Origin of the sequence: Halorubrum sp. Ea8, from assembly GCF_002252925.1 — an archaeon.
Classification (GTDB): Archaea; Halobacteriota; Halobacteria; order Halobacteriales; family Haloferacaceae; genus Halorubrum.
Window position 1 is genome coordinate 54825 of sequence record NZ_NHPF01000103.1, and the last position, 98903, is coordinate 153727.

Annotated in this window: 87 protein-coding genes (1 of these 87 only partly in view); 30 read left to right on the forward strand and 57 right to left on the reverse strand. The window is 69.1% G+C overall.

The annotated features are described in order from the left end of the window. From DJ74_RS11880 to DJ74_RS11890, 3 genes are all read right to left on the reverse strand, one after another. Nucleotides 1-307 carry the 5' end (the start) of a right-handed parallel beta-helix repeat-containing protein gene (locus tag DJ74_RS11880; protein ID WP_094527379.1) on the reverse strand. The gene continues 935 nt to the left of window position 1, outside the view, so only the first 307 of its 1242 coding nucleotides appear in the window; the start codon lies at nt 305-307; its stop codon lies off the left edge, out of view. 211 nt (nt 308-518) lie between these two features. Further along, a complete protein-coding gene (locus tag DJ74_RS11885) occupies nt 519-1646 on the reverse strand; it encodes a GNAT family N-acetyltransferase (protein ID WP_094527380.1) in 1128 nt (375 codons plus the stop codon). Nucleotides 1647-1648: 2 nt separating this feature from the next. Further along, the gene (locus DJ74_RS11890) at nt 1649-2656 is read right to left on the reverse strand and encodes a polysaccharide deacetylase family protein (protein ID WP_094527381.1); all 1008 of its coding nucleotides are present in this window, start codon (nt 2654-2656) and stop codon (nt 1649-1651) included. 347 nt (nt 2657-3003) lie between these two features. On the opposite strand from DJ74_RS11890, the gene DJ74_RS11895 reads away from it, so the two are divergent. Beyond that, entirely contained in the window at nt 3004-4356 is a 1353-nt protein-coding gene (locus tag DJ74_RS11895) for a CapA family protein (RefSeq protein ID WP_094527382.1), read from the forward strand. 45 nt (nt 4357-4401) lie between these two features. Here DJ74_RS11895 and DJ74_RS11900 read toward each other — a convergent pair whose 3' ends face one another. The 3 genes from DJ74_RS11900 to DJ74_RS11910 all read right to left on the reverse strand — a co-directional run bounded on the left by DJ74_RS11900 (nt 4402) and on the right by DJ74_RS11910 (nt 9769). Then, a complete protein-coding gene (locus tag DJ74_RS11900) occupies nt 4402-5916 on the reverse strand; it encodes an oligosaccharide flippase family protein (RefSeq protein WP_094527383.1) in 1515 nt (504 codons plus the stop codon). A 248-nt stretch (nt 5917-6164) separates the two neighbouring features. Next, complete coding sequence (locus DJ74_RS11905) at nt 6165-8012, reverse strand: carbamoyltransferase C-terminal domain-containing protein (protein WP_094527384.1); 1848 nt, start codon at nt 8010-8012, stop codon at nt 6165-6167. Between the two features lie 182 nt (nt 8013-8194). Next, nucleotides 8195-9769 (reverse strand): succinylglutamate desuccinylase/aspartoacylase family protein, encoded by a 1575-nt coding sequence (locus DJ74_RS11910; RefSeq protein ID WP_176451108.1) that lies wholly within the window; start codon nt 9767-9769, stop codon nt 8195-8197. Nucleotides 9770-10098: 329 nt separating this feature from the next. Between DJ74_RS11910 and DJ74_RS11920 the strand changes: the two genes are divergently transcribed. Then, nucleotides 10099-12015 carry a hypothetical protein gene (locus DJ74_RS11920; protein WP_094527387.1) on the forward strand — a complete coding sequence of 639 codons (1917 nt, stop codon included), beginning with the start codon at nt 10099-10101 and terminating at the stop codon, nt 12013-12015. 81 nt (nt 12016-12096) lie between these two features. Here the strand turns inward: DJ74_RS11920 and DJ74_RS11925 are convergent, their stop codons facing one another. The 5 genes from DJ74_RS11925 to DJ74_RS11945 all read right to left on the reverse strand — a co-directional run bounded on the left by DJ74_RS11925 (nt 12097) and on the right by DJ74_RS11945 (nt 17175). After that, the gene (locus DJ74_RS11925; protein WP_094527388.1) at nt 12097-13086 is read right to left on the reverse strand and encodes a DUF1616 domain-containing protein; all 990 of its coding nucleotides are present in this window, start codon (nt 13084-13086) and stop codon (nt 12097-12099) included. A gap of 82 nt (nt 13087-13168) precedes the next feature. After that, nucleotides 13169-15058, reverse strand: a complete 1890-nt coding sequence (locus DJ74_RS11930) for a hypothetical protein (protein WP_176451344.1) — start codon at nt 15056-15058, stop codon at nt 13169-13171. 138 nt (nt 15059-15196) lie between these two features. After that, a complete protein-coding gene (locus DJ74_RS19420; RefSeq protein WP_212589826.1) occupies nt 15197-15637 on the reverse strand; it encodes a hypothetical protein in 441 nt (146 codons plus the stop codon). Continuing rightward, the gene (locus DJ74_RS11940; protein WP_094527389.1) at nt 15634-16488 is read right to left on the reverse strand and encodes a succinylglutamate desuccinylase/aspartoacylase family protein; all 855 of its coding nucleotides are present in this window, start codon (nt 16486-16488) and stop codon (nt 15634-15636) included. The genes DJ74_RS19420 and DJ74_RS11940 overlap by 4 nt, the downstream gene beginning before the upstream one ends. Before the next feature lie 96 nt (nt 16489-16584). Beyond that, nucleotides 16585-17175: a metal-dependent hydrolase gene (locus tag DJ74_RS11945; protein WP_094525754.1), complete on the reverse strand. Its 591-nt coding sequence runs from the start codon at nt 17173-17175 to the stop codon at nt 16585-16587. Nucleotides 17176-17322: 147 nt separating this feature from the next. Between DJ74_RS11945 and DJ74_RS11950 the strand changes: the two genes are divergently transcribed. Then, nucleotides 17323-18207, forward strand: coding sequence for a winged helix-turn-helix transcriptional regulator (locus DJ74_RS11950; protein ID WP_241881413.1), 885 nt, complete (start codon nt 17323-17325; stop codon nt 18205-18207). A 27-nt stretch (nt 18208-18234) separates the two neighbouring features. Further along, on the forward strand, nt 18235-19356 hold the full coding sequence (locus DJ74_RS11955) for a hybrid sensor histidine kinase/response regulator (protein WP_094525755.1): 1122 nt from the start codon (nt 18235-18237) through the stop codon (nt 19354-19356). Between the two features lie 203 nt (nt 19357-19559). Here DJ74_RS11955 and DJ74_RS11960 read toward each other — a convergent pair whose 3' ends face one another. Continuing rightward, nucleotides 19560-19973: a hypothetical protein gene (locus tag DJ74_RS11960; RefSeq protein ID WP_094527390.1), complete on the reverse strand. Its 414-nt coding sequence runs from the start codon at nt 19971-19973 to the stop codon at nt 19560-19562. A 419-nt stretch (nt 19974-20392) separates the two neighbouring features. On the opposite strand from DJ74_RS11960, the gene DJ74_RS11965 reads away from it, so the two are divergent. From DJ74_RS11965 to DJ74_RS11970, 3 genes are read left to right on the forward strand one after another with little or no spacing between them, the layout of a single operon-like run. Continuing rightward, the gene (locus tag DJ74_RS11965; RefSeq protein ID WP_141212532.1) at nt 20393-21013 is read left to right on the forward strand and encodes a hypothetical protein; all 621 of its coding nucleotides are present in this window, start codon (nt 20393-20395) and stop codon (nt 21011-21013) included. Then, complete coding sequence (locus DJ74_RS19225; protein ID WP_158217275.1) at nt 21006-21167, forward strand: hypothetical protein; 162 nt, start codon at nt 21006-21008, stop codon at nt 21165-21167. Before DJ74_RS11965 ends, DJ74_RS19225 begins: the two co-directional genes overlap by 8 nt. Continuing rightward, entirely contained in the window at nt 21164-21388 is a 225-nt protein-coding gene (locus tag DJ74_RS11970; protein ID WP_094525758.1) for a hypothetical protein, read from the forward strand. The genes DJ74_RS19225 and DJ74_RS11970 overlap by 4 nt, the downstream gene beginning before the upstream one ends. Nucleotides 21389-21555: 167 nt before the next feature. On the opposite strand, the gene DJ74_RS11975 is transcribed toward DJ74_RS11970, so the two are convergent. Beyond that, the gene (locus DJ74_RS11975; RefSeq protein WP_094525759.1) at nt 21556-21852 is read right to left on the reverse strand and encodes a HalOD1 output domain-containing protein; all 297 of its coding nucleotides are present in this window, start codon (nt 21850-21852) and stop codon (nt 21556-21558) included. A 216-nt stretch (nt 21853-22068) separates the two neighbouring features. Between DJ74_RS11975 and DJ74_RS11980 the strand changes: the two genes are divergently transcribed. The 3 genes from DJ74_RS11980 to DJ74_RS11990 all read left to right on the forward strand — a co-directional run bounded on the left by DJ74_RS11980 (nt 22069) and on the right by DJ74_RS11990 (nt 25735). Then, a complete protein-coding gene (locus DJ74_RS11980) occupies nt 22069-22554 on the forward strand; it encodes a response regulator (protein WP_094525760.1) in 486 nt (161 codons plus the stop codon). A 110-nt stretch (nt 22555-22664) separates the two neighbouring features. After that, on the forward strand, nt 22665-23846 hold the full coding sequence (glmU, locus tag DJ74_RS11985; protein WP_094527392.1) for a bifunctional sugar-1-phosphate nucleotidylyltransferase/acetyltransferase: 1182 nt from the start codon (nt 22665-22667) through the stop codon (nt 23844-23846). A 152-nt stretch (nt 23847-23998) separates the two neighbouring features. After that, nucleotides 23999-25735, forward strand: coding sequence for a CARDB domain-containing protein (locus DJ74_RS11990; RefSeq protein ID WP_094527393.1), 1737 nt, complete (start codon nt 23999-24001; stop codon nt 25733-25735). Nucleotides 25736-25914: 179 nt separating this feature from the next. On the opposite strand, the gene DJ74_RS11995 is transcribed toward DJ74_RS11990, so the two are convergent. The 8 genes from DJ74_RS11995 to DJ74_RS12030 all read right to left on the reverse strand — a co-directional run bounded on the left by DJ74_RS11995 (nt 25915) and on the right by DJ74_RS12030 (nt 36256). Beyond that, a complete protein-coding gene (locus DJ74_RS11995) occupies nt 25915-27597 on the reverse strand; it encodes an asparagine synthase-related protein (protein ID WP_094527429.1) in 1683 nt (560 codons plus the stop codon). 127 nt (nt 27598-27724) lie between these two features. Further along, on the reverse strand, nt 27725-29548 hold the full coding sequence (glmS, locus tag DJ74_RS12000; RefSeq protein WP_094525763.1) for a glutamine--fructose-6-phosphate transaminase (isomerizing): 1824 nt from the start codon (nt 29546-29548) through the stop codon (nt 27725-27727). 219 nt (nt 29549-29767) lie between these two features. Beyond that, on the reverse strand, nt 29768-30718 hold the full coding sequence (locus DJ74_RS12005) for a glycosyltransferase family 4 protein (RefSeq protein ID WP_094525764.1): 951 nt from the start codon (nt 30716-30718) through the stop codon (nt 29768-29770). Continuing rightward, nucleotides 30715-31752: a DUF354 domain-containing protein gene (locus DJ74_RS12010; protein WP_094525765.1), complete on the reverse strand. Its 1038-nt coding sequence runs from the start codon at nt 31750-31752 to the stop codon at nt 30715-30717. The genes DJ74_RS12005 and DJ74_RS12010 overlap by 4 nt, the downstream gene beginning before the upstream one ends. A gap of 70 nt (nt 31753-31822) precedes the next feature. Then, nucleotides 31823-33208: a nucleotide sugar dehydrogenase gene (locus DJ74_RS12015; RefSeq protein ID WP_094525766.1), complete on the reverse strand. Its 1386-nt coding sequence runs from the start codon at nt 33206-33208 to the stop codon at nt 31823-31825. A 1-nt stretch (nt 33209) separates the two neighbouring features. After that, nucleotides 33210-33797, reverse strand: a complete 588-nt coding sequence (locus DJ74_RS12020; protein ID WP_094525789.1) for an acyltransferase — start codon at nt 33795-33797, stop codon at nt 33210-33212. A 375-nt stretch (nt 33798-34172) separates the two neighbouring features. Further along, nucleotides 34173-35150 (reverse strand): Gfo/Idh/MocA family protein, encoded by a 978-nt coding sequence (locus tag DJ74_RS12025; RefSeq protein ID WP_094525767.1) that lies wholly within the window; start codon nt 35148-35150, stop codon nt 34173-34175. Beyond that, nucleotides 35147-36256 carry a DegT/DnrJ/EryC1/StrS aminotransferase family protein gene (locus DJ74_RS12030; protein WP_094527394.1) on the reverse strand — a complete coding sequence of 370 codons (1110 nt, stop codon included), beginning with the start codon at nt 36254-36256 and terminating at the stop codon, nt 35147-35149. Before DJ74_RS12030 ends, DJ74_RS12025 begins: the two co-directional genes overlap by 4 nt. 725 nt (nt 36257-36981) lie before the next feature. Here DJ74_RS12030 and DJ74_RS12035 point away from each other — a divergent pair. Then, nucleotides 36982-37644: a hypothetical protein gene (locus DJ74_RS12035; protein WP_094525769.1), complete on the forward strand. Its 663-nt coding sequence runs from the start codon at nt 36982-36984 to the stop codon at nt 37642-37644. 165 nt (nt 37645-37809) lie between these two features. On the opposite strand, the gene DJ74_RS12040 is transcribed toward DJ74_RS12035, so the two are convergent. Beyond that, nucleotides 37810-38115: a GYD domain-containing protein gene (locus DJ74_RS12040; RefSeq protein WP_094527395.1), complete on the reverse strand. Its 306-nt coding sequence runs from the start codon at nt 38113-38115 to the stop codon at nt 37810-37812. A gap of 765 nt (nt 38116-38880) precedes the next feature. Between DJ74_RS12040 and DJ74_RS12045 the strand changes: the two genes are divergently transcribed. Both DJ74_RS12045 and DJ74_RS12050 read left to right on the forward strand, forming a co-directional pair. Beyond that, on the forward strand, nt 38881-40047 hold the full coding sequence (locus DJ74_RS12045; protein WP_094527396.1) for a helix-turn-helix domain-containing protein: 1167 nt from the start codon (nt 38881-38883) through the stop codon (nt 40045-40047). A 122-nt stretch (nt 40048-40169) separates the two neighbouring features. Beyond that, the gene (locus DJ74_RS12050) at nt 40170-40484 is read left to right on the forward strand and encodes a helix-turn-helix transcriptional regulator (protein WP_094525772.1); all 315 of its coding nucleotides are present in this window, start codon (nt 40170-40172) and stop codon (nt 40482-40484) included. A gap of 150 nt (nt 40485-40634) precedes the next feature. Here the strand turns inward: DJ74_RS12050 and DJ74_RS12055 are convergent, their stop codons facing one another. The 4 genes from DJ74_RS12055 to DJ74_RS12070 form a co-directional block, all read right to left on the reverse strand. Further along, entirely contained in the window at nt 40635-42194 is a 1560-nt protein-coding gene (locus DJ74_RS12055) for an alkaline phosphatase family protein (protein WP_094527397.1), read from the reverse strand. A gap of 190 nt (nt 42195-42384) precedes the next feature. Further along, nucleotides 42385-42573, reverse strand: a complete 189-nt coding sequence (locus DJ74_RS12060; protein ID WP_094525774.1) for a hypothetical protein — start codon at nt 42571-42573, stop codon at nt 42385-42387. Between the two features lie 140 nt (nt 42574-42713). Then, entirely contained in the window at nt 42714-43487 is a 774-nt protein-coding gene (locus DJ74_RS12065) for a hypothetical protein (protein ID WP_094527398.1), read from the reverse strand. Beyond that, nucleotides 43484-44317: an LpxD N-terminal domain-containing protein gene (locus DJ74_RS12070; RefSeq protein WP_094525776.1), complete on the reverse strand. Its 834-nt coding sequence runs from the start codon at nt 44315-44317 to the stop codon at nt 43484-43486. Before DJ74_RS12070 ends, DJ74_RS12065 begins: the two co-directional genes overlap by 4 nt. A gap of 340 nt (nt 44318-44657) precedes the next feature. On the opposite strand from DJ74_RS12070, the gene DJ74_RS12075 reads away from it, so the two are divergent. Together DJ74_RS12075 and DJ74_RS12080 are read left to right on the forward strand one after the other, a co-directional pair. Then, on the forward strand, nt 44658-45737 hold the full coding sequence (locus DJ74_RS12075) for a glycosyltransferase family 2 protein (protein ID WP_094527399.1): 1080 nt from the start codon (nt 44658-44660) through the stop codon (nt 45735-45737). A 222-nt stretch (nt 45738-45959) separates the two neighbouring features. Further along, nucleotides 45960-46838 carry a hypothetical protein gene (locus DJ74_RS12080; protein WP_094525778.1) on the forward strand — a complete coding sequence of 293 codons (879 nt, stop codon included), beginning with the start codon at nt 45960-45962 and terminating at the stop codon, nt 46836-46838. Nucleotides 46839-47291: 453 nt separating this feature from the next. Here DJ74_RS12080 and DJ74_RS12085 read toward each other — a convergent pair whose 3' ends face one another. Beyond that, nucleotides 47292-47477 carry a DUF1328 family protein gene (locus DJ74_RS12085; protein ID WP_094525779.1) on the reverse strand — a complete coding sequence of 62 codons (186 nt, stop codon included), beginning with the start codon at nt 47475-47477 and terminating at the stop codon, nt 47292-47294. Nucleotides 47478-47977: 500 nt separating this feature from the next. On the opposite strand from DJ74_RS12085, the gene DJ74_RS12090 reads away from it, so the two are divergent. Together DJ74_RS12090 and DJ74_RS12095 are read left to right on the forward strand one after the other, a co-directional pair. Beyond that, nucleotides 47978-49741, forward strand: coding sequence for a PAS domain-containing protein (locus DJ74_RS12090; RefSeq protein ID WP_176451345.1), 1764 nt, complete (start codon nt 47978-47980; stop codon nt 49739-49741). Nucleotides 49742-49800: 59 nt separating this feature from the next. After that, a complete protein-coding gene (locus tag DJ74_RS12095) occupies nt 49801-50757 on the forward strand; it encodes a phosphoadenosine phosphosulfate reductase family protein (RefSeq protein WP_094525781.1) in 957 nt (318 codons plus the stop codon). Between the two features lie 158 nt (nt 50758-50915). Here DJ74_RS12095 and DJ74_RS12100 read toward each other — a convergent pair whose 3' ends face one another. The 6 genes from DJ74_RS12100 to DJ74_RS12125 form a co-directional block, all read right to left on the reverse strand. After that, on the reverse strand, nt 50916-52187 hold the full coding sequence (locus DJ74_RS12100; protein ID WP_094527401.1) for a glycosyltransferase family 4 protein: 1272 nt from the start codon (nt 52185-52187) through the stop codon (nt 50916-50918). A 171-nt stretch (nt 52188-52358) separates the two neighbouring features. Further along, on the reverse strand, nt 52359-53534 hold the full coding sequence (locus DJ74_RS12105; protein WP_094527430.1) for an alpha-D-ribose 1-methylphosphonate 5-triphosphate diphosphatase: 1176 nt from the start codon (nt 53532-53534) through the stop codon (nt 52359-52361). Nucleotides 53535-54806: 1272 nt separating this feature from the next. Continuing rightward, the gene (locus tag DJ74_RS12110) at nt 54807-55364 is read right to left on the reverse strand and encodes a diadenylate cyclase (RefSeq protein ID WP_094527402.1); all 558 of its coding nucleotides are present in this window, start codon (nt 55362-55364) and stop codon (nt 54807-54809) included. 97 nt (nt 55365-55461) lie between these two features. Next, nucleotides 55462-56364, reverse strand: a complete 903-nt coding sequence (gene cruF, locus DJ74_RS12115) for a bisanhydrobacterioruberin hydratase (RefSeq protein ID WP_094527403.1) — start codon at nt 56362-56364, stop codon at nt 55462-55464. After that, nucleotides 56361-57248, reverse strand: coding sequence for a prenyltransferase (locus DJ74_RS12120; protein ID WP_394338280.1), 888 nt, complete (start codon nt 57246-57248; stop codon nt 56361-56363). The genes cruF and DJ74_RS12120 overlap by 4 nt, the downstream gene beginning before the upstream one ends. An 8-nt stretch (nt 57249-57256) precedes the next feature. Continuing rightward, entirely contained in the window at nt 57257-58756 is a 1500-nt protein-coding gene (locus DJ74_RS12125; RefSeq protein WP_094527404.1) for an NAD(P)/FAD-dependent oxidoreductase, read from the reverse strand. 150 nt (nt 58757-58906) lie between these two features. Here DJ74_RS12125 and DJ74_RS12130 point away from each other — a divergent pair, with 150 nt between their 5' ends. Continuing rightward, nucleotides 58907-59611 (forward strand): SDR family oxidoreductase, encoded by a 705-nt coding sequence (locus DJ74_RS12130; protein WP_094524687.1) that lies wholly within the window; start codon nt 58907-58909, stop codon nt 59609-59611. Nucleotides 59612-60112: 501 nt separating this feature from the next. Then, the gene (locus DJ74_RS12135; protein WP_094527405.1) at nt 60113-60964 is read left to right on the forward strand and encodes an SDR family oxidoreductase; all 852 of its coding nucleotides are present in this window, start codon (nt 60113-60115) and stop codon (nt 60962-60964) included. 69 nt (nt 60965-61033) lie between these two features. Here the strand turns inward: DJ74_RS12135 and thiE are convergent, their stop codons facing one another. Further along, on the reverse strand, nt 61034-61666 hold the full coding sequence (thiE, locus tag DJ74_RS12140; protein ID WP_094527406.1) for a thiamine phosphate synthase: 633 nt from the start codon (nt 61664-61666) through the stop codon (nt 61034-61036). Nucleotides 61667-61793: 127 nt separating this feature from the next. Between thiE and DJ74_RS12145 the strand changes: the two genes are divergently transcribed. Further along, complete coding sequence (locus DJ74_RS12145) at nt 61794-63266, forward strand: MATE family efflux transporter (protein WP_094527407.1); 1473 nt, start codon at nt 61794-61796, stop codon at nt 63264-63266. 27 nt (nt 63267-63293) lie between these two features. Here the strand turns inward: DJ74_RS12145 and DJ74_RS12150 are convergent, their stop codons facing one another. From DJ74_RS12150 to DJ74_RS12180, 7 genes are all read right to left on the reverse strand, one after another. Beyond that, a complete protein-coding gene (locus DJ74_RS12150; RefSeq protein ID WP_094524691.1) occupies nt 63294-64154 on the reverse strand; it encodes a mechanosensitive ion channel family protein in 861 nt (286 codons plus the stop codon). Nucleotides 64155-64263: 109 nt separating this feature from the next. Continuing rightward, a complete protein-coding gene (gene cofG / locus DJ74_RS12155) occupies nt 64264-65427 on the reverse strand; it encodes a 7,8-didemethyl-8-hydroxy-5-deazariboflavin synthase subunit CofG (protein WP_094527408.1) in 1164 nt (387 codons plus the stop codon). A 107-nt stretch (nt 65428-65534) separates the two neighbouring features. Beyond that, the gene (cofC, locus tag DJ74_RS12160; protein WP_094527409.1) at nt 65535-66230 is read right to left on the reverse strand and encodes a 2-phospho-L-lactate guanylyltransferase; all 696 of its coding nucleotides are present in this window, start codon (nt 66228-66230) and stop codon (nt 65535-65537) included. Between the two features lie 13 nt (nt 66231-66243). Next, nucleotides 66244-67422 (reverse strand): tubulin/FtsZ family protein, encoded by a 1179-nt coding sequence (locus tag DJ74_RS12165; protein ID WP_170938216.1) that lies wholly within the window; start codon nt 67420-67422, stop codon nt 66244-66246. A gap of 157 nt (nt 67423-67579) precedes the next feature. Further along, on the reverse strand, nt 67580-68476 hold the full coding sequence (locus DJ74_RS12170) for a complex I NDUFA9 subunit family protein (RefSeq protein ID WP_094524695.1): 897 nt from the start codon (nt 68474-68476) through the stop codon (nt 67580-67582). A gap of 147 nt (nt 68477-68623) precedes the next feature. Then, nucleotides 68624-69490 (reverse strand): universal stress protein, encoded by an 867-nt coding sequence (locus DJ74_RS12175; protein WP_094524696.1) that lies wholly within the window; start codon nt 69488-69490, stop codon nt 68624-68626. Nucleotides 69491-69541: 51 nt separating this feature from the next. Then, complete coding sequence (locus DJ74_RS12180; RefSeq protein ID WP_094524697.1) at nt 69542-70906, reverse strand: hemolysin family protein; 1365 nt, start codon at nt 70904-70906, stop codon at nt 69542-69544. A gap of 162 nt (nt 70907-71068) precedes the next feature. Between DJ74_RS12180 and tmk the strand changes: the two genes are divergently transcribed. Beyond that, nucleotides 71069-71668 carry a dTMP kinase gene (gene tmk, locus DJ74_RS12185; protein WP_094524698.1) on the forward strand — a complete coding sequence of 200 codons (600 nt, stop codon included), beginning with the start codon at nt 71069-71071 and terminating at the stop codon, nt 71666-71668. A gap of 35 nt (nt 71669-71703) precedes the next feature. Here tmk and DJ74_RS12190 read toward each other — a convergent pair whose 3' ends face one another. Next, nucleotides 71704-72027 carry a hypothetical protein gene (locus tag DJ74_RS12190; RefSeq protein ID WP_094524699.1) on the reverse strand — a complete coding sequence of 108 codons (324 nt, stop codon included), beginning with the start codon at nt 72025-72027 and terminating at the stop codon, nt 71704-71706. Nucleotides 72028-72144: 117 nt separating this feature from the next. Continuing rightward, nucleotides 72145-72651 (reverse strand): DUF5813 family protein, encoded by a 507-nt coding sequence (locus DJ74_RS12195; RefSeq protein WP_094524700.1) that lies wholly within the window; start codon nt 72649-72651, stop codon nt 72145-72147. Nucleotides 72652-72755: 104 nt separating this feature from the next. On the opposite strand from DJ74_RS12195, the gene DJ74_RS12200 reads away from it, so the two are divergent. Beyond that, entirely contained in the window at nt 72756-74084 is a 1329-nt protein-coding gene (locus DJ74_RS12200) for a carboxylate--amine ligase (protein WP_094527410.1), read from the forward strand. A 280-nt stretch (nt 74085-74364) separates the two neighbouring features. Continuing rightward, on the forward strand, nt 74365-75072 hold the full coding sequence (locus tag DJ74_RS12205) for a hypothetical protein (RefSeq protein WP_094527411.1): 708 nt from the start codon (nt 74365-74367) through the stop codon (nt 75070-75072). A gap of 56 nt (nt 75073-75128) precedes the next feature. On the opposite strand, the gene DJ74_RS12210 is transcribed toward DJ74_RS12205, so the two are convergent. The 4 genes from DJ74_RS12210 to DJ74_RS12225 all read right to left on the reverse strand — a co-directional run bounded on the left by DJ74_RS12210 (nt 75129) and on the right by DJ74_RS12225 (nt 77768). Further along, nucleotides 75129-76037, reverse strand: coding sequence for a DUF106 domain-containing protein (locus DJ74_RS12210; protein WP_094524703.1), 909 nt, complete (start codon nt 76035-76037; stop codon nt 75129-75131). A gap of 75 nt (nt 76038-76112) precedes the next feature. Further along, on the reverse strand, nt 76113-76736 hold the full coding sequence (locus DJ74_RS12215) for an adenylate kinase (protein WP_094527412.1): 624 nt from the start codon (nt 76734-76736) through the stop codon (nt 76113-76115). A gap of 94 nt (nt 76737-76830) precedes the next feature. Continuing rightward, entirely contained in the window at nt 76831-77403 is a 573-nt protein-coding gene (locus DJ74_RS12220; protein ID WP_094527413.1) for a GNAT family N-acetyltransferase, read from the reverse strand. Continuing rightward, nucleotides 77400-77768 carry a universal stress protein gene (locus DJ74_RS12225; protein WP_094524176.1) on the reverse strand — a complete coding sequence of 123 codons (369 nt, stop codon included), beginning with the start codon at nt 77766-77768 and terminating at the stop codon, nt 77400-77402. Before DJ74_RS12225 ends, DJ74_RS12220 begins: the two co-directional genes overlap by 4 nt. 121 nt (nt 77769-77889) lie before the next feature. Here DJ74_RS12225 and DJ74_RS12230 point away from each other — a divergent pair, with 121 nt between their 5' ends. Both DJ74_RS12230 and DJ74_RS12235 read left to right on the forward strand, forming a co-directional pair. After that, complete coding sequence (locus DJ74_RS12230; protein WP_094527414.1) at nt 77890-78660, forward strand: DUF5806 family protein; 771 nt, start codon at nt 77890-77892, stop codon at nt 78658-78660. A gap of 11 nt (nt 78661-78671) precedes the next feature. After that, the gene (locus tag DJ74_RS12235) at nt 78672-80252 is read left to right on the forward strand and encodes a GAF domain-containing protein (RefSeq protein ID WP_094527415.1); all 1581 of its coding nucleotides are present in this window, start codon (nt 78672-78674) and stop codon (nt 80250-80252) included. 17 nt (nt 80253-80269) lie between these two features. Here the strand turns inward: DJ74_RS12235 and DJ74_RS12240 are convergent, their stop codons facing one another. Then, complete coding sequence (locus tag DJ74_RS12240; RefSeq protein ID WP_094527416.1) at nt 80270-81079, reverse strand: hypothetical protein; 810 nt, start codon at nt 81077-81079, stop codon at nt 80270-80272. A 111-nt stretch (nt 81080-81190) separates the two neighbouring features. Further along, entirely contained in the window at nt 81191-81793 is a 603-nt protein-coding gene (locus DJ74_RS12245) for a YfcE family phosphodiesterase (RefSeq protein ID WP_094527417.1), read from the reverse strand. 118 nt (nt 81794-81911) lie between these two features. On the opposite strand from DJ74_RS12245, the gene DJ74_RS12250 reads away from it, so the two are divergent. Next, nucleotides 81912-84329, forward strand: coding sequence for an amino acid permease (locus DJ74_RS12250; protein ID WP_094527418.1), 2418 nt, complete (start codon nt 81912-81914; stop codon nt 84327-84329). A 158-nt stretch (nt 84330-84487) separates the two neighbouring features. Next, nucleotides 84488-85690 carry a multicopper oxidase domain-containing protein gene (locus tag DJ74_RS12255; protein WP_094527419.1) on the forward strand — a complete coding sequence of 401 codons (1203 nt, stop codon included), beginning with the start codon at nt 84488-84490 and terminating at the stop codon, nt 85688-85690. Nucleotides 85691-85726: 36 nt separating this feature from the next. On the opposite strand, the gene DJ74_RS12260 is transcribed toward DJ74_RS12255, so the two are convergent. The 6 genes from DJ74_RS12260 to DJ74_RS12285 all read right to left on the reverse strand — a co-directional run bounded on the left by DJ74_RS12260 (nt 85727) and on the right by DJ74_RS12285 (nt 94972). Continuing rightward, nucleotides 85727-88579, reverse strand: a complete 2853-nt coding sequence (locus tag DJ74_RS12260; protein WP_094527420.1) for a TRAP transporter permease — start codon at nt 88577-88579, stop codon at nt 85727-85729. Further along, nucleotides 88576-89073 (reverse strand): DUF1850 domain-containing protein, encoded by a 498-nt coding sequence (locus DJ74_RS12265; RefSeq protein ID WP_094527421.1) that lies wholly within the window; start codon nt 89071-89073, stop codon nt 88576-88578. Before DJ74_RS12265 ends, DJ74_RS12260 begins: the two co-directional genes overlap by 4 nt. Nucleotides 89074-89260: 187 nt before the next feature. Further along, nucleotides 89261-90316 carry a TAXI family TRAP transporter solute-binding subunit gene (locus tag DJ74_RS12270; RefSeq protein WP_094527422.1) on the reverse strand — a complete coding sequence of 352 codons (1056 nt, stop codon included), beginning with the start codon at nt 90314-90316 and terminating at the stop codon, nt 89261-89263. A 180-nt stretch (nt 90317-90496) separates the two neighbouring features. Beyond that, nucleotides 90497-91264: an SIMPL domain-containing protein gene (locus tag DJ74_RS12275; RefSeq protein ID WP_094527423.1), complete on the reverse strand. Its 768-nt coding sequence runs from the start codon at nt 91262-91264 to the stop codon at nt 90497-90499. A 91-nt stretch (nt 91265-91355) separates the two neighbouring features. After that, on the reverse strand, nt 91356-93503 hold the full coding sequence (locus DJ74_RS12280; protein ID WP_176451346.1) for a formate/nitrite transporter family protein: 2148 nt from the start codon (nt 93501-93503) through the stop codon (nt 91356-91358). Between the two features lie 194 nt (nt 93504-93697). Then, nucleotides 93698-94972 carry a TIGR00341 family protein gene (locus DJ74_RS12285; RefSeq protein ID WP_094527431.1) on the reverse strand — a complete coding sequence of 425 codons (1275 nt, stop codon included), beginning with the start codon at nt 94970-94972 and terminating at the stop codon, nt 93698-93700. Between the two features lie 137 nt (nt 94973-95109). Between DJ74_RS12285 and DJ74_RS12290 the strand changes: the two genes are divergently transcribed. After that, nucleotides 95110-95361: a hypothetical protein gene (locus DJ74_RS12290; protein WP_094524165.1), complete on the forward strand. Its 252-nt coding sequence runs from the start codon at nt 95110-95112 to the stop codon at nt 95359-95361. Nucleotides 95362-95499: 138 nt separating this feature from the next. After that, nucleotides 95500-96381, forward strand: a complete 882-nt coding sequence (locus DJ74_RS12295) for a homoserine kinase (protein ID WP_094524164.1) — start codon at nt 95500-95502, stop codon at nt 96379-96381. A gap of 69 nt (nt 96382-96450) precedes the next feature. Here DJ74_RS12295 and DJ74_RS12300 read toward each other — a convergent pair whose 3' ends face one another. Together DJ74_RS12300 and pdxS are read right to left on the reverse strand one after the other, a co-directional pair. Further along, on the reverse strand, nt 96451-97017 hold the full coding sequence (locus DJ74_RS12300) for a hypothetical protein (protein WP_094524163.1): 567 nt from the start codon (nt 97015-97017) through the stop codon (nt 96451-96453). A 135-nt stretch (nt 97018-97152) separates the two neighbouring features. Further along, on the reverse strand, nt 97153-98061 hold the full coding sequence (pdxS, locus tag DJ74_RS12305) for a pyridoxal 5'-phosphate synthase lyase subunit PdxS (RefSeq protein ID WP_094524162.1): 909 nt from the start codon (nt 98059-98061) through the stop codon (nt 97153-97155). A gap of 141 nt (nt 98062-98202) precedes the next feature. Between pdxS and DJ74_RS12310 the strand changes: the two genes are divergently transcribed. After that, the coding region (locus DJ74_RS12310; protein WP_094527425.1) for a molybdenum cofactor guanylyltransferase at nt 98203-98903 on the forward strand (701 nt) is incomplete at its 3' end.

Sequence of the window (98903 nt, forward strand, 5' to 3'; positions counted from 1 at the left end):
CCGAGGGGTGCCCCCCACAGAGGGTGACCTGTTTCTCGCGGCAGTCGAGTTCGATCGGGAAGGACTCGCCCGCCTCGGCGGCGTCGTACGAGGAGTGAACGTAGACGGTGTCGCCGTCGTCGGCGTCCGCCCACGCCTCCGCGACCGTCCCGTAGCCGTCCGCGCCGACGAGGCGCCGGCCGCCGATGTCGTAGTCGCTCGCCGTGGTCTTCCCGGCCTTCTTTTCGAAGCCCCCCGTTCCGTCTCCGACTGCGGCGGTGGCGGTTCCGGAAGAGCCGATGAGGCCTGTCGCACCGGCGATTTTCATGAACGAGCGTCGCGGCAGACCCTCTGCCACAGTATCCTGCGGAGTAGATTGTGATTCTGACACAGAAATATTGAACCGACCGAGAAACTTCAATATTTTATAACGTTAGCGTAAGCGGTCGTCTTACCCCCGAGTAAGGACGATGGCCGTTTCACACGGCCCGCACACGGGCAAGGTCGGCGCAGTGAGATACCGCAGACGGGGGGAGAATTCAACACCAGTCTCGGTCGCTCAGCGATATCGACCAGTTCGTGGGGTCGTCGAGCCGGGCGCCGTCGACCGTCCAATCCTCCTCACGGAGGTCCCCGCCCTTGCGGTCCTGCGGGCCGATCGGGCGGACGACAAGCGTCGCCGGGCGGCTCATTCGGGACAGCGGGAACGCGTCGTCGCTGTGGAAGCCGAACGCAGCCCGCACCTCGGGCGGAAGCCGCTCCGTCGCACAGACGACGGTTGTCGCCGTCGCCCGGTCCGCGAGCACTCGATCGGCAAGCCTCGCGATGACGGACGGGTCCGCACCGGACTGCGGAGTCACGTCTGTGAACTGTACGGTCGTCCCCCGCGCAGTCTTCCGAGATCCGACGACGAACCCGGCGACGTAGTCGCCGTTTCGACGGGCGAGGTAGGCGTCGTAGTCCCATTCGGGATTCTCGAACCGCCACTCGTAGAAGGTCTTCGTCTTGGCGGGTCGAAACGTTCCGTTATACGTGTGATCGTCGATGCTTGCCAGTTCCTCCGCGGGTAGTGTGGAGCGCCGCTCGATGGCCACGTCCGACGGCGCTTCACCCGTCCGGGCCACTCGTCGACGAACCCAGTGGTACGCGGCCGCACTACGGTTCGCTGTCGCTCCGACTAGCCGGTCGACGACCGCAGGAAGGCGTCCCGCCACGTACCGCTCGGGTCGCTGAATTCGGTACGCCGTCGGGCTGCTTCCCACGACCCGCCACCCGAGCTTCAGGTTCCCCGACATCGAGTTGGCGTTTGGATAATTGAAAAAAAACGGCACGTCCGATCCCCGGTACCCGTCGATCGCCGCTTCCGTCATCCGTGTGAATAGTCCGCACCGACGGTGGTCCGGGTGGACCATCGTGTCGCACGGCTGGAGGATCGGAACCCGGCCCGATCCGGTCTCCATTTCGAGCGCGAAGAACGACCGCGCACCGACGATCTCGCCTCCCGTTTCGGCGACGACGATCGGGACGTCGTCCACGTACGGGTTTCGCTCGTACTTCCAGGCAAACCACTCGGAGCCGGGGGCACCGTCGAAGACGGTCGCGAACAGGTCGAGGTATGCCTCCCGGTCCGTCGGTCTGTAACCCCTGATCGCGTACTCGCCGCTCATCGTCAGTCGTTGTCGGTTCGGTCGGTTACCCGTCCCGCGCCGGCTTTAGTGGCGGTTGTCGCGGGCCCCGAATCGGTCTCTGCGGAGATCGGCTGACCGCCACGGACGCGTCTCGAAACATCACCCATCGTTTCAACGCGGAGATCGGTCGAATCGACCCGGTCACGGAGATGCTCGAGTACCGGGCGCAACCGCCCGCCGTCGCCGTCTGCCTCAAAATCGTGAGGGTGGAACCACAGGTGGAACACGCCGTCTGATGCGGCCGCGGCGTCGATCCCGCGTTTCGCCTTCGCGACGACCGGATCCCGACTGACGGCCGTAACGGCGCTTCGCGCCGAGCCCTCAAACCCGTAGAGGAACAGCGACGCAGGCACGTTCACGAGTCCGTATTCGTCCACGGAGGGCGTGACGATCGGGGGTGTTCCCGCCCAAGCGACCGCGTCGCGGAGCTTCCCGAGGCGCCGACGGAGGACCGTCTGGCTGGCGATCCGAGGGTTCGGTCCGCGGTAGCAGTCGAAGCCGTTTTCGGCGAGTCGCCGCCGATGGCCCACCCGGTTGACCGGGTAGACGAACGACGTGGGTGCGCTCCCCGAATCGCGCAACGCGGCCGCGCTCTCGGCGAACTCGCTGTCGGCGCTGGACTCGGTCATCCCGTCGCGGTCGAACCGCCAGTGGGTGAACCCGTGGCTTCCGATCTCGTGGTCGACGCTCGCCAATCGAACGGCGTCCACGAGGTCGGGGGCGAACCAGACCTCCTTCGGCGGGACGCCGTCGACCGACTGATCACAGCAGCGCTCTCCGGAAGGGTGATCGGAGTGCGGCCGATCGCAGTCGCTCAACGCCAAGTGGCCGACGATCGACCACGTCGCTCGGACGTCGAACTCCGCAAACAGGTCGAGGAGTCGGTACCAATTGGAGCGGCCTTCCCGAACGAACTCCCCGGACGGCACGTTACTGTGGCGCCCCCAGCCCAACTCGCAGTCGAGAGAAATGACGACGGATCCGGTCATGAGGTTCCCTCCGCTTCCCGCCGTGTTTATTATGGTTCGGGTAAGGATCAGTCACGACGGAACCTCCGCAGAGATGTGGTACCAGCGTCCCCGCCGCACAGAGGTGTGTTACCAGCGACCCCGCCGTCTGGTCGACCGCGTCGCCTCTCTCACTCCCACCGCTCCGTGCGTTTCGGCTCCCGACACCCGTGACGACTGTATCGTAGCCGTTCGGCGCTGCTGATCGGTGTATCGTACCCTTCGGCGCTGCTGATCGGTGCGACACTCAACGCCGTCTTGGGAGCGATGTCGACATCGACTTTGTCACCGGGTAATAAACACCTCTCCCTCCCTCCACTGACTAATTAATGACCGCTCAGGAACACGCGGGCGCCCGCGTTCGGCTCGCCGACGCCGAGCCCTCGGACGGGGACCGCTGGTCCCTCTTCGTCGGCGGCGACACCATCGTCGAGTCGACATTCGCAGCCCAACCCTTCGGCCCCTCCCTTCGGCGGCGGATGCGGGACGCCGACCTGACGGTACTCAACCTAGAGGCGGCGATTGAGGGGACCGGCGATCCGCTGACGAAGTCCGGCGCGATCAAACGCACCGTCGAGCGGACGCCCGAGGTACTCGCGGACGGCGGCGTCGACGCGGTGACGCTCGCGAACAACCACGCGATGGACCTCGGGCCGGACGGGCTGATCGAAACGGTGTTGGCCCTTCGCAGGGCCGGTATCGGGGTCTGTGGCGCGGGGACGGACGCCGCGGACGCGCTGGCCCCCCACCGGGAACGCGTCGGGGAAGACTCGGTGGAGGTGGCGCTGTTCGGTGTTTGCGAGCGGGAGTTCGGCGTCGCCGAGACGAATGATCCAGGCACGGCGTGGATAAACCACCCCAACGCCCGGCGGCGCGTGGCGGAGACGGCCGACTCAGTGGACGTGACGCTGCTGTTCCCCCACGGCGGTATCGAGTACGTCCCCTTTCCGCCCCAAGAGCGAACCCGACAGCTCAGGCGGTTCGTCGACGACGGGGTTGACGCCATCGTCGGCCACCACCCCCACGTTCCACAAGGCTGGGAGGTCGTGGACGGGACACCGCTGTTCTACAGCCTCGGGAATTTCCTGTTCGAACAGCAGCAGCGACCCAACACTCGCGAAGGACTCGCGCTCGAACTCTCGTTTAGAGGAACGACGCCGGTGTCCGTCGGCCTCGTACCGGTCGTGTTCGACGACGGTCGGGTCAGGGAGATAACGGACGAGAAGCGCAAGGCCGCGTTAGTCCGGCGCGTCCACCGCCTCGGGCGACTCACCGCCGAGGAACTCCCCCCGCACTGGCAGGAGGTCGCCGACTTGGTGTTCCTCCAGCGGTACGCGAGTTGGCTCCGCGAGGTCGGCGGTGGAGATCCGATGAAACGGCTGTGTAATCCCGGAGACCACCTGCGGAAGGGAGGATTGTGGGACGCGGACGACCGGGAGTCCGAGCTGCTCATCCTGCTCAACCTGATCCGGAACGAGTCGCATCGCGCCGTCATCGAGACGGCCCTCGAGCTTCGAACGGGTATCGCGACCGATCACCGGACCGCGGACACCATTGAACTGACACGGGAACTGCTTGAGGAGACGGAGGACAGGCGGATCATCGATCCGCCGTCGAAGTCCCGGCTCCGGGTGGAATCGCTGGTGAACCGTCTCGCCGGCGATTTTCCGGGGTTCCCGTGACACTCCACTGACGACGGGTTCTGAACTGCTACGGAGTCGGGGTGGTCAGTCCACGACCCGCTCGACGAGCGAGGTGGCCCGGGCACCGACGGGGTCCGGAAGCCCGGCGACGCCGCGCTTCACCTCGTCGAGCGTGACCAGCCGCGTCGCGATCGCGACCGCGACGTAGACGACGAACCCGGTCGGCGGCACGAGCGCGAGCGTCGGGAGGGTCCCCGCTATCGCGTTCGCGAGCGGGTGGATGACCGCCCCGGTCGCGCCGGCCGCGACGGCCACGCGCCCGAGCCGGAGATCCGACAGCGGTCGGTAGCCGAGTCGGCGGGCGCCGGCCACGTGGAACAGCGGGAGCGACCCGTAGCCGACCGACGTGGCGATCGCGGCCCCCTCGATACCGTAGGTCGGGATCAGGAGCGCGTTGAGCGCGACGTTGATCAGCGCCGACAGCCCCGTCGCGGCGATCATCACGCGGAGGTCGCCCTTCGCGTGGCTGACGGCGAGGATCGGGCGAGCGATCGCGAAGCCGATCGTTCCGGGCAACAACAGGAGCAGCGGCGGGACGGACGCGACGTACGCGGGACCGGCGTACAGCGGGACGACGTCCCGCGCGAGAACCGCTAACCCGACGGCGAGGAGCATCGTGAGCACCAGCGTGTACCTCGTGATCGCGCTCGACAGCCGAGTCACCTGTTCGGTCTTCCCCTCCGCCCACAGGTTCGACGTCGACTGGATGATCACCGACTGGAGCGCCCGGGGGACGAACCAGAGGAACTCGGCGATCACGAGGGCGATCTTGTAGTAGCCGACCTGTGCGCTCGCGGTGAACCGCTCCAACATCAACACGTCGACGTGGTACAGCGACGTGAGGAGGAAGATGTACACCACCGAGAGGTGGTTGAAACTGAGGAGCCTCGACCGCGGGAACGACGCCGGCGTCGGCGTGAACACGCTCGCGAGCGAGAGCCGTTTCGAGATGAAGTACAGCGACAGCGCGATCTCGATGACGCGGGCGACGAGGTGCCCGAGCAGCACCCCGAGCACGCCGTAGTCGAAGTAGACGAAGGCGACCGCGAACGCGCCGAACGACACCTTGTGCACGACGCCGATCGGCTCGGAGACGTGCTCCAGTTTGAGCCCCATCAACACCCGGCGCGCGTACTCGCCGAACTGCGAGGTGAACACGAGGAGACCGAGCACGGAGGCGTAGCCCGCGAACTCCTCGCCGAGCGCGGCGTCGACGAGTCCGATCTGCGCCGCGCCCACCAGCAGCGCCGATCCGAGGAACGCGAACAGGGCCGCGAATCGGAAGTAGAAGCCGAACACGTGGTCTTTCCACCCGTCGACGTCGCGCTCCTCGGAGATGAACTTCCGCGTCCCGCTGTTGACCCCGGAGCTGACGAGTATCATCAGCAGCCCGAACATCGCCATCAGCGTCGCGTACTGCCCGTAGGCGTCCTCCCCGAGAAGCCTGACGAGCAGGGGCGTGATGAACACCGCCGCCGCGACGATGACGAACTTCCCACCGACGACCGAGAGGAACGCGGAGGCGAACGTTCGCTTCACGGGGCGCTCTCGCCTCGACTCGTTTCCCCGTCGGCGAGACCGAACCGGCCCAGCGGGCGTCGACGTCGCCCCGCCCGGCTCCCCGCGAACTCGCGCGTGGCGACCGGAATCGCGTCGCGCGGTCGGCTCGGCTCCGCGGCGGCTCCCGGCCTCGTCGCGCCGTTCGCGGGGGAACGACGCCGTCGTCGTCGTGTCGTGCTCACGGCTGGTCGTGTGCTATCCGCCGTCGGGTCTTTCTTACCCGGCTGCTAAGGTGCCCGGTCCGCGATCGCGGATCGGATCGCCGCCCGCCCGTCTGCCGACGCGTCTCCCTCCCGTCGATCGACCGTCGTCCGGTCGGTCGCTCCGTCGTCCGAACGCCGCCCGCTTCCGAACGTCGACTCGAACTTCGCGACGACGAGGTCCTCGATGACGAGGAGGTCCAGTCCCGTGCCGAAGAAGTCCTTGATCGCTTCGATAGGTTCGGTCACGATCGGCTCGCCGTGATCGTTGAACGAGGTGTTGAGCAGCACCGGCGTCCCCGTCAGCTCCTCGAACTCGCGCAGCAAGCGGTGGTATCGGGGGTTCGCGTCCGCGCTCACGGTCTGGGGGCGCGTCGTTCCGTCCGCGGGGTGGAGCGCCGCCGGTATCTCGTCCCGCTTCTCCGGCTCGACGTCGAAGCTCCTGATCATGAACGGCGCCGCGGTCGCGTCCACGAGGTAGTCGTCGGCCGCCTCCTCGACCATCGAGGGGGCGAACGGCCGCCACTCCTCGCGGTGTTTCACGGAGCGGTTCACCCTGTCCCGCGACGCCTCGCTCCGCGGGCTGGCGAGGATGCTCCGGTTTCCGAGCGCCCGCGGGCCGAACTCGAGCCGGCCCTGGAACCACCCCACGATAGCCCCAGACGCGAGCGCCTCGGCGACGGTCCGCTCTAAGTCGTCGGGTCTGGCGTACGCGAGCTTGTTGGTCTCGATCCGTTCCTCGACGGCGTCGACGTCGTACTCGGGCCCCCAGTACGCCGTCTCCATCGGCTCGACGTCGGTCGGATCCCGGTCGATCCAGCCGGCGCCGAGCGCCAGGCCCGCGTCGTTCGAGGCCGGTTGAACGAACACGTCGTCCACCGACGGGAGCTCCATGACCCGCTTGTTCAGCTTGCAGTTGAGCGCGACGCCGCCCGACAGCCCGACCCGGCCGGTGCCGATCCGGCGACAGTACGCGTCGACGATGTCAGCGACCGTCTCCTCGAGCAGCGCCTGTGCGGTGTGGGCGAGGTCTTTCTCCCACTGATCGAAGTCGGTGGGCTCCGCCTTCGCGGACCGTCCGAACAGCTCCTCGAGCCGCTCGACCCCGTAGTCGGTCCCCCACCGCCCCGTGAGCCCGGTCACGTCGTAGTCGACGCCGGTGTCGATCACGCTCCGGAGCGCCGACTCGATCGCGGGGTTCTCGTTCCCGTACGGCGCGAGCCCCATCACCTTCCCCTCACCGTTGAACATCCGGTAGCCGAGGAACTCGGTGACGACGGCGTAAAACAGGCCCAGGCTGTTCGGGTGGTCGTACGTCCGTACCCGTTCGAGCCCGTCCGGCGTCCCGTGCCAGACGACGGTCGAGTCGTACTCGCCCTTCGCGTCGATGGTGAACACCGCCGCCTCGTCGAACGTCGAGGGGTGGAACGCGCTCGCGGCGTGACACGCGTGATGGGACCGGAGCGACACGGGCGGGACGGGCGTTCCGATCTCCGCGAGGCGGTCGGTGACCTCCGCCTTCGGGAAGTACCGCGCGACCAGTTCCTTTCGGACCGCGTTCGAGAGGTTGTTCAGCTTCTGTATCGCGCCCCCGATCCGGATCGAGTCCCGGAGGTGGTAGCCGAGGATGTTCGATCGGAGCGCCGGGTCGTACGGCAGGACGACCTCGTCGACGTCCGATAGGTCGAGACCGCGGAACTCCAGACACGCCTCGATGGACAGCGAGGGGAAGGTGGCCGTCGCGTGCTTCCGTCTCGTCAGCCGTTCCTCTTCGATCGCGAAGCGGAGCTGACCGTCCTCGAAGAGCGCGGCGCTCGGATCGTGTCGACCGTAGAGGCCGACAGCGGGCTTGAACGAAAGGGTGTACTGCGGCATGTCACGCCCGTCGTCCGCGACACGGTAATTTACCGTGGGGATAAACCCGCGATCTCGGCACCGCCCACCATCGCCGGAGGGCGTCGCGTCGCCGATGGAACGCGCGACCCCGATCGCCCGCGATCAGCGGCCGGCAACGTCGGGGTCGCTCGTCCCCGAGTCGCCGTTTCCCCGACGACCGGCTATCGGAGATCGACCGCCTCGCCGTCCGCGTAGACGGTCGCGCTCCCGTCGACCGAGACGGACTCGACGACTCCCGTGAAAGCGTAAGAGTCGGGCTCGTTGGTGGTGCGGCCGGTGACGGTGCCGTCGTCGGCGATCGCGTCGTAGCCGTTGCGCGTCGCGCCGTGCGCGGTCGACTTCTCGACATCGCCGTCGACGGTGAACTCGTAGTGGGCCGTCGCGCCGCCGCCGTCGATCGTGATGGTGGACGCCCCGAGGAACGCCGGTTCGATCCGGTCGCCGTTCAGCGAGACGGCGACGTCGCCGTCGGCCTCGAAATCGAGAACGGGCCCGGAGAGGCGGTAGGAGTCGGGTTCGTTAGTCGTGCGGCCGGTGACGGTGCCGTCGTCGGCGATCGCGTCGTAGCCGTTGCGCGTCGCGCCGTGCGCGGTCGACTTCTCGACGTCGCCGTCGACGGCGAACTCGTAGTGGGCCGTCGCGCCGCCGCCGTCGATCGTGAGCACGTCGGCGCCGACCGACTCCGCCTCGACCGCGTCCCCGTCGACGGTCACGTCCACCGGCGCGTCGGCGTCGAAGTCGACGACGCTCCCGGTGAACCGGAAGGAGTCGGACTGGTTCGTCGTCCGGCCCGTGACGACGCCGCCGTCGATCCCGTCGTAGGCGTTGATCTCGGCTCCGCCGGCTGCGGACGACGTCACGGCGCCGTCGACGGCGAACTCGTAGCGGGCGGTCTCGCCTCGGCCGGTGACCGTGATCGTCCGCTCGGGTCGCGTGATCAGGCCGTAGTTCCGCAGGTGGCGCCACACGGCGGCCGACGTCCACGCGACCTGCCGGGCCATCGACAACCCGTTGTACACCGTTTCGAAGATGATCGACGGCGTGTCCCGGTCGGCGCCGATCTTGTGTTTGAGCATGTCCGCCGTCCCGTCGACGCTGGACGAGCCGGTGAACGCGTACGTCGGCATCGACGCCGGAACGTACTCGTCGTTGAGGAACGCGCGGACGTCCGCGGCCTGGTCCCTGGCGTCGCCGGCCCGCGTGGGAAACACCGCCTGTCCGACGCCCTCGTCCTCGCTGTGGATCCCCCGAGAGCTGTGGAGGTCCCAGACGAAGTCCGGGTCGTGTTCGACGACCACGTCGTCCCAGATCGCCTGCGCCAACCTGCTTTTCGGCCGTTCGCCCGCCGGGAAATGCCGGTTCAGGTCCCAGGTGCCCCACGGCCGGTGGCCGGCCTCGATGGCCGGGACGTTCGCTCGGGGGAGGACGACCAGCGTCCCGGCGTCGATCCGCCAGTCTTTGATCCGCTCCGCCGCCCGGTAGCCGCACGCCTCGTTCCCGTGGAGACCGCCGACGACGAGGACCGTCGGCCCAGAGGCCGCGCCCTCCGTCACGTAGACGTCCGTCTCCTCCTCGGTTCCCGTCCTGATCGAATAGCTCGTTCGATCGGACGCCGCGGCCGCGCCGCCCGCCGCCCCGAGCCCGCAGGCCGCGGCCGCGGCGGCACCGATTCCCCTGAGGACCGTCCGCCGCGTGCTGTGCAGTTCCGCCGTCCGCTCACTGATTGCCGAGTTCATCTGTCTCTGGATGGATCCATCCGAACGACACACATATACTATTTCTAACATTTAGGGAAGCGGGTCCCTCACCTCGCGGTAAGCGATCGGCGCGCCGCGGCGGCCGGAAGCGAGCGGTGCTCGAAACCGTCCGTCGAGCGGGGCCGGCATTAGACGGCCGATAATTAACCCCCTCGCGGCCGTCGGTACCGTATCGTGGTTCCGCGTTACCGCCGCGTCCGACCGGGCCGCCTCGAAGGAGTCGGCCTCGTCGGCCAATTCGGTGGCATCGGCGCGCTTCGACGACACGCCTGCCGATCGCTCGGCCGAGACGGTGGTGACGAGCCGGGATGAGACAGGACGTCCCGATCGCCCTCCTCGGCCTCGTCGCCGGCGCGGCGATGCTGGCGGTCAACCTCGTCGTCTCCCACCCGCTGGCGAAGACGATCCCGCTGACGGTCATCGCCGCGTGTTCCGTCTACCTCCTCGCCCGGTGGCGGCCCGACGCCGACCGACCGACTGCGGCGCTGTTCGGCTATCCGCAGGTCGGCCTCGCCGTCGTCCTCTTCGGCGTCGCGCTGCTCGTCGCGCTGTCGGCGCTGACCGGCGGTCGCTCGGTTCCCTTCTACGTGATCGCCAGCCTCCTCGGTACCGTCGTCCTCCTGCAGCTCTACTTCACGCCCGAGGAGTTTCTCCACCCGCCCGCGCTGCTGGCCGAGGTGGTCCTCCTCGTCGCCGCGCTTCGGTTCCCGGCGCTGTACGCGGTCCCCGGCTACACCGGCATCGACGTCTGGATTCACGTCCCGGACATGACCCGACGCCTCGTCGAGACGGGCAGCGTCGCCGGGATGGGCGACTCGAAATACCTCGGCGCGCCCCTGTATCACCTCCTTGTCGCCGTCACGTCGCTGTTCGCCGATGTCCCGCTCCGCGCGGCGCTGTACCTCTCCGTCGGGACGGCGCTGGTCGCCTCCTTCCCACTGGTGTTCGCCGCAACGCGGTACCTGACCACGGTCCGGTGGGCGCTGTTCGCGATGGCGCTCTACGGGCTGGCGGGGTACGTCACCCGCTGGAGCATCCACCTCATCCCGACGAGCATGTCGATCGCCATCTTCCTCGGGATCGTCTTCCTGTTCGTCAGGCGGTTGGAAGGAGTCGCCTCCCTGCGAGACGACGCCGCGCTCGTCTTCCTCTTCCTCGCGCTCGCGTTGACCCACCAGCTGTCGTCGGTCATCGTGTTGACCGTTCTCGGCGCCGCGCTGCTCGCCCACGTCGCGTACGTGTCACCGGTGTTCCCGCTCGCGAGAGCCTCCGGCGGTCGGGGCGTCACCGCCGGGACCGCGACGACGTTCGGCGTCGCGACGGCGACGCTATTGGGGTACGTCGTCTTCAACTCAGGGCTCCTGTCGTTCGTCTGGAGCCAGACCCCGTACTACGGGGAGACGCTACTCAACGGCGCCGTCACGAGGATGCGAGAGAACGTCGCGACGCTCTCGGCGGGCGGAGGGGCCCCCGAGCTCGGCGAGGACGTCGGGGGCCCGGACGCGCTCCCGTATCAGTCGCTGCTGACCTACCTCGACAGGCTGGGATTCCTCCTGCTGCTGTTCGGAACCACGGTCGGGACCGCCGTGACGACGCGGGCCGAACGACTCCGGGAGTCGACCGCGGTCCTAGTCGGGTGGGTGGCGGCGCTGCTCGCTGTCACGCTCGTCCCGCCGCTGTTAGGGATCAACTCGCTCCTGCCCGGTCGCTGGTACCCGTTCCTGTACGTCGGGATGGCGATGCTCACGGCCGTCGGGTTCGGGTACCTCCGCCGCGACTTGGCGGCGCCGGCGTTCGTCGCCGTCGCGGTCCTGTTCGCGCTCGTCTATCCGGGGGCGATGATCCTCTCGACCCAGGCGACGCCGGACGCGCCGGCGTTCGACGAGCACAACGTGAAGTACAGCTACACCGAGTCCGAGCTCGCCGCCGCGGAGACGCTTATCGAGCGCACGACGATGGACGGCGGCGGACCGATACACGCCGACCACCCGTACGTGCTGACGCTCAACCGCCTCGGCGACGTGCGGTTCGGCGTCGGAACCGTCGGCGAGAACGGGACGATCTCGGACGACAGGGCGATCTATCGGTCGTATCAGTCGTCGGACGCGCCCGTGTTCAACGTCGGCGGGGAGCAGCGCGTCCGACAGCTTCCCGAGGACGCCGTCTGCGGGCCGACCAGAGACAGGGTGTACACGAACGGCGACCTCCACCTCTGTCCGCGATAGCGGGCGTGCGGTCGCCGGCGGACCGCGGTCGCTTCCGTCGCCGATCGGTCGCGACCGTCGCGGTCGGCGGCGCGCGGTCGCCTACCCCTCGACGGTCACGTCGAGGTGGACCGTCCTGTACGCGTTGTCGGCGGACGGCTCGTTCGGCACCTCGCCGTCGTACAGCAGGACCCGGAGCCGCAGGTTCTCGCCCGTCATCGACGGCGTCGCCTCCGGTTCGATCCGCACCGTCTCGCCGTCCGGGACGGTCGCCTCGAAGCGCCCGATCTCGTCTTCCGCTTCGACGGTCGTCCCGTTCGAGGACAGCCGTTGAAGCGTGACCACCCCGGTGTACTCCGCGCGGTCCCCTTCGTGATTCGCGACCGCGACGGTGACGGGGACGGACTCGTCGCCGGCGTACTCCGTCTCGAACCCCTCGGCGACGAGTTCCCCGTCCTCGTTCTCACTGAGCAGGTACAGCTCCGTGAACGACTCGTTTCCGGGGTCGGCGACCGCGGTGAAGCCGACGCTCGCGACGAGCAGCAGTACGCCGGCGGCGACGAGCGCGTTCAACAGCAGTTCGGCGTCGTTCTGCGGGGCGAACGGCGAGGTGGAGCGCAGCGACGCGGACTGCTTGCGGAGGAAGCCGTCGACGGCGGCGAGGGATCCTCCGCCCTCGACCCGGAACTGCCGGTCCGCCGGCAGGCGGAGCCGAGCGACGGTGGTGGCCACGGCGAACACGCCGATCCAAGCGACGACGAGGCCGAGGACGGGTTCTCGGGAGACGCCGAGGCCGGTGACGTCGGCCGCGAACGCGAGCAGGGGGACGACGCAGACGCTCAACAGCACGGAGAGGACCGCCCGTTCGAGACCGTCGAGCGCGCGCGCACGGTCCGCGTCGCGCTCCGTCGCCGCGCGGCCTGGGTACAGCGTCGCCGCGAGGACGTACCCCGGCAGGAACAGGACCATCGCGATACCGAAGAGGACTCGGAGCGGTCCGAACCCGACGTCGGTCGCGATAGCCCAGGCGGCGACGGCGCCGAGCAGCAGCACGAGCACGAGGTCGGCGAAAGAACGAAATCCGTTGCCCATCGTAAGCGTCCGTCTCTCGGCGCCGGCGACGTATCTATATCGGGAGCGTAAACCCGACTCTCGGTCGGTCCGCCTGGGCGAGTCAGACGTCTGTGACGAGCTCCCCGTCCGCGTACACCGCCACCGGTCCGGCCGCCTCGAACGAGGACGCCACGCCGATACAGCTGTACGAGTCCGCTTCGTCGGTCGTGCGGCCGGCGACGGTGCCGTCCGAGCGGACCTCGTCGAAGTCGTTTATCGTCCCCCCGTAGGCCGTGGACTTCGCGACGCTGCCGGTCACCTCGAACTCGTAGCGGACGGTCTCGCCCTTCCCGACGACCGTCAGGACGTTCGGCCCGATAAGCTCGGGGGGAACCGACTCCCCGTTGATCGCGACATCCACGTCGTCGGTCGCCTCGAAGTCCGTAAGGACGCCGTCGAAGGCGTACGCGTCCGGCTCGTCAGTCGCCCGCCCGGTGACGGTGCCGTTGTCGGCGATCGCGTCGCCGTCGTCAACCGCCGCGTCGCCCGCGGCCGATCTCTCGACGTCGCCGTCGACGGTGAACTCGTAGCGCGCCGCCGAGCCGCCGCCGCCGATCGTGATGCGGTCCCCGTCCGTCGGCGGGGCGTCGGCGGCCCCCCCCGCCTCGCCGCCGGCGGTCCCGGCCGCCTCGCCGCCGTCGTCACCGACCGCTTCGCCCTCGGTCGGCCACGCACAGCTCCCGTCCGTCGAGACGCCGTCTCTGTCGACCGACGAGTCGCCGTCGAGGACGATCGCTTCGCCGGGCACCGACACCGTCGAGTCGCTGACGACGTTGTCCGCGCTGTCGTGGAAGACGATCCCGGCGCGGTCTTCGCCCGACTGCTCGACGCAGACGTTCCTGAGCTCGTTGTCGTCGCGGGCGAACTCGACCGGCGCCACGCGGTCACCGGCACCCGTGATCACCGTGTCCTCGATCGTCCGGCTCCCCACCTCCGCCTCCGTCGCCGGGTCGACGTGGATCGCGTAGCTCGTCCGCGTGCCGCCGGAGCCGACCGTCGTGTACCGCGGCCCCACGTGGATCGCCGTGTCGCGGACAGTGAACGACCCGCCGCTGAACGCGCCGACGACGCCGCCGGTCCCGCGGCCGCTGATCATTCGGATCTCGCAGTCCTCGATCGCGACCGGTCCGGGGCCGTCGGCCACTCGGACGGCGCGGCAGTTCCCGTAGTCATCGGGCGGGTCGTCGACCCTGAACGTCGCGCCCGTCACGGTGCTTCCGGGCGCGCCGAGCCGAACGCTCGCGACGTTGTTGTTGCGGTAGAGCCCGCCGTCGACGTGGACCGCTCCCGTCCCGAGCGAGCCGTAGACCCCGTTGTTCGCGAACAGCTCGACGTGGCAGTCCCGGTAAGTTATCTCCCCGACCGGATCCGTGTAGATGCCGACGCTGTCGCCGCCGTCCGCGGCCCGGAGCCTCTCGACGGTCCCCGTTCCGTCCGCCTCGATGACCCGGAACCCGAACGCGGCCGTGCCGGCGTCGTGGTGGCCGCGTTTCGTCACGTCGCGAACGACGAGCCCGTCGTACGCGTGAACGGTCAGCGACGAGCCGACGCCCTCCCCGGTGTTGTCGATGACGAAGTTCTCGACGCGGACGTCCCGGTTGTTCGTCCCCGCGATCCACGTGCGCGGGTCGTACTCGTCGCCGGGGACGAGGACCGCCTCTCCGGTCCCGACCATCGCGAAGTTCGTCAGTCCGTACAGGGTGAGGTCGTTGACCCTGTATCGCCCCTCGGGGAACTCGATCCGTGTGTCGTCGCCCGCGTGGTCCGCGAACACGTCGTCGATCGGCTCGGTCCCCGTGTCGTCCGCGCCCGCCTCGACGATGTCGACGACCTCGACGTGATCCGAAGCGACGGCCGTTCCGCCGGGGACGGCGGACGCCGCGACGCCCGCCCCCACCGTCTTGATGATCCCTCGGCGATGCAACAGCGAACGCGTACCCTCTTCAGACATCGTGCGGCCACAGACGCCTGTGCGGGATGGTAATCGTTCGCGTAAATCGGGGGTGTTCCGCCGCCCGCTCCGCCGCTCACATCGGCTGTGTGACAGCCGTCGCTTATCGGTTTGCTAATCCGTCCGGACGCCGCGGTCTCACTCGCGGGCGGCGCCGCGGAGCCGGTCCGAGCCGCGCAGGCAGGCGCGACCGACGCCGGCCCCCGCGACGGCGACCCCGTAACTGCAGAGCAGAAACGGGGGCCAGTAGAGCCGGAACGCGAACTGGGGGACGACGCGCTCCCCGACGACCGTGAGCGCGACGAACAGCGCGTATCCCGGCGCGGCGAGCGGCGAGTGCAGCCGCGCGTCGAGCGTCCCGAGGACCAGCGGCACCGTGAGCAGTGAAAAGAGACACACCACGCCGGGTCCCGCGACGACGGTCCACCACGTGCCGCGGTCCGCAATCGCGTCGTCACGGTCCGCAATCGCGGCGCCGCGGTCCGCAATCGCGTCGTCACGGTCCGCAATCGCGGCGTCGCGGTCCGCTCCCGGCCCTCCGTCGCTCTCGCTCGTCACGTCGTCGCCTGCGGTCGTCATATCGCCGACCCCCGTCGTTCGATCCCGTGCCGGGACAGCAACCGTTCGGCGATCAGCTCCGTCCACCGGACCTGCGTGTCGACGTCGAGGTAGAACTCCGTGAGCTCGACGAGCACGCCGGCGGTGTCGAGGTCCGCGCTCACCTTGTGGATCAACAGGGGAGACGTCCCCCCCAGCGTGTTGCCGCGCCGGAACCGGTGGGCCCACATCGACGCCGGGACCACCGCCTCGTTCACGCGGTCGGCGACGGCGTCCGCGTCGCTCGTCGCGCCGCCGGCCGCGGTCGGAAACAGCGCCTGCCCGACCCACCGGCCGTGCGTCCCGTAGATCCCCCGCGACCGGTGGAGGTCGACGACGACGTCCGGGTCCGCGGCGGCGACGAGTTCCCAGAGACTCCGCGCGAGCGGCGTCTCGGGCTCCCCGCCGATCGAGAACTGTCGGTTGAGGTCGCCGTCCGGCCCCTCGCGCTCGTTCCGGCGAACGGCGACGACGTTCGCCCACGGCACGACGACGACGGACCCGTTCGTCACCTCCCACTCAGCGATCCGTTCCGCGGCCCGATAGCCGCTCACCTCGTTTCCGTGGACCCCGCCGACGACGACCGCCGTCGGCCCGCTGTCGTCGGAGCCGACCTCGAAGTAGGGGGTTTCCCGTCTCGTCCCCGGGCGCACCGCTCCGGTCTCGACCGTCGTCTCCGCCGCCGGCGACGGCGGGCGCGGCTCGGGATCGTCGCCGGTCGTCGCACCGCGCGTTGCACCGACCCTCGCACCGCGCGTTGCACCGACCGTCGCGCCGGCCACCACGGAGCCCGCTACCGTCACTCCCGCGGCGAGCACCGCCCGTCGTTTCATGTCCGGTTCACGCCCCCACAGACACGTTATTACAGCGATGGTAACCCCGGTGCGGCGGTGATCGAGGTCAGCGATCGCGCTCCGCCCGGTCCGCCGTCAGTCGCCGAACAGCCGGCGGCCCCGCGTCCGGGCGGCCTCGATCGCGTCGGGCAACGGCGGCGTTCCGTCCGCCGTCCACAGGGCCACGGTCGCGAGGAGCGTCGCGGCTTGCACAGCTACGTACGGCGTCGGATCGAGCGTGACGATCGACGCGAGGTACTCCGCGAAGTAGTGATCGAAGCCGGCGCCGAGGCTGACGTGACCGTCGGGCGGGGCGGATCCGAGCGGCCAGAGGAGGCGGTCGGCGACGAGTGCGCCGCTCCGAACGCTCGCGGGCAGCAGGTCGCCGAGCAGGTGCGACGCGTACCCGACCGCGAAGCCGTCCGCCGCCGCCGAGCGGTCCGCGTTCCGCGAGAGGGCGACGACGCCGACGAGCAGCGGAGCCGCGACGAACACCGAGTGCCCGAGCGCGGACCCCGTGGCGAACACGTCGAACTCCCACGCGAGCGGCTTATCGATCACGTCCGGAAGGACGGCCGCCGTCGCCATCGCGACAGTCGACGTCGCCTCCGGTGACTCCCCGTGTCTGACGCGCGTGTACGCCGAGTAGAGCAGATAGCCGAACGCGACGTGTTCCCATGGCCACATCGATCGCCGTTGGGCCCTCCCTCCGAAAAGTACGGCTTTGGTAATCCGATTCCGACCCGCGAGGCCGGAGACCGCTCCGGAATCGGACGGTATGATCGGTCGTTTACCACCCGCATAATAAGACCGGTTACGATCGAATTATCGACCGTGACGGGAGACGGAACCGACCGAGACGTCGAGCGGCTCACGGAGGCGATGAACGTAATCTCAAAGAAATGGCATCCGGTCATCGTCCAGCGACTGTTCACCGACGGGTCGCTACGGTTCAGCGAGCTTCAGGAACGCCTAGAGGGGATCTCGTCGAAAGTCCTCACCGAGAGCCTCGAGGAGCTCGTCGACAACGGGCTCCTCGACAGGACCGTCGTGAGCGAATCCCCGAAACGAGTCGAGTACAGCTTGACCGACGACGGGCGCGATCTGCAGTCGATACTCTCCTCGCTGGCCTCTTGGGGGGAACGGTACCTCGACCCCGACCCGACCGTCCTCGTCGTCGACGACGACCCGCGGCTCGTGGACATGTACGCCGGCTGGTTGGAAGAGGAGTACGAGGTCAAACGGGCGTATCACGGGGAGGGCGCGCTCTCTGAGCTGTCCGAAGACGTCGACGTCGTGCTGCTCGACCGCCGGATGCCCGGCATGTCCGGGGAGGACGTCCTCGCACAGATACGCGACTGGGGGTTCGACACGCGGGTGATCATTCTCACCGCGATCACTCCCGACTTGGACATCCTCGACATGTCGTTCGACGCGTATCTCACGAAACCGGGATCGAAAGAGCAGCTCACGCAGATGGTCACGGACGTGTTGACGAGGGACTCCTACGACGACAGGACGCAGGAGTACCTGGTGTTGAACGCGAAGCGAGCGCTGCTCGAAAGCGAGTTCGTGGCGACGGAGCTGGCGCGTGACGACCGCTACGAGCAGCTGCTCGACCGACTGGCGACGCTCGAGTCGGAGATCGACGACCCGACCGAGGGGCTCGACGACGCGGACCGGCTCGTCGCGACTCTGGAACCGGACGGCGACTCATGACGCGGTCTCATCATCTCACAACAACGCATGACTGACGATACGGCTCTATCCGTGCTGCTGATCGAGGACAATCCCGCGGACGCGCGAATCGTTCGGGAGCAGTACAAAACGGCGAAGGAGACGGGTCTTTTCGCACGCGTACTCGATAAAAGCGAGTTCGAGAGCATCCGGTTTACCCACGAGGAGGACCTCGACCGAGGAACGGCACGCCTCCGTGAGGGAACGTACGACGTCGTTCTCCTCGATCTCCAGCTTCCCGACAGCGAAGGCGCCGAAACGGTCGACGCCGTGGTCGACGTCGACCCGAACGTCCCCGTCGTGGTTCTGACCGGGATGCCGGAACAGCGGCTCGGCGGTGAAGCGATTTCGAGAGGGGCGCAGGACTACCTCGTGAAAGGGAAGCTGACCCCCGAACTGCTGCTTTTGACCCTCCAGTACGCGATCGAACGAAAAAAGCGGGAACGAATTCTCAGGCGACGCTCGGATCGGCTCGCGATCCTGAACCGCCTCACCCGCCACGACGTTCGAAACGACGTGAGTCTCATCGTCGGTCGGGCCTCGGAGCTGACCGATCACGTCGATCCGCGCGGACAGTCGATACTCGAGGAGATCAGACAGTCGGGCAACCACATCCTCGAGTTGACGGATATGATCGGTCAGGCCCTCGACGCGATGGCCGACGATCAGGACCCGCTCGGCGACGTGAACCTCGAGGCGCTCCTCGAGAACGAAGTCGAGAAGGCGACCCGCCTGCACGGGGGCGCGGAGGTGACGCTCGGGTCCGTCCCCGAGGCGTCCGTCAAGGCGAACGAACTCCTCTCGTCCGTCGTCGCGAACCTCGTCAACAACGGGGTGGTGTACAACGACAAGGAGACGCCGACCGTCCACGTCGACGCGGTGGCCGAGGGCGACACCGTCACGATCAGGGTCGCCGACAACGGGACGGGGATCCCGAAACACCGGCGCGAGGCCGTTTTCTCCGAACGGACGAACGGGGCCGAAAGCGCGGGACTCGGCGTGGGGCTGACCCTCGGCCACCAACTCGTCACTCAGTTCGGCGGCGAGATGTCCATCGAGGACAACGACCCCGACGGGACGGTGTTTCTCGTCTCGCTTCAGCGGGCCGAGGCCTCGGCCGGCCTCGTGTGAACTCCGTCGAGACAGTCACGGCGGTCGTCGCGGTCCGCCCGTTCGCCGGCGAGAGTATTCCCTGACGCGTGGCCGCGTCGCCTCCCCGACTGGCTATCGACGGGGACGCGACGCAGACGTTCGAGGAACCACCGTCTATCGGAGGCTGGACTCGCTCCTCGAAGAAAAAGTGAATTCCCGCGCGACCCTCGCCGCCGCGTCGGTTATCCTTCGGTTTCGCTGTCGGTCTCGTTGCCGGTTTCGCTATCGGTCTCGTTGCCGGTTTCGCTATCGGTCTCGTTGCCGGTTCCGCTGTCGGTCTCGTTGCCGGTTCCGCTGTCGGTCTCGTTGCCGGTTCCGCTTCCGCTTTCCTCGTCAGTGCCGGTGCCGCTCTCGTCGTCGGTGCCGGTGCCGCTTTCGTCGTCAGTGCCGGTGCCGCTTTCGTCGTCGGTGCCGGTGCCGCTTTCATCGTCGGTGCCAGTTCCGCCGTCGGTGCCGGTTCCGGTTCCGCCGGTGGAGCCGTTTCCTGTCCCGTCTGACGGCCCTTCCGGTTCGTCCGAACAGCCGGCGAGGCCGACGACTCCGGCCGCACCGACGAGGCTAACGAACTTCCGGCGATCGAGTTCTTTTCGTACCATGGGTTGAACCCATCGACCCATCCGTGCTCCTTGCCCATTGCTACGAGTCAGGTAAGCGGATAATCGCGCTGTTAATGATCAGCGGGACGGTGAAACCCGGTGTAACTGCGCGGTACGACGGTCGAAACGGCGATGGGCCGCGAACGAGTGGTGTCGGTTCCGAGGCGACGGCGCTCTCGGTCGACGAGCCGCGGTCCAGCCGTCCGAATCGACCGGTTTTGCACGTCGGCGACCGGTCGAACGCGCACGCGGTTTCCCTCGTCTTACCGCGGGGTAACCGAACCGGTTACGCGAGTGTTGTCAGAGGTATATGTAGTTGGTCGTCCCGGTTTCTCGTACAGATGAGCAACAGTCGGATATCGTCCGGACGTCCGCAGGCAGAGTTCCCCGCCGAGCGATCGACCCCCACGGAGCCGTCAGTGGACCCCACGGATCGGTCCGTCGGCGAGCGGGCACGCCGGGCGGCGATCCAGGTCTGTAAGGGGTACCGAGCACACGACGACCGCGCCCGGTCAGCCGCGGTCGACGCGTTCGCGTTCGTCGATGACGCGCAGTTCGAACACCTCGACGCGGCCGAAGCCCGCTCCGCGGCGACCGCGCTCGTCGACGCCCTCTGGGCTAAAGACGACGTCGAGGGGTCGTTCGTTTCCGACGGCGTCGTCGAACGGCCGGCCGCCCTCTCGGCCGCCGAGTGGGACGACGTCGAGTCGCCCCTGCGTCGCCGCGCCCGCATCGTCGGAATGGACGAGGCGTACGGTCGACTGACGACCGAGAGCTGGAAACGGCACAAAGTCGGCGGAGAGTACTCCCGCCCCGCGCTGGAGGCCCAGCGCATCGAGGTCGCCGCCGCGATCGGAACCGAGGAGTATCCGACGAAGGACCGCGCGGGCCGGAGCGGCTTCGGCGAGCTCCCGGCGAGATACCTCGTCGCGATCGAGCTTCACGACGACCGGAACAACCGGTCGTCAGATCGGGCCATCGACGTGATGACGCCGTACTTCGAGACCATTCTCGCGGCGCACGAGGGCGACGATGTCTGACTGCTCGCCGGACACCCACCTCGTCGCGGCGAGGGAACTGCTGGTCGCGGTCGGACAGCGACACCCCCACATGCCGTCGGAACAACGGGCGCTCGTTCAGGAGGCGATCGAACACGTCGACCGGGTGCAGGACGCCAGAGGGCGAGATCGATGACCGGCGAGGACTCGGTGGGCGATCGGCCTGCTCCAGCCGACGAGACGAACATGGACTGGCCCGTCTTCAGCATCCGCCACACGTACTGTCCGGAAGACGTCGCTCCGAGCGTTTCCTTCGAGCCGAACGAGCTCGTGATGTACGACACGTCATCCGACATCGACGGTCGCTGGATATCCGCGTCATACGGTTCTCACACGCCGATATCAGACGTTCGGTGATCCGACCCGCAACCGCCGACGCCCGGCGCGCGTCTGCGACGGGTTCCACTGGCGGAGTTTGAATTTCGGCGTCGTTATCGACTCACGGTGTTGTTTTCCACTCTCGACGGCGTTGTCGACTCTCGGCGGCGTCGCTGACTCACTTCGTTCGCCCCCGACAGAGCCCGCTATTCGACCACGAAGATAGCGCCGTCGGCCCGAATTTGGAGCGTGAGGTCGGAGACGACGAGAGACAGTTGCGCGTCTTCGCCGCCCGCCTCCGACGTGAACAACCGATCGAGCGCGTCGGGATCGACGATGCGCTGTATCCCGACGTCGAACTGCTCCGGTCGCCGATCGGTGACGATGGCGACCGCGTGCGTGCACCGCGTGAGTTGCTCCTCGTCGGCACGCCAGTCAGGCGGGAACCGGTGGACGTACTCGTCCTCCGACGGAGAGGGAGGCCCGTGATAGTTGGGATCCATACCCGAAACATCGGTTCTGTTCTTGTTAATCTTTGCCACCGTACAGGTAACCGCCCCGGTGACTTCGTGGTAACGACCCCGATTCGGCGTCGGTTCGTCGCCGTTTTCGGCGCGAATCCGACGAAACTGGATGCAATCCGCTCGAACCGATTCCCATAATTATAACAGCACGTCACCTAAGACAGAGCCGAGTCACGCAGGTGGCTGTTGGTCGACATGGACAAGGACACCACTCACTCCGGGACGGTGCTGATCGCAGAGCACCATTCGCCAACCATCCGTCTCCTCGAGCTCGCGTTCGAGGAGGTCGCACCGGAAGTCACCGTCGAGTTCGTGAACACGGGAACCGCCGCGATCGAACGGCTGGCGAGCGTCGAAGACGGCGCCAGACGCCCGGAACTCGTGCTTCTCGATCTCAACCTCCCGCTGAAAAGCGGGCACGACGTCCTCAGATGGCGTATGGGCTCGGACGACGTCGGCAGAATCCCGGTCGTCGTCGTCTCGGACACGTCGGACCCCACCGCCGCACGTCTGTGTTACGATCTGAACGCCCAGGCGTTCATCAGTAAACCACAGGGCTGGGAGGGGTTCCTCGACCTCACGAGCGTGCTCGTGAAACACTGGTTCCAGTACGCGGAGAGCCCGGCGATCCAGTTCCCCTCCGACGGCGCGCAATCGGAATTCGAGCCGACGGAGCGGTGAGCCACCGGACCGACGACAGCGCTCGCGTCTCCCGAGCCGCCTCGTCGACCGCGACCGGAGGCATTAGATCCCACTTAAGTATGGGAGCGACGCGACTACCGCGGCACTGAATGCAAGTCATCGTCCTAGCGGCCGGTCGCGGCACCCGGATGCGTCCCCTCACCGAGAACGTCCCGAAGCCGATGCTGCCCGTGGGGTCGGCTCCGATGGTGGAACGCGTCGCGGAGGCGGCCGTCGACGCCGGCGCGGAACGGCTCGTCTTCGTGGTCGGCTACGAACAGGCGTCGGTCCGCGAGCACTTCGGGTCGCGTTACGAGGGGGTTCCGGTGACGCACGTCGAACAGGACGAACTGCTCGGCACGGCGGACGCCGTGCGGGCCGCGGCCGACCACGTGGAGGGTCAGTTCGCCGTCCTTAACGGCGACAACATGTACGACGCCGAGAGCCTCCGCCGGCTGTTCGACTCCGGCCCGGGCATCGGCGCGTACCGCGTCGAGACCCCCTCGAACTACGGTGTCCTCCGGACGCGCGGTGACGCGGTAGAGGGGCTCGTCGAGAAGCCGTCCGACCCGCCCTCGGACTTGGTGAACGCCGGCGCGTACGTGTTCCCGGCGGACGCGACCGCCCTCCTCGACGTTCCGAAGAGCGAGCGCGGCGAGTTCGAGCTGACCGACGTGGTCAATCGCGTCATCGACGACCGGCCGGTGTCGTTCGTCGAGTTCGATCGATGGAGCGACGTCGGGCGCCCGTGGGAGCTCCTCGAAGCGACCGCGTCGGAACTGGAGCGGCAGCCGCGGCGGCTCGACGGCTCGGTTCATCGGGAGGCGACGGTCTCCGGGAACGTCGTCGTCGAACCCGGCGCGTCGGTGAAACGCGGGGTCACGATCGAGGGCCCCGTCCGGATCGGGGCCGGGAGCACCGTCGGGCCGAACGCATACCTCCGCGGCGCGACGTATCTCGGCGCCGACGTCCGCGTCGGGAGCGGCGTGGAGATCAAAAACAGCGTCCTCATGGCCGGGACCGCCGTCCCGCACCTCTCGTACGTCGGGGACAGCGTTCTCGGTCGCGACGTCAACCTGGGTGCCGGAACGAACGTCGCGAACCTCCGACACGACCGTGAGCCGGTGAACCACACGGTGAAAGGCGACCGGGTGTCGACCGGCCGTCGGAAGTTCGGCGCCGTGATCGGGGACGGCGCTCGAACCGGGATCAACACCAGCCTCGACCCCGGCGTCACCCTCTCGGCGGGCGCGACGACGACGCCGGGGGAGCGCGTTTCGCGCGACAAATAGCCCGTCGCGTCCTCACCGTCAGGGGTCGTCTGTCGCGCCGTCGTCGTCGCCGGCAGCCGCGTCACGCTCGTTGCGGGCGGATTTACTAGGGCGATAATAACGGCCGGAGAGCGCGAACCCTCCCCTATCACACAGCGGGGACTCCAGTTCCAATGACACAACCAAACCGACGGCGACAGTCGTCGAGCGACAGTATCGACCGCCGGCTCCAGCAGCTGCTGATCGTGTTCGGGATCGGCCTCTTCATCGCGGGGCTGGCGTTCGCCGGATTCTTCGGTGGGGTGGCCGGAGCGATCGGATCGCTCACCGACGGCGGAGCGAGCACACCGGACGCGGGTGACACGTCCGAGCCGCCGACCGCCCCGGACGACGACGGGACGGAAAACGAATCGTCACCGGACGGGGGCGACGGCGAGACCACGGCGGACGAGGACGGGAGCGACGGTGAGACCACGGCGGAGGATGAGACCGGCGCGCCCGAGTTCGACGTGGTCGAGCTCAGTGTCTCCGAGGAGGCGACGGCCGGCGAGGACGCAACCGTCGAATACACCGTCACGAACGGCGGCGATGCCGACGGTTCGACCGATGTCAGCGTCAGGCTCGGCGATGAGCGGGTCCGGTCGTACTCCGTCAGCATGGACCCCGGCGAGGAGGAGACGTACCGTCACAGCGTCGACACGGACGGGGACGACTCCGGGACGTCCCGGGTCTTCGTCGAAACGGATCACGACAGCCAGGACGCCCGGATCGATCTGACGGAGAACGACAGCGAGAACGGCGACGACCGCGCCGATGGGGATAATCGTCACAACGGCGACGACCGCGCCGGTGGGGATAATCGTCAAAACGGCGACGACCGCGCCGGTGGAAACGACAGCGACGACGGCCGGAACAACGACGACGAGAACGACAGCGACGACCGCGCCGGTGGAAACGACAACGACGACGGCCGGAACAACGACGACGAGAACGACAGCGACGGGAACGACGGCGACGACAGCCAGACCAACGGTGGAAACGATAACAGCGACGACAGCCAGACCAATGATGGCGGAAATAGTAACGCCGGTAGCCGGAACAGCGGTGACGGAAACACCGATGACGGCGGAGACGGGGACACTCGCCCCGCCGAATTCAACGTGACCGGGCTCAACGCCCCCGAGGACGCGACGGTCGGCGAAACGGTCTCCGTCGAGTACACCGTCGCCAACGATGGCGGATCCGACGGCTCGACCGACGTCGATCTCTCGTTTGGCGACGAACAGGTCCAGTCGGACTCCGTCAGCGTGGACGCCGGCGAGCAGGAGACGTCTCGACATACGGTCAACACGAGCAGATACGACCCCGGAACGCGCCGGGTCGTCGTCGACACTGGCGACGACACGCGTGAGATTCAAATCGAACTGACGGAGAACGACACAGATGACGGAAACGCGACGGACAATGTAACCACGACCGACGGCGAAAACGCGACAGACGGCGGAAACACGACTGATAGCGGGAACACGACTGATAGCGGAAACGCGACAGACGGCGGAAGCGCGACAGACGATGTGAATGCGACCGACGGAGGAAACACGACTGATAGCGGGAACGCGACCGACGGCGGAAACGCGACTGATGGCGAAAACGCGACGGACGATGTAACCACGACCGATGGCGGAAACGCGACCGATGGCGGGAATACGACGGACAATGGGAATGCGACTGACGGCGGAAATGCGACTGACGGCGGAAATGCGACCGACGGCGGAAACGCGACCGATGACGGGAATACGACGGACGATGACGGGAATACGACGGACGATGACGGAACCACGAGCGACGACGGTGGAATTCTCGGAACAGACCTCTTCGCCCCGCTAGCCTCCCCGCTATCAACTGCCTAAAAGACGGTGAGAGCGGGCGATACGCCCGATCGCAACTCCGGGGAGGCGAGCGAAAACGGTGCGGCGTTTTGCCACGGCTGCTATCCTGTCACGACCACTGGGCGATCGGGTTCGGACGGGCGTCTCCGCTCTGGGAACGACGTCGCACGGAGGTCGAGAGGCGGTCCGGAGGCGCCGCCTCAGTCCAGGCTGAACAGCGATTCCGGATCGTGATCGGTCCCCGTCGCGCACTCGAGCCACACGAGCGCGTCGTTGATCCGGAGCTTGATCCGCGGCGGTAATCGGTGTACGTCAGGTGAGTCCGGAAAGAGCCGCTCGTCCATCCCGGCGGCGGCGTAAATCTCGTCTCGGTCGGGCCACGGCGTTCCCGGCGCGTCGACGCCCGGGAGGGTTCGCCTGAGGAACCCCTCTATCTGGTTCAGCATGTACGACTCGTGCGGCCGGTCCGGCGGTCGATGCCTCAGGATATCGTCGTCGATGAGCCCCAGCGCCCGCTGGAACGTCTTCCCGTTCCGGTGCTCTGGCGGCGTCGAGAGGTGCCAGTCGAGTATCTCCGCGTCGGCCGCGATGAGGCTCTCGACGTGGTTGTCGGCGATCTGCGTTCGGAAGGGGAGCGCCGGCGTGAGCTGGATTCCGAGCATCGCCATCGCGTTCAACGTCGAGTCGCACCGCTGGCCGTAGCTCTGGATGGCGGTCGTGACCGACTCCTCGAACAGCTCGTCGACGGTCCCGTCCCAGTCATCGCCGCCCGCGAGCGGCGCCCCGTCGCCCCAGAAGCCGAGCCGCGTCCGGTAGTGGTCGACCGGGTCGGGATCCGACTCCAGCCCCCCGATCGGGAGCGAGTGACCGACGGCGTCGATCGTGCGGGACGGGACGTAGTGGTCGCGCAACACGGTGTCGAGGAACAGCCCGTGGTACATCTTCGACGGCGTGAGCGCGTCGCGGTTGCCGCGGTGGTGGATGTGGAGCGATTCCCGTATCCCGCCGGTGTACCGGACGACGTCCGGGTCGGCGTCGAGGTAGCGGTCCGTCACCGGCAGCAGTTCGTGGTCGACGCCGTACTGCGTCGCGACCTCCCGGGCGACTCGCACTTCGGGCGCCGTGGGCGTCCCGAGGGTGTAGCTGACGTCGATGTCCGACACCGTCGCGAGCAGCAGCCGCGAGTCGTAGCCCGCGCTCGCCAGCGCACCCGCGGACGCGCCGTCGCCGTCGCGACGGGCGACCGCACGCTCCAGCCGTTCCGCGAGGTCAGCCGCGTGGTCCGCCTGCGAGCCGTCGCGCGGTCGATACACGAAGCGTTCCAGTTCCGTCGTCGACCGCTCGCCGAGCGCGGCGTCGAAGGGGACCCGCCGCAGTCGTTCGAGCAGCGTCCTGTTCTCGAAGCTCACGCCGAAGTGGACGAACTGGTTCAGCGCGCGGTCGTCGATCGACGGGTCCTCGACGAGCCGCGCGACGCCGACCGGGTCGGTTCCGAACGCCCGGTACCCGTCTCGGTCCGTGACGTAACACTCCACGGATCGGAGGAGGTCCGGGGCGATCGCAGCGGTCCCGTCGTGCTCCACGGCGACGAGATAGGCGCCGTTGAGCTCGTCGAACGCGTCGGTCCCGACGGCCGCGAACCGTTCGTAGACCCACTCGGCCGCGTCGATATCCGTCGACTCGGGCGGGAACAGCTCGCCCCAGACGACACAGCAGCCGTCCGGGCCCTCGTACACGTGACACCGTTCGCGGTGGCGGCCCTCGCTCCCGCGGAGGCCGATCGTCACCGTCTCGCCGGCGACGACCCTGTCGAACTCCGTCGCCGGCCGACTCGCGTCGAGGCGTTCGCGATCGCCGAAGACGCCGAACAGCTCGTCGTTCATCAGCCCCGATTCGCTCGGTGACGAGGTGGTTCCCGGTCGGGATCGGGCCGGTTCGTCATCCGACGGGGGCGTTTCGACTGTGGCGTCGGTCATCGGTCGCATCTCGCGGTCGTGTCGGTGCTCACTGTTAGTTGACCGTCACGCTCTTCGCGAGGTTGCGCGGCTTGTCGATCGGGCGATCCAGTAGCTTCGCGGAGTAGTACGAGACGAGCTGGAGCATGACGTTCGCCAGCAGGCCGTTGAGGTCCGGGTGCGTCGACGGGACGCGGACGACTTCGTCGGCGAAGTCGACGTCGATCCCCTCGCCCGCGACGGCGATCACGTGCGCGCCCCGCGACTGGGCTTCCGTCGCGTTGATGCGGGTCCGCTCGTCGTTCTCTCCGGTGAAGAGGGCGAACACCGGGACGCCGTGGGTCACGAGCGCCAGCGGGCCGTGCTTCAACTCGCCGGAGGTGAACCCCTCGGCGTGTTCGTAGGTGATCTCTTTGTACTTCAGCGCGCCTTCGAGCGCGACTGGGTACGCGAGTCCGTGGCCGATGAAGAAGTACTCCTCCTGATCGGTGTACCGCTCGCAGAGATCGGTGACGCGCGAGGTGGACACGACGTCGTCGATCTGCCCAGGGAGCCGGGAGAGCGCCGCCACGAACTCCTGCGTGTCGTCTCGCGGGGTCGCGCCATCGATGTCGGCCGCGAACTCCTCGGCGAGCATCGCGAGCGTGACGACCTGCGAGGAGAACGTCTTGGTCGCCGCGACGCCGATCTCCGGACCGGCCCGGATGTACACCGTCGAATCCGCCTCCCGCGAGACGGTCGACCCGACGACGTTCGTGACGGCGAACGTCCGGGCTCCGTCGCGTTTCGCGGCGTTGAGTGCGGCGAGCGTGTCCGCCGTCTCGCCGCTCTGCGTGACCGCGATGACCAGCGTTTCCTCGTCTTTCGGGACGGTGTCCCCGTACTGGCTCGCCCGGTACGACGTCGCTCGGATGCCCCTTTTGTTCAGGATCCTCGCGCCGTACATCGCGGCGTGGTACGACGTTCCACAGGCGACCAAGTGGACCTCCTGAACGTCGGCGAACGACCCGTCCGGGAACGACTCGAACTCGATCATCCCGCCGTCCGGATCGGCCCGCCCTTCCAAGGTGTCGGCGAGGGAGGTCGGCTGCTCTTCGATCTCCTTGATCATGAAGTGATCGTACCCTCCCTTGCCGGTCTCGCCCGCGCTCCACTCGACCGTCTCGACCGGTCTCTCCCGCTCCGTCCCGCCCCGTTCGAGGAACGAGTAGCCGTCCGGGGAGACGGTGAGAACGTCGCCGTCTTGGAGGTACACCACCTGATCGGTGTGTTCGAGAAACGCGGGCACGTCGCTCGCGAGGTAGTAGCCGCCCGCCTCGGCGTCGTCGCCGATCCCGAGCACGAGCGGGGAGCCTTCCCGCGCCGCGTATACGGTCTCTGACCCCTCGATCAGGACGGCGATAGCGTAGCTCCCCGCTATCCGGTCTACCGTCTTCCGGAACGCCGTCTCGGGGCCGTCACCCCGGTCGAGGTACCGTTCGATGAGGTGGGCGACGACCTCGGTGTCCGTGTCGCTGGTGAACCGGTATCCGCGGCCGCGGCACTCCTCTCGGAGGGTCTCGTAGTTGGAGATGATCCCGTTGTGGACCACCGCGACGTCCTCAGACCCGCTCGTGTGCGGGTGGGCGTTCTCGTCGGTCGGCGGCCCGTGGGTGCTCCAGCGCGTGTGCCCGACGGACATCTCCCCATCGGGGAGCCCGCGGGAGAACCGCTCTTCGAGGTCGCTGATCTTCCCGGCGCGCTTGCGCACTGCGATGCCCTCGGCCGTGCTGACGGCCACCCCGGCGGAGTCGTACCCCCTGTACTCGAGGTTCTTGAGGCCGCTCAGAACGCGGTCGGCCGAGTCGTCGACCCCCACGCACCCGATGATACCGCACATCTCAGTGCTCACCCCTTCGGACGGGAGGCGTTCGACGTTCGTCGCGGGCTGTCGTCGTTCTCGGGCCGGGCGCTCGAGCGGTGTCCGACGTCGGCTCATTGGAGACTGCCATGCGTACCACGGCCTATCGGTGTTATCGGGGATTACTATCGAGAGGCTAAGCGGGCGACTTTCGGTCGTTCGAAATCGTTCGCTCGGACGCCGCCCGCCCGGAATCGCTTACTCGGACGATAACCGAGCGCCGTCGGTCGCGAGAAGGGCGCTGTAGATCGAGTGCAGATCGGTCGCCATACGCTCCGCCGTATGCGCTCTCACGCGCTCGCGGCCGTTCGATCGGCCGGCGGACCGGAGCGTCGCGTCGAGCGCGTCGGCCAGTTCGTCGTCGGTGTCGGCGACGTGGCTGTTCTCCACGTCGGCGAGCGTCTCGGCCGCGAACCCGACGTCGGTCGAAACGACCGGCACGTTACAGGCGGCCGCTTCGCGGACGACCATCGGACCGCTCTCGCGCTCGGAGGTAACGAGGAGGACGTCACAGGCGTTCATGAGGTAGGGCATCTCTTCGTACTCGCGCCCGTGGATCGCCTTGATCTCCGCGTTCACCACGGCCTCGGAGACGACCCGCTGTGCGCGTTCGAAGTCCTTCACGTCCCGGTCCGTGTCGTACGGGAAGAGGACGAACCGCTTCGACTGGTCCCACCCGAGCCGTTTCCGCGCCTGGGTCCGGTCGATGGGCCTGAACAGCTCGAGGTCGACGCCGAACGGGACGACCTCGTGGTCGCAGTCCAACCGCCGAGAGACGGCTTCATTCGGGGCGATGACAGCGTCGCTGTGTCGAGCGGCGAATCGGGTGACCCGGTCGAGCCGGTTCGAGTATCCCATCACTTCCGACCCCCACAGCGTCAACACGACCGGGCGAACCGGCTGTGCGAGCGCGAGCGGCCCGACAAGCCCGTAGTTCGCGTGGACCAGATCGTACGACCCGCTCGCCTCGGCGAGGACGTCGCCGTACGTCTCCGCGTACGCGCTGATCCCGCGGGGGTCGCCCTCGGCGGCGTCGCCGCGGACGACGAGCGTCGTGCAGTCGACGCCGCGTTCCTCCAGCGCGTCGACCTGCTGGGTGAAAAACGCCTCCTCGGACGACGCCAGCTGCAGGACGCTGAGGTCCGTCACGCCGGCACCCCCTCCACGCCGAGTGCCCGCAGTATCGAGCGGTGCGGGTCCGTCTTCTCGTCGAGCAGGCGGTCACGCCGCGCCTCGAAGTCATGGTCCTCGTCACCGTTCAAGACGCGTTCAGCCGTCTCGATCGCCCGGTCGTGTCGGAACGAGCCCTGACAGTTGTACAGCAGCCCGTATCGCGCCTCGAGCTCGTCGGTGTACCCCATCCGGAGCGTGTTGACGTACACCGCGGGCGTGCCGAGCACGGCGCTCTCGGCCGCCATCGTCGCCCCCTCACCGAGATACACGTCCGCGTGCGCGAGCAGGTGGTGGACCTCCTCCGGCGGGACGTCGAGGGCGCGATCGTCGAGATCGCTCGACGTCTGCACCTCCGAGGTCACCCGGACCTGCGCGCCGGCCGCCTCCAGCCGTTCGACGACGTCGGTCACGTCGGCCATCCCCCCGGCGCCGACGTCGTGCATCGCGTCCCAGTCGGTGAGCCGGACGACCGCGAGCGGCTCGGCGGGGTCGACTCCCGCCGCCTCCGGCACGCTCGGGTCCGGGTCGAACCGGTTCGGATGCAGGTACGCGAGTTCGTGATAGCCCGCGTATCGGGCGTGTTTGGGGCCGAAATCCCGATGGAAACAGTCCGGCGTGTGGATCGCGTCGGCGAACGGCCTCGTGAGCGCGTTCGACAGTCTCGCGTGTTCGGTGTCGGTGAACGCGACGGTTCTGGCGCCGGCCACCGTCCCCGCGTGGGACGCGGAGAGGCCGCCGATACCCGTCACGACGTCCGGGCGAAACCGGAGCAGTCGACGGAGCAGTCGGGATTCGAACAGCAGCTGCGACGTCACGAGACCCCCCATCGACCCGTTTGCGGTGTCGGTCAGCACGGTGTGCTCGATGCCGAACGCGTCGAGCAGCGCGGTCGTTATCTCCGAGTCGCGAACGTAGACCCGCGTCTCGTGGGCGGTCGGTTCGAGCGCCTCGATGACGTGCCGGTAGAAATGCACGTGCGGCGGTCGTTGGATCGTCACGGCGATCTTCATGCTTCCCCCGCCGGGACGGTCGTCCCGCCGCGATCGGTCGCGCTCCGACGGGCTCGGGAGGCCGTCGAGCTCATAACCGTCGGTACTCGTAGCCGGCCCGGCCGATCTCGTCCCTATCGGCGACGCCGTCCACGTCGACGAACACCGGGTCCGAATTGAGCGATTCGGCCACCCGCTCGTAGTCGAGATCGGCGAAGGCGTCGTGCGGGGTCGCCAGCACGATACCGTCGAAGTCGTCGAACGAGCCCAGGGTCGCCGTCTCGGTCCCGAACGCGTCGGCGATCACCTCGTCGTCGACCACCGGGTCACAGACCGCGCAGTCGACGTCGTACTCGCCGAGCGCGGCGACGAGGCTCTTCACTTCCGACGTTCGAATATCGCCAACGTTCGGTTTGTACGCGGCTCCCAGGATCAGCAGCCGGGCGTCCCTCGGGACCGTTCCCACCGCGTTGAACGCCTTGACCGTGACCTCCGCGACGTGTTTCGGCATGTACTCGTTGACCTCCCGTCCCTGGAAGATGAGCTTCGGAGAGAACCCGGCCCGCTCGGAGCCGTGGGCGAGGTAGAGCGGGTCGACCGGGATGCAGTGGCCGCCGACGAGGCCGGGACTGTAGTCGTGGAAGTTCCACTTGGTCGCGGCGGCGTCGATCACCTCGCTCGTGTCGAGGCCGAGGTGGTCGCAGATGATGGCCATCTCGTTCATCAGGGCGATGTTGAGGTCGCGCTGGACGTTCTCGAGCACCTTCGCCGCCTCGGCGGTCTCGATCGAGGGCGCCCGGTAGACCCCGGCGTCCACGGCGGAGTCGTACAGGGCGGCGAGCTCCTCGAGCGACCTCGCGGTGTCGGCGCTCACGATCTTGACCGCCTCCTGCAGCGTTCGCCCCTGATCCCCGGGCGAGAGCCGCTCCGGCGAGTAGCCGACGTGAAACTCGTCGCCGAGCGTGAACCCGGAACCCTCCTCCACGATCGGCGCCACGGTGTCCCGCGTGACGCCGGGGTACACCGTCGACTCCAACACGATCGTCGTGTCCTCGCTCACGTGTTCGGCGACGGTCTCCGCCGCGCTCCTGACGAACGCGAGCTCGGGGTTCTGCCCGCTGTCGAGCGGTGTCGGAACGGTGATGAGGACGTAGTCGGCGTCGCGGATCGCCGTCGGGTCGTCGGTGAACCGGATCTGGCTGTCGGCGATCCGGTCGTCTCCCAGCTCCTCCGTGGGGTCGCGGTCGTTCCGGAACTCCGCGACTCGGTCCGGGTCGATATCGTAGCCGACGATGTCGTACCCCTGCTCGTCGAACGCGACCGCGAGCGGGACGCCGACGTAGCCGAGCCCGACGACACACACCGTCGCGGACTCGACGTCGGGCGCGCGGTCGGCCGTCGACCGCTCGTCCGCGGCGCGTTCGACGACGCCGTCGGCGTAGCTTCGCTCGCGGCTCGTGGAAGGCGTCTGGTACATGTTACACCGAGTTCCGCTGCCGGAGTGCGTTCGGAAGCGGTTCCGTGTCCGCCGGGCTGCCGACGGCGAGCTCCTCGGCGCCCACGTCGTCCGTGACGACGGCGCCGGCGGCGACGAACGCGTCCTCCCCGACGGTGACGCCCGGAAGAACGGTCGCGTTCGCCCCCACGCTGACGCCGTCTTCGAGAGTCGGTCCCTCGAGGTCGGTCTCCGCTCGCACCGGGTACGGGTCGTTCGTGAGGACCGCGTGCGGACCGACGAAGACGTCGTCGCCGATCGTCGTCTCCGACGGGACGTACGCCCCGGTCTGGATGCTCACGTCCGACCCGACCGTCGTCCGCCCGTCGATCACGGCCTTCGTCCCGAGGAGGACGTCGTCGCCGATCCGGGTCTCCTCGCGGACGAGCGCGTCGTGACCCGTCTGAAACCGGTCGCCGACGACCACGTCGGCGTAGACGACCGTCCCCGACCGAACGGTCGCTCCGTCGCCGATAACCGCGGGCGGCGCGGACTCGTCGTGGACGTAGCCGACGAGACGGGGATCGTCGATCGCGACGTCGTCGCCGAGCACGACGTTGGGTTCGCTCATCCGATCCGGGTCGTCGCGCGGTCGGTCTGAGTCGCCGCGTATCCAGTCAGGCTCGTCGCGTATCTGGTTTGGCTGGTCGCGTCTCCGGTCTGGCTCGTCGCGCATCCGCTCGGGTTCGTCACGCATCCGGTCACCGCTCGTCCGCCGATCGGCGGATGTACACGAGGAGCGTGACGGTGACGAGAGCGATACCCGCGGCGACTGCTGATTTCGAAGGCATACTCGTCACACCATTCCCCGTGACGGGGGATTATTATGGGGGCCCATAGGTCAGTCGCGAGTCGGCGAATCGCGCTTACGAGTGTCGTAAGGGCCCGCCGCGCGACTTCTCCGCGACGCGGTCGTATCGGTCGCCGAAGGGGTCCCGGCTCGGGCTCACGCCGTCCGTTCGATCTCGAACTCCTCGACGGGCGTGCCGATACCGTCGATCCGCTGGGCGAGTTCGACGGCGCGCAGCCCGTCTTCCCCGGTAACGAGCGGCTCCTCGTCCTCCCGGACGGCCGCGATGAACGACGAGAGCTCCTCTTTCAGCGGCTCGTGGCGTTCGACGACGAGGTTCTCGACGACCGTCTCGTGACGGTAGTTGACGGAGCCGGTGTCTCGGACGTACTCCGGGACCGAGCGCCGGCAAATCTCGATCGATTGGTCGATGAAGTCGACCTCGATCTTCCGGTCCGCGCCGGAGACGACGAGCTCGCGGATCTTCTCCTGCGTCACTCTGCTGGCGGTCAGCGTACCGATCGCGCCGGACTCGGACCTGACCGTCGCGGTCGCGTACTCCCCGTCGCCCGTGCTCGCCGCCGCGACCTCCGCCGGTTCGTCGAGGATCTGTAAGAGCAGGTCGATGTCGTGGATCATGAGGTCCATCACGACCGAGTCGTCGATCGCCCGGTCCGGCGGCGGTCCGAGCCGACGGGCCTCGACGGCGCGGATCTCGACGTCCGGAAGCAGGGTGAACAGCTCTCGGACCGCCGGGTTGAACCGCTCGATCTGCCCGACCTGGACCGTGACGCCCCTCTCGTCGGCGTACTCGAGGAGGGAGCGTCCCCGGTCGACGTGTTCGACGAACGGTTTCTCCACGAGCACGTCGACGCCGGCGTCGATACACTCGCGCACCGCCTGGAAGTGGTACTCCGTCGGGACGGCCACGGTGACGACGTCGGCGGCGGACAGGAGCTCCGCGAACGACAGCGCCCGACTCCCGTACTCCGTCGCGACGCGCTCGGCGCGCTCCGAATCGACGTCGTGAACGCCGACCAGCTCGGCCCCCGCGAGTTCGTCGTACGCGCGAACGTGGTTCTGTCCCATGCTGCCGGCCCCGATGACGCCGGCTCGGACGCGGTCGGGGCTCATCGGGGCACCTCCGGCCCGTCGGCCGAAAGCGCCCGGTCGATCGCCTCGGCGATCGCCTCGATATCCGACGCGGACACCTTCGGATGAACCGGAAGCGACAGCACTTCTCCGGTCGCTCGCTCCGCGACGGGTGCGCTCGCGTCGACCCCCGAGTAGCTCTCCAGTTCGTGGAGCACCGTCGGGTAGTAGACGCCCGACTCGATCCCCGCCTCTTCGAGCGCGTGCCGGAGCCGCTCGCGATCGCTCGTGCGCACGGTGTACTGGTGGTAGGCGTGTCGGCGTTCCGCGGGCTCGGTCGGCGTCGTCACCGGCGTCTCCGCCAGCCGGTCCGTGAGGCGGGCGGCGTTCGCCCTGCGCCGTTCGACGAACTCGGGGAGCTTCTCGAGTTGCGCCCGGCCGATCGCCGCGGCGAGGTTCGTCATCCGGAAGTTGTGCCCCAGCGTCGCGTGTTCGTACGACCCGTCTCCCCTGCCGTGGTCGATGAAGCGGCGGACCCGGTCGGCGACGTCGGCGCTGTCCGTCGTCACCATGCCGCCCTCCCCGGTCGTCATGTTCTTCGTGGGGTAAAACGAGAAACACCCCGCGTCGCCGATCGCGCCGACGGGCCGCCCGTCGTACGTCGCCCCGTGCGCCTGCGCGGCGTCCTCCACCAACGCGGCGTCGTGGGCGTCGGCGATCTCGCGGAGCCGTCCGAGGTCGGCGGGCAACCCGTACAGGTGGACGGCGAGGATCGCGTCGACGTCGCCGCCTTCCGACCGGATCGCCGCCTCGACCGCGTCGGGGTCGAGGTTGTACGTCTCCGGGTCGACGTCCGCGAACACCGGCGTCGCTCCCGTGAACCGGATCGCGTTCGCCGTCGCCACGAAGGAGAGCGGCGTCGTCACGACGGCCGACCCGTCGCCGACGCCGACGGCTCTGAGGGCGGCGTGAAGCGCGGCCGTCCCGTTCGCGGTGGCCACCGCCCGGTCGACGTCACAGTGCTCCGCGAACGCCGATTCGAACGCGCGGACCTCGTTGCCGTCCGCCAGTTGGCCCGAGGCGAGCACCGATTCGAGGCGTTCGCGCTCGGCCGTTCCGACGGACGGATCGGCGATCGGCACCGTCATCTGACCGGTCCCGGCGAGCCGCGGTCCAGTCGATCCATCGGCACGGTAGTCGCAGCGGTCGTCGCAAACATCGGTAGGATGATCTCTCGGAGCCACACCGCATTATTATCGGTCAGGTAACCGCTTCCCCCCGTCTGCGGGCAGTTTCGCGGTCGACGGGTCGGGATCGCGCCTCGATCCCCCGGCCACCGGCCGGCGTCACCGACCGACGTCGCCGGCGGCCGTTTCCGTTCTGAGCGACGCGCACTCCGGGGACGAGCGTCGGGAGCGCTCCGGTCGGCCCGCACGCGCCCCTGTCGCCCGCACGCGCCCCGGTCGGCCCGCATGTCCCCCCTCGCCCGCACGCGTCCCGGCACGGGCGGACACCGGCATTACGCCGGTCTCGGTCCGGGGCCGGCGCCCGACCTATCGCCGACCCGAGAGGCGGGCCGCCGGTCCGTGACTTAGGCCGATCCCAACCGCCAGATACCGCGTGGGATTACACCGCTACTACTGTAATGATAGACGGTCGATACTGTTCGGAACAAAATCGCGGGACGTGACGACTCCGTCCGGTCTCGACAATATATCTCCGCGTACGTGTTCGTGAGACGAATCGGCTGCGCAACCTTATGGAGTTGACTGAAACTCGGTGAAAAGGTGAGTAAGATGGCGTAATCCTCCACAAATGTATCTCCCTTTTTTCTATCTGTAGATAATTGTATCCAGTTGAGGTCGAGACAGAGATGAAAGCAGCATCTAAATCAGACGGCGAACCGACACCCTCGGAACCGGACCAAGAGACCGACGACGACGTGTCCGTCGACTCGCTTCCGGGTATCGAGGACGCCGGTTCCGACACGGAACCGCTCGAATTAGACGACGTGTTTCACGTCCTACAGAACGAGCGTCGGCGGAACGTCCTCCGCTACTTGGACGACGTCGACGACGTCATCGAGATGCGGGACATGGCCGTTCAGATCGCGGCGTGGGAGAACGACACGACGGTACAGCGGCTGCACTCGGACCAACGCCAGCGCGTGTACATCGCGCTGTACCAGTCTCACCTCCCGAAGCTGGACGACTTGGGGCTCATCGACTACAACAAACCGCGCGGCTACGTCGAGCCTCGGCCGCGGCTCGACCGGGTACAGCGGTACCTGAATCCGGAGCCATCGACCGAGAGCGCACCGGCCGAGACGGCCGCGACCTCGGCGGAAAACGAGCGGCGCGAGACGTTCCTCAAGACCGCGGGCGGCGCCGGGCTCCTAGTGGCCGCCGGCTGGGCCGGGCTACTGACGCCGCTGCTCTCGGGACTCTCCGTCGCGACCGTCGTGCTCGCGATATTCGTCGGCACGGTCGCGTACGCGTACCGCTCCGAACTCGTTCCGTCATCCGCCGAGAACTGAAGGGCGACCGAGAACCGCGCAGAGATCGACACCGGACAAGAACTGAACGGCGACCGACACGCGCCGAGCGACGACGACTCTTTGTTTCGCGGGAGCGACCGGACGCGGCGAGCGGACCGAACGGCGGTGTCCGATGCGACGCTCCGTGCCAGTCGCCGCTCCGACTCAGAGGTCCTCGACGAGTTCACCGAACGCCTCTGTCGGGACCACCTCCATCGACTGGACGTCGAGGCCGTGCCGCTCCATGATCAGCGAGGCCTTGAAACAGACGTCCCGGCTCGGTGCGTCCAGCAAGACGAGGAAGTCGTGTTCGCCGAGGACCGCGTACGAGTGAGTGACCTCGGCACCGACGTCCGTACACTCCCGTCGTATCGGTCCCCAGATCGCGGCGAGCTCTTGGGGATTCTGAACGTCAGTCGTCCGGATGTCCGCGAGGAGCGCGTACTCCGTGAATTCGTTCTGCTGTGGCATCGACTCATCTCGACGGTCCCGAGGCTAAGTTATGAGGCCGTTAACTCCCTCATCGCCCGTCTCGGTCCCGAGCGACCGCTTCTGACGCGAGAGCGTCGCAGCCGCGGCCCGGTGCGACGAGCGCCCACTCGGCTTCCGAGGTTCACTGACCGTCAGAGGGCCCGTCCGTGGGAGCCCGAGCCTTACGTCATACGTAACGGGCTTCGGGCCGCGTCCCGAGCCGCGGCCGGTCGCCTGAGGAGCGTCATAATAATACAGACGGGCGACGATTCTCGCCCGAATGGGACTTTCTGAAACGAACGAAGTCTGCGACACTCTCAGAGGCGACGTCACCTCCGTTCCCGCCTCTCTCCGCGCTTCCGCGCTCCCGGCACTCCGCGTCGCTCACGACGCGTTCGGTCACGGCCCGCGGACGGCGGGCGGTCGCGTCGCGTTCGACGACGGTCGGTTTCGCGCTCGTCCGAGTCGTCCCGCGACGGTGCGCGACGGTATCTCCGAGGGAAACATTAATTTAGGCACAACGAACTACCTCAAATCAACGAGAAAGTGTGTTCTGGAGACCTCTCAAAATCACCCCGATGGCCACACGTGAATACGCATCGTCCCCGCTCCGTCTCATGCCCGAGTCGCCGCCGAACGCCCGGCGGCTCCGACCGAGCGCTCGGCGGCTACGACCGATTGCCTCGCGACTGAGAGCCCCGTTCACAGGTCGTGCGAGCAGGGGACGGCGCCGATCGTCCGCCGCGGGCCGCGGGGCCTGAGATCATGAGCGAGACTGGCGAGATCGGCCGAACCGCCGTCGTTTCCCTCGTTTTCGTCGCGCTGGTGTGCTCGGGCGCGATGGCCGGGGTCGGTCAGGCGTCGCTGGCTGAGGGCGCGACCTCGGGACCTGCCCAGACCGACTCTGGCGGTGCCGTGATCCAGAACGTGACGCTCGAGGGCGACGGTTACATCGAGTCGCAGTACGAGACGATCGACGACCACCCGGGCCCCCCGTTCGTCTGGCAGGAGGAGGGGCTCCGATTGAACGTCACCGTCGCGTCCGGCAACGACAGCGGGTCGTTCGATCTCTGTGGACGGGGGTTCAGAGAGGGCGATGACTCGTCGGTCTCGTTCGACTGCGTGGAGGTCGAACTCTCCGCCGACTCCACCCGAACCGTCCGCCTCTCCACTGACTCCTGGCCGAGTAACGCGACCGGGAATCACACCGTCCTCATGGAGCTGTCCGACCCGGGCCTCGACGAGAACGACGTCGTCGACGAAGCGACCCTTCAGGTGAGGGTGATCGAGAAGGAGGGCGACCTCACCGGCGACGGACTGACGAACGCGGAGGAGTTCAAACACGGGACGGACATCACGACCCCCGACACGTCGGACAACGGACTGACCGACTGGGAGGAGGTGAAGAAGTACGGAACGAACCCGCTGGTCCGCGACACGACGGGCGACGGCGTCAACGACGCGACGCTCGTTCGGTTGGGACTCGATCCGACCGAGCCGTACCTGCTCCACCGGATTCTGGCCGCGGTGCTCCTCGGTCTGATAGCGATCGGCTGGGTGGGCGTGATGGCGGTCCGTAGATACGGAGGCGGAGGAGCGGGCGCGAGCGGCCAGTCCGACGGCTCGGGCACCGACGGCCCCGGGCCGGATCGGGACTCGGCCGACGAGACGACCGGCGGGGATCCGTCGCCGATCGACCAGTCGATCCTGACGAACGAGGAGGTCGTCTGTCGGCTGCTCAAGCGTAACGACGGGCGAATGCGACAGAGCGAGATCATCGAGTCGACGGAGTGGTCGAAGGCGAAAGTGAGCCGCGTGCTGTCGGACTTAGAGGAGGAGGAGGTCGTCAAACGCGTCAGGATCGGTCGCGAGAACGTCGTGGATCTCCAGTCCGACGTCGACGGCCTCGAGCTCTCGGACCAACAGGAGTAGCGATCCGACCGGAACGGCCGAAGCGGCTCGCGGCGCTTCGGCGTCGCGGTCGCTTACGTGGGTTCTAAGTTCCGTAACGATGTCGACGAAGTAAATGCCTGACCCGCGTACGACGAGTACGGATGATGGACTTGACCGCGTTTCAACGCGATCTCCTGTTCACGACCTTCGGGTTGGAGGAGCCGAAGGGGGTCGAAGTGAAAGAGGCCGTCGAGCGGTACTACGGGTCGGACGTCCTGCACGGCCGGCTCTACCCGAACCTCGATGCACTCGTCGAGAAGGGCCTCGTGGAGAAGGGTAGTCACGACCACAGAACGAACAAGTACATGCTCACGGAGCGGGGGAAACAGCAGCTCAAATCGCGGATCGAGTGGGAGCTTTCGAACGTCCCAGACGGAATAAAAACCGGGATCAGGTCGCTCCCCGAACGGCAGTGACGGCGGTTCCGGCGATCGACCCTCAACCCGCGGCGACGGCGAGCGGCCACAGCTTGCGGCGACGGCGAGCGGCCACAGCTTGCGGCGACGGCCAGCGGCCACAGCTTGCGGCGACGGCGAGCGGCCACGGCCTGCGGCGACGGCGAGCGGCTACGGTAGCGTCGTCCCGTCCACAGCGGGATACGGAGCGGTTCCGGTGTCCGACACCATCGGGAGCACCGTCCCGTCCATCCGGTCGCTGTACGGGACGCCCATCGCCGCCATGACCGTGGGAGCGACGTCGAAAATGTGTGCGTTGTTGACCGCCGCGTCGGGCGCAACGCCGTCGCCCGCGGCGATCAGGACCCCCTCGAGCTTGTGGTTCCAGGGCTCGGTCGGTGGGCCGAACTGGTCTCCGAGGAGCTGCGCCGACAGGAACTCGGAGAAGTCCCGCGGGACAGTGACGATGTCGACCGCGTCCTCAGCGAACGGCCCGCTGAAGTACCGCTCTCTGGGGGCCACCTCCTCGAAGACGGGCTTCCCGTCGGGCGTCTGCACGTCGTTGAGCTGGTCCATCAGCTCCGTTCTGACCGCCTCGTACTCCTCCCGAGCGACGACGCCGTCCGGCTCCCGCCCCTCCAGGTTGATCCGGACGCCGAGTTCGGTTCGCGCGCGCATGTACGCCGTCGACGCCTCGAAGTCGACCTGCTTGCTCGTCGCCCGGACGACGCCGTCGGGGACGTGCCGGCGGACGGCGTCGGCCATACCCACGTGCTCGAGCCGGTCGAGGAGGGCTCGGGGGTCGACACCGACGCGGCTGGCGCCGCGGGCGAGCCGCCCCGCGAGACCGGGGTCCCACGACCGGTCGGCGTCGCCGTCCCTGAGCTGGTTCCGGATCGGGTTCCACGACGGCATCCCCTTCCCCCCTTCGGAGACGTTGAGGAACCCGCGGTCGCGGAGGAACTCGTTCACTCTGAACTCGAAGTTCTCGTACTGTCCGATCCCGTGATCGCTCACCAGGAACACGCAGTCCGGGTCGCAGGCGTCGAGGATCGCGCCGATCTGTTCGTCGGTCTCCTCGTAGATGCGGCGGACGTGCTCCGGATCCCCTTCGAACTCGTGAAACACCGTGTCCGTCTTCTGGAACTGGACGAACCCCAGATCCGGGTCGAACCGGTCGGCGAGGTATCTGAACGCGTCGCCCCGCATCCGCGCGAGCCGGCGGTACTCGTCGATCTTCTCCTCGTCCGAGCGCCGTTCGTCGTCGCGGGAGTAGCGCGGGTACACCCGGTACTCTCCGATCTCGTCGACGAGTTCCTCGAAGAGCCCTTCCGGGTGGCACCGCGGCTCTTCCGGCGCCATGAACCCCGGGACGATCGCCCCGTCGATGTCGGCCGGCGGATAGGTCACCGGCGCGTTGACGACGACGCTCGATCGACCGTGGTCGTCGAGCAGTTCCCAGAGCGTCCGCGCTCGGACGTGGTCGGCCGTCGAGACCTCCCAGTCGTAGCCGTCGAACGTGACGAATCCGTACACGCCGTGCTTTCCGGGGTTCGATCCGGTGTATATCGACGGCCACGCGCTCGGCGTCCACGGCGGGATCTGCGATTCCAACTCGGTGGAGAGCCCCTCCGCGGCGAGCGCGCTGATGTTGGGGATGCTGTTCGTCTCACGGAGGTCGTCGAAGACGGGGCGACAGCCGGCGTCGACGCCGATGATCAACGCCTTCATCGTGTCACCGGTGCGCTCGTCGCCGTCTCGTCGCTCGGAGCCGACCGCGACACGACGTTTCGCGAGAGGTCGAGGCCGACGCGGCGTCTGTTCTCCTCATATGTCGATCACCACCGGTGGCGTCCACTTGCTTATGCGGCAGGTAAGCGGCCGCACCGAGGGCCCGTTGAACCCCGCGTTCCGTACCCGCTCACCGCACCTCGTCGAGCGAGACGAACGAGTCGCCCCGAGCCGAGACCCACACCGTTTCTCCCGACACGTCCGTCTCGGGGAAGTGACGGAAGATGATGCACTCGTCCGGCGCGTCGTCGTTCGCCAGGATCTCGGCGACGGTATCGATCGCCCCGTACTCCGTCGTCGGGCTCGGTCGTCGGATCATCGCATTGAGACGGATCGGCACGGGCGCCTTTAATTATCCACAGAGTATCCACGCCGAAACGGTCGACGAACGGCAACACGACGACGTGGAACCGCCTCGTGGCCCGTCACGCCGGCTGGACCGTCGTCGAACGGATGGGATCAGCGATCGGCCGCCGGCTCCCTCTCGGGAAGCTGGACCGGCGGGTCGAACTTCTCGCGGAGGTGCTGGTCGGTGAGCAACCGCTCGGCGTAGCCGACGTTTTCGTCGATGCTGGACGTCACCCGCTCGGTGTACGGCAGGTCCGTCTCGCCCCACAGCCCGGGGTGCGTGAGGAGCTGTACCCGCTCCGACAGCCGCGTGTCGAACGGGTGGCTCTCGCGCCAGCGCTGTCCGGAGTCGGCCACGTACGTCGCCTCGGAGAAGAACCGCGGCTCGTACGTGGTCGCCAGTCGGTCGAACGTCCGGTCGATCACCCACTCGGGCGGACAGTGGAACGACACCGGATCGCACACGTTCTCGGCAGCGAGCGACAGCGCCGACCGCTCCGCGGTCACCCGCTCTCGGAGCTCCTCTGGCGACGGTCGGCGCGACCAGTGCTGATGGGTGCTGAAGTGAACGCCGACGTCGTGGCCCAGCGCGTCGATCTCGTCGATCACCGCGCGACAGACGGCGTCGAAGACGTTGTACAGCGGATTCGACACGAGAAAGAAGTACGTCGATCGGAACCCGAGGTCGGCCTCTATCCGACCGATCTCCAGCGCCTTCCTCGGCGAGAGGTCGACGTCGTGACGAAGCAGGAGGTCACCGTCTCCGACGTCGCCCTCGAAGGACGACGATTCGTACCCGTGGTCCGACAGCCACACCAGCGCGCGCTCGTACCAGTCGTAGGTGAACTCGACGCCGTCGAGCGCGGGCGTTTGGGAACCGCTCATTCGGCGCTCACCTTCGAGCGGTTCCGGGCGGGAGACCCGACGACCGTCTCCCCGGCCGGAACGTCGTCGAGGACCGTCGAGTTGATGCCGACCTCGGCCCCGGAGCCGATGTCCACTCCCGTCGCCACGGCCACGTGCGGCTGGATCACCGCCCCGTCCCCGACCGTCACCCGACCGGAGAAGCCGGTTCCGTACGCCACCGTGACGTTCTGGCCGATCCGGACCTGATGGGCGACGTGCACGTTGGCGCTCAGTTTGGCGTTCCGACCGATGACGGTCTCGTCGAACACCGCGCGGTCGACTGTCGCGTTCGCCCCGATTTCGGCGCCGTCCTCGATCCGGACGCGACCGCGGTGGGGTAACCTTCGAGGCACCCCCTCGTCGTCGCGCCCGAACCCGAAGCCGGGGCACCCGACGCTCGCTCCCGCCCGAATCGAGCAGTCGTCGCCGACGCGGACGTTGGCGCCGATCGCGGCGTGAGGGCCGATCCGCACCCGGTCGCCGATCTCCGCGTCGTCGTGGACCGACGCCGTCGGATGGACGCCGTCTCGGTCGAGCGGTTCCTCGGCGAGAAACTCGTTCGCCGCGACCGCGAACGCCGTCCGTGGCTCGTCGGTGACCAGTTGCGTCGTCCCCGCGACCGCACCGACGGTCTGGGGGCAGAGAACGGCGCCAGCGTCCGTTTCACGGACGTATCTGGCGTCGTCGTACACGCAGAAGGCGAGGTCGCCCTCGTTCGCGGTCGCGAGCGAGTCGACCCCCGTGACGGAGACGGGCGGTCCGACGTGCTTGGCGTCGACGTGACGGGCTATCCGCTGTGAATCGGTCATCCCGGACGGCCCTCGAACGCGGAGCGCTGATCGGCCGATCGGCACCCGACGATCGGCGACGGCCCCCTCAGCGTGCGGACGCGTCCGCACGCGGGCACCGACCCCGGCGCGGGCGACGGTAACCCGAGTGCCTGCGAGACGGACGGATCGGCACCCACTGTCTCCTGATGGTCGCTCATGGTCTCGGCTTGGCCATCGAGTCGCTCCCATTTCCTTATCGCGCGGTTAATGTCGCGAGAGCGGATCGAACGGCCGATAAGCCGGAGTACTCGCGGACGTGAGAGCGGCATATCGGTCTCATAATAAAGCCGCGAACCGCCGCAGACCGACGTACCAGAGAATGTACGAGGGACACACCGTCGCCGCCGTCATCCCCGTCTACAACGAGGAACCGTTCATCGGCGAGGTCATCGAAACGCTTCCGACGTACGTCGATCGCGCGTACGTCGTCGACGACGCTTCGACCGACGACACGTGGAGCGCGATTCAGGCCCGCGCCGACGGCGGAGTCCCGGTCGATCCCTCCGCCCGAAACGGCGACGTCGACGGCTCCGACGTCGCGGCCGAAGAGTCCGGCGCTCGCGACGAGGCCGGCGGCCGCGCCGCCGCCGCCGACGGCGAGGACGGGGGATCCCCGACGGTCGTCCCGTTGCAGCACGAACGGAACAGAGGCGTCGGCGGAGCGATCAAGACGGGATACAAGCGATCGGTCGCCGACGGGACGGACATCACGGTCGTGATCGCCGGCGACGGGCAAACGGCCCCGGACGTCGTCGAGCGCATCGTCGAGCCCGTCGCGGCGGGTCGGGTCGACTACGCCAAGGGGAACAGAATGCTGACGCGCGAGGAGATGCCAGCGTTCCGGCAGATCGGAAACGCGACGCTCGCGCTGTTGACCCGGATCGCGAGCGGCTACTGGAAGGTGAACGACCCGCAGAACGGGTCGACGGCGATCTCTCTGTCGGCGCTCGAAACGCTCGAAATCGACGAACTGTACGAGGATTACGGCTTCGTCAACGACCTGCTCATCCGTCTCAACGTCCACGAGATGCGGGTCGCCGACGTCCCCCGACGGGCCGTCTACGAGGACGAAACCAGCCACATCTCGTACACCTCTTTCATCCCGAAACTGTCGATCCTGCTGTTGCGAGGGTTCCTCTGGCGACTGCGAGTGAAATACCTCCAGCGCGACTTCCACCCCCTCGCGTTGTGTTATTACCTCGGGGCCGGGACGTCCGCGCTGGGGGCCGCGTCGGTCGGAGCCGACGCGCTGAGGGACGGACCGTCCAGGGGAGACGGGAGGGTCCTGTTCGCGCTCGGGTGGCTGTTCATGCTGCTCGCCATGGTGTTCGACCTGGACGAGAACCGGGACCTCCAAGAGATCGGAGCGACGGCGGAGAACGGCCGAAACGACGAGTGAGCGCCGTCATATCGCGGGAACTCGCCCGGCGTCGAACGCGCTGATCGGTGTCGAACGCGCTGATCGGCGTCGCCCTCGCGCCGCCGACCGTCCCGAAGCCGTCGGTCTGAGAACTCCTTCGCGCCGCGCTTCCGACCGGTTAAGCGGTGGTAAGTATCTCGGTTACTGTCAGGTCAGTGATTTTTTATATAGGAGTGAGGCGTCCGTCGATGCGAGAACACGATGGCGGACCAACCGCGGCCCGAAGGCGAGAACGAGAGCCGGTCGCGGCGGTCGGTGCTCCGCTCGCTCGGCGGAACCGGCGCGACCCTGCTCGGCGGCGTCGGGGCCGCGGCCGCCGGCGGCGTCGGAGCGTACCGGCGCGACCGGGCGTCCGAACACAGCGGCGGCGACGGGATCCCGGACGAACTGAAGCGGTCGGAGGCGTTCCACGAGCGTCTCGTCGACCGCTTCGGCGCCGACTCGTTCGAGGGGCTGGAGGTCGGCCGGACGGACTTCCTCGTCGACGCGAGATACGTCGGAACCGCGGCGGTAGACGACTCCGTCAAGCGTCGTCTGGAGGCGCTGTTCCGCGACAACGGCATCCACATGCAGTGGCTCGACCACCCGGACCGGATCGACGAACGGCGGTTCCTCGAGTCGTACGGGAACGACGTGCACAGCATCCTCTGGGCGACCCAGAGCTTCTACGCCCGCGAGGTCGAGGCGGACCTGAAAAACGTCGCCTTCCAGCTCGTCGTCGTTCCGGGGCGGCGCGAACCCCCGCACGTGGGGCGCGTCTACTGCCACCTCTCCGACGGGTTGCGCGATCGGTGGAACGACGGGTGGGTCAACGGCATGAACGCCGGGAACAGGGCCGTCGTCGGCCACCGCGACTCGCCCCGCGAACAGGCGCGCTTAGCGCTCCACGAGATCGCCCACCTCGTCCTCTGTCACGACGACGATCCGGCGAACACCGGGGAGATGGGGACCCAGCAGCGACTCGACCTCACGGACGACGAGTGGACGGAGCTGCGAAACGGTCTCGACGCGGTCCGGGACACCACGGGGTACGACGTCGCCTTCCGGCGGTGCTCCTGGACGGAGTACGTGCCGGCGTGAGCCGCGACGCGCCGCCCGCCCGTTCGCACCCGGGCGCCGACGGCCCGGCTCTCGCTTCGGACCGGCGACGGGATTACGGACAAAAAGCAGGAGGGTGGCGGTGCGGCAGTTGCGCGCGGATCCTGTGACGCTTCCCCCTTTCGGAGTGGCAGGGAACTCAACTCCGATCGGCTGTGCCGGAAGTGTCGTCCACTTCGGCATCGAACGATACGGCCGGCACCAGTATTATTATCAGGATGGTAAACGCCGGGATCGCGGGCTCCGCTCCGGGAGTCGGCGGCCGTCGTCCGCTCGCGGGACCGACTGTGACTCCGCGACGGAGGAGTGACCTCGCGGAAGGCGGCGTTTCGGCCCTCCGAGATGAAAGGTGAGAGAACGGGAGGGAATGAGACGAAAGGTGAGAGAAAGAGAGAGAACGAAAGTGAAGGCGTCAGCGCGGCCGCGAGAGGGAGATCAGAGGAACAGCGAAGCGACGAACAACACGAGGAACACGAACACGAAGATCTTGGCGATGCGCATGGACACCCCTGCCACGCCTCGCAGTCCGGCCACCGCGGCGAGGACGGCGAGAACGAAGAACAGCAGCGCTATCTCGATGAACCCGCCGCTCTGTAACGCCACGAAGTCGGCGTACTGCATCAACGAACCGACCTCCGGATTCGATCGACACCCAGACGTCTCGGTCCGCTCGCCGTCAGTAGTTGACGCATGGATCCGAATTGTGCCATCGGGCCCTTGATTATCTGTCTGATAATTCGCACCGATCGGCGGCGGTCGAGTCCGTGGCCGCGCGGCGGCGTCAAGCCCCCGCCCATCGAGAGTCGCCCGAGTCCGCCGACCGCACTCCAACCGGCTCCCGCTCTGCGATATAAATGACTATTTCATGTCACTCCTTCCACCGCTAAGCCTGAGCGCCGCGGAAGGGGTATGCTTTTCCGACGACGGTGCCGATGTCCCGTGTCGAAGTCAAGTTCGCGTGTAAGGGGCCGTCACGGCCGCGTAATGATCGACAGCTGATACGATACCACGGATACATGAACGAAACGGTGTTGTACGTCGGTACGGAAGCCGAGGGACTGCGACGGGTTATCAACGACCGGGAGCCGGCGGATCGCCCAAACGCCTTCACGACGACGAGCGTGAGCGACGCGGTCGATCGGCTGATCGGCGGCCGGTTCGATCGGGTACTGCTCGGTTCCGGCACCGAAACGCGCGACGTTCGAGTACTGCTTCGACTGGCGGACACCGACCCGTCGCTGACGACGCTCTCCCGACGAGAGGCGCACGAATCGCTCGACGACGACCTGGCCGCGCTGGTCGACGGGACGTTCGACCCGGACGACCCCGAGTCGGACGGCCCGCTCGCCGCCGTCGGTGAGCCCGTCGGCGACGCCGCGTCTGGGGCGGTCTCCGCGACACGGCCGACCGCCTCGGCCGACGACGCCGTCGACGACCCCCTCACGGAGTCCGCGACCGGGATCGCGTGCGTCGATCGGGACGGGACGTACCTCTGGGTGAACGACCGCATGGCGGACAGTATCGACGGGCCGGACGGGGACGTCGTCGGGCGTTCGCTGCGGGACGCTCCGCCCGAGGATCTCACCGCCGATCTGCCGGAGCTCTGGGCGCACGCGGTTCGAACCGGAGCCAAACAGCGGACGGTCGTCTCCGACGGCCCATCGTCGCGATCAGTCACGATCCGTCCGATCGACGGGGACCGGTATCTGCTGCTCGAAGAGCCCCACGAACCGGAGTTCGCGTTCACCGGGAAGTACCTCGATCGGCTCGCCGATCTGTTCTTCATCGTCGATTTCGACGGCAGGCTCGTGTACTGGAACGAGGCCGTCTCCGAGGTCACCGGCTACAGCGACGTCGAACTCGGTGAACTGGACGCGTTCCGGCTGTTCGACAGCGGCGATCGCGATCGCGCCGTCGAGGCCGTCGAGAGGGTCCGGTCGGACGGCGAACACTCGATCGAACTTCGATTGGCCACGAGCGACGGTGAGACGATCCCGTACCAGTTCTCCGCCTCGGTCGTCGAGGACGACGCCGGACGCCCGCTGTACGTCTGCGGCATCGGGCGCGATATCACCACGAAAATAGAGATGCAGGCGGAGATCGAGTCGGTCGTCGACGATCTCCGGGAGTCGAACGCCGAGCTGGAACGCTTCGCGTACGTCGCGTCCCACGACCTCAAGGAGCCGCTCCGGACGATCCAGAGCTTTCTCAGGCTCCTCGAAAACCGCTACGGAGACGAGCTCGGCGACGACGGGTCGGAGTACGTCGAGTTCGCGATCGACGGCGCGGCCAGGATGTCGTCGATGATCGACGACCTACTCGAATACTCCCGCGGCGGCGGCGAGGTGTCCTTCGAGGCCGTCGACACCGAGGCGGTGTTCGAGGAGGTGATCGAGAACCTCCGGTCGACAATCGCCGAATCCGGAGCGAGGATCACCGCCGGCTCCCTTCCGACCGTCGCGGCCGACAGGACCCTCGTCGTCCAGCTGTTCCAGAACCTCGTGGAGAACGCGATAACACACGCCGACGGTCGGCCGCAGGTACACGTCACCGCGGAGCCCGCTGGCGAGATGGTCCGGTTCGCGGTGGCGGACGAAAACGGGGGGATGACCGAGGCGGAAACGGAGGGGATATTCGAGATCTTCTCCAGCGGCCACGACGAGACGGGGTCCGGAATCGGGCTGGCGACGTGCGAGAAGATCGTCGAGAGCCACGGCGGATCCATCGGCGTCGAGTCGGAGGCGGGGGTCGGCTCCGTGTTCCACTTCACGCTCCCGAAAACCCCTCCTTCCGGCGGCGAGCAGGGTGACGCCGCCGCGGTCCCCGCGGACGCCGTCGGATCGGTCGACCCGTCGACCCACGGCGACGGCGGCGCGCAGCGCTGAGGGGTCCCGACATTAGGGACCGCTTCATAATGTGGGTCGGTCGCGTGAGACCGAACGATATGACACGGACCCCGGAGCACGCGGACGTCGATTACGGCGACGGTGCGGACGAACTTCCCACCGACTACCCGACGTTCAGCGACAAGGCGGCCAAGGCGTTCGACGTGGCTCACCGAGCGCTCGAGGCGTACGACGACCCGGCGGTCGTCTGGACCGGCGGAGCGGACTCGACGCTGACGCTCCACGTCGTCCGCGCGGTCGCCGACCGACGCGGATACGACCGACCGCCGGCGGTGTTCCTCGACCACTTTCAGCACTTCCCGGACGTCGTTGAGTTCGTGGAGCGATGGGCGGACGAGTGGGGGATCGACCTCCACGTGGCTCGCAACGAGGACGTGGCGGCCAACGCGACCGACCCCGGTGACGAGGTCCGCGTCGCGGACCTGAACGAAGCGAACCGCCGACACGTCCGGGACGTTCTCAAATACGACGGCGAGACGTTCCCGTTCCTCCTCGACGGCTACGTGGGCAACCACCTCCTCAAAACGGTGCCGCTGAACGACGCGATCGAGACCCACGACGTCGACGGCGTCGTCTCCGCCGTCAGGTGGGACGAACGGGGGGCCCGGACCGACGAGACGTTCTTCTCGGCCAGTCGATCGGCCGACGCGCACCCGACGCACGACCGCGTCCATCCGATCCTCCCGTTCACGGAGGCCGACGTGTGGGAGGCGATGTGGACTGAGGTCGTCCCCGCCACGGTCCCCGAATTCCCGGAGGAGGGACGCCTCCCCGAAAGCGCGGCCGATCTCCCGGACGGGGTCGACGTCGAAGACGTGCCGGTCTCCGGCCGCTACTTCGAGGGGTACCGGTCTCTCGGGAGCGCCGTCTCGGCCGAGAAGGAGGACGACTCCCCGGCCTGGGTACAGGAGCGTGCGGGGACGACCGGGCGGACCGGCGGCACGCGGGACGACGAGGACCTCATGGAGCGGCTCAGCGACCTCGGGTACATGTAGGTCGGACGGAATCGGAACGGGGCCGAATCGACGAGCGAGGGCCGGGTCGACGAGCGAGGGCCGGGTCGACGAGCGAGGGCCGGGTCGACGAGCGACGGCACGCGCGGGTTGCCCTGACCGCACGTCGGAACGCGGTCCGCGACCGTGAACGGTCCGGCTCAACGACCGGATCTATCGGCCGTCTCGACCGTCTCGCGGTAGAGGTCGCAGAACTCTTCGAGCACCGTTTCGGGGGCGAACGTCGCGAGCTGGTCCCCGATCGCGTCGCACCGCGCGGGATACTCGGCGATGAGCCGCTCGACCGCCGCAGCGAGCCGTTCCTCGTCCCCCGGTTCGAACAGGACCCCGGCGTCGCCGACGATCGCCGCCATGCTCCCGGTGTCGGAGCTGACGATCGGCGTCCGGCTGGCGAGCGCCTCCAGCATCACGCGGCCGAACGGTTCGTCGATGACGCCGGGGTACACGAACGCGTCCGCCTTCCGGTACTGAGACGCGAGCTCCTCCCGTTCGAGGAACCCGTGCCAGACGATCCGGTCGCCCGTGCCGAGGGTGTCGGCGATCTCTCGAAGTCGATCCTCGAGGGGGCCGGTGCCGGCCACGTGCAGCTCCGCCTCGACCCCGCGGTCCGAGAGGGCCGGTAACGCCCGAAAGAGGACGTCGACGCCCTTGATCTGTCGTAGCGACCCGGCGTAGAGGAGTCGGACCGGATCCTCCGCGGTCGCTCGGGGCCGAGCGGGCTTCGTCTCCGGCGGCTCGGCGCAGAACCGCTCGTCGTAGAAGTGCGGGATGACGCGGATCCGGTCCCGATCGAACCCGACGCCGACGTAGTCGTCGCGGAGGTGAGGAGAGAGCGCCTGATAGGCCGTGACCTCGTCGCACCGCTCGATCGACTCTTTCACCAGCGGCGCCCGACCGGCCGCGAGGTAGGCGGCCTTCGCCTCCGACTCCGCCCCGTTCCGTCGGTTGATCGCGGTCGCCGGCACGCAGCCGGCGCACTTCAGCGGTCCCGGACCCGAACAGCTCTCCCGGCCGTGGTATCGGAAGCTGGCGGTCGGACACACGGCGAGATAGGAGTTGAGAGTCGCGAGCGTCGGGCAGTCGAGCGTCGCGAGCGTGGGAATGAACGCCGACGAGTAGGAGTGCACGAGGTCGTGAGCCTCGAGTTCGGTTCGTTTCGAGCGCAGCGCATCCTGTTTCGTCGCGATCGGGTGCGGCAGCATCGAGAGATCGTCTTGGACGACGTACTCGACGCGGTCCCGCGCCGGGAGGTCCGCCCGCCGCGCCTCCTGCTGTGTGACCACGTAGACGGTCAGGTCGTGCCGGTGCGACAGCGTCTCGATCAACAGGGAGGACGTGTTCGCGGCCCCGGTCTTCCCCTGTCCCGGGCACTCGACGGGGACGAACCCGACGTCGAGATTCGGTTCGGTCATGTGCCTACTGGCGTTCTGTTGGGGATATTTATCTGGAGAGTAATCGGGGTCCGCCCTCTCCGTTCAGCTCGGGCGCCGGCGCCGCCTCTCGACGGGTCGGACCGTCAGTCGCGACGAACCGCGGCCGCGACGACTCACGGCCGTACCGAACGACGGCGGCGATGACGCGCCTCAGGCGGTCGGGACGCGTTCGCGGGCGTCGTCTGGGCGGGTCGTCCGTACCGCCTCCCGCCCGCCGACGTAGACGCGTTCGACGGTCGGGGTCGGGTCGGGATCGACGACGAGCACGTCGGCACGGGCGCCCCTCCGAAGTCGGCCGCGGTCGTAGAGCCCGACGGCTTCCGCGGGGTTGACCGTGACTCGGGCGACTCGGGTCGCCAGCGGTTCGCCGGTGTCGACGAACGCGGCCTTCAGCAGCGACTGCGGGTGGTAGTCCGTGCAGAGGGCGTCGACGACGCCGGCGTCGACGGCCTCCCGCGCGTTCAGGTTCCCCCAGAGGCTCCCGCCGCGAACGAGATTTGGAGCGCCCATCGTCGTCGCGACGCCGTGTTCCGACGTCGCTCGCGCCGCCGCCTCCAGCGTCACCGGGAACTCGCTGATCGACGCGCCCATCGCGGCCATTCTGTCGACCGCCTCGGGCGAGTCGTCGTCGTGGGACGCGAGCGGTACTCCCCGGTCGCGGGCGAGGGCGGCCACCCGGCCGATGAACTCGATGCGTTGCCGGGTCGAGGTGTTTCGGCGTCGGACCGCGAGCGTCGCGGCCGACTCCCGCGTGCAGTCCCGCTGCTCGACGTAGTGGTCGCTGAACTCCTCGTCGTCGAACTGTCCGCCGTCCGGGGAGTGATGCATCACCGACACGAGATCGACGGGGACCGCCTCGAGGAGCGATTCGACGGCTCCGACGCTCTCCTCCGAGAGCTCGCACCGCGCGTGGATCCGGTTGTCGCATAGCGTCTCCTCCGCGCCGGCGATCGCCCGACCCAGGTCGGTCGCGTCGGCGATCGAGCGGTCCTCCGACGGCGTCTCCTCGAACGCGATCGCGTGGAACTTCGTCGTGATCCCGGCAGCGGCGTTCCTGCGGTCGGCGGCGATCACGGCCTCCCGCGCGTCGACGCGCGCGCCGGATCGCGGATACAACTCGTCCTCGACGTCGTCCCCGTGGAGGTCGACGAGCCCGGGCATCACCACGTTCCCATCGGCGTCGACCGTCGTCGCCTCGGGGATCGGTTCCGTCCCGGCGTCGCCCACTTCGGCGACGCGACGGTCCGCGAGGACGACGCGTCCGCCCTCGATGACCCCGTGCGGCGTCACGATCGAACCGTTCCGGATCTCGACGGGATCGGTCATCTCCGCCACCCGTCGGCCGGCGCGAGCGCCCGTTCTGTCCGTCGGCACATGAGCCGAACTCTGGGCCGGCGCTATCTTTATTAATCACTCGTTCAGAGCCGCGGAAGTCGGCGGAACTCGGCTATCGGAGGGCTAAAACGCGACGCAGACGGGTCTTCACGGGTGTTCTCCGAGGCAACTCCCGACTCGTCTCCGACGGCGCCTCCGCCCCGTTGCGAACGGTCTGCACGAGTCGAGACCACCGACCCCGAGGAATCCGAGAATCTGCATCGCCCACACGCGACCCCCCTTCGGAAGCCGATGACCCGTTCGGAAGCCGGTGCCCGGCGGGCGACTCGACCGATTGGGCTTGCGATGCGACCGCACGGATCGGCCGGGCGACGCCCTTTCAACCTCGCCGCCGTCGACGGCGGCGCTGTCCGGGTCGACCGGACTGCGACGAGGGTCGCGTATCGCGACGCCGTTTCGACGACCGTCGGATCGGCGTTACAATAGTATAAAAACTGGTATATTCTATATACTACCACTTTTATTATATTTATTCCCGTTTCGGTCCGGCCGCATCTCGCCTCGGAATCGGAGTCCGGTTCGGTGACGCGCAACGTGGGCCCACGGGACTCCACCGCGAGGCGAGTCGCAGTGGCCACCCGCGGTTCCCAGCGGACCGCTGCAAGCGCGATCCCAACTCTGCAAGCGCGATCCCAACTCTGCGGGCGCGATCCCAACTCTGCAGGCGCGATCCCAACTCTGCAGGCGCGATCCCAACTCTGCAGGCGCGATCCCAACTCTGTGAGCGCCATCGCCGTCGAGAATCCGTACCCTCCGCGGACGCGGCCGAACGAGAGCGATTTCATCGGTCGCGAACCGACGGTTGCGTCAGACCGGTCGCGCGGGTCGTCGATCCGACTGGTGGCTCCGTCGACTGCGACGTGGTACGGACCCGTTCGATCCGCGGGCCGTCGACCGGCTCTCCAGGTCGGGCCGCAAGCGGTCGAATGACCGCACGAACCCAGATTTATAAGAAGTCGATGATATCTGCATGAGCGAAAGTAGTGCGGTACAGCGGCGGGGACACCGAACTTCGACAGCCCGCGCCGCGTCTCCGATCGCACCGCGACGTCCGGATCGATGGGTCTCCGTCTCCGTTGGAGGAAAACTCCCGGACGCGGGCACTCGGAGGTCCCGCCGCCTCGCCGTCGGCTCCCGACCTGAACGACGTCCGGGCTCGGGGGTAGAAACGCGGTCGACGACACCGAAATCTCCGTCCGGCGCCTACTCGGCGCGCCACTCGCCGCCGATCTCGTTGCGCCGCATCGACGTCGCATCGCCGTCGCGGAAGACGCTCACGCGCCCCGTCTCCTCGCTCAGCGTCACCGTCGCCACGACCTCCGGCCGGACCGAGGTCTCGATCGCGCTCATGTGCCGCGACCCCATCCACGGCTCGTAGCTCACGTCGTCGACGAGCCGGGACTCGCCGCTCCGGGTGCCGAGGTCGCGGAAGCGAACCATCTGCTCCTCGACCTCGCCGTCGACGGCGACGACGATCCCCCCGTCCCGTTCGACGCTCACCGTCCCGGCGGCGTCGACGAACGCGTCCTCGTCGAAGACCGACGCGCAGTCCTCCCGAGGCCAGCGGTTGTCCCCCATCGCGTCGGCGTACGCGCCGTAGCCGCGGTCGGCGACGACCGCGAAGTACAGTCCCGGTCCCTTGACGTGCGGCTCCTCCCACCCGTCGAACGCGACGCTGATGTGCTCGGCGCAGTACGTCAGCCGGTCGACGACCTCGCTGACGCGCTCGTGAGCGCCGTACTCGATCGTTAGCCGACTCATTCCGCCTCCTCGCCGGGCCGCGCGCGACTCTCTTGGACGCTCATATCACCGGAAAGGAGGGGGACGTATATAAGCGATACCGAGTCGGGTCGGGGAGTCACTCCCACGGGGTGAACAGCCGCGCGTCGAACCGGTCCGCTCGGAGGAGTCCGACGCCGAACGCGGCGGCGACGGCGGCCGGGAGGGGGTTCCCGTACCAGAGGTTGATCCCGCCCCAGAGGATCACGAAGCTCACCATGTCGTCGAGCATGAACTCGCAGTCGCGCAGGCGGTCGCGGAGCGTCGTCCCCGCGAACGCGCGGTCGAGCGTGACGACCGCGACCGTCGCCGACACCACCCAGCCGGCGTAGTTCGAGAGCGGGACGCCGTAGAAGCTCCCGCCGCCGAAGCTCCAGAAGCCGAGCGCGACCGCGCCGGGGTCGAGCACCACGTCCATCGCGACGACCGCGGCGATCACGGTCGCCAGCCGGAGCCAGCCGTTCGAGGCCCGCGGGCCCAAGAGGAGGAGACAGAGCAGGTACGCGTTGACCACGAGGGGGATGAAGAACACCGGGAGCGCGACCGGCACGCCGCCGAGCATCGGCCCGAGGTCCACGACGTACTCGAAGTTTCCGTACGGCCACCCCGTGGCGACGCCGACCAGTTCGATCGCGTAAGTGTACGCGGTCAGGACGCCGATCCACCCGAGCGCGCGGCGGTCGAGCGCGGGCAACACCCCGACGACGAGCGGCGAGCGCATCACCAACACCCCGAACAGCACGAACCACGGGTGAAAGGCGAACGGCTCCGGCACCCATCCCTCCGCGCTGCCGACCAGGGCGAGCGCGCCGACGAGCGGGAACAGCACGGCGATGGTGAACCGGTTCTCGCGGACGGTCCGGTCGAGCAGGCGCTCCGCCTCGCGGCGCGTGTCGGGAAGCCGCGCTCGGAGCGTGTCGACGCCGGACGCGGCCGACTCGGCCGACCTCGCGGACCCCGCCGATCCGTCCGGGTCGCTCACGCGAGCACCTCCGTGATCGGGTAGACGCGCCACAGCCCGCCCATCGCCAGCAGGGTGCCGACGGCGGTGTTCAGCGCCGGAAACCACCAGTACGCGCGGTCGACCGACACCGACGAGGCGGCGACCCACGCGACGAAGACCGGATACACGCCGAGCAGCGCCCCGAGCCGGAGGTCGACCGAGGCGAACGCGGCCGCGGCGACGGCCCAGCACGCGAAGCAGTAGGCGTACGTCCGTCCCTCGCCGAGCAGCGTCGCCGTCGTCCGGATCCCGGCGGCCCGGTCCGGTTCGATGTCGGGGATCGCGGAGAACGTGTGCATCCCCATCGTCCAGAGCCACGCGCCCGCGAGCGCCGCGAGCGGGGGGTGGACCCCGGCGACGGTCGCGTACGCGGCCGCGCCGGGGAGGATGTACAGGCCGTTCGAGACGGAGTCGAGGAACGGCGTCGTCTTGAACCGCACCGGCGGGGCGCTGTACCCCACCGACAGCAGGAGGAACCCGGCGAGGTACGGCCACGCGACCCGCGGCGCGAGCGCGAAGGTGGCGAGCCCCGCGAGCGCCGACGCGAGCACCGCGACCGCGACGAGCCGGCTCCCACGCCAGCGCGCCTCGCGGTCCTCCTTCTTCGGGTTCAGCTCGTCGATGTCGGCGTCGAACGCGTCGTTGACGCCGTAGAGGAAGACGTTCGCGGGGACGAGGAAGTACGCCGCCAGCGCGACGGTCGTCGGCGTGAACAGCTCGCTCACGTCGCCGATACCGTACGTGACGCCGACCGCGACGGGGCCCGCGAGGTACAGCCAGAAGCGCGGCCGCGACAACACCAGCAGGTACCGGAGGTCCTCGGCGAACGCCCGCCGGCCGGAGTCGGTCGCTGTGTCGGTCACGGCTTTCCTCACGCCGTCTTCGAGACCGTCTCCGCCGTTATCTGTCCGCTGATGAGACACATCGGGACGCCGATGCCGGGCGTCGTCGTCGACCCCGTGAAGTAGAGCCCGTCGACCGCGTCGGACTCGTGGGACGGCCGGAGCAGCGAGGTCTGTCGCAGGGTGTGCGCCAGGCCGAGCGCGCTCCCCTGATAGCTGTTGTACCGGTCGGCGAAGTCGTCGACGCTGAACGTCTCCTCGACGACGATCCGGTCGCGGAGTTCCGTTCCGGTGTTCTCGGCGATATCGTCCAACACGAGGTCGCGGTACTCCTCGCGCAGTTCGGGCGTGTCCTCGAGCCCGGGCGCGACGGGGACCAAGGCGAAGAGGTTGCTGTGCCCCTCGGGCGCCACCGTGTCGTCGGTCTCAGAGGGCACGCAGAGGTAGTAGGCGGGGTCGTCGGGCCACGCCGGGTCGTCGAAGATCTGCTCGAAGTGACCGTCCCACGCCGTCGGCAGCACCAGCGTGTGGTGTTCGAGGTTCGGCACGTCGCCCTCGACGCCGAGGTACAACAGGAACGCGGAGGGGGCGTACGTCCGCGACTCCCAGTACGCCTCGGTGTACTGCCGCTTGCGCGGCGGGAGCAGTTCCTGTTCGGTGTGCGCGTAGTCGGCGTCGGAGACGACCAGGTCCGAGAGGTAGCGCTCGCCGTCGGCGGTGTCGACCGCGAACGCGCCGCGGCGCCCCTCGATCCCCGTCACCTCGGCGTCGGTGACGTACTCCACGCCGAGGTCGTCGCCGAGCTCGACGATCCCGTCGACGACGGCGCCGATCCCGCCCTCGGGGTAGTAGACGCCCATGTTGTAGTCCACGTGGCTCATCAGGTTGTACAGCGCCGGGGTGTTGTACGGCGAGCCGCCGAGGAAGACGAGGGTGTACTGCATCAGCTGCTGGAGCTTCGGGTGGTCGAAGTAGTCCTCCACGTGTCCCTGCATCTTGCCCAAAAGCGAGAGCCCCCACGAGTACCGGAGCACGTCCTTGTCGACGTAGTCGCGGAGGCGCGGCCGGTCCTCGTAGACGAAGTGCTCCATCCCGATGTTGTACGTCCGCTCCGACTCCGCTAAGTACGCCTCGAACGCCTCGCCTGCGCCGGGTTCGTACTCCTCGAACAGCTCCCGGTTCGCCTCGCGGTCCGGGAGCACGTCGACCTTGTCGCCGTCCTTCCAGAACACGCGGTAGTGGGGGTCGAGCCGCTCTAACTCGTAGAACTCGTCGGGCGAGCGGCCGAAGTGGCCGAAGAAGCGCTCGAACACGTCCGGCATCAGGTACCACGAGGGGCCCATGTCGAAGCGGAACCCGTCGGTTTCCAGTCGGCTCGCGCGCCCGCCGAGCTGTTCGTTCTTCTCCAAGAGGGTCACGTCCGCGCCGGCGTCCGCGAGGTAACAGGCTGTCGAGAGACCGCCGAATCCACCGCCGATCACGACGACGGATTCGCCGGCCACGGCGTCGATGTCCGGGGCCACGTCCATGTTAGATCGTAGGGGCGGCGGCGGTATAAATACCGGCCAGACGCGGCGGCGGTCCCCCGCTCCGCCCGTCTCGGCTCCGCCGCCGACGGCCGCCGATCCGACGCGGCGAGTGGGTACGCCTAAGTCGCCGACGCCCCTACCGATTCGCATATGGATCCGACGGTCGCGATCACCGGCGCAACGAGCGGGATCGGGCGGGCGGTTGCCGAGGCGTTCGTCGAGGCGGGGGCGTTCGTCGCCGTCTCCGGCCGCGACGGCGACGCGGTCGATCGGACCGTCGCGGAGCTGAACGGCGACGGGGAGGGCGCCGCCGGCGAGGCGTGGGGCGAGCGCGTCGACGTCCGCGACGAGTTCGACCTCGAGCGCTTCTTCCAGCGGGCCGCCCGCGAGGGGGGACCGATCGACGTCGTGCTCGCGAACGCCGCCGTCTTTCACGGCGGCCCCGGCGAGAGCCCGACGGACGAGGTCTCGTACGCCGACTACGACGACACCATGCGCACCAACGCCCGCGGCGCCTTCGCGACGATCGGCGAGGCGGTCCCGCACCTCGCCGACGACGCGCGGGTGATCGTCCCCTCGGGGTCGGTCGCCCACGAGTCGAAGGCCGGGATGGGCGCGTACGCGGTCTCGAAGGCGGCGGCCGAGGCGGTCGCGCGCGGGTTCGCGGCCGACCTCGACGCGACGGTCGGCGTCGTCGACCCGGGACTCGTCGCCACCGACCTCACCGGCATGGAGCGCGCTCGCGACCCCGAGAGCGTCGCGCCGCTGTTCGTCTGGGCGGCCACCGAGGCGCCCGCCGAGGAGCTGAACGGCGAGCGACTGGGGCTGCGCGAGTGGAAGTCGGCGACGCGATAGGACTCGATCGAGTTCGGATCGGCGGAGAACACCTCCGAAGCCCCAGCCGCTCCCTTATAAATAGTCGCTGACGGATCGGCGAAGAACACCTCCGAAGCGGCAGTCGCTCGCTTATAAATAGTCGCTGACGGATCGGCGGAGAACACCTCCGAAGCGGCAGCCGCGCTCGACTCCCACAGCTTGCTGCGGTCCTCGGTCGCTACGCTCCCTGTGGTCCTTGCGTCGCTGGGGTTCGTCGAGCGCGGCTGCCCCTTTGAGTCCCGCCCCACACAGCGACCGCACCTCACGCCTCCCCAGCCTCGCCGGTCGCCCATCGCTTCGCTCGGGCGACCGCCTCCCTCGCGCGTGCTCCTCGCGCCCGAAGGGCGCTCGGAGGCACGCGCCACCGCGGTTGTTATTCACAAGTGATCGTTGTCTTCGCTTATTGATATTTAAATATCGTCTCGCCGATTCCGCGGCCCGGACACCGAGAATTATCCCTCGGTCGGTCGAAGGGGGGATATGGCACTCGCGGACCCCGACCTCTCGGGCTCGACGGCGTTCATCACCGGCACGACCCGCGGCATCGGCAAGCAACTCGCGCTCGCGCTCGCCGACCGCGGCTGTAACGTCGTCTCGACGGGCAAGACGACCGACGACGACGACTCCGAGCTGGCGGGGTCGATCGAGCGGACGGCCCGCGAGGTGCGCGACCGCGGCGCCGAGGCGCTCGCGCTCGAACTCGACCTCCGGGACGAGGACCGCGTCGAGGCGGCGGTCGGGGCGGCGATCGACCGCTTCGGCGAGGTCGACGTCGTGATCAACAACGCGAGCGCGATCCAGCTCGCGAACGTCGCCGACCTGCCGGCCGATCGGTTCGACCTCCTGACCGACGTGAACGTCCGCGGGACCCACCTCGTCGCGCACGCGTTCGCCGACCACCTCGCGGGGCTCGACGAGGCGTGGTTCCTGTCGAACTCGCCGCCGGTCGTGACCGACCGCTCGCCGGGGAAGGCGCCGTACGCGTGGTCGAAGCTCGGGATGTCGTTCATCACGCTCTCGCTGGCCGAGGAGCTGGCGAGCGACGGCGTCGGCTGTAACACGTTCTGGCCGGTGACGACGATCGACACCCGCGCGACCCGCTACTTCGGGCTCGGGACCGAGGACGACTGGCGCACCCCGGAGATCGTCTCCGACGCGGTGCTCGAGATCCTCGCGCGCGACCCCTCGGAGTGCACCGGCGAGAGCTTCTACGACGAGGCGCTGCTCCGGGAGGCGGGCGTCACCGACTTCTCCGACTACAACCTCACCGAGGGCGACCCGGCGCCGATGTCGGCGCGGCTGTTCGACCCGTCGTTCGAGCGCGAGGCGTGACCTCGCCCCCGGTGCGGCGACGACGCGTCGCCGGCGCCGAAACCGCATGGAGGCCGGCGCGACCCGTCGTCACTCCGTGACCGCCTCCCGGAGCGCGGCGGTCGCCGCTTCCAGGTCCTCGGCGGCGGTGATCGCGGAGACGACCGCGACCCCCGCCGCGCCGGCCGCGGCCACCGCGCCCGCGTTGTCGGCGTCGATCCCGCCGATCCCGATAACCGGGAGGTCGACCGCCCTCGCGATCTCCCGGACCCGCTCGGTCCCGATCCCGTCTCTCGCGTCCGGCACGTCCTTCGTGCGCGTCCCGTACACCGCCCCGACGCCGAGGTAGTCGGCGCCCGCCGCCGCGGCCGCCTCCGCCTGCTCGACCGTCGAGGTCGAGCGCCCGACGATCGCGTCGTCGCCGAGCTGTTCGCGCGCGACCTCGATCGGGAGGTCCGACTGCCCGAGGTGGACGCCGTCGGCGTCGATAGCGGCCGCGATGTCGACCCGATCGTTGACGATCAGCGGGACGCCGGCGTCGGCCGTGAGTTCGCGCAGCCGCGTCCCGACCTCGTACCGCTCCGCGTCGGGCGCGTCCTTCTCGCGGAGCTGCACGGCGTCGACGCCGCCCGCGAGCGCCGCCTCGACGACCGCCTCGGTGTCGCGGCCCGCCGACCGGCTCGACTGCGTCACGAGGTACGTCCGCCACTCAGTGGTATTCATTAGTTGTGCCTTCGGGCGGTCGCCGTGAAAAGCTACCGTTCGAGCGACGGTCCCGCGCGGATCGGGACGCCCCCCGCGACCCGCCGCGGTGAACAGACCCAAGCCGCGCCGCCCCGTACCGACGGTGATGCGATCACGACTCCGGGCGGCGGCCGCCCGACTCCGTTCCGCGCTCTCGCGGCTCGGCTCGGCGACGGCGGACGGGCTCGACCGCGCCGGCGTCATCGACCGCGACCGGCTCGGGGAGACCCTCGACCTCGCGTGGCCCCGGGTCGTCACCGGGTTCGCGATCATGTCGAAGAACACGGTCGACCTGGCGGTCGTCGGGATCGCGCTCGGGGCGCCCTCCGTCGCCGGGCTGGCGTTCGCGTTCGCCTACTGGCAGCTCGCGAAGTTCGTCTCGATCGGGCTCGCCGGCGGGACGGTGTCGCTCGTCTCGCAGAACTACGGCGGCGGCGAGGGCGACCGCGCCGCGCTCGTCGTCAAGGCCTCTCTCCTCGTCGCGCTGGCGCTCGCCGCGCCCATCGTCGTCGGCTTCGTCGCGTTCGCGGAGCCCCTGATCGCCCTCGTCGGCGGCGAGGGGACCGCCCTCCGGGCCGGGACGGTGTACCTCGCCGTCACCGCGCCGGCGCTCGCCTTCGAGTTCTTCAACATGATCGCGAGCCGCACGTACGCCGGCGTCGGCGACACGTTCACGCCGATGGTGGTCCGGGCCGGGGGCGCGCTCCTCAACGTCGCGCTCACCGCCTGGCTCGTGCTCGGCGCCGGCCTCGGCGTGTTCGGCGCGGGGCTCGGCACCGCCGTCTCCGTCGCCGCCGTCGGGGTCGCGCTCTCGTGGGGGATGACCGGCCGGTCGTACTTCGGGCGCGGCGCCTCGCCGATCCCGATCGGGCGAGACGGCCCGTGGATCGACGCCGGCCTGGTCCGACAGCTCCTCCGGGTCTCCGCGCCCCTGATCGCTCGCCGCGTGGCCGAGGGCGTCGCCGTGTTCCCCCTGCTGTGGATCGCCTCCTCGTTCGGCGACGCCACCGTCGCGGCCCTCGAGGTCGGGCGGCGCGTCCGGGCGCTCCTCGGGAGCTTCAGCTGGGGCTTCTCCATCGCCGCGAGCACGCTCGTCGGCCAGCGGCTCGGCGCGGGCGAGGAGTCGCTCGCGACCGAGTACGGCCGCGACGTGATCCGGCTGTCGGCGGTCGTGTACGCCCTCGCGTCGGTCGCGGTCCTGCTGGCCGCCGACCCGATCGCCGGCGTGTTCGTCGACGACCCGGCGGCCGTGGCCGCGACCGCCGCCTTCGTCGTCGTCGCCGCGGTGTCCGCCTTCCCGCTCGGCGTCGACGGCTCGGTGACGGGGTCGCTCCGCGGCGCCGGCGACACCCGCTGGCCGTTCCTCGCGTCGATGGTCGGGCTGTACGTCGTCGCGCTCCCGGCCGCGCTGCTCGGACTGGTGACGCCGCTGGGCGTCGGCGGGCTGTACGCGGCGGTGATCGCCGAGAAGCTGGTGCCGGCCGGGTTGAACCTCGCGCGGTTCCGCTCGGACCGGTGGCAGGCGGTCAGCCGGCAGTACCGGCCGGACGCGGCGGAGGGCGACGCGTCGACCGACTAACCGAAACGGCTCTCGCGGGCCGACCCGTCACTCGTCGTCGGCGACCGACTCGAGGACCTCGACGCTGCCGGTGAGCTGCCGGTGGACGTACGGCATGTCGATGCCGGCCTCGTCGAACGCCTCCTTCACCGCGGTGACGTACTCCGAGCGCACCCGGACGAAGTCGCCGCGGTCCGGGTCCGAGATCCACCAGCGCGACTGGAGCCCCACGGCCGAGTCGCCGAGCTCAACGAGCCGGACCGAGACGCCCGGGTCGTCGAGGATCTCCTCGTGCGCCTGCGCCTTCTCCACGATGATGTCGGTCGCCTGCGCGATGTCGTCGTCGTAGCCGATCCCGAAGACGAACTTCTGGCGCAGTGTCTCGTAGGCGACCGGATTGGTGACGGCGCCGTTCGCGAGGTCGCCGTTCGGTACCGTGATCCGCTCGTTGTCGAACGTCCGGACCCGCGAGACGCGCAGGTCGATGTCCTCGACGCGGCCGGCGTTCCCGTCCCACTCGATCCAGTCGCCGACCTCGAACGGCTTGTCCTTCAGGATGAATATCCCGGCGACGAAGTTGCCGAGGAGGTCCTGCGCGGCGAAGCCGACCGCGAGCGCGATGGCGCCGCCGAAGACGGCGAACGCCGAGAGGAACGCGCCGTAGCCCGCCATCGTGAATCCGATGGCGATCGCCGCCACCCAGACGACGGCGTTCGCCACGCTCGACCCGAGGCTGAGAACGGCCTCGTCGAACCCTCGCGACCTCAACACCCGTTTGACCGCCGGCACGAGCACGACCTTGCCCAGCAGCAACACGCCCACGAACCCGACGAGGAACAGGGCCACCGAGAAGAGGATCCCCGTCAGGGCCGCGCTCAATCCGAACCCGCCGAACTGTAGTGGTAGCATCACGCACCCATTCGGAGAGGTATTTAAAGAAGCTACTGGCAGCGCAGTTGTTTATCCCGGGTCTGTCGCCCGGTTCGGAGCCGCACGCGACCCGCGAACCGGGGTCCGCTCAGTCGCCGCGGACCGCGAGCGGTCCGTCGCCGCGGGCGACCCCGCGAAGCCGCCGCCCGTGGACGTCGTCCGCGCGGATCCGGTCGATCACCGCGGAGGGGAGCCACCCGTCGCGGCCCGCCGGCGAGCGGGCGGGGTCGACGCCCGCCGGTCGGAGGTCGTCCGGGAGGTACCGCGCGTAGGTCGGGAGCCGCTCGCGGAGGGGCATCCCGCCCGCGTCGGCGACCGCCCGGAGGCCGTCGAGGTCGGGCCACTCGTAGGCCGGGTTGATGTAGTCGTCCGTCACCGGCGAGACGCCGCCGAGGTCGTCTATCCCGCAGTCGACGAGGTCGGCCGCGGGCGAGAGGTTCGGCGGGACCTGTACCGACACCTCCGGGGGGAGCGCCGCCCGGGCCATCGCGACGACGCGGCGCATCGTCCGGAGATCGGGCTTCGCGAAGTCCGACCGCTCGTTCGGGACGACGTTCTGCACGATCACCTCCTGAACGTGGCCGTGGCGCTCGTGGAGCCGACGTATCGCGAGCAGGCTCTCCGCGCGGTCCCGCCAATCCTCGCCGATGCCGACGAGGATCCCCGTGGTGAACGGGACGCCCCGCCGGCCCGCGGCCCGGATCGTGTTGAGCCGCTGGCCGGGCGTCTTTCGGCGGCCCCCCGAGTGCGCGTCGACGTCGGCGGTCGTCTCCAGCATGACGCCCATCGAGGCGTTCACCTCCCGCAGCTCCGCGAACTGCGCCTCCGTGAGGTCGCCGGGGTTCGAGTGCGGGAGCAGCCCCTCCTCCAAGGCGATCTCGCAGGCGCGATACAGGTAGTCGTGGACCGAGTCGAACCCCCACTCGTCGAGCGTCTCGTGGATTTCGGTGTACCGGTCGTCCGGCTCGTCGCCGAACGTGAACAGCGCCTCCGTGCAGCCGGCGTCGGCGCCGACGCGGCAGCGCTCGCGGACCTCCGCCGGCGAGAGCAGGGAGGCCTCGCCCGGCACGTCGTAGTAGGTGCAGTAGGTACAGGTGTACCGGCAGGCGGTCGTCAGGGGCACGAAGACGTTCCGGGCGAAGGTGAGCCGCTCCGCGGGGTCGACGTCGGCGGGCGTCACCGAGAGCAGCCGCTCCACGCGGTCCGCGTCGATCGAGAGGTCGATCCCGTACTCGCCGGCCGCCGTGAACACGTCCGCTTCTCACGCTCGCGGTTCAAAAAGGATCGCGGTCCCGGATCCCTCGCGCCCGTCGGCTTCGCGCTCGACGCCCCGGTCGCTCGGATGCGGTCCGTCCCGGCTCACTCCCGTTCGACGCCGACCCGCCCGTCCGTCGCGTCGAGCGCGAAGCCGGCGTCGCGGAGCCACCGCGCCGCCCTGCCGCCGTCGGCGTCGTCGTCCGTGCCGTCGTCGCCGCCTTCCACGCCGTCCGCCTCGGCGTGGATCAGCAGTTCCGCGAGGTCCGCCGGCTCGTCCACGTCGGTCGCGAGCCGGTGGGAGTCGACGACCGCGACGCTCGCGCCGACCTCCGCGGCGATCCGCCGATGGTCGAGGTAGGAAGCGCCGTGGTAATCCACCCGAAACGCCGGGTGGCTCGCGATGAAGGCGTTCGTCCCGCCGCCGCGACCGGGCGCGATCGCGACGTCGGCCTCGCGACCGGCCGCGAACAGCTCCCGGAGCGCCTCGGGCGTCGCGAGCGCGAGGTCGGCCATGACGACCGCGGCGGGCGTCGCGTCCTCCGGAGAGTCGTCGACCCCCGCGTCGAGCGCCGCGTTGACCGCGTCGGTCAGCGGCCGCTCGTCGACGTCGACGGGGCACGCGAGGTCGGCCTCGACCGGGCCGGTGGCGAGCACCCGCGGGTCGCCGTCGGCGGCCCGGACCGCGTCGAGCACGTCGCGGAGCATCGCCCGCGCGAACGCCTTCCGCTCGTCCGGGTCGAGGACGGCGGAGAGCCGCGACTTGGGGCGGTCGGTCGAGAACGGGACGAGGACCTCCATCGGGAGGGTCGCCCTAGAACAGGGATTCCAGCTCGTCGCTGTCGTCGCTGACGAGCTCGTCGAGGTTCTCGTCGCTCTCCTCGCGGATCTCGTCCAAGTTGTCCTGCGCCTCGATGGCGACCTGTTGGAGCTCCTTGATCCGCGGGACGTTCGTGACGCCCGCCAGCAGGATCACCGTCGCGACGAAGCCGGCGCCGCGGTACGGGTAGTCCCCGCCGCGGACCTCCATCGAGCCGGTCTGCTCTTCGAGCCACTTCCGCCCGCGCTCGATGCCCTTCCGGTTGAGGTACTCCGGCGGTCCCGCGAGCACGAGCAGCGCGCGCTCCGCGCCCTCGATCTCGCAGGGGAGCGTGAGCCGGCCCAGCGCCGCCTTGCGGACGAGGCTGGTGATGCGGTTCGTGGTGTGCGCGCTGTCGAGCTCGTCTCCCCCGTCGTCGTTGCGGAGCCGCGAGAGCAGTCCCCCCGAGCTGCGCTCCTCGACCTCCTCCTCCGCGTAGCCGACGGTGGAGACGCCGCCCCCGGAGAGCGTGTTGATGATCTCCGAGGAGTCGACGACGCTCTCGGCGACCTCCTGCCCCTGCTGGATCTCGCCGGCGCCGAAGAGGATGCCGAACCGCCGGACGATCTCCTCGTTGATCTCCTCGTAGCCGCCCTGAACGGACTCGCCCGTCTTCCGCCAGGCGTCGTTGTCGAACACCATCAGGTTGTCCACCTCGCGGACGAACGTCTGGAACGAGCGGGCCGCGTTGAGGGTGTAGATCCCGCCCTCGTCGCTACCCGGCAGGACCCCGAGCCCGTAGACGGGCTCGGTGTAGATCCGCTTGAGGTGTTTCGCGAGCACCGGCGCGCCGCCGGAGCCGGTACCGCCGCCGAGCCCGGCGACGACGAGGAACGCGTCGACCTCGTGGACCGGGATCGAGTCGATGGCACCCTGCACCTCGTCGATGTCCTCCTCGGCGATCTCCGCGCCGAGCTCGTTGTCCGCGCCGACCCCGTGGCCCTTCACCCGGGACTGCCCGATGAGTACGCGCTGGTCCTCGGCGACGTGCTCGAGGCCCATCAGATCGGCCTTGGCCGTGTTGACGGCCGCGGCCGCGCGGACGATCTCCGATCCCGTCCGCTTGTCGTACTCCAGGAATTTGTCGACGACTTTCCCCCCCGCCTGTCCGAATCCGATCATTGCAAGTTTCATCGTGTGCTCCCTCGGCCTTTGAAAGAAACAGAACGTGAAGGCATATTTAAGCCTTCGGTTGCCGTTACCATCGCTGATAGCCACCTGAGTGACACGAACGGCGCCGCGACTTCGGTGTCGTCGCCCGGATCGCCGTCACGTCCCCCGATCGACCCCGTCATCGCACGCCGAGGTGCGCGCCGAGCGTGGTCAGTTCGCCGGGGTCGACGCCGAACGCGGCGACGTCGTTGTCCGCGGTCGTGTTGTCGAACTGTAACGACCGGTACTGGTCGGGCCCCATCGGAAAGCCGGGCACGGCGCCCAGCACCGACAGGCCGATTTTGGCGAGCGGCATCGGCAGCGGGACGATGGTGACGCCCTTGCGTTCGGCCTCGTACACGAGGTCGGTCACCTGCCGGAGCGTCAGCGTCTCCGGGCCGCCGATCTCATAGGTCTCGCCGACGTGTTCCTCCTCCTCCAGCGCGTCCACCAACATCGGAACGAGGTCCTCGACGTGGATCGGCTGGAACCGGGTCTTCCCGCCGCCGGGAAGCGGGTACAGCGGAAGCCCCGGGGCGAACATCCCCTTCAGCCGCTTGGTGAACGAGACGAACTCCCCGCCCTCGCCGAAGACGACCGACGGCCGGAAGATCGTCCAGTCGAGGCCGCTCCGGCGAACGATCTCCTCGGCCTCCCCCTTCGCGCGGATGTACGCCGTGTCGCCGTCGGGGTCGGCCCCGAGCGCGCTGAGCTGGAGGAACCGGTCGACCCCGCCCGCCTCGGCGGCGTTCACGAGGTTCTCCGTGCCGCCGCGGTGGATCCGGTCGTGCATCACGTTGCCGCCCTTCGGCTCGAACAGCGGCGAGAGCGCGACCAGATTCACCACGGCGTCCTGCCCCTCCACCGCCCCGGCGATCGAGTCGTAGTCCGTGACGTCGCCCCTGACGACGTCGACGCCCTCCGGCGTCTCGCTCCCCGAGCGGGAGAGGGCGGTCACGTCGTGGCCCCCCTCGGCGAGCGCGCGACAGAGGTACGACCCGATGAACCCGGTCCCGCCTGCTACCAACACCTTCATGCGCGGAGTAATGCGAGGAGCCCCCGTAAACCTACCGCGATGTCGGGCGGCGCGCGGAGCGGTGTCGCGGTTTCGACCTCGGCGGCCGGCCTCACTCCAATCTCGTTCAGGACCGGGATCAGACCTCGTTCCGTGCTCGCGTCCGCCTCACTCCGAGTCGCTCTCCGGCACGGTCAACACCGGCACCGGGGAGGTCCGGACGGTGCGCTCGGCGACGCTCCCGAGCAGGTAGCGCTCGACGCCGGTCAACCCCCGGGTGCCCATGACCACGAGGTCGACGTCGTGGTCCGCGATATACGACCGGATCCCGCGGGCCGCCGACGAGCCGACCTCGACGCGTTCGACCGTCTCCACGCCCGCCGCCTCGGCGACGGCGACGGCGTCCGCGACCGTCTCCTCGGACGCCGACACGAGCGCGTCGGTGCCCGAGTACGCCTCGGCCCCGATGGTCCCGACGTCGACGACGGAGAGCACGTGGAGCGTCGCCCCGCTTCGCGCCGCCAGCGCCACGGCGCGGTCGAGCGCCTCGACGGCCCGATCGCTCCCGTCGGTCGGCAGGAGCACGTTCCGGTACGGGTACCGCGGCGCCCCGCCGTCGGGCCGGAGGCTGAGCACCGGGACCGGCGACCGGCGGACGACGCGCTCGGTCGTGCTCCCGAGGAGCAGTTGGTCGAGGCCCTCCCGCCCGCGCGTCGGCATCGCGACGAGGTCGACCTCGTGTTCCGCCGCGTACGCGACGATCGTCTCGCCCACGCCGCCCTGGAGCACCGCCGTGACGGTCTCGACGCCGCGGTCAGCGGCCCGCTCCGCGGCCGCGTCGACGACGTCCTCGCCCTCGCGTTCGAGCACGTCGACCACGTCTCGACCGACTCGCGTGACGCTGTCGTGGGTCGTGTCGGCGACGTTGAGCACGTGGACCGTCGCGTCGTGGTCCGCGGCCAGGTCGAGGACGTGGTCGAACGTCGCGTCCGCCCCGTCGCCGCCGTCGGTCGGGAACAGGATCCGGTCGAACATGCGCGGAGAGTCGCGGCCGACCGATAAAAAACGCCCGCGCCCGTCGACCGGTCACGCGCCGCCGTCGCCGCCGGCTCCCGGTCTCCCGCCGCCCGCTCCGTCGCCGCCGTCGATCGACGCTATCCGCACCGTCGAGATCCGGGCACCGTCGACGGCGGTGACCTCGAAGCGGTGGCCGCCGGCCTCGGCGACGTCGCCCGATTCCGGCGTGCGGCCGAGCCGGTCCAACACGAGCCCGCCGAGCGTGTCGTACCCGTTGCCCTCGAGGTCGGTCCCGAGCGCGTCGTTGACGACGGAGAGGGAGACGGAGCCGTCGGCCTCGTACGCGCCGCCCTCCCGCGTGCGGATCGTGTGCTCGCCGCGCTCGGTGTCGAACTCGTCGCGGAGGTCGCCGACGAGCGCCTCCGCGATGTCCTCGACGGTGACGATCCCCTCGAAGGCGCCCCACTCGTCGACGACGGCGGCCATCTGCCGGCGCTCCTCCCGGAACTGGACGAGGAGGTCGCCGATCGCCGTCGTCTCGGGCACGACGACGATCTCCCGCGCGAGGCCGGCGGCCGTCGCCGACTCGTCGCCGTCCTCGCCGGCGCGCAACACGTCCTTCACGTCGACGAAACCCACCACGCGGTCGGCGTCCTCGTCGGTCACGACCGGGTACCGAGTGTGTCCCGCCTCCAGCACCGTCTCGCGGATCTCGGGGAGGGTCAGCTCGGCGGCGAGGGTCACCACGTCCGGCCGCGGCACCATCACCTCCCGGACGACGGTGTCGTCGAGCTGGAAGACGCCCTCGATCATGTCGACCTCGCTGGGGTCGACGCGGCCGGCCTCGCCCGAGCGCGCGAGGACGCGCCGGATCTCGCGTTCGCCCATCGTCTCGTCGGTCTCCGACGCGGGCGGGATCCCGATGGCGCGGGTGAAGGCGTTCGCGGCCCCGTTGAAGACGACGATGCCGGGCGAGAACAGGTAGTAGGAGAGCTTCATCGGCGGGGCGAGCATGAGCGCCATGCGCTCGGCCTGCGCGATGGCGATCGTCTTCGGCGCCAGCTCGCCGAACACCACGTGGAGGAAGGTGATGACGCTGAACCCGATCGCGAACGCGACGAGGTGGACCGCGCTCTCCGGGAGCACGGACCCGAGCACGGGCTCGATGAGCGCGGCCACCGCGGGCTCGCCGATCCACCCGAGCCCGAGCGACGCGAGCGTGATCCCGAGCTGCGTCGCCGCGAGGTAGTCGTCGAGACTCCCCATCACGTCCTGGAGCGCGCCCGACCCGGGCCGACCCTCGGCGGCGAGCTGTTCGACCGAAGTGGACCGGACCCGGACGAACGCGAACTCCGACGCGACGAAGAAGCCGTTCAGCACCACCAACACCAGCGCGCCGAACACGCGACTGACGGAGACCGCGACGGCTACCATCGATGCCTCCCTGTCGGTCGCGGCGCGGGAGCGTGGCTGGTCATGACGGTAGTTCGTCAGCGGGTCACTAAAAAGGGGCACGTCCACGCCCCCGGAATCCGGAGGGCACGTCGCGCTCGCGGAACCCGGACCGTTTATTCCCCGGCGCGTCCGAGCGCGACCATGCTGATCACGCTGGAGGGGCTCGACGGGAGCGGGAAGACGACCGTCTGGGAGGCGCTCCGCGAGCGCTACCCCGACGCGACGTTCACCCGGGAGCCCACCGACAGCTGGTACGGCGAGGCTGTCGACCGGTCGATCGCGGCCGACGACGCCGATCCGCTCGCGGAGCTGTTCCTGCTGACCGCGGACCACGCGAACCACCTCTCCGGGACGATTCGGCCCGCCCTCGCCGACGGCGACCTCGTCGTCTCCGACCGCTACTCCGACTCCCGCTTCGCTTATCAGGCCGCGACGCTCGACGCGAGCGACGTCGCGCTCGGCGGTGTCGACCCCCTCGAATACATCCGACGCGTCCACGAGCCCTTCTCGCGGCCGCCCGACGCGACGGTCTACCTCGACCTGGACGCCCGCGCCGCCGCCGAGCGCGCGGGCCGCACGAACAAGTTCGAGCAGGACGGCTACCTCGCCGCGGTCCGCGACAACTACGAGCGGCTGATCGAGGCGGAGCCGGACCGGTTCGTCCGCGTCGACGCGGCGCGGTCGCCCGAGGACGTCACGGCCCGCGTCGCGGAGGTCGTCGCGGACCTGGTCGAGGAGTAGGTCGCCGCCCGCGTGATTTCGTCCGGGTCGTCCCCCTACTGCGTGTCCGGCAGCTCGTACTCCTCCGGCGAGGGCACGTAGAGGTAGTCGATGGCCGCGCCGAGCACGACCGGGAGGAAGACGAGCAGTCCGAACAGGACGGTCGTGCTGCCGAGGTTGACCCCGGCGCCGACGTTGAGCGCGCCCGTGAACACGAGCGTCGAGATCAGTAGGAGCATCGGTGTCAACACGATCGTGTACACCACCGACCCCCACGACGTCGACAGCCGAAGCCGGAAGAAGCGGGTCGTCACCCCGGCGACCAGCGTGTGGAACGCCACGAGGGCGAGGAGGCTGACGAACCCGATCAGCGCGAGCATACCTCCCGTACGGGCTCCCGGCATTTGCCCCTATCGCCCCGGCGCTGCCGGCGGCCGATCCGCGAGCGTCCGCGGCCGGTCCGCAGGCGTCCGCGGCCGGTCCGCCCTGACTCCCAGTTAAACCGCGCCGTCGTTCCCCTGCTGACGCGCCGCCGACAGGAGTCCCGCGACGGGGTCGACGTACTCGTAGCCGGGGATCACGCCCTGCACGTAGGTCCCCTCGACGAAGTCGATGAGCGCCCCCGCGTCGTCGACGCCGCGTCGCTCGTTGATATCGGTCAGCTCGAACTCGACGGCGATCTCGTCGTCGCCGACCGCGACGGTCGGGTCGAACTCGCGGTCGCCGCGCGTCACGCCGCCGACGTCGACGACTCGGAGCTCGAACGTCTCGGTCCACCCCTCCTCGACCACCTCGGCGACCTCGCTCGCGGTCGCCGCCGAGAAGGTCGGCACCCGGACGGTCACCGCGAACCGCACTCGGCCGTCCTCGGCGGGCTCGGCGCGCACCGTCCCGTCGAACGCGGTCGTTTCGGAGGTCCACACGCCCGCGTCGTCCGCGGGCTCGAAGGAGCCGTGGTCCGCGAACGCGCGTCGGACCCGCCCGGGAAGCTCTGTCTCGCTCATACAGAGAGGGAGGCGCGGCGCGAACAAAAGCGCGTTGCGTCACCGGTAGTGGCACGCGGAGCCGATACTGGTGCGCCTTTGTATTCGGACGGTCAACGCCGCGTATGGCAGCGCAGTTCCTCTCGACCGAGGCGCTCCTCGAAGCGCTCGCGGACGCCTCGTTCGACCGTCCGCCGGCCCTCGTCAGCAACGCCCACGTGACCGGACTCGGCGTCGCTCGCGCGCTCGACGCCCACGACGTGCCCGTGATCGCGCTCGACCGCGCCGGCGACGCCGAGGGGGGCGGCGCGGCCGGTACCGACTCCGGCGAGGCCGGCGCGGTCCGCCACGACGGGCTCGCTCCGCCCTCGGACGCGGTCGACTTCGCGGGCGCGGTCAGCTACCCCCTCGACGACCTCGACGGCTTCCGCGACGACGTGGAGGCGGTCGTCGACGCCGCGGGGACCGAGGCGGTCGCGTTCGGCTGCATGGACGAGTGGGCGCTGGCGTACGCCGAGGCCGACCCCGACGGCGTCCGGCTCCCCTTCGCCGGGATCGACACGCTCGACGACGTGTTGAACAAGTCGTCGCTGTACGCGGCCTGCGAGGCGCTCGGCGTGCCGTACCCCGAGACGTACCGGCTGGCGGAGACCGCGTCGGCGGCGACGCGCGAGCCGGACGCCGGGGTCGACGAGGCCGCCGCCGCGCTCGGCTTCCCGCTGGTGGTGAAACCCGAGCTCAAGCGCGACTTCGAGGAGGCGTTCGGCACCAACGTGATCGAGGTCGCCGACCGGGGGGAGTTCGAGGACGTCGTGGCGGCCGCGAGCGACGAGGGGATCGCCGTGATGGCCCAGAAGCGCGTCGACATCGCGACGGGTCGGGACCACTCGCTCGCCTCCTACGTGCCGCCGTCGGGGACCGGCGACGCGCTCGCGGTCGTCGGCAACGCGGCGGTGCGGTACCCCCAGCAGTTCGGCACGTCCTGTCTGGTCGAGACGGCCGACGAGCCCGCGATCGCGGAGCGCGCGCTCACGGTGCTCGACGACGCCGGCTACCACGGGATCAGCGAGGCGGAGTTCGTCTTCGACGCCGACCGCGAGGAGTACCTCCTGCTCGACGTCAACACCCGCCCGTGGAAGTGGATCTCGATGCCCGTCGCCGCGGGGGCGAACCTCCCGATGGCCGCCTACGCCGCGGTCACCGACGCGGCGTACGAGTCCGGCGGAACCGAGCCGACCCGGTGGGTGTCCCTCCGAGACTACCTCTCGCTTCTCGCGGGCGACGACGCCTTCTGGGACCAGCTCTCGACCGCCGACTGGCGGCGGCTCGTCTCCGGCGCCTTCGAGCGCGAGGGCGACCTGACGACCGGCGTCTACCGGCCCTCCGACCCCGCCCCGGCCGCGAAGCTGTTCGAGACGGCGTTCGTCGACCGCGACTACTACTGCTCCTGTTGAGGCGACGGGCGCGGCGGTCGTCCCGCCGCGGCGAGCGGTGAACTCCCGCTCGGCGGCTCCGCCGAGTACGCGTCCGAGGGGCCCGCTCGTTCGGTACGCGTCCGATGGGCCCGCTCGTTCGGTACGCGTCCGAGGGGCCCGCTCGTTCGATTCGATCGAAGCGGCCCTTACCGCTCGCCCCGACGCGGGACTCGGCCTCCCCGACGGAACGAGCGCGCGGGCGACTGCGTAAAGCCTACCAGCACGCCGACCGCTACGTTACACTCCCTCCCTCCGTCTCATGACGAACGCCCTGCAAACCGCCTTCTTCGTCTTCTCGACGGGGATCGTCGCGACGGTCCTCATCGGGCTGCGGTCCCGGAACCTCCAGGCGGTCGTGAACGGGGTCGCATCCGCCGTCGCGGCCGCCCTTCCGACGTTCACCGAGTTCGTATTCGCGCTCACGAGCGGGGCGGACGTCGCGTTCGGCCCCGCGCTCTCCGCGTGGATCGCCGTCGCGGGGTTCCTCCACATGCTGGGGATGCTGGGGTGGTACGACACCGTGTGGTGGTGGGACCACCTCACACACAGCGTCTCCGCCGCGCTCGTCGCGGCAGTCGTCTACGCGAGCCTCCGGGCCCCGTCCGCGCTCGGATCGCAATTTTCGGGCCCCTATGCGGCCCTTTTCACAGTCCTGTTCACGCTCGGCGCCGGCGTCTTCTGGGAGTTCATGGAACTGGCCGCCCGCGACATCGGCGAGTACATCGACAGACCGCCGGTGCTCGAGTACTACGGGCTCCGCGATACGGTGCTCGACATGACGTTCAACGGGGTCGGCGCCGTCGTCGTGGTCGCGTTCGACGTCCGCGTGTTCGTCTCGGACGTCGAGCAGGTCCCGCGGGCCGCCGAAACGGCCGTCGTCGGAGGGAGCGTCCTCCTGTTCGTCGGCGCGCTCGCTCTCGGATTCGCCCTCGAACGGATCCGAAACGGCGCGACGAACTCCGACTGAGAACGTGGTGCCGCTGAAATCAGCGACACCGACACGAACTTCGCGTCGAAAACGGGTTACGACGTCGACGGCGACATCTGGATGTTGAGGCTCTTCTGGACGAGCTGGGTGAACGCCATCGAGCACAGGAAGTACCAGAGGATCCACATCTGGATCGGGCCGACGATGCCCGTGTCCCACGTGACGGTCCCGGCGAGCGGCACCACGAGCTCCTGCGCGGCGACCTCGGGGTACGCGGAGTCGGAGCCGCGGTAGCCGATCACCCAGAACATCCACAGGAACGCCGGGATGGTGAGGAACATGATCCACACCATCGGGCGGAACTGCTCTTTGAACATCCCGAGCTGGTCGCCCATCGCGTCCATCTGCTCCTCTTGGATGGCGTCGAGCGCCTCGTCGTCGTCGCGCTCTTTCGCCTCCTTACGGCGGTCTTGGATGTCCTTCATCCGCTCTTGGTACTGGCTCATCTTCTCCATGTCCATGAGCCCCGCCCGAAGCAGCGTGGAGTACAGCCCGGTCCCGAGCGCGATCACCATGATGACGACGTAGAAGGGGACGAGGTTCAGCAGGGGACCGAGGACGATGTCGATCGCCCCCGCGATCGCGTCCCGGACGGGACCGACGGCGTAGCCGACGAAGGCGCCGACCGTCGCGACGGCGGCGAGCTTGTCCCACTTCGTCCACGACGTCGTCTCCGGGGTCTCGACGTCCCCCCCGTCGTCTCCGTCGTTCTCGTTCATCCCCGCCTCGATCTCGTCGGGGTCTGCGAGCGCGAAGCCGCGTTCGCCGTCGACGAGGATCTCCTTCTCGATGAGGCGGCCCCACTGGCCGCTGGTGATCTCGTCGCGGACGTCGACCCACTGGACCTCGCCGTCGGTGGCGCGGTCGAGGACGATCTCTAAGGCGTCCCGCATCTCGCCGTCCTCGTCGACGAGCGAGCGGACTCTCCGTTCGACCTTACTCATTATCGGTCGGTTAGCGGCCGACGGTTAAGAACCTTGTAGGATCGAGGCGCGGGTCGCCCCGCCGAACGCGCGCTCTTACGCCTCGACGACGTCGCGGATCCGGTCGAAGACCTCGTCCGGCGCCGCCTCCCCGTCGACCTCGACGAGGACGCCCTCGTCGCGGAAGTGGTCGACCACGGGCTCGGTGTTGTCGTAGAACACCTGGAGCCGCTCGCGGGCCGTCTCCTCCGTGTCGTCCTCGCGCTGGACCAGCTCGCCGCCGCACTCGTCGCAGACGCCCGCCTCCTCGGGCGGCTGGAAGTCGACGTGGTAGTTCGCGCCGCAGTCGTCGCACACCCGGCGGCCGGTGAGCCGGTCGACGAGCACCTCCTCGTCGACGGCGAGGTAGATCACGGCGTCGAGGTCGGTGATCTCCGAGAGGTACTCGGCCTGGTCGAGGTTTCGCGGGTAGCCGTCGAGGACGAACCCGTCGGCCTCGTCGAGCGCGGCCCGGACGATCTCGTTGACGACCGGATCGGGAACGAGTTCGCCCGCCTCCATGAACGAGCGCGGCGTCCCGTACTCCGTCTCCATGTCCTTGTTCGCGCGGAGCGCGTCGCCGGTCGTGACGTGCTCGACGCCGTACTCCTCGGCGAGCTTCGCGCTCTGCGTCCCCTTTCCGGCGCCGGGTGCCCCCAACAGAAGGATCCGATGGCTCATACCCGAGCGCTCGCTCGCCGCACGTAAAGGCTTGAAGATCCCGGCGAGCGATGGGACCGGGACGGCGAGACGCTCGGCGGACGCGCCGGCGGGGCTACGCCCCGTCCCCGTCGCCCTCGTCCTCGTCGCCATCGTCCTCGTTCAGCCGGAGCCCCATCTCCAGCTCGAAGCTCTCGGCGTTGGAGGTCTCGAACCCGATCTTCTTGTACAGCGAGACGGCGGCGCGGTTCCACCGCTCGACGGTGAGCCACACCTTCCGGACCCCCTCGGCCTGCCCGTAGCCGAGCAGTCCGCGGATGAGGTGGGTGCCGATCCCGGCGCGCTGGTACTCCTGATGGACGAAGATCGCCAGCTCGTAGGCGTCGCCGTCGGGCACCAGCGTCGCGTGGCCGGCGACCTCGTCGCCGCACCACGCGATCACGTTGAAGCAGTCGTCGCCGAGGATCGCGTCCAGCCACTCTCGGATGCGCTTCTCCCCGCCGGGGGGGATTCCCTGTGCGCGGTCGGACGGGTCGAAGGCGTCGTACATCGCGACGAGCGACTCGTAGGCGTCCTCGGTGTCTTCGTACGGTCGGATCTCGACGGTCCGGTCCTCCCGGTCGGTGAACTCCGTGGGAGGGGCGGGGAAGCCGTCGGCCACCGTCTCCGGGTAGCGTCGATCGCTCATCTGACCAGCGTGACCGATGTCTTGGCGTTCAACAGTACGAACTCGGCTATCGGTCCGAGCGTGATCTTCCCCATCGGGCTCGTGTGCCCGCCGCCGAGGACGATCGCCTCGAACTCCTCCCGCTCGGCGATCTCGACCAGTCGGCTCCCGGGATCGCCCTCGACCCGTCTCACGTCGGCGTCGATCCCGGCGTCGTCGATCGCCTCCCGAGCGCGCTCCATCACCTCCGCCTGGGCGACCGCCGAGTCATCGTTGTCGACCACCGCCACCGTGAGGTCGTCGTTCGCGACCGCCGCGCGCTCGACGGTCCGGTCGAGCGCGCGGAACGAGTCGTCGCTGCCGCCGATCCCGCAGAGCACCTTCATACGACCCACGTCCACACGACGGTACAAAAATGGATCTCCGTGGGGGCGGTCCGGCGTCGCGGGAGCGCGGCCGCCGCTTCCAGCGACAACCCTTTTGTCCGGGGGTCAGGTTGATACGGACATGAACGACCAGCCCGGTCCCGCGTCGGACGACGCCGGGTCGGACCCCGCCCGCGAGCCGTCGACCGACGACGAGGGGGCTCCGGGGCCCCTCGACGAGGCCGCCGCTCCGAGCGATGCCGCCGGCCCCTCGACCGACGGGACGGGCGACGTGACGCCCAGTGAAGGCGACGCTTCCGACGGCGACGCCTTCGATGACGGCGCCTCCGACGGCGATACCGCGGACGACGAGACGCCCGACGTCCCGCCGGAGGTCCGCAAGTACGAGCGGTTCAAGAAGATGGACGGCGCCCGCTACGAGCGGGTCAACGACTTCCTCCGCGACCGGACGTACGTCACGGCCCGGGAGTGGGCGATCGCCCGGCTCTGCGCCGACTTCCGAACCGAGACGGGCGTCGAGATGACGAAGATCGGCGAGAACCTACCGGAGCTCGTCCCGTTCATGACCGACACGTACACGCCGCAGGCGGTCAACCAGGCGCGCTACTCCTTCGAGGAGAAGGTGACGAAGGCGGGCGCGACGTTCCTCTACGGCGCGATGTCCGGCTTCTTCACCGCCGAGGACTTAGACGAGATGATGTACGAGGTGACGGAGGTCGCGAAGTTCCTCCTGGAGGTCGAGGGGGTCGACCTCGCCGTCGCCGACGAGCTGGAGGCCGAGGACAAGATCAGCGAGGTGATGCGCGAGGTGCGCGCCTCCTCGGCCGGCCTCCGCGGCGAGGAGGTCCGATGTCCCGAGTGCGGGCACGTCCACGAGCCGGCCGAAGAGTAGAAGTGAAACGGATGGAGCGATTCCCGGAGGCGCTCGGCGGCCTTCCCGACCCGGTGCTGATCGTCGACACCGACGGCGTCGTCCGCGCCGGCACCCCCCGCGTCGAGCCCGTGCTCGGCTACGGGCCGGCGGAGCTGGAGGGCACCGACGTCGAGCGGTTGCTCTACGACGCCGGCGGCGGCTCGGCCGGCGCCGAGCTGTACGGCCACGTCGCCGACCCGGAGCCGCGGTCCATGGCCGCGAGCCTCGACCTGACGGCGCGGCGGCGGGACGGCACCGAGATCCCCGTCACGATCAGCCTCGGTCCGTTCGAGAGGGCGGGCGAGGCGTACCTGGTCGTCACGGTCGTCGACGTGCGCGAGGAGCGGGCGCGACAGGCGGAGCTCCGGCGCCGAACGCGGACGCTGGAGTCGCTCCACGAGGCGACGCAGGACCTCCTGAAGACGACCGACCGGGAGGTCGCCGCGGAGGCGGCCGTCGAGTACGTCGAGGAGGTGCTCGGCCACCCGATCGCGGGGATCTGGCTGTACGACGAGGGCCGGGACGCGCTGGAGCCGCACGTGTGGACCGACGCGGCCGACGAGGTCGTCGGCGAGCACCCCGTCTTCTCGGCCGACGGGCGGAGCATCTCCTGGCAGGTGTTCGACTCCGGGAAGCCGGAGTACGTCGCCGACATCCGGACGGACCCGGACCGGTACAACCCCGACTCGCCCATCCGGAGCGAGCTCGTGCTCCCGCTCGGGCGCTACGGGATCATCAACGTCGGCGCCACCGAGTCCGACGCGTTCGACGATTCCGACCTCGCGATCGCGCGGATCTGGGCCGCGACGGTGACGATGGTGTTCGTCCGGATCGAGCGGGAGCGACAGCTCCGGGCCCGCGAGGCGGAGGTCGCCCGCGAGCGCGATCGGCTCGAGGAGTTCGCCAGCCTCGTCTCACACGACCTCCGCAACCCCCTCAACGTCGCGGCCGGCAACCTCGAACTGATCCGTACTCGACTGGAGGGTGAGCGGGCGGTCCCGCCGGAGCTCGAGACGGTCGCCCGATCGCTCGACCGGATGGGCGCGCTCGTCGATGACATGCTGACGCTCGCCAAACAGGGCACCGCGATCGACGAGACCGAGGCGGTGTCGCTGTCGGCGCTGGCCGAGGAGTCTTGGGCGAACGTCGACACGGCCGACGCCGAGTTGGTCCTCGCCGACGACCTCCCGCTCCGGGCCGACCGGAGCCGGCTCCGGCAGGCCGTCGAGAACCTGTTCGCCAACGCGGTCGCTCACGGCGGCGCGGGGGTCCGCGTCGAGGTGGGCGCGCTCGACGCCGCCGGCGAGCCCGGCTTCTACGTCGCCGACGATGGGCCCGGTATCCCCGAGGCGGTGCGCGACGAGGCGTTCGACGCGGGCGTGTCGACCGACGAGGACGGGACCGGATTCGGGCTGAAGATCGTCGCGGAGGTCGCCGACGCGCACGGCTGGTCGGTCGACTTCGTCGACGCGACGGGCGGGGGCGCGCGCTTCGAGTTCCGCGGGGTCGAGGCGGCGGACGCCGCCGACCTCCCGGCGGACGGCGGCGCCGACGGCGACGCCGGCGACTGACCGCGACGACTGACCGCTCAGATCCCCTCGAACGACGGGAGGTGCCACGCGGAGACGCCGCTCTCGCCGACGATGACGTCGACGTTGGGGCCGCGGTCGGCGCTCGGCAGCCCGACCTCGATCCGGCCCTGTCCGGTGACGCCGTCGTCCTCCATGCTGGCGGTGACGCGGTAGCCGCCGCGGACGTCGGTGACCTCCAGGAGCTCGACCGCGCTCTCCGGATCGAGCTCGACCGTCGTCGAGAGGACCGGGCCGTCGCTCTCGTCGGTGATATCGCCGCCGACGCCGCCTCCACCGTCCGCAGCGCTCCGCCGGACGACCGTCACGACGAACTCGCGCGGGTCGTCGGTGACGTTGCAGAGCCGGACGCCGAGCGGCGGGGACGCGGTCTCGTCCGGCGGACGACCGGACGCGCCGGTTCCGACCCGCCGCCGCTCGACCGGCATCCGGAGCGTCCTGTCCGGGGCGACGAGGTACGGCACCGGTCGACCGTACAGCTCCCCCACGGACCGGGCGCCGTCGTCCTCGTAGTAGGCCGTACCGGCGTGCTGAGCGGTCGCGAAGTGCTCGTCGCCGGCGGCGTGGTCGAACGTCGCCACGGCGTCGACGGTCACCTCGCTCGCCCCGTCCCTCGCGTGGCGGTTGTGTGCGTGGACCTCTTCGTACTCGGCGACGTACGCCGCGACCGACTCGGGCGTCGGGTCCGCGGGCCGCTCCGGGAGGTCGCGCTCGGCGACCCGCCCGTCGCCGAGCGTGACGAGGTCGGTGCACCCGGCGAGCGCGCTCGCCGCCCCGCCCGCTCCGACGAGGAACGCGCGTCTGTCCATACACCTTCTTCCTCTGACACCTCAAAAGGCCCCCGATGACACAAACGCGCGTTTGTGCGTCGCTCGGGGCGTCGCGTTCGGGTCGCGTCCCGTCGTGCCGCGGTGCGCTATTTATAAATCGAGCGCGTGGTGCGTCACCGCGTCGACGCCGGTCGCCCCGTCGGCGTCCGCCCCGACGTCGAGGGTCGCGACGCGGAACTCGTCGTCCGCGCCGTCGACCGGGATGGGCAGGCCGCCGGGGTTCACCCGGACCGTCCCGCCGCGCTCCTCGACGCCGTGCGCGTGGGTGTGGCCGTGGAACACGTAGTCGTAGTCGCCGCAGTCGACGAGGGCGTCGACGACGACGCCGCTCGTCCCGTGAGTGACCGCGACCTCGACGGCGCCCTCGTCGCCGGCGCGTTCGCCGTCCCCGTCGCCGGCGCTCTCGGTGCTCCCGTCCCCGAACGAGAGCGTTCCGGCCTCGCCGTGGTAGGTGCCGAACGCCTCGACGGTCGTCTGCACCGCCCACTCCCCGTCGTTGTTGCCGCGGACGGCGTGGAAGTCGAAGCCCGCGTCGGGGTCGTCGCCGCCGACGTCGAACGGGGTCACGGAGAAGGGCGCGACGAAGTCGCCGCAGTGGACGACGGCGTCGACGCCCTCGCGGTCGAACAGCGCTACGGCCGCCTCGACGGCGGCGAGGTCGTCGTGGGTGTCGGAGACGATGCCGACGCGCATGGCTTCGCGGTCGCGGCGGAGCCGAATAAATCCGATGGGCGTTCGGATTCGACAATCGCTCCCGGGGGCGTATGAGGGATCAATAGTTTTTGGTACGCTCATTCCGGATCGGAGTGCAATGGTAGAGCACACCCGGACGCTCGACTTCAAAATCGCCTACGCGATCGGGCTCGGGACGATGATCGCGGCGGGGATCTTCTCGCTGTCGGGCACGGCCGTCGCCGAGATCGGGAGTAGCGCAGTGATCGCCTTCGTCCTCGCGGCGGTGGTCGCCGGCCTGACCGCGGCGTCGTACTCCGAGTTCGCGTCGATCTACTCCGAGAACGGCGGCGGCTACCTGTTCTCCTCGCGGACCTTCGAACACGACACGCTGATCTACGTCGTCGGCGCGATGCTGTTCTTGGGCTACACCGGCACGACCGCCTTCTACCTCGCGACGATGGACGAGTGGGTCGTTCGATTCATTCTCCCGGAGTCGCTCCACGTCCTCCCTCACGGGACTTCCGGCGTGCTCGCGGCCCTGCTGCTCGGCGCGCTCAACGCCCGGGGGACCGAGGAGAGCGGGACCTTCCAGCTGTTCGTGACGGGCGCGAAGGTGGCCGTCCTCCTCGCGTTCGTCGGCGGCGCCTTCGCGTTCCGAGGCCCGGCCGTCGCCGTCGGCAACTTCTCGGCCGGGTTCACGACCGACCCGGTCGGGATCGTCACGATCGCCGCGCTGGCGTTCATCACCTTCTTCGGGTTCTCCGCGATCGCCGCGAGCGCCGGGGAGATCATCGAGCCCCGCCGCACGGTCCCGCTCGCGATCGGCGCGAGCATCGTCACAGTGACGGTCCTCTACGCGCTCGTCATCGTCTCGATGGTGAACTCGCCGGTCCCGGCCGAGGTCATCGCCGAGGAGGGCGAGACCGCGATGGGCCGCGTCGCCGCCGGCTTCCTCGGCCCCGCGGGTCGCTCGCTCATCGTCGCCGGCGCCATCTTCAGCATGGTGAGCGCCTCGAACGCGAGCATCCTCGCGGCCAGCGGAATCGGGTCGCTGATGGGTCGGCAGGGCCAGGCGCCGCGGCCGTTCTCGCGCATCCACCGGCAGTACGGCACCCCGTTCTGGAGCGTGACCACCGCGACGGGAGTGATCGTCGCGCTCATCGTCGTCTTCATCGGGCTGTTCCCGGCGGAAGGCGGCGCGGTCCCGTTCGATCTCACGGTGTCGTTGCCGGCGCTCGGGCCGCTCACGCTCACCGACTTGGGGCTGACGACGCTCACCGGATTCGCGACGCTGAACCTGCTGCTGCCGCTCTCCGTGGTCAACATCGCGCTCATCTACTCTCGACGCCGGCACCCGGACCTCGACCGCGGATTCCGTGTCCCGGGCGTTCCGCTGATCCCGATCGTCGGGATTCTCGCGAACGTCGCGCTCATCACTAACCTCCCGGTCAAGGGCGTCATCGTCGGCGTCCTGCTCGTCCTCGGGATGCTCGCGGCGTACCTGATCTGGGGCGGCGAGCCGGACATGGACGAGCTGTACGAAGAGGTCGTCCCGTCGACCGAGCCCGGGGGCCGAGCGGAGACCGAGGGAGCGCCCGAGGCAGAGGTCGGCGCCGAAGAACCCACTGACGTGTCGGCGGGCGCCCCCGAGGTGCCGAGCGAGGACTCGTTCCGCATCCTCGTCCCGGTCGCGCGGCCGGAACGGACCGTCCGGTACGTCCGATTGGCGGCGGCGATCGGCGAGTACCAGCCGGGAGAGACGTTCGTCGACGTGATGACGGTCACGCAGATCCCCGAGCAGACGCCGTACGAGGCGGTCGAGGAGATCACCCGCGGTCGGGTGCGGCGCATCCAGGACCTGCTGGCGGCCGAGGACCTCGACGTGCCCTACGCGGTCGAGGGACACACTTGCCGGGACGTCGGGTTCGACATCGTCCAAACGGCGCGGGACGAGGAGTCGGACCTCGTGTTGATGGGGTACCCCGAGGAGCACACCGAGGTCGCCGAACACGTGGAGTACAAGTCCCCGTGCGGGGTGTTGTTCGCGAGCGGCGTGCTGGAGCCGGAGTCCCTCGACGTGGTCAACATCGGGGCCGGCGGCGGCCCGCACCACATGGACCTGCTCTCGCTCATCGACCGGATGTGCGAGCAGGACGCGGAGATCCACGTCATCAACATCACGCCGGAGGGCGGCGAGGGCCGACCGGAGAACGCTGAGGCGACCGTCTCCGGGCTTCCGCACGCCTCGTCGGTCCGGATCCACAACATCACCGCCCAGACGATCGCCGACGGGCTGGTGGACCAAGCGAGCGAGAACGGCGGTATCCTACTCATCGGGGCCACCCGGACGCGTCGCCTCCGGCGCCGCGTCTTCGGGAGCACCCCCGACAACGTGATCAAACTCGCTCAGGGGAGCGGCGTGCCGGTGTTAGTGTACTCGAGCCCGCGCGGAGTCCAGGGGCCGATCGAGGAGTACGTGTACCCGGTGTACCGGTACCTCAGGGGGATTCAGCGCAGTCCGACGCAGACCGGCGAACCCGAGACGGAGGAGTAGTCCGAGTCGGCGACGCCCGGCTCGTGCGGTCCGGGGATGAACCCCGAAGAAACCCTCCCCGGTTTCCAGACTATATAAATAAACCGGCCGCGGACCGCGTTCTCACACCCTGTGGATCCGGTTTTACCCTTAAGTTAACGCTCCGCTCATGTTCGGCCATGACGAGAGAATGGGACGACAGCGGTCGACGCACGGCTTCCAGACGCGGGTTCCTCTCGGCGGCCGCGGCGCTCGGAACGGTCGGGCTCGCGGGCTGTGGCGCCCCGCGGGCCGAGAGCACCGCGGCGGCGGAGAACGCGGCCGGCGGCGGCGGCGAGGCGGCGGCCGAACAGGTCGCGGAGTGGTCCGGGAGCGACGCCACCGGCGTGGAGACGGACCACCCGTACACGACGCCGCGGACGACCATCGACCTCGACGAGCGGGACGGCGCGATCACGGTGTCCACGACGCCGTGTCGTCACCGGTTGCTCGGCGACGAGACGAAGGGCGGCCCGTGGGAACTGCCCGAGGTCTGGGCGTGGCAGACGCCGGACACGGACCCCAGCGTTCCCGGCCCGCTGCTCCGGGTGACCGAGGGGACCGAGATGGAGATCACCTACGACAACACCGAGCACAACCGGCCGCACACGTTCCACGTCCACGGGCTCTCGAAGAGCTGGATGGACGACGGGGTCCCGACGACGACCGGCCAGCAGGTCGCCCCGGGCGAGGAGCACACCTACGAGATCACCGCGAACCAACCCGGAACGCACCTGTACCACTGTCACTACCAGACGCAGAACCACCTCGACATGGGGATGTACGGCATCCTCCGCGTCGACCCCGAGGGGTACGAGGCGCCCGACAAGGAGGCGTTCATGACGATCAAAGACTGGGACACGCGCCTCTCCGCCTCGATGGCCGGCGGCGACGTCTCGTTCAGTCATCGCGACCGCAACCCCGACGCGTTCACCGTGAACGGTCGCTCCGCGCCGTACACGTTCCACCCCGAGCAGGGGTCGCCGCTGATCGTCGAGGAGGGGGACCGGGTGCGGATCCACTACGTCAACGCCGGCTACGAGTCGCACGCGATGCACACCCACAACCACGGGTTCACCGTCGTCGAGAAGGACGGCGGCGTCATCCCCGAGGCCGCCCGGCACCGCGAGGACGTGATCCCCATCGCGCCCGCGGAGCGGAAGACGATCGAGTTCACCGCCGGCGCCGACCCCGGCGTGTACGCGCTCCACTGCCACAAGGTGAACCACGCGATGAACGGCGACACCTACCCCGGCGGCATGATCGGCGGGATAGTGTACGAGAGCGTCACGGACACCGAGCAGTTCGCGTCCGTGATGGAGATGGCCGGCTACGAGGCCTGACGACGGCCCCCGTGGAATTCTCTGGCGGCCGCCCGGTCAGGCCGAGTCGACGCCGGAGGCGATCTCGGGCGACTCCGACTCGGCACCGGCTTCGTCTCCCCCGCTGCCTTCGCTCTCAGCCTCCCGACGGTTACGGACGGTCAGCGCCGCGAACAGGGCGAACCCGATGGCACGGAGCGTCAAGTCGAGCAGGAGCGCGTCGACGGAGACGCTCACGCCGACGAGCCCGAGCGCGTCGAAGACGGTCTCGGAAAGCAGTCTCGGCGCCATCAGCAGCAGCGAACTGAGTGCGAACACGGCCCGACCGGTGCGGCCGACGCGCGTGTACAGCGTTCCGATGACGGTCGCGCCGAGCGCGATCACCCCGAGGAAGACCCCGACGACGGGAACGACGATCTCGGGGATCGAGTAGGAGAGCTCGGCGAGGTCCTGGAACCCGATCACGCGGTACCGTTCGCGGAGCGGCAGATCGGCGGCGTTCGCCTTCTCGCGCAACAGGACGATCCCCGGTGCGAGGACGAACGCGAAGGGGACGATCGCCTTGTTCAGCGAGAGCGAGAACGCCTTCACGCCGGTCTCGAACGGGTCGGACTTGGCGACCCCGCTGGCGGCGTACGCCGCCACGGCCACCGGCGGCGTGATGTCGGCGATCACGCCGAAGTAGAGGATGAACAGGTGGGCGGCCAGAAGCGGGATGCCGAACTCCACGAGCGGCGTCGCGAGCATCGAGATGAGGATGATGTAGGTGACCGTCGTGGGCATTCCCATCCCGAGGATGATGCTCGAGACGGCCGTCACGAGCAGCATGATCACGATCGATCCGCCCGAGAGCGCCAGCAGCAGCGAGGTCAGGTTCGGACCGAGCCCGGAGACGCTGATGACGCCGGGGATGATCCCCGCGGCCGCGACCGCGACCACGACCGGGACCGCGGTGCGCGCGCCCTGCTCCATCGACGTGACCACGAAGGTGCCGAGCTTGAACGGCTGGCTGTCCTCCAGGTCCCGGCCGGTCCGGTCGCCGACCGTCTCGGCGGCGTCCCGGACCGAGGGGTTCAGATCGAGCAGCGACGCGTCGAGGTCGGGCTTGGACAGCAGCGTGAGCACCCCCGCGAGCATCGCGTACCACTCGATCCCCCTGAACAAGGCGCTGACCGCCTCGGCGGGCGGGAGCCCAGCACCGCCGGATCCGGTGACGAGGCCGACGACGTTCACGCCGGCCACCGCGTAGCTCGCCAGCTCGAGGCCGACGATCGCCGCGAAGACGGCGAGGAGGCGGAGCCGCGTCTCCTCGCTGTACGCCGAGACGAGCGCGATCAGCCCGACGAGCGCCACGAGCGTGAACCACGCCGACCGGGAGACCGAGAGCCGCTCGATGATGAGGTAGTAGAGGAGGAGCGCGATCGGGACCAGGTAGAACCAACCGCGTTTGAGGTGGCTCCAGAGGTCCACGGTGTCCTCGCCGGCCACGCCGCCGATCCCCGCCTGGACCGCCTTGAGGTGAACCATCACCCAGACGCCGAAGAAGAAGACGATCGCCGGGATCGTCGCGATGATGATGATGTCGGCGAACGGGGTCGCCGTGTACTGGACCATCAGGAAGGCGGCCGCACCCATCACGGGCGGGAGGATCTGCCCGCCGGAGGACGCGGACGCCTCGACGGCGCCGGAGAACTCGGGCGAGTAGCCCGACCGCTTCATCAGCGGGATCGTGAACGCGCCGGTCGTGACCGTGTTGGCGATCGACGACCCCGAAATCGTTCCCATGAACCCGCTGGCGAGGATGCTCGCCTTGGCCGGGCCGCCTTTGCGGCCCCCGGTGAGCGCGTACGCCAGGTCGATGAACCACTGGCCCGCCCCGCTCATCTCGAGGAACGACCCGAACAGGATGAAGATGTAGATGAAGCTCACCGACACCGTCACCGGAATGCCGAACACACCGTTCTCGGTGTTGTACCAGAGGTTCTGAACGATGTCCGGCCAGGTGAGTTCCGGGATCGCGAGCAGCCCGAGGAAGGGCGTGCCCGTGCTGATGAGGTACCCCCAGCGGGCGTAGACGATGAACGTGGCGACGATGATCATCAGCGGGAGGCCGAGCGTCCGGCGGGTGGCCTCCAACACCAGCAGGACGCCGGTCACGCCCAGGATCATCGCGTAAGAGTATTCGCTCACGAAGGGGACGCCGCCGAGCAGCGGTTGGAGGAACGCGTACACCTCGGTGATCGGTCGTCCCGAGTCGACCCCGAAGACGCGCATGTTCTGGATCTCGGCGAACTCCGTCAGGAAGTAGAACGCCGACAGGAACGCCGCGACGATGAACACCAGGTCGACCGGAGCCACCCGGTCGCGGTCGGGGTCGAGGAACGCCCAGCGCACCCCCGCCCGACCCCGTTCGAGCAGCCGCGTGACGGGATTCTCCTCACCGAGGCGCCGGGACGCCGCCGGCGCGATCCGACCGAACGCCTGCGCGACGAACCCGTCACCGGTGCTCACCGGGAACAGCAGGAAGGTGAGCACGAGCGCGAAGGCGACGTGGATCGCGTTCGCCTGCAGGAGCTGGAGCGAGACCTGCCAGGGGGCGAGCGAGATCCCCGCGAACTCGACGGTCGGAAGCCAGACCGTGAAGGTGAAGCTCCGCGCGGCGAGGAACAGCTGAAAGACCGAAAACGCGATCCCGATCGCCGCGACCGCCACCGCGGCGGCCCCTCGCAGCGATCGGCGGCGCTCGATCTCCTGGATCAGCTCGTCCGCCTCCTCGCGGGAGATCTCCTCGTCCGTCCCGTCGTCAGGCGGGGCGCCAGTGCCCGGGTCGTCGCCCCCTGGCCCGTTGCCCTCGGGGCCGCCGTCGTTCGGGTCGTCGATACCGCCGTCCGTTCGATGGGTCGTGGTCATTGGATCATCTCGAGAAGCGACCGTCGTTCGATGTGTAATCTCACGTCGTTGCCGTCCGTCACCGCGACGAGGTCGTATCGCCGGTCATCGACGATCAGCGTGTGGTCGGCGATCCGCCCCGGCGAGACGGAGAGCTCGTCGAGCACCGTGATCGGCTCGTCGGGCTCGTAGACGAGCGTCCCGTTCACGTTCGTGACGTTGACGCGCGCGGGCAGCCCCCACCCGTAGGACTCGAACTCCATCCGGGTGTTCACGAGCGTCTCCCCGTCGACGCGGTACTCGTCGTACACCCGGGACTTCTCGACGCTGTGGGTGTACTCGAGGGCGACCGTGCTCCCGTCGCTCACCTCCGCCGTGACGTACCGCTCGCCCGTCTCGATGTCCTCGACGACGAGGACGGCCCCGACCGGAGCGGTCGCCGCGGCGACGGCGATCGCGAGCACGCCGATCGCGAGGATCGCGGCACCGACGTTCGGCTGAGAAAGGCGGCCCATGTCTTCGAGTGATTCCGGTGGTGTCGAGTTCGGACAGCTCGTGAAGCAGTTTCAAACAGGGCACGACCGGCCGTCGGCGGCGCGGTCCCCCGCGATCGACCGGGGCGCGTCCCGCAGTGGAACCGATACGACTCGCCCGCGGCTCCCTCCGAGCGGACGGCCCGCGTCGGGACCGTCGTCGGAGCGCCTACGCGTCGAAGTAGGCCGCGGCTCCCTCGTGCAGCTCGATGGACATCCCGTCCTGCGCGCTGTCGACGGTGATGAAGTCGGTCTTGATCGTGAGCTCGCCGAGGTTGTCGAAGATGGCCGCGGTGACCGTCTCGACCGTGTCGGCCGGCACTCCGGCGTTCGTGGCGATCATCGCCTGCACGGCGACGGTCTCGACGTCCTCCTCGACGCCGGTGTAGGTGCCGCCGGGGATGGTGTCGTTCGCGAACCAGGAGGCGTCCTCCTTGACGGCCTCGCGGTTGTCGCCGCTGATCGGGACGATCTCGATGTCGTTCGTGTTCGCGAGGTCCTCGATCGCGCCGACCGGCCAGCCGCCGACGACGAAGGCGGCGTCGATGTCGCCGTTGGCGAGCTGTTCGGACGCCTGCGAGAAGCCGGCGTTCTGCTCGTTGTAGTCGGTGATGCCGACGGATTCGAGGATCTGTAGCGCGTTGACCTGCGTCCCCGACCCGAGGTCGCCGGTGTTGATCGTCGCGCCGCTGAGGTCCCCCACGGAGGAGATGTCGTTCTCCGCCAGCGTGACGAGCGTGATCGTCTCCGGGTACAGCGTCGCGACGCCCCGGAGGTTCTCGATCGCGTTGTCCTGGAAGGCGTCGATGCCCGTCCCGTTCTTCGCGAAGGAGGCGATGTCGTTCTGGATCAGCGCGAAGTCGGCCGACCCGTCGGCGAGGCTGCCGACGTTCTCGACGCTCGCGCCCGTCGACTGGACGTTCAGCGAGAAGTCGGTGTTCGCCTCGACGATGGTCTTGACCTCGTTCGAGAGCGGGAAGTAGGTCCCGCCGGTCCCGCCCGCGTGCCAGCTCAGGCGGCTTCCGCCGTCGCCGCCGTCGCCGCCGTCGGACCCGTCGGACCCGTCAGAGCCGTCGCCACCGTCGGACCCGTCAGAGCCGTCGCCACCGTCAGAGCCGTCGCCGCCGTCTCCCGAACAGCCCGCGATGCCGACGAGACCGGCGGCAGCGGCTCCTTTAAGAATTTTACGTCGATCGATGCTCTCTGTGTTGTAATCGTCCGGCATAGTTTTACGATCCGATCACTTCCGTATGTATCTGTCGGACGACTCTCAGTGGAGCATCCGCGGTTTAAATACGGCGATACAAGCACGTACCGGACGTTTCTGCCGCTAAAAGCCGGTTCCCGTTTCGACGCCCGGCGGATCCGGGGCGCGCCGTGAGAACCGGTGCGCCGGCTCGGTCGTCTAGGCCTGCTCCGCGCCGTAGACGACGTTGACGCTGACGCGGACGCTCACGTCGCCGGTCTCGACCCCGGTCGCGGCGTCGCCGCCGTCGCCGCCCCCGGCCATCGCGGACTCGGCGACCCGGTACGGCGTCACTCCGGCGTCCGCGGTCGAGACGCGGTACGCGCCGGTGACCTCGAGCCCGCTGGAGTTCGCGAGCACGGCCGCGTCGCCGTCGGCGTTCGCCATCGCGTTCTCGATCGCCTGCGCGCGCACCTCGCGCTCGCGCTCCTCGCTCAGCCCGAACTCGATGCGCTCCACCTCGTCGGCGCCCCCGTCGATCGCGACGTCGATGACTTCCCCGACCGCGTCCACGTCGTCGATCGTCAGCGCGTAGCTGTGGACGCCCTGATACGTCGTCCGATCCGGATTGTCCCGCGTCTCGTAGGACTCGCGCACGTCGTAGCGCTCGGTCCGGATGTCGTCCTCGGTGAGCCCCCAGTCGGTCAGCGCCGCCCGGAGCGACTCGTCCGCGGCGGAGAGCTCGTCGCGGACCGCCGCCGAGTCGTCGCCCGTCGCGGTCACCGCCACGCGGATCGTGGCGCGGTCCGGCTCGGCCGTGGCCTCGCCGTCCGCCGTCACTTCGATGCTCCTGTCGAGCGCCGGTTCCTCCCCCGGGGCCGCGTTCGCGGCGGTCCCCGCGTCTCCCGTCGAGCCGGGGAGTCCCGCGCAGCCCGCCAGCGCGACGAGCAGCACGAGCCCGGCCGCGGTCATCAGTCTTCGGTCCATGTGCGAGCCGTCGCCGGGAACCAACAATAAGTCGCCGGTGAGACAAAGAGCCGTTTGCGCTATCGGGCGCGTCGCCCCGCGCCGCGATCGATCACGCCGCGTCGTCCGTCGCGTCTCTGCGGCCGTCCGCTTTCTCCCCGTCCGCCTCCTCGTCGTCCGAGTCGTCGTGGTCGGTGACGACCGAGGGCTCCGGCGGGGCCCCGTCGCTCCCGTCGCCGCCCGCCTCCTCGTCGTCCGGACCGACGTGGTCGGTGATCACCGTCGACTCGCTCGGCTCGTCGTCGGGGCGCTGCTCTGTGGCCCCCTCGTCGGCGGCGTCTCCACCGTCGTCAGAGCCGACGGCCGCGAGCGGTGCGGGGCCGGAATCGTCCGGGCCGGAGAGCTCGGCGCCCCGCGACGCGCCGTCGTCGCGCTCGACGCCGCCGTCGGGCGGCCCGGTCACCCGCCGTCCCGATCCGAACAGCCGATCGCGGATCGAGCGGCTGCTGGGGCGCTCGGCGAGCAGCACCGAGCAGTCGACGTCGTGGATCACGTCCAGGTGCAGCGAGTCCGAGACGAGCCTGGAGAGGAGCCCCTTCTCCGTCGCGCCGATGATGACGAGGGTGGTGTTCTCTGCCTCGCGCGCGATGGCGCCCTCGACGTCGCCGCCGTCGTCGACGATCTTGTTCGCGCCCGCGAGGTCGTTTTCCGCCGCCCAGTTGGTGAGGAACCCCTCGCCAGCGGCGCGGTCCTCCGGGCCGTCGACGACGTGTAGCAGCGACACCTCGGCGCCGGCGGTCCGCGAGAGCACGCTCGCGACCTCCGCGCCGAGCCCGGAGTCCGGCCCCCCGGAGGTGGGGAGGAGGACCCGCGAGGTGTCGAGGTCGCTCTCGCTCAGGATGAGGAAGTCGCAGGGGAGCTGGTTGGTGAGCTCGTCGATCGGGCGCTCCGCGCGGGCGGCGCTCCACAGCTGGTCCTCGCCCCAGCCCATCAGCACGGCCTCCGGGCGGGTCCGGCGGGCCATGTTGAACACCTCCTCGAACGACCGGTGCGAGACGACGGTCGACGTCGAGACGTCGACGTCGTACCCCTCGGCGGTGTCGCGGAGCCCGGCCATTCCCTCCTCCGAGACGTCGGCGATCCGGCCCGCGCCGGCCGACAGCGACATCCGCTCCGGCGCCTGGACGACGTGGACGATGTGGACGAGCCCGTCCTCGTGGTCGCTGGCGAGCCGGCTCGCCAGTTCGATCATGGGGCCGTCGGTCCGCGGGTTCGTGATCGGCACCATGATCCGGTACCCCTCGTTGGCGAACAGCGTGGCCTCCGTGGCGTCCAGGATGGGGACGTACGAGCGCCCCGCGGCCCGACCGAGCACCCACTCGGGCACCGTCAGCCGGCGGGTCATCCCCTCGAAGCGCGCCTCCTCTAACCGCTCCTCGCTGGTCTGGAAGTAGTTCACGAGTGTGACGAGCACCACCCCGCCGATCGTGTTCCCGAGCAGCACCGGGAGGACGAAGCCGCCGAGCCCGCCGAGAAGAGTGATGCCGCCGGTGTACAGCCCGAGCTGCTGTGCGAACAGCAGGTACAGCACCTCGGTGAACGAGACGACGACGTGGTAGAGGTTCCCGAGCGGGATCGCGAGGAACGCGAGGTAGACGACGAGCAGTCGGGTGACGGAGTTGGTGGAGGCGAAGCCGACCCAGACGACGCCGGCGACGATGAGGCCGGCCATCGCGGCCTTGAAGAAGAGCGGCCAGAAGCCGACGTCGAGCCCGCCGGTCGAGATGTAGATCGCGGACTCGACGGCGCCCTCCTCGGAGAAGACGCCGCCGTACGAGAGCACGACCGCGCCGAACGCGCCCCCGGTGAAGTTCCCGGCGAGGACGATCCCCCAGTGACGCAGCAGCGTCGGCAGGCTGGCGAGCCGTTCCAGCGTCAGCGCCACCGGCGGCAGCGTGTTCTCGGTGTACAGCTGGTAGCCGCCGATGATGATGTAGACGAAGCCGAGCGGATAGAGGAGGACGCTCAGTATCGGGTGGCCGTCGGTGGCGGCGGTCAGCGAGACGTACAGCATGAACGTGATCGTGATCGCCAGCCCCGCGGCGACGCCGCTGAAGAACAGCTCGCGCCCGCCCGAGGTCACCTCCTCGTCCGCGGCGGCGACGATCCGCTGGAACACCTCGTCCGACGAGAAGCGGTCCCGGACCGCCTCGCCGACCGCCGGCGCCCCGCTCCGGGAGCGCTCGACGACCTCGCGCATCGAATCGTCGTCGGGCCGTTTCGAATCGGTCACTGTCCCTACCGTCTGCGGCGCTGTTAAAAAGTACTTCCTCTTCCGCCAGTGGCCGTCAGAACCGTCGAACGTCACGTTTCGCCACTGATATCCCCGCATTTCCGCACGAACGCGCGACGGGCACGCCCGAACGTCCGGAACGCGCGCCGCGCGCCGCGGCGTCAGGCGCGCTCGATCGTCACGAGCCGCACCTCCACCCGGACGTCCTCGCCGATCGTCGCCTCGATCCGGCGGTCGAGCGCCTCGGCGATCCCCCCGACGCCGACGCCCGGCGGCGCCCCGACCGTGACCACCACGCGCTCGGTGTCGAGCGGCGGGACGCTCCCGCCCCGCTCGACCTCGAGTTCGATCAGCTCCATCCCGGCGTCCATCGCGGCCAACTCGTCGCTCGCGGCGGTTCGGATGTCCGACTCGGTCGTGGAGGCGACGTACGAATCGTAGGTGACGCCGCCGAGGAACACCGACAGCACCGCGATGGCGGCGACGAGGATCGCGGCGCGCTTCACGAAGGCGGCGCGCGCGTCGTCCTCGCGGAACCACCGCTGCGGCCGATACCCCTCGTACCACAGCATCACCAGCGCGGAGAGGTTGATCGAGAGGACGTTCACCGCGACGATCACGCCCGCGCCGACCACGAGCCGGGGGATCCGAAACGCGATCCCGATGCCGACGGCGGCCGCCGGCGGGATGAGCGCCACCGCGATCATCACGCCGACCAGCGTCGCGGAGACGCCCGTCATCAGCGAGACGATCCCGGCGATCCCGGCGCCGATCGCCACGACGAGCACCAGGACGTTCGGGGCGAGCCGCTCCGACACCTCGGCGAGTTCGAGCGGGTTGAGCCCGGGCGGCACTAAGGCGAAGGTCCGCAGGACGAACGCGAACAGCGTCGCGGCCGCGACCGCGACGACGACCCCGAGCACCTGCATCCGCACGCCGCGCCTGAACATGTCCTCGTCGTCGACGACGGTGCCGATCGCGGCCGACATCGCGGGACCGATCAGGGGAGCGATAACCATCGACCCCACGACCGTCGCCGGCGAGTCGAGCAGGAGGCCGGCTGTCGCGATCACCGCCGAGATGACGGTCATCAACACGTACGTGCCGACACCGGACGCGAGGTCGTCCGCCTTCGCCTGTAGCTCCTCCCGGGAGATCCGGTCGCCCCCGCGCTCGGATTCCCGCTCGTACTCCTCCTCGAGCGCCTCGAACCGCCGGGAGATGACCGTCTCGGCTGCGACGATGACCGTGTAGGTGCTCTCGTCTATCCCCGCCTCGCGGAGGCGTTCGAGGACGGGCTCGACCGCGGCGGTCGGGAGCGGGAACGTCGCGACCGCCGTGTACTCGCGCCCGCTCGTCTCGTCGGTGACGACGTAGTCCACGCCCTCGTCGTCGAGCGCCCGGACCACGGCCGCGCGCTTCCCCGCCGGGATCATGACCTGAACGAGTCGCACGGTGGGGGGGTCACGCCGCCGGTGCTTATAACGGGCGGTGGGGGATGTCGGCCCGTCCCTCGGCGGTCTCGCGAGAAACGGAACTTTAATGCGCGAATCCCTCGCACCTTCGGACAAGAATGCTCTCGCCGCTGGCTATCGACACGTTCCTGCTCGATTACCATCTCGGGCACGTCATACTGCTCGGGTTCATCGTCTCGCTGCTCGGAGCCGCGCCGCTGAAGTCCCAGCGCGTGATCGCCTCCGTCTTCGGCGGCTTCGGGCTGATCTTCCTCGTCGCGCCGTACACGACGATGCCCAAGACGTACATCCTGATCGGTATCCCGCTGATCCTCATCGGCACGCTGCTGTGGACGATGGCCGACAGCTGACCGGCGCGCGACTCGTTTCAGGCGTCTCCGCTCTCCTCGCTCGTTCCCCGCCCAGCGGCGCGGTCGGAGGCGGTCGCCGATCCCGTCCGTCGTTGTTCGATCCCGCTCCTTTTTGCACCCCGGGCGACACTCCTCGCCATGGTCACGGTACGGGCACCCGCCACGAGCGCGAACCTCGGTAGCGGGTTCGACGTGTTCGGCGCGGCCCTCACCCGGCCGGCGGACGTCGTCACCGTCGAGAAGGCGGCGGAGACGACGATCGAGGTCACCGGGGTCGGCGCGCAGTACATCCCGGAGGACCCCGAGAAGAACACCGTCGGCGCGGTCGTCGAGGCCCTCGACGCGCCGGCGCGCATCCACATCGACAAGGGGGTCCGCCCGGCCTCCGGGCTCGGTTCCTCGGCCGCCAGCGCGGCCGGCGCCGCGGTCGCGCTCAACCGGCTGTACGACCGGGGGCTCTCCCGCTCGGAGCTGGTCCCGATCGCCGCGGAGGGGGAGGCGGTCGTCTCCGGCGTCGCCCACTCCGACAACGTCGCCCCCTCGATCCTCGGCGGGTTCACGGTGACGACGAGCGAGGCGACCCACGCGGTCGACGCCGCGGTCCCCCTCGTCGTCTGTCTCCCGGACGTTGCGGTCTCCACTCGGGACGCGCGTCGGGTCGTCCCCGAGAGCGCGCCGATGGAGGACCTCGTCGAGACGGTCGGCAACGCGGCGACGCTCGCGATCGGGATGTGCCGCTCCGACCCCGACCTCGTCGGCGCCGGCATGTCCGACCCGGTCGTCACCCCGGAGCGCGCCCGCCTGATAACGGGCTACGACGAGGTGCGCGCCGCCGCCTTCGACGCCGGGGCGACGGGCGTCACCGTCAGCGGCGCCGGGCCCGCGATCATCGCCGTCTGCCGCGAGGACCGCCGGCGAGGAGTCGCCGCCGCGATGCTCGACGCCTTCTCCGGCGCCGGGATAGACGCCCGCGCCTACCAGACCCGGATCGGAAAAGGGTCGACGGTGTTGGAGGGGTAGGCGATCCGGCGGTGACCGGACGCCGGGTCGTCGACGGCGAGCCGCCGGCTCGTCGGCCACGAGCCGCGCTCAACAGTTGTTCTCGATCTCCGCGGTGTCCCAGACCCTGTCGACGAACGCTTCTCGGCCGAGCTCTCCGCGATCGAACGCCGCCGCGGCCTCGGCGCAGACGTGCCACGTCCCGGTCGTGCACTCGTGGAGCGAGGTGGCCCACAGCGACACGCCGTCCGGCGGGTTCGACGCGAACGCCGCGGACAACGCCGAGATCTCTCCTCGAAACCGGTCCTCCCCGGCGTGGGGGGCGCCGCGATACCTGAGCTCCCAGACGTCTCCGCCTTCATCGAACCCGACCCGCTCGGTGCCGTCGTCGTCCGTGAACCGGGTCAGCCCGTCGGTCTCCGCCTCGACGGCGGCCAAGAGCTCTCGGGCACCGGGGCTCTCGGGGGTCTCGTTCGCCGCGAGGAACCGCTCCTCGTCGTCGCCGGCGGTCGCCGGGTCCTGCGCACAGCCCGTCCCGGGGGTCTCGGCGCCGTCGCCGGCGGTTCCCCCGTCCTCATCGGGGGCTCCCCGGGTACACCCCGCGAGCGTCGCCGCGAGACACCCCGCGACTCCGGAGAGGCAGCCTCGTCGGTTCATACGCTTGCTATTTCGCCTCCGGTGAGTAATAGTTCCGGTCGCTAAAACGTCCGTTTTGGCTTCAGTGACGGCGATTCACACATATCCGGCGCTCCCGTCGTCCGCGGAACCCGCACCGAAATCGAAGCTCGCTACTTAAACGCCGCGGCCCTGCAGCTTCTCCTCCTCGGGCATGTCCTCGTTGGACTGGCCCTTCATGCCCTTGCCGGTGCCGCTCGCGATCCGGGCGAGCTCCTCGGGGTCGTCCCAGTTGTTGACGGCCTCGACGACGGCGGTGCCCATCGCCGCGGGGTCCTCCGCGCCGAAGATGCCGGAGCCGACGAAGATGCCGTCACAGCCGTGGTACATCATCAGCGCCGCGTCGGCCGGGGTCGCGATCCCGCCGGCGGCGAAGTTGACGACCGGGAGCCGACCGGCCTCTGCGGTCTCGTGGACCAGGTCTCGGGGAGCGCCGTGCTCGCGGGCCCACTTCTCGCGCTCCTCGTAGTTGAGGCCGGTGAGCGTCCGGATCTGGTTTTTGATGGTGCGCTGGTGTTGAACGGCCTGGTTGACGTCGCCGGTGCCGGCCTCGCCCTTCGTGCGGATCATCGCCGCGCCCTCGCGGATGCGACGGAGCGCCTCGGGGAGGTTGCGGGCCCCGCAGACGAACGGCGACGCGAAGTCGCGCTTGTCGGTGTGGTACTCGTCGTCGGCGGGCGTCAGCACCTCCGACTCGTCGATCATGTCGACGCCGAGCGCCTCCAGGATCTCGGACTCCTTCCGGTGGCCGATGCGCGACTTCCCCATCACCGGGATCGAGACCTCGTCGATGACCTCGGGGACCCGCTCGGGGTCGGGCATCCGGGCGACGCCGCCGCGCTTACGGATGTCCGCCGGGACGTGCTCCAGCACCATCACGGCGACCGCGCCGGCGTCCTCCGCGATGCGGGCCTGTTCGCGGTTGACGACGTCCATGATAACGCCGCCCTTCTGCATCAGCGCGAAGCCGCGCTTGACCAGTTCGGTCCCCCGCTTCAGCTCCTCCAGATCGGTGGCCTCTGCCATACTGGATCCGTGGGTCGCCGGGCACTTAACGGGTCGCTTTCGCCGGGATACCGATTCGCTCGGCGGCCGGGATTCGACCCCGAAACCCCGCCGTTCGTCGCCACCGCAACGCCGAAGTCATCGGCCGTCGCAGATCCGGCCATGACGACCGGAGCCATCGTCGCCGGCGGTCGCTCGACCCGCTTCGGCGACCGCGACAAGTCAGTCGCCGCGCTCGCCGGAACCCCCATGATCCGACGGGTGGCGGACCGGCTCGCGGGGCGGGGGGACCCGGTCCCGCCGGGCGCGGCCCGCGCCGCGGGCGGCGACCCCGTCGTCGACGACCTCGTGATCAACTGCCGGCCGGACCAGCGCGAGGCGATCGCGGCCGCCGTGGAGGGGGTCGCGCTCCCGGTGACGTGGGCGCTCGACGACGAGCCCGACCTCGGGCCGACGGCCGGGATCCGCAACGCCTGCCGGGCCGCCCCCTCGGCGTACGTCGCCGTCGTCGCCTGCGACATGCCGTTCGTCGACCCGGGGTTCCTCGCGTCTCTCCGCGAGGACGCGGCGGGGCGCGAGGCGGCGGTCCCGCGGCTCGACGACCGATGGCTTCAGACGACGCAGGCGGTCTACCATGCCGACGCGATGGCCGACGCCTGCGACCGCGCGCTCGCCCGCGGCGACCGGAAGGTACTGGCGGCGCTGGACGAGCTGGACCGCGTCGTCGTCGGCGACGAGGCGATCCGCTCGCGGACGACGGAACGGACGTTCACGAACGTTAACACGCGAGAGGAGCTGTCGGCGGCGGCGGACGCGGTCGCGGAGGCGATCGAGACGGCGGCCGACGGCGACACCGACGGTCG

Excerpts from the sequence above, each read along its gene's own strand:
- DJ74_RS12300 (WP_094524163.1), bottom strand. The coding sequence starts at position 97,017 with ATGAACCGACGAGGCTGCCTCTCCGGAGTCGCGGGGTGTCTCGCGGCG.
- DJ74_RS12265 (WP_094527421.1), bottom strand. The coding sequence starts at position 89,073 with ATGGGCCGCCTTTCTCAGCCGAACGTCGGTGCCGCGATCCTCGCGATC.
- DJ74_RS12180 (WP_094524697.1), bottom strand. The coding sequence starts at position 70,906 with ATGGTAGCCGTCGCGGTCTCCGTCAGTCGCGTGTTCGGCGCGCTGGTG.
- DJ74_RS11975 (WP_094525759.1), bottom strand. The coding sequence starts at position 21,852 with ATGGATCCCAACTATCACGGGCCTCCCTCTCCGTCGGAGGACGAGTAC.
- DJ74_RS12125 (WP_094527404.1), bottom strand. The coding sequence starts at position 58,756 with ATGGACGTGGCCCCGGACATCGACGCCGTGGCCGGCGAATCCGTCGTC.
- DJ74_RS11920 (WP_094527387.1), top strand. The coding sequence starts at position 10,099 with ATGAGACAGGACGTCCCGATCGCCCTCCTCGGCCTCGTCGCCGGCGCG.
- DJ74_RS12145 (WP_094527407.1), top strand. The coding sequence starts at position 61,794 with ATGCGATCACGACTCCGGGCGGCGGCCGCCCGACTCCGTTCCGCGCTC.
- DJ74_RS12010 (WP_094525765.1), bottom strand. The coding sequence starts at position 31,752 with ATGAAGATCGCCGTGACGATCCAACGACCGCCGCACGTGCATTTCTAC.
- DJ74_RS12295 (WP_094524164.1), top strand. The coding sequence starts at position 95,500 with ATGGTCACGGTACGGGCACCCGCCACGAGCGCGAACCTCGGTAGCGGG.
- DJ74_RS12055 (WP_094527397.1), bottom strand. The coding sequence starts at position 42,194 with ATGAAGGCGTTGATCATCGGCGTCGACGCCGGCTGTCGCCCCGTCTTC.
- DJ74_RS12025 (WP_094525767.1), bottom strand. The coding sequence starts at position 35,150 with ATGAGCCCCGACCGCGTCCGAGCCGGCGTCATCGGGGCCGGCAGCATG.
- DJ74_RS12195 (WP_094524700.1), bottom strand. The coding sequence starts at position 72,651 with ATGAGCGAGACAGAGCTTCCCGGGCGGGTCCGACGCGCGTTCGCGGAC.
- DJ74_RS12260 (WP_094527420.1), bottom strand. The coding sequence starts at position 88,579 with ATGACCACGACCCATCGAACGGACGGCGGTATCGACGACCCGAACGAC.
- DJ74_RS12275 (WP_094527423.1), bottom strand. The coding sequence starts at position 91,264 with ATGGACCGAAGACTGATGACCGCGGCCGGGCTCGTGCTGCTCGTCGCG.
- DJ74_RS12095 (WP_094525781.1), top strand. The coding sequence starts at position 49,801 with ATGACACGGACCCCGGAGCACGCGGACGTCGATTACGGCGACGGTGCG.
- DJ74_RS12060 (WP_094525774.1), bottom strand. The coding sequence starts at position 42,573 with ATGATCCGACGACCGAGCCCGACGACGGAGTACGGGGCGATCGATACC.
- DJ74_RS12130 (WP_094524687.1), top strand. The coding sequence starts at position 58,907 with ATGGATCCGACGGTCGCGATCACCGGCGCAACGAGCGGGATCGGGCGG.
- DJ74_RS11970 (WP_094525758.1), top strand. The coding sequence starts at position 21,164 with ATGACCGGCGAGGACTCGGTGGGCGATCGGCCTGCTCCAGCCGACGAG.
- DJ74_RS12285 (WP_094527431.1), bottom strand. The coding sequence starts at position 94,972 with ATGATCCCGGCGGGGAAGCGCGCGGCCGTGGTCCGGGCGCTCGACGAC.
- DJ74_RS11995 (WP_094527429.1), bottom strand. The coding sequence starts at position 27,597 with ATGAACGACGAGCTGTTCGGCGTCTTCGGCGATCGCGAACGCCTCGAC.
- DJ74_RS12075 (WP_094527399.1), top strand. The coding sequence starts at position 44,658 with ATGTACGAGGGACACACCGTCGCCGCCGTCATCCCCGTCTACAACGAG.
- DJ74_RS11905 (WP_094527384.1), bottom strand. The coding sequence starts at position 8,012 with ATGCCGCAGTACACCCTTTCGTTCAAGCCCGCTGTCGGCCTCTACGGT.
- DJ74_RS12080 (WP_094525778.1), top strand. The coding sequence starts at position 45,960 with ATGGCGGACCAACCGCGGCCCGAAGGCGAGAACGAGAGCCGGTCGCGG.
- DJ74_RS12255 (WP_094527419.1), top strand. The coding sequence starts at position 84,488 with ATGACGAGAGAATGGGACGACAGCGGTCGACGCACGGCTTCCAGACGC.
- DJ74_RS12210 (WP_094524703.1), bottom strand. The coding sequence starts at position 76,037 with ATGAGTAAGGTCGAACGGAGAGTCCGCTCGCTCGTCGACGAGGACGGC.
- DJ74_RS12035 (WP_094525769.1), top strand. The coding sequence starts at position 36,982 with ATGAAAGCAGCATCTAAATCAGACGGCGAACCGACACCCTCGGAACCG.
- DJ74_RS12225 (WP_094524176.1), bottom strand. The coding sequence starts at position 77,768 with ATGAAGGTGCTCTGCGGGATCGGCGGCAGCGACGACTCGTTCCGCGCG.
- DJ74_RS12030 (WP_094527394.1), bottom strand. The coding sequence starts at position 36,256 with ATGACGGTGCCGATCGCCGATCCGTCCGTCGGAACGGCCGAGCGCGAA.
- DJ74_RS19420 (WP_212589826.1), bottom strand. The coding sequence starts at position 15,637 with ATGACGACCGCAGGCGACGACGTGACGAGCGAGAGCGACGGAGGGCCG.
- DJ74_RS11930 (WP_176451344.1), bottom strand. The coding sequence starts at position 15,058 with ATGTCTGAAGAGGGTACGCGTTCGCTGTTGCATCGCCGAGGGATCATC.
- tmk (WP_094524698.1), top strand. The coding sequence starts at position 71,069 with ATGCTGATCACGCTGGAGGGGCTCGACGGGAGCGGGAAGACGACCGTC.
- DJ74_RS12240 (WP_094527416.1), bottom strand. The coding sequence starts at position 81,079 with ATGGACAGACGCGCGTTCCTCGTCGGAGCGGGCGGGGCGGCGAGCGCG.
- DJ74_RS12070 (WP_094525776.1), bottom strand. The coding sequence starts at position 44,317 with ATGACCGATTCACAGCGGATAGCCCGTCACGTCGACGCCAAGCACGTC.
- DJ74_RS12205 (WP_094527411.1), top strand. The coding sequence starts at position 74,365 with ATGACGAACGCCCTGCAAACCGCCTTCTTCGTCTTCTCGACGGGGATC.
- DJ74_RS12105 (WP_094527430.1), bottom strand. The coding sequence starts at position 53,534 with ATGACCGATCCCGTCGAGATCCGGAACGGTTCGATCGTGACGCCGCAC.
- DJ74_RS11960 (WP_094527390.1), bottom strand. The coding sequence starts at position 19,973 with ATGGTACGAAAAGAACTCGATCGCCGGAAGTTCGTTAGCCTCGTCGGT.
- DJ74_RS12020 (WP_094525789.1), bottom strand. The coding sequence starts at position 33,797 with ATGAGCGAACCCAACGTCGTGCTCGGCGACGACGTCGCGATCGACGAT.
- DJ74_RS12270 (WP_094527422.1), bottom strand. The coding sequence starts at position 90,316 with ATGCCGGACGATTACAACACAGAGAGCATCGATCGACGTAAAATTCTT.
- DJ74_RS12100 (WP_094527401.1), bottom strand. The coding sequence starts at position 52,187 with ATGACCGAACCGAATCTCGACGTCGGGTTCGTCCCCGTCGAGTGCCCG.
- DJ74_RS12085 (WP_094525779.1), bottom strand. The coding sequence starts at position 47,477 with ATGCAGTACGCCGACTTCGTGGCGTTACAGAGCGGCGGGTTCATCGAG.
- DJ74_RS11945 (WP_094525754.1), bottom strand. The coding sequence starts at position 17,175 with ATGTGGCCATGGGAACACGTCGCGTTCGGCTATCTGCTCTACTCGGCG.
- DJ74_RS12065 (WP_094527398.1), bottom strand. The coding sequence starts at position 43,487 with ATGAGCGGTTCCCAAACGCCCGCGCTCGACGGCGTCGAGTTCACCTAC.
- DJ74_RS12110 (WP_094527402.1), bottom strand. The coding sequence starts at position 55,364 with ATGAGTCGGCTAACGATCGAGTACGGCGCTCACGAGCGCGTCAGCGAG.
- cofC (WP_094527409.1), bottom strand. The coding sequence starts at position 66,230 with ATGGAGGTCCTCGTCCCGTTCTCGACCGACCGCCCCAAGTCGCGGCTC.
- DJ74_RS11895 (WP_094527382.1), top strand. The coding sequence starts at position 3,004 with ATGACCGCTCAGGAACACGCGGGCGCCCGCGTTCGGCTCGCCGACGCC.
- DJ74_RS12250 (WP_094527418.1), top strand. The coding sequence starts at position 81,912 with ATGGTAGAGCACACCCGGACGCTCGACTTCAAAATCGCCTACGCGATC.
- glmS (WP_094525763.1), bottom strand. The coding sequence starts at position 29,548 with ATGTGCGGTATCATCGGGTGCGTGGGGGTCGACGACTCGGCCGACCGC.
- glmU (WP_094527392.1), top strand. The coding sequence starts at position 22,665 with ATGCAAGTCATCGTCCTAGCGGCCGGTCGCGGCACCCGGATGCGTCCC.
- DJ74_RS12230 (WP_094527414.1), top strand. The coding sequence starts at position 77,890 with ATGAACGACCAGCCCGGTCCCGCGTCGGACGACGCCGGGTCGGACCCC.
- DJ74_RS11910 (WP_176451108.1), bottom strand. The coding sequence starts at position 9,769 with ATGAACTCGGCAATCAGTGAGCGGACGGCGGAACTGCACAGCACGCGG.
- DJ74_RS12150 (WP_094524691.1), bottom strand. The coding sequence starts at position 64,154 with ATGCTACCACTACAGTTCGGCGGGTTCGGATTGAGCGCGGCCCTGACG.
- DJ74_RS12215 (WP_094527412.1), bottom strand. The coding sequence starts at position 76,736 with ATGAGCCATCGGATCCTTCTGTTGGGGGCACCCGGCGCCGGAAAGGGG.
- DJ74_RS12245 (WP_094527417.1), bottom strand. The coding sequence starts at position 81,793 with ATGCGCGTCGGCATCGTCTCCGACACCCACGACGACCTCGCCGCCGTC.
- DJ74_RS11925 (WP_094527388.1), bottom strand. The coding sequence starts at position 13,086 with ATGGGCAACGGATTTCGTTCTTTCGCCGACCTCGTGCTCGTGCTGCTG.
- DJ74_RS12170 (WP_094524695.1), bottom strand. The coding sequence starts at position 68,476 with ATGAAGGTGTTGGTAGCAGGCGGGACCGGGTTCATCGGGTCGTACCTC.
- pdxS (WP_094524162.1), bottom strand. The coding sequence starts at position 98,061 with ATGGCAGAGGCCACCGATCTGGAGGAGCTGAAGCGGGGGACCGAACTG.
- DJ74_RS12220 (WP_094527413.1), bottom strand. The coding sequence starts at position 77,403 with ATGAGCGATCGACGCTACCCGGAGACGGTGGCCGACGGCTTCCCCGCC.
- DJ74_RS12175 (WP_094524696.1), bottom strand. The coding sequence starts at position 69,490 with ATGTTCGACCGGATCCTGTTCCCGACCGACGGCGGCGACGGGGCGGAC.
- DJ74_RS12015 (WP_094525766.1), bottom strand. The coding sequence starts at position 33,208 with ATGTACCAGACGCCTTCCACGAGCCGCGAGCGAAGCTACGCCGACGGC.
- DJ74_RS12190 (WP_094524699.1), bottom strand. The coding sequence starts at position 72,027 with ATGCTCGCGCTGATCGGGTTCGTCAGCCTCCTCGCCCTCGTGGCGTTC.
- thiE (WP_094527406.1), bottom strand. The coding sequence starts at position 61,666 with ATGAATACCACTGAGTGGCGGACGTACCTCGTGACGCAGTCGAGCCGG.
- DJ74_RS11885 (WP_094527380.1), bottom strand. The coding sequence starts at position 1,646 with ATGAGCGGCGAGTACGCGATCAGGGGTTACAGACCGACGGACCGGGAG.
- DJ74_RS12135 (WP_094527405.1), top strand. The coding sequence starts at position 60,113 with ATGGCACTCGCGGACCCCGACCTCTCGGGCTCGACGGCGTTCATCACC.
- DJ74_RS12290 (WP_094524165.1), top strand. The coding sequence starts at position 95,110 with ATGCTCTCGCCGCTGGCTATCGACACGTTCCTGCTCGATTACCATCTC.
- DJ74_RS11990 (WP_094527393.1), top strand. The coding sequence starts at position 23,999 with ATGACACAACCAAACCGACGGCGACAGTCGTCGAGCGACAGTATCGAC.
- DJ74_RS12040 (WP_094527395.1), bottom strand. The coding sequence starts at position 38,115 with ATGCCACAGCAGAACGAATTCACGGAGTACGCGCTCCTCGCGGACATC.
- DJ74_RS12045 (WP_094527396.1), top strand. The coding sequence starts at position 38,881 with ATGAGCGAGACTGGCGAGATCGGCCGAACCGCCGTCGTTTCCCTCGTT.
- DJ74_RS12235 (WP_094527415.1), top strand. The coding sequence starts at position 78,672 with ATGGAGCGATTCCCGGAGGCGCTCGGCGGCCTTCCCGACCCGGTGCTG.
- DJ74_RS12050 (WP_094525772.1), top strand. The coding sequence starts at position 40,170 with ATGATGGACTTGACCGCGTTTCAACGCGATCTCCTGTTCACGACCTTC.
- DJ74_RS11955 (WP_094525755.1), top strand. The coding sequence starts at position 18,235 with ATGACTGACGATACGGCTCTATCCGTGCTGCTGATCGAGGACAATCCC.
- DJ74_RS12165 (WP_170938216.1), bottom strand. The coding sequence starts at position 67,422 with ATGAAACTTGCAATGATCGGATTCGGACAGGCGGGGGGGAAAGTCGTC.
- DJ74_RS12280 (WP_176451346.1), bottom strand. The coding sequence starts at position 93,503 with ATGCGCGAGGTCGTCGAGCGCTCCCGGAGCGGGGCGCCGGCGGTCGGC.
- DJ74_RS11980 (WP_094525760.1), top strand. The coding sequence starts at position 22,069 with ATGGACAAGGACACCACTCACTCCGGGACGGTGCTGATCGCAGAGCAC.
- DJ74_RS11940 (WP_094527389.1), bottom strand. The coding sequence starts at position 16,488 with ATGAAACGACGGGCGGTGCTCGCCGCGGGAGTGACGGTAGCGGGCTCC.
- DJ74_RS12200 (WP_094527410.1), top strand. The coding sequence starts at position 72,756 with ATGGCAGCGCAGTTCCTCTCGACCGAGGCGCTCCTCGAAGCGCTCGCG.
- DJ74_RS11890 (WP_094527381.1), bottom strand. The coding sequence starts at position 2,656 with ATGACCGGATCCGTCGTCATTTCTCTCGACTGCGAGTTGGGCTGGGGG.
- DJ74_RS19225 (WP_158217275.1), top strand. The coding sequence starts at position 21,006 with ATGTCTGACTGCTCGCCGGACACCCACCTCGTCGCGGCGAGGGAACTG.